This is a genomic window from Borborobacter xinjiangensis, from assembly GCF_047739745.1.
Classification (GTDB): Bacteria; Pseudomonadota; Alphaproteobacteria; order Rhizobiales; family Rhizobiaceae; genus Pseudaminobacter.
The window spans coordinates 1-113,081 of the sequence record NZ_JBLLVA010000004.1; the positions used below are offsets into that span (position 1 = coordinate 1).

General features: G+C 63.4%; 104 protein-coding genes, 1 tRNA gene, 3 pseudogenes and 1 riboswitch (1 of these 109 running past the window's edge). Of the genes and pseudogenes, 62 read left to right on the plus strand and 46 right to left on the minus strand.

Annotated features, from left to right (window positions below):
• A pseudogene (locus ACLKMW_RS06630) lies at positions 1–121 on the plus strand (formate dehydrogenase); the annotation flags it as partial.
• 60 nt (positions 122–181) lie between these two features.
• A complete protein-coding gene (locus ACLKMW_RS06635) occupies positions 182–1,189 on the plus strand; it encodes a formate dehydrogenase subunit gamma (protein ID WP_415723622.1) in 1,008 nt (335 codons plus the stop codon).
• Positions 1,190–1,295: 106 nt separating this feature from the next.
• Here the strand turns inward: ACLKMW_RS06635 and gcvA are convergent, their stop codons facing one another.
• A complete protein-coding gene (gene gcvA / locus ACLKMW_RS06640) occupies positions 1,296–2,291 on the minus strand; it encodes a transcriptional regulator GcvA (protein ID WP_415723623.1) in 996 nt (331 codons plus the stop codon).
• 204 nt (positions 2,292–2,495) lie between these two features.
• On the opposite strand from gcvA, the gene speB reads away from it, so the two are divergent.
• The 7 genes and pseudogenes from speB (at position 2,496) to ACLKMW_RS06675 (ending at position 8,511) form a co-directional block, all read left to right on the plus strand.
• Entirely contained in the window at positions 2,496–3,566 is a 1,071-nt protein-coding gene (speB, locus tag ACLKMW_RS06645) for an agmatinase (protein WP_415723624.1), read from the plus strand.
• 44 nt (positions 3,567–3,610) lie between these two features.
• Positions 3,611–4,696, plus strand: coding sequence for an ABC transporter substrate-binding protein (locus tag ACLKMW_RS06650; protein ID WP_415723625.1), 1,086 nt, complete (start codon positions 3,611–3,613; stop codon positions 4,694–4,696).
• A 76-nt stretch (positions 4,697–4,772) separates the two neighbouring features.
• A complete protein-coding gene (locus ACLKMW_RS06655) occupies positions 4,773–5,810 on the plus strand; it encodes an ABC transporter ATP-binding protein (protein WP_415723626.1) in 1,038 nt (345 codons plus the stop codon).
• On the plus strand, positions 5,807–6,661 hold the full coding sequence (locus ACLKMW_RS06660) for an ABC transporter permease (protein WP_415723627.1): 855 nt from the start codon (positions 5,807–5,809) through the stop codon (positions 6,659–6,661). Before ACLKMW_RS06655 ends, ACLKMW_RS06660 begins: the two co-directional genes overlap by 4 nt.
• A complete protein-coding gene (locus ACLKMW_RS06665) occupies positions 6,658–7,464 on the plus strand; it encodes an ABC transporter permease (RefSeq protein ID WP_415723628.1) in 807 nt (268 codons plus the stop codon). Before ACLKMW_RS06660 ends, ACLKMW_RS06665 begins: the two co-directional genes overlap by 4 nt.
• Positions 7,461–8,232: pseudogene (locus ACLKMW_RS06670) on the plus strand (carbon-nitrogen hydrolase family protein). Before ACLKMW_RS06665 ends, ACLKMW_RS06670 begins: the two are co-directional and overlap by 4 nt.
• A 123-nt stretch (positions 8,233–8,355) precedes the next feature.
• Positions 8,356–8,511 carry a hypothetical protein gene (locus ACLKMW_RS06675; RefSeq protein WP_415723629.1) on the plus strand — a complete coding sequence of 52 codons (156 nt, stop codon included), beginning with the start codon at positions 8,356–8,358 and terminating at the stop codon, positions 8,509–8,511.
• A 19-nt stretch (positions 8,512–8,530) separates the two neighbouring features.
• Here ACLKMW_RS06675 and ACLKMW_RS06680 read toward each other — a convergent pair whose 3' ends face one another.
• Both ACLKMW_RS06680 and ACLKMW_RS06685 read right to left on the minus strand, forming a co-directional pair.
• Positions 8,531–9,094 (minus strand): DUF6505 family protein, encoded by a 564-nt coding sequence (locus tag ACLKMW_RS06680; RefSeq protein WP_415723630.1) that lies wholly within the window; start codon positions 9,092–9,094, stop codon positions 8,531–8,533.
• A gap of 6 nt (positions 9,095–9,100) precedes the next feature.
• Positions 9,101–9,805 (minus strand): biotin/lipoate--protein ligase family protein, encoded by a 705-nt coding sequence (locus ACLKMW_RS06685; RefSeq protein WP_415723631.1) that lies wholly within the window; start codon positions 9,803–9,805, stop codon positions 9,101–9,103.
• A 118-nt stretch (positions 9,806–9,923) separates the two neighbouring features.
• Here ACLKMW_RS06685 and ACLKMW_RS06690 point away from each other — a divergent pair, with 118 nt between their 5' ends.
• Together ACLKMW_RS06690 and gyrB are read left to right on the plus strand one after the other, a co-directional pair.
• Entirely contained in the window at positions 9,924–11,960 is a 2,037-nt protein-coding gene (locus tag ACLKMW_RS06690) for a 4Fe-4S binding protein (RefSeq protein ID WP_415723632.1), read from the plus strand.
• A gap of 163 nt (positions 11,961–12,123) precedes the next feature.
• Positions 12,124–14,571 carry a DNA topoisomerase (ATP-hydrolyzing) subunit B gene (gyrB, locus tag ACLKMW_RS06695; RefSeq protein ID WP_415723633.1) on the plus strand — a complete coding sequence of 816 codons (2,448 nt, stop codon included), beginning with the start codon at positions 12,124–12,126 and terminating at the stop codon, positions 14,569–14,571.
• 55 nt (positions 14,572–14,626) lie between these two features.
• On the opposite strand, the pseudogene pcaF reads toward gyrB, so the two are convergent.
• The 7 genes and pseudogenes from pcaF to ubiE all read right to left on the minus strand — a co-directional run bounded on the left by pcaF (position 14,627) and on the right by ubiE (position 20,753).
• Positions 14,627–15,831: pseudogene (pcaF, locus tag ACLKMW_RS06700) on the minus strand (3-oxoadipyl-CoA thiolase).
• Positions 15,832–16,005: 174 nt separating this feature from the next.
• Positions 16,006–16,257: a GlsB/YeaQ/YmgE family stress response membrane protein gene (locus tag ACLKMW_RS06705; protein ID WP_415723634.1), complete on the minus strand. Its 252-nt coding sequence runs from the start codon at positions 16,255–16,257 to the stop codon at positions 16,006–16,008.
• A gap of 139 nt (positions 16,258–16,396) precedes the next feature.
• A complete protein-coding gene (gene coaBC, locus ACLKMW_RS06710) occupies positions 16,397–17,614 on the minus strand; it encodes a bifunctional phosphopantothenoylcysteine decarboxylase/phosphopantothenate--cysteine ligase CoaBC (protein ID WP_415723635.1) in 1,218 nt (405 codons plus the stop codon).
• Positions 17,611–18,039 (minus strand): type II toxin-antitoxin system VapC family toxin, encoded by a 429-nt coding sequence (locus tag ACLKMW_RS06715; RefSeq protein ID WP_415723636.1) that lies wholly within the window; start codon positions 18,037–18,039, stop codon positions 17,611–17,613. Before ACLKMW_RS06715 ends, coaBC begins: the two co-directional genes overlap by 4 nt.
• A 9-nt stretch (positions 18,040–18,048) precedes the next feature.
• Complete coding sequence (locus ACLKMW_RS06720) at positions 18,049–18,303, minus strand: FitA-like ribbon-helix-helix domain-containing protein (RefSeq protein ID WP_415723637.1); 255 nt, start codon at positions 18,301–18,303, stop codon at positions 18,049–18,051.
• Positions 18,304–18,385: 82 nt separating this feature from the next.
• A complete protein-coding gene (ubiB, locus tag ACLKMW_RS06725) occupies positions 18,386–19,963 on the minus strand; it encodes a 2-polyprenylphenol 6-hydroxylase (protein WP_415723638.1) in 1,578 nt (525 codons plus the stop codon).
• 13 nt (positions 19,964–19,976) lie between these two features.
• Positions 19,977–20,753 carry a bifunctional demethylmenaquinone methyltransferase/2-methoxy-6-polyprenyl-1,4-benzoquinol methylase UbiE gene (gene ubiE / locus ACLKMW_RS06730; protein WP_415723639.1) on the minus strand — a complete coding sequence of 259 codons (777 nt, stop codon included), beginning with the start codon at positions 20,751–20,753 and terminating at the stop codon, positions 19,977–19,979.
• Positions 20,754–20,864: 111 nt separating this feature from the next.
• On the opposite strand from ubiE, the gene ACLKMW_RS06735 reads away from it, so the two are divergent.
• The 3 genes from ACLKMW_RS06735 (at position 20,865) to ACLKMW_RS06745 (ending at position 23,246) form a co-directional block, all read left to right on the plus strand.
• Positions 20,865–21,839 carry an adenosine deaminase gene (locus ACLKMW_RS06735; RefSeq protein ID WP_415723640.1) on the plus strand — a complete coding sequence of 325 codons (975 nt, stop codon included), beginning with the start codon at positions 20,865–20,867 and terminating at the stop codon, positions 21,837–21,839.
• 121 nt (positions 21,840–21,960) lie between these two features.
• Entirely contained in the window at positions 21,961–22,587 is a 627-nt protein-coding gene (gene upp / locus ACLKMW_RS06740; protein ID WP_415723641.1) for a uracil phosphoribosyltransferase, read from the plus strand.
• 101 nt (positions 22,588–22,688) lie between these two features.
• Positions 22,689–23,246: a TIGR02281 family clan AA aspartic protease gene (locus tag ACLKMW_RS06745; RefSeq protein WP_415723642.1), complete on the plus strand. Its 558-nt coding sequence runs from the start codon at positions 22,689–22,691 to the stop codon at positions 23,244–23,246.
• On the opposite strand, the gene deoA is transcribed toward ACLKMW_RS06745, so the two are convergent.
• The 7 genes from deoA to ACLKMW_RS06780 all read right to left on the minus strand — a co-directional run bounded on the left by deoA (position 23,247) and on the right by ACLKMW_RS06780 (position 30,799).
• Positions 23,247–24,563 carry a thymidine phosphorylase gene (gene deoA, locus ACLKMW_RS06750; protein ID WP_415723866.1) on the minus strand — a complete coding sequence of 439 codons (1,317 nt, stop codon included), beginning with the start codon at positions 24,561–24,563 and terminating at the stop codon, positions 23,247–23,249.
• 267 nt (positions 24,564–24,830) lie between these two features.
• On the minus strand, positions 24,831–25,640 hold the full coding sequence (locus tag ACLKMW_RS06755) for a purine-nucleoside phosphorylase (RefSeq protein ID WP_415723643.1): 810 nt from the start codon (positions 25,638–25,640) through the stop codon (positions 24,831–24,833).
• A complete protein-coding gene (cdd, locus tag ACLKMW_RS06760) occupies positions 25,637–26,029 on the minus strand; it encodes a cytidine deaminase (protein WP_415723867.1) in 393 nt (130 codons plus the stop codon). Before cdd ends, ACLKMW_RS06755 begins: the two co-directional genes overlap by 4 nt.
• Positions 26,030–26,068: 39 nt before the next feature.
• Entirely contained in the window at positions 26,069–27,040 is a 972-nt protein-coding gene (locus ACLKMW_RS06765; RefSeq protein WP_415723644.1) for an ABC transporter permease, read from the minus strand.
• The gene (locus tag ACLKMW_RS06770; protein ID WP_415723645.1) at positions 27,041–28,180 is read right to left on the minus strand and encodes an ABC transporter permease; all 1,140 of its coding nucleotides are present in this window, start codon (positions 28,178–28,180) and stop codon (positions 27,041–27,043) included.
• Between the two features lie 227 nt (positions 28,181–28,407).
• On the minus strand, positions 28,408–29,298 hold the full coding sequence (locus ACLKMW_RS06775) for an EamA family transporter (protein ID WP_415723646.1): 891 nt from the start codon (positions 29,296–29,298) through the stop codon (positions 28,408–28,410).
• Between the two features lie 250 nt (positions 29,299–29,548).
• Positions 29,549–30,799 carry an NAD(P)/FAD-dependent oxidoreductase gene (locus ACLKMW_RS06780; RefSeq protein ID WP_415723647.1) on the minus strand — a complete coding sequence of 417 codons (1,251 nt, stop codon included), beginning with the start codon at positions 30,797–30,799 and terminating at the stop codon, positions 29,549–29,551.
• A gap of 423 nt (positions 30,800–31,222) precedes the next feature.
• Between ACLKMW_RS06780 and ACLKMW_RS06785 the strand changes: the two genes are divergently transcribed.
• The 17 genes from ACLKMW_RS06785 to ACLKMW_RS06865 all read left to right on the plus strand — a co-directional run bounded on the left by ACLKMW_RS06785 (position 31,223) and on the right by ACLKMW_RS06865 (position 47,699).
• A complete protein-coding gene (locus ACLKMW_RS06785; protein WP_415723868.1) occupies positions 31,223–31,726 on the plus strand; it encodes a hypothetical protein in 504 nt (167 codons plus the stop codon).
• 31 nt (positions 31,727–31,757) lie between these two features.
• Positions 31,758–33,041 (plus strand): imelysin family protein, encoded by a 1,284-nt coding sequence (locus ACLKMW_RS06790; protein ID WP_415723869.1) that lies wholly within the window; start codon positions 31,758–31,760, stop codon positions 33,039–33,041.
• Between the two features lie 63 nt (positions 33,042–33,104).
• On the plus strand, positions 33,105–33,416 hold the full coding sequence (locus tag ACLKMW_RS06795) for a (2Fe-2S)-binding protein (RefSeq protein WP_415723648.1): 312 nt from the start codon (positions 33,105–33,107) through the stop codon (positions 33,414–33,416).
• Positions 33,382–33,867: a bacterioferritin gene (bfr, locus tag ACLKMW_RS06800; protein WP_415723649.1), complete on the plus strand. Its 486-nt coding sequence runs from the start codon at positions 33,382–33,384 to the stop codon at positions 33,865–33,867. The genes ACLKMW_RS06795 and bfr overlap by 35 nt, the downstream gene beginning before the upstream one ends.
• Positions 33,868–33,879: 12 nt before the next feature.
• Positions 33,880–35,463 carry a di-heme oxidoreductase family protein gene (locus ACLKMW_RS06805; protein WP_415723650.1) on the plus strand — a complete coding sequence of 528 codons (1,584 nt, stop codon included), beginning with the start codon at positions 33,880–33,882 and terminating at the stop codon, positions 35,461–35,463.
• Entirely contained in the window at positions 35,463–36,539 is a 1,077-nt protein-coding gene (locus ACLKMW_RS06810; protein WP_415723651.1) for an imelysin family protein, read from the plus strand. The genes ACLKMW_RS06805 and ACLKMW_RS06810 overlap by 1 nt, the downstream gene beginning before the upstream one ends.
• Before the next feature lie 2 nt (positions 36,540–36,541).
• Complete coding sequence (locus tag ACLKMW_RS06815; protein WP_415723652.1) at positions 36,542–37,639, plus strand: DUF1513 domain-containing protein; 1,098 nt, start codon at positions 36,542–36,544, stop codon at positions 37,637–37,639.
• A 173-nt stretch (positions 37,640–37,812) separates the two neighbouring features.
• A complete protein-coding gene (locus tag ACLKMW_RS06820; RefSeq protein ID WP_415723653.1) occupies positions 37,813–39,246 on the plus strand; it encodes an MATE family efflux transporter in 1,434 nt (477 codons plus the stop codon).
• 188 nt (positions 39,247–39,434) lie between these two features.
• Positions 39,435–40,739, plus strand: a complete 1,305-nt coding sequence (pncB, locus tag ACLKMW_RS06825) for a nicotinate phosphoribosyltransferase (RefSeq protein ID WP_415723654.1) — start codon at positions 39,435–39,437, stop codon at positions 40,737–40,739.
• A 56-nt stretch (positions 40,740–40,795) separates the two neighbouring features.
• Positions 40,796–42,226, plus strand: a complete 1,431-nt coding sequence (locus ACLKMW_RS06830; RefSeq protein ID WP_415723655.1) for a hypothetical protein — start codon at positions 40,796–40,798, stop codon at positions 42,224–42,226.
• Positions 42,227–42,372: 146 nt separating this feature from the next.
• A complete protein-coding gene (locus tag ACLKMW_RS06835) occupies positions 42,373–43,677 on the plus strand; it encodes an ABC transporter substrate-binding protein (protein ID WP_415723656.1) in 1,305 nt (434 codons plus the stop codon).
• Between the two features lie 184 nt (positions 43,678–43,861).
• Positions 43,862–44,128: an antitoxin of toxin-antitoxin stability system gene (locus ACLKMW_RS06840; RefSeq protein WP_415723657.1), complete on the plus strand. Its 267-nt coding sequence runs from the start codon at positions 43,862–43,864 to the stop codon at positions 44,126–44,128.
• A gap of 2 nt (positions 44,129–44,130) precedes the next feature.
• Positions 44,131–44,427 carry a type II toxin-antitoxin system RelE/ParE family toxin gene (locus ACLKMW_RS06845; protein ID WP_415723658.1) on the plus strand — a complete coding sequence of 99 codons (297 nt, stop codon included), beginning with the start codon at positions 44,131–44,133 and terminating at the stop codon, positions 44,425–44,427.
• Positions 44,428–45,309 (plus strand): branched-chain amino acid ABC transporter permease, encoded by an 882-nt coding sequence (locus tag ACLKMW_RS06850; protein WP_415723659.1) that lies wholly within the window; start codon positions 44,428–44,430, stop codon positions 45,307–45,309.
• A complete protein-coding gene (locus tag ACLKMW_RS06855) occupies positions 45,306–46,271 on the plus strand; it encodes a branched-chain amino acid ABC transporter permease (protein WP_415723660.1) in 966 nt (321 codons plus the stop codon). Before ACLKMW_RS06850 ends, ACLKMW_RS06855 begins: the two co-directional genes overlap by 4 nt.
• Positions 46,268–46,999, plus strand: coding sequence for an ABC transporter ATP-binding protein (locus ACLKMW_RS06860; protein WP_415723661.1), 732 nt, complete (start codon positions 46,268–46,270; stop codon positions 46,997–46,999). Before ACLKMW_RS06855 ends, ACLKMW_RS06860 begins: the two co-directional genes overlap by 4 nt.
• Complete coding sequence (locus tag ACLKMW_RS06865; RefSeq protein ID WP_415723662.1) at positions 46,992–47,699, plus strand: ABC transporter ATP-binding protein; 708 nt, start codon at positions 46,992–46,994, stop codon at positions 47,697–47,699. Before ACLKMW_RS06860 ends, ACLKMW_RS06865 begins: the two co-directional genes overlap by 8 nt.
• A 13-nt stretch (positions 47,700–47,712) precedes the next feature.
• Here the strand turns inward: ACLKMW_RS06865 and ACLKMW_RS06870 are convergent, their stop codons facing one another.
• Positions 47,713–49,122 carry a sodium:proton antiporter gene (locus tag ACLKMW_RS06870; RefSeq protein WP_415723870.1) on the minus strand — a complete coding sequence of 470 codons (1,410 nt, stop codon included), beginning with the start codon at positions 49,120–49,122 and terminating at the stop codon, positions 47,713–47,715.
• A gap of 69 nt (positions 49,123–49,191) precedes the next feature.
• Positions 49,192–49,791 carry a bifunctional nicotinamidase/pyrazinamidase gene (pncA, locus tag ACLKMW_RS06875; protein ID WP_415723871.1) on the minus strand — a complete coding sequence of 200 codons (600 nt, stop codon included), beginning with the start codon at positions 49,789–49,791 and terminating at the stop codon, positions 49,192–49,194.
• A gap of 271 nt (positions 49,792–50,062) precedes the next feature.
• Here pncA and ACLKMW_RS06880 point away from each other — a divergent pair, with 271 nt between their 5' ends.
• From ACLKMW_RS06880 to ACLKMW_RS06905, 6 genes are all read left to right on the plus strand, one after another.
• A complete protein-coding gene (locus ACLKMW_RS06880; protein WP_415723663.1) occupies positions 50,063–50,920 on the plus strand; it encodes an FAD binding domain-containing protein in 858 nt (285 codons plus the stop codon).
• Positions 50,917–53,691 carry a molybdopterin-dependent oxidoreductase gene (locus tag ACLKMW_RS06885; RefSeq protein WP_415723664.1) on the plus strand — a complete coding sequence of 925 codons (2,775 nt, stop codon included), beginning with the start codon at positions 50,917–50,919 and terminating at the stop codon, positions 53,689–53,691. The genes ACLKMW_RS06880 and ACLKMW_RS06885 overlap by 4 nt, the downstream gene beginning before the upstream one ends.
• A gap of 166 nt (positions 53,692–53,857) precedes the next feature.
• A complete protein-coding gene (locus ACLKMW_RS06890; protein WP_415723665.1) occupies positions 53,858–55,402 on the plus strand; it encodes a 6-hydroxynicotinate reductase in 1,545 nt (514 codons plus the stop codon).
• Complete coding sequence (locus tag ACLKMW_RS06895) at positions 55,399–56,382, plus strand: UPF0280 family protein (protein WP_415723666.1); 984 nt, start codon at positions 55,399–55,401, stop codon at positions 56,380–56,382. The genes ACLKMW_RS06890 and ACLKMW_RS06895 overlap by 4 nt, the downstream gene beginning before the upstream one ends.
• A gap of 99 nt (positions 56,383–56,481) precedes the next feature.
• On the plus strand, positions 56,482–57,066 hold the full coding sequence (locus ACLKMW_RS06900) for an amino acid synthesis family protein (RefSeq protein ID WP_415723667.1): 585 nt from the start codon (positions 56,482–56,484) through the stop codon (positions 57,064–57,066).
• On the plus strand, positions 57,063–57,515 hold the full coding sequence (locus ACLKMW_RS06905) for a MarR family winged helix-turn-helix transcriptional regulator (RefSeq protein ID WP_415723668.1): 453 nt from the start codon (positions 57,063–57,065) through the stop codon (positions 57,513–57,515). Before ACLKMW_RS06900 ends, ACLKMW_RS06905 begins: the two co-directional genes overlap by 4 nt.
• Before the next feature lie 90 nt (positions 57,516–57,605).
• On the opposite strand, the gene ACLKMW_RS06910 is transcribed toward ACLKMW_RS06905, so the two are convergent.
• Both ACLKMW_RS06910 and ACLKMW_RS06915 read right to left on the minus strand, forming a co-directional pair.
• Complete coding sequence (locus ACLKMW_RS06910) at positions 57,606–59,342, minus strand: hydantoinase B/oxoprolinase family protein (protein WP_415723669.1); 1,737 nt, start codon at positions 59,340–59,342, stop codon at positions 57,606–57,608.
• 253 nt (positions 59,343–59,595) lie between these two features.
• Positions 59,596–61,665, minus strand: coding sequence for a hydantoinase/oxoprolinase family protein (locus ACLKMW_RS06915; protein WP_415723670.1), 2,070 nt, complete (start codon positions 61,663–61,665; stop codon positions 59,596–59,598).
• A 204-nt stretch (positions 61,666–61,869) separates the two neighbouring features.
• On the opposite strand from ACLKMW_RS06915, the gene ACLKMW_RS06920 reads away from it, so the two are divergent.
• The 3 genes from ACLKMW_RS06920 (at position 61,870) to ACLKMW_RS06930 (ending at position 67,155) form a co-directional block, all read left to right on the plus strand.
• Positions 61,870–62,697, plus strand: coding sequence for a ferredoxin--NADP reductase (locus tag ACLKMW_RS06920; RefSeq protein ID WP_415723671.1), 828 nt, complete (start codon positions 61,870–61,872; stop codon positions 62,695–62,697).
• A 923-nt stretch (positions 62,698–63,620) separates the two neighbouring features.
• On the plus strand, positions 63,621–64,604 hold the full coding sequence (gene deoC, locus ACLKMW_RS06925; RefSeq protein WP_415723872.1) for a deoxyribose-phosphate aldolase: 984 nt from the start codon (positions 63,621–63,623) through the stop codon (positions 64,602–64,604).
• A 172-nt stretch (positions 64,605–64,776) separates the two neighbouring features.
• Positions 64,777–67,155, plus strand: a complete 2,379-nt coding sequence (locus ACLKMW_RS06930) for an aldehyde dehydrogenase family protein (protein WP_415723672.1) — start codon at positions 64,777–64,779, stop codon at positions 67,153–67,155.
• A gap of 2 nt (positions 67,156–67,157) precedes the next feature.
• Here the strand turns inward: ACLKMW_RS06930 and ACLKMW_RS06935 are convergent, their stop codons facing one another.
• From ACLKMW_RS06935 to ACLKMW_RS06960, 6 genes are all read right to left on the minus strand, one after another.
• On the minus strand, positions 67,158–68,156 hold the full coding sequence (locus ACLKMW_RS06935; protein ID WP_415723673.1) for an ABC transporter ATP-binding protein: 999 nt from the start codon (positions 68,154–68,156) through the stop codon (positions 67,158–67,160).
• A 229-nt stretch (positions 68,157–68,385) separates the two neighbouring features.
• Positions 68,386–69,453, minus strand: a complete 1,068-nt coding sequence (locus tag ACLKMW_RS06940) for a Gfo/Idh/MocA family protein (RefSeq protein ID WP_415723674.1) — start codon at positions 69,451–69,453, stop codon at positions 68,386–68,388.
• Positions 69,450–70,289 carry a carbohydrate ABC transporter permease gene (locus tag ACLKMW_RS06945; protein ID WP_415723675.1) on the minus strand — a complete coding sequence of 280 codons (840 nt, stop codon included), beginning with the start codon at positions 70,287–70,289 and terminating at the stop codon, positions 69,450–69,452. Before ACLKMW_RS06945 ends, ACLKMW_RS06940 begins: the two co-directional genes overlap by 4 nt.
• 230 nt (positions 70,290–70,519) lie before the next feature.
• The gene (locus tag ACLKMW_RS06950; protein ID WP_415723676.1) at positions 70,520–71,446 is read right to left on the minus strand and encodes a carbohydrate ABC transporter permease; all 927 of its coding nucleotides are present in this window, start codon (positions 71,444–71,446) and stop codon (positions 70,520–70,522) included.
• Positions 71,447–71,636: 190 nt separating this feature from the next.
• Positions 71,637–72,896 (minus strand): ABC transporter substrate-binding protein, encoded by a 1,260-nt coding sequence (locus tag ACLKMW_RS06955; RefSeq protein ID WP_415723677.1) that lies wholly within the window; start codon positions 72,894–72,896, stop codon positions 71,637–71,639.
• 23 nt (positions 72,897–72,919) lie between these two features.
• On the minus strand, positions 72,920–73,843 hold the full coding sequence (locus ACLKMW_RS06960; protein WP_415723678.1) for an N-acetylmuramic acid 6-phosphate etherase: 924 nt from the start codon (positions 73,841–73,843) through the stop codon (positions 72,920–72,922).
• 197 nt (positions 73,844–74,040) lie between these two features.
• On the opposite strand from ACLKMW_RS06960, the gene ACLKMW_RS06965 reads away from it, so the two are divergent.
• The 4 genes from ACLKMW_RS06965 to nagA are packed head-to-tail and all read left to right on the plus strand — an operon-like array spanning position 74,041 to position 77,888.
• Positions 74,041–74,925: a glucosamine kinase nucleotide-binding domain-containing protein gene (locus ACLKMW_RS06965; protein ID WP_415723679.1), complete on the plus strand. Its 885-nt coding sequence runs from the start codon at positions 74,041–74,043 to the stop codon at positions 74,923–74,925.
• A complete protein-coding gene (locus ACLKMW_RS06970; RefSeq protein WP_415723680.1) occupies positions 74,918–75,706 on the plus strand; it encodes a GntR family transcriptional regulator in 789 nt (262 codons plus the stop codon). The genes ACLKMW_RS06965 and ACLKMW_RS06970 overlap by 8 nt, the downstream gene beginning before the upstream one ends.
• 14 nt (positions 75,707–75,720) lie before the next feature.
• On the plus strand, positions 75,721–76,731 hold the full coding sequence (locus tag ACLKMW_RS06975) for an SIS domain-containing protein (RefSeq protein WP_415723873.1): 1,011 nt from the start codon (positions 75,721–75,723) through the stop codon (positions 76,729–76,731).
• The gene (nagA, locus tag ACLKMW_RS06980) at positions 76,728–77,888 is read left to right on the plus strand and encodes an N-acetylglucosamine-6-phosphate deacetylase (RefSeq protein ID WP_415723681.1); all 1,161 of its coding nucleotides are present in this window, start codon (positions 76,728–76,730) and stop codon (positions 77,886–77,888) included. Before ACLKMW_RS06975 ends, nagA begins: the two co-directional genes overlap by 4 nt.
• A 1-nt stretch (position 77,889) precedes the next feature.
• On the opposite strand, the gene ACLKMW_RS06985 is transcribed toward nagA, so the two are convergent.
• The 4 genes from ACLKMW_RS06985 to ACLKMW_RS07000 form a co-directional block, all read right to left on the minus strand.
• Positions 77,890–78,750, minus strand: a complete 861-nt coding sequence (locus tag ACLKMW_RS06985; RefSeq protein ID WP_415723682.1) for a metal ABC transporter permease — start codon at positions 78,748–78,750, stop codon at positions 77,890–77,892.
• A gap of 76 nt (positions 78,751–78,826) precedes the next feature.
• The gene (locus ACLKMW_RS06990; protein ID WP_415723683.1) at positions 78,827–79,687 is read right to left on the minus strand and encodes a metal ABC transporter permease; all 861 of its coding nucleotides are present in this window, start codon (positions 79,685–79,687) and stop codon (positions 78,827–78,829) included.
• Complete coding sequence (locus tag ACLKMW_RS06995; protein ID WP_415723684.1) at positions 79,684–80,589, minus strand: manganese/iron ABC transporter ATP-binding protein; 906 nt, start codon at positions 80,587–80,589, stop codon at positions 79,684–79,686. Before ACLKMW_RS06995 ends, ACLKMW_RS06990 begins: the two co-directional genes overlap by 4 nt.
• Entirely contained in the window at positions 80,586–81,398 is an 813-nt protein-coding gene (locus ACLKMW_RS07000) for a metal ABC transporter substrate-binding protein (protein ID WP_415723874.1), read from the minus strand. The genes ACLKMW_RS06995 and ACLKMW_RS07000 overlap by 4 nt, the downstream gene beginning before the upstream one ends.
• A gap of 312 nt (positions 81,399–81,710) precedes the next feature.
• On the opposite strand from ACLKMW_RS07000, the gene ACLKMW_RS07005 reads away from it, so the two are divergent.
• The gene (locus ACLKMW_RS07005) at positions 81,711–82,142 is read left to right on the plus strand and encodes a Fur family transcriptional regulator (protein ID WP_415723685.1); all 432 of its coding nucleotides are present in this window, start codon (positions 81,711–81,713) and stop codon (positions 82,140–82,142) included.
• Positions 82,143–82,260: 118 nt separating this feature from the next.
• Positions 82,261–83,682 (plus strand): NADP-dependent phosphogluconate dehydrogenase, encoded by a 1,422-nt coding sequence (gene gndA / locus ACLKMW_RS07010; protein WP_415723686.1) that lies wholly within the window; start codon positions 82,261–82,263, stop codon positions 83,680–83,682.
• 80 nt (positions 83,683–83,762) lie between these two features.
• Here gndA and rpsA read toward each other — a convergent pair whose 3' ends face one another.
• From rpsA to aroA, 3 genes are all read right to left on the minus strand, one after another.
• Complete coding sequence (gene rpsA / locus ACLKMW_RS07015; protein ID WP_415723687.1) at positions 83,763–85,469, minus strand: 30S ribosomal protein S1; 1,707 nt, start codon at positions 85,467–85,469, stop codon at positions 83,763–83,765.
• Between the two features lie 148 nt (positions 85,470–85,617).
• Positions 85,618–86,271, minus strand: coding sequence for a (d)CMP kinase (cmk, locus tag ACLKMW_RS07020; protein WP_415723688.1), 654 nt, complete (start codon positions 86,269–86,271; stop codon positions 85,618–85,620).
• A gap of 37 nt (positions 86,272–86,308) precedes the next feature.
• Positions 86,309–87,658 carry a 3-phosphoshikimate 1-carboxyvinyltransferase gene (aroA, locus tag ACLKMW_RS07025; RefSeq protein WP_415723689.1) on the minus strand — a complete coding sequence of 450 codons (1,350 nt, stop codon included), beginning with the start codon at positions 87,656–87,658 and terminating at the stop codon, positions 86,309–86,311.
• A gap of 204 nt (positions 87,659–87,862) precedes the next feature.
• On the opposite strand from aroA, the gene ACLKMW_RS07030 reads away from it, so the two are divergent.
• The 3 genes from ACLKMW_RS07030 to ACLKMW_RS07040 all read left to right on the plus strand — a co-directional run bounded on the left by ACLKMW_RS07030 (position 87,863) and on the right by ACLKMW_RS07040 (position 89,722).
• On the plus strand, positions 87,863–88,252 hold the full coding sequence (locus ACLKMW_RS07030) for a TIGR02300 family protein (RefSeq protein WP_415723690.1): 390 nt from the start codon (positions 87,863–87,865) through the stop codon (positions 88,250–88,252).
• Positions 88,253–88,393: 141 nt separating this feature from the next.
• A tRNA-Ala gene (locus ACLKMW_RS07035) sits at positions 88,394–88,469 on the plus strand.
• Positions 88,430–89,722, plus strand: a complete 1,293-nt coding sequence (locus ACLKMW_RS07040) for a SulP family inorganic anion transporter (protein ID WP_415723875.1) — start codon at positions 88,430–88,432, stop codon at positions 89,720–89,722. The genes ACLKMW_RS07035 and ACLKMW_RS07040 overlap by 40 nt, the downstream gene beginning before the upstream one ends.
• A 49-nt stretch (positions 89,723–89,771) precedes the next feature.
• On the opposite strand, the gene ACLKMW_RS07045 is transcribed toward ACLKMW_RS07040, so the two are convergent.
• The 3 genes from ACLKMW_RS07045 to ACLKMW_RS07055 all read right to left on the minus strand — a co-directional run bounded on the left by ACLKMW_RS07045 (position 89,772) and on the right by ACLKMW_RS07055 (position 92,834).
• The gene (locus ACLKMW_RS07045) at positions 89,772–90,665 is read right to left on the minus strand and encodes a LysR family transcriptional regulator (protein WP_415723691.1); all 894 of its coding nucleotides are present in this window, start codon (positions 90,663–90,665) and stop codon (positions 89,772–89,774) included.
• A gap of 10 nt (positions 90,666–90,675) precedes the next feature.
• The gene (locus ACLKMW_RS07050; RefSeq protein ID WP_458575168.1) at positions 90,676–91,650 is read right to left on the minus strand and encodes a YeiH family protein; all 975 of its coding nucleotides are present in this window, start codon (positions 91,648–91,650) and stop codon (positions 90,676–90,678) included.
• Positions 91,651–91,880: 230 nt separating this feature from the next.
• Positions 91,881–92,834 carry a ring-cleaving dioxygenase gene (locus ACLKMW_RS07055; RefSeq protein WP_415723693.1) on the minus strand — a complete coding sequence of 318 codons (954 nt, stop codon included), beginning with the start codon at positions 92,832–92,834 and terminating at the stop codon, positions 91,881–91,883.
• Between the two features lie 261 nt (positions 92,835–93,095).
• Between ACLKMW_RS07055 and ACLKMW_RS07060 the strand changes: the two genes are divergently transcribed.
• Positions 93,096–93,455 carry an SPW repeat protein gene (locus ACLKMW_RS07060; protein ID WP_415723694.1) on the plus strand — a complete coding sequence of 120 codons (360 nt, stop codon included), beginning with the start codon at positions 93,096–93,098 and terminating at the stop codon, positions 93,453–93,455.
• A gap of 67 nt (positions 93,456–93,522) precedes the next feature.
• Here the strand turns inward: ACLKMW_RS07060 and ACLKMW_RS07065 are convergent, their stop codons facing one another.
• Both ACLKMW_RS07065 and ACLKMW_RS07070 read right to left on the minus strand, forming a co-directional pair.
• Entirely contained in the window at positions 93,523–94,800 is a 1,278-nt protein-coding gene (locus tag ACLKMW_RS07065; RefSeq protein ID WP_415723696.1) for an NAD(P)/FAD-dependent oxidoreductase, read from the minus strand.
• A 40-nt stretch (positions 94,801–94,840) separates the two neighbouring features.
• Entirely contained in the window at positions 94,841–95,428 is a 588-nt protein-coding gene (locus tag ACLKMW_RS07070) for a GFA family protein (protein ID WP_415723697.1), read from the minus strand.
• Between the two features lie 44 nt (positions 95,429–95,472).
• Here ACLKMW_RS07070 and ACLKMW_RS07075 point away from each other — a divergent pair, with 44 nt between their 5' ends.
• The 3 genes from ACLKMW_RS07075 (at position 95,473) to ACLKMW_RS07085 (ending at position 98,372) form a co-directional block, all read left to right on the plus strand.
• A complete protein-coding gene (locus ACLKMW_RS07075) occupies positions 95,473–96,114 on the plus strand; it encodes an alpha/beta hydrolase family protein (RefSeq protein ID WP_415723698.1) in 642 nt (213 codons plus the stop codon).
• A 3-nt stretch (positions 96,115–96,117) separates the two neighbouring features.
• The gene (xth, locus tag ACLKMW_RS07080) at positions 96,118–96,933 is read left to right on the plus strand and encodes an exodeoxyribonuclease III (protein ID WP_415723699.1); all 816 of its coding nucleotides are present in this window, start codon (positions 96,118–96,120) and stop codon (positions 96,931–96,933) included.
• Positions 96,934–97,049: 116 nt separating this feature from the next.
• Positions 97,050–98,372: a type I glutamate--ammonia ligase gene (locus ACLKMW_RS07085; RefSeq protein WP_415723700.1), complete on the plus strand. Its 1,323-nt coding sequence runs from the start codon at positions 97,050–97,052 to the stop codon at positions 98,370–98,372.
• Positions 98,373–98,469: 97 nt separating this feature from the next.
• Here the strand turns inward: ACLKMW_RS07085 and ACLKMW_RS07090 are convergent, their stop codons facing one another.
• The 7 genes from ACLKMW_RS07090 to ACLKMW_RS07120 form a co-directional block, all read right to left on the minus strand.
• Positions 98,470–99,150 (minus strand): cysteine hydrolase family protein, encoded by a 681-nt coding sequence (locus tag ACLKMW_RS07090; RefSeq protein ID WP_415723701.1) that lies wholly within the window; start codon positions 99,148–99,150, stop codon positions 98,470–98,472.
• A gap of 44 nt (positions 99,151–99,194) precedes the next feature.
• A complete protein-coding gene (locus ACLKMW_RS07095) occupies positions 99,195–100,214 on the minus strand; it encodes a branched-chain amino acid ABC transporter permease (protein ID WP_415723702.1) in 1,020 nt (339 codons plus the stop codon).
• Between the two features lie 74 nt (positions 100,215–100,288).
• Positions 100,289–101,179 carry a branched-chain amino acid ABC transporter permease gene (locus ACLKMW_RS07100; protein WP_415723703.1) on the minus strand — a complete coding sequence of 297 codons (891 nt, stop codon included), beginning with the start codon at positions 101,177–101,179 and terminating at the stop codon, positions 100,289–100,291.
• Positions 101,180–101,182: 3 nt separating this feature from the next.
• Entirely contained in the window at positions 101,183–101,890 is a 708-nt protein-coding gene (locus ACLKMW_RS07105) for an ABC transporter ATP-binding protein (RefSeq protein ID WP_415723704.1), read from the minus strand.
• The gene (locus tag ACLKMW_RS07110; protein ID WP_415723705.1) at positions 101,883–102,629 is read right to left on the minus strand and encodes an ABC transporter ATP-binding protein; all 747 of its coding nucleotides are present in this window, start codon (positions 102,627–102,629) and stop codon (positions 101,883–101,885) included. Before ACLKMW_RS07110 ends, ACLKMW_RS07105 begins: the two co-directional genes overlap by 8 nt.
• A 215-nt stretch (positions 102,630–102,844) precedes the next feature.
• Entirely contained in the window at positions 102,845–103,987 is a 1,143-nt protein-coding gene (locus ACLKMW_RS07115) for an ABC transporter substrate-binding protein (RefSeq protein WP_415723876.1), read from the minus strand.
• 134 nt (positions 103,988–104,121) lie between these two features.
• Positions 104,122–104,727 (minus strand): helix-turn-helix domain-containing protein, encoded by a 606-nt coding sequence (locus ACLKMW_RS07120; RefSeq protein ID WP_415723706.1) that lies wholly within the window; start codon positions 104,725–104,727, stop codon positions 104,122–104,124.
• A 146-nt stretch (positions 104,728–104,873) separates the two neighbouring features.
• Positions 104,874–104,990, plus strand: a riboswitch (TPP riboswitch).
• A 128-nt stretch (positions 104,991–105,118) separates the two neighbouring features.
• Between ACLKMW_RS07120 and thiC the strand changes: the two genes are divergently transcribed.
• The 9 genes from thiC to ACLKMW_RS07165 form a co-directional block, all read left to right on the plus strand.
• Positions 105,119–106,957: a phosphomethylpyrimidine synthase ThiC gene (gene thiC, locus ACLKMW_RS07125; protein WP_415723707.1), complete on the plus strand. Its 1,839-nt coding sequence runs from the start codon at positions 105,119–105,121 to the stop codon at positions 106,955–106,957.
• Positions 106,954–107,940 carry a glycine oxidase ThiO gene (gene thiO, locus ACLKMW_RS07130; protein ID WP_415723708.1) on the plus strand — a complete coding sequence of 329 codons (987 nt, stop codon included), beginning with the start codon at positions 106,954–106,956 and terminating at the stop codon, positions 107,938–107,940. The genes thiC and thiO overlap by 4 nt, the downstream gene beginning before the upstream one ends.
• Positions 107,924–108,121, plus strand: a complete 198-nt coding sequence (gene thiS, locus ACLKMW_RS07135; RefSeq protein WP_415723709.1) for a sulfur carrier protein ThiS — start codon at positions 107,924–107,926, stop codon at positions 108,119–108,121. Before thiO ends, thiS begins: the two co-directional genes overlap by 17 nt.
• Positions 108,122–108,124: 3 nt before the next feature.
• Positions 108,125–108,901 (plus strand): thiazole synthase, encoded by a 777-nt coding sequence (locus ACLKMW_RS07140; protein WP_415723710.1) that lies wholly within the window; start codon positions 108,125–108,127, stop codon positions 108,899–108,901.
• On the plus strand, positions 108,898–109,503 hold the full coding sequence (locus tag ACLKMW_RS07145) for a thiamine phosphate synthase (RefSeq protein WP_415723712.1): 606 nt from the start codon (positions 108,898–108,900) through the stop codon (positions 109,501–109,503). The genes ACLKMW_RS07140 and ACLKMW_RS07145 overlap by 4 nt, the downstream gene beginning before the upstream one ends.
• Entirely contained in the window at positions 109,473–110,318 is an 846-nt protein-coding gene (locus ACLKMW_RS07150; protein ID WP_415723713.1) for a hydroxymethylpyrimidine/phosphomethylpyrimidine kinase, read from the plus strand. The genes ACLKMW_RS07145 and ACLKMW_RS07150 overlap by 31 nt, the downstream gene beginning before the upstream one ends.
• 109 nt (positions 110,319–110,427) lie before the next feature.
• On the plus strand, positions 110,428–111,390 hold the full coding sequence (locus tag ACLKMW_RS07155) for an NUDIX hydrolase (RefSeq protein WP_415723715.1): 963 nt from the start codon (positions 110,428–110,430) through the stop codon (positions 111,388–111,390).
• A 66-nt stretch (positions 111,391–111,456) separates the two neighbouring features.
• On the plus strand, positions 111,457–112,431 hold the full coding sequence (gene nadA, locus ACLKMW_RS07160; RefSeq protein ID WP_415723716.1) for a quinolinate synthase NadA: 975 nt from the start codon (positions 111,457–111,459) through the stop codon (positions 112,429–112,431).
• A gap of 11 nt (positions 112,432–112,442) precedes the next feature.
• Positions 112,443–113,081, plus strand: partial view of an L-aspartate oxidase gene (locus ACLKMW_RS07165; RefSeq protein ID WP_415723717.1) — the start only. The gene runs 918 nt beyond the window's last position; 639 of the gene's 1,557 nt are visible here — the first part of the coding sequence; its start codon is at positions 112,443–112,445; its stop codon lies off the right edge, out of view.

Here is a 113,081-nt window from a genome sequence, read left to right on the forward strand (position 1 = left end):
GCTGGCCGGCGACGGCGAGATCATCGCCCAGATCTACAAGGAGCGTGTCCTCAAGCGCGGCTACGGCTCCGGCGCCTGGGGCTGGCAGACCGCCTATCGGGAGACGATCACCACCGCGTGATTTTTTACTCGCGCCCGGCGCCGCCGGCCGCGAACAACGATGTTCAAAGGAGGAAGTGACGTGACGACCTTCGCCGCCAAGCTTCGTTTTTTCGCGGGCGCTCTTCTGTTCATGACGCTCGCAATCGTTTCCAGCCCGTCGGTGGCCCAACAGGCGCAGGACGGTCCCGCCGCCGTCACCGAAGAGCAGCTTCTTGAGCAGTTGGGCAGGATCGAGGGGCGCGGCACCATTCCGGATGCGCGTTCCTACGTTCTGGAACAGCCGGCCGGCCGTGACTGGCGCGCCTTCCATCAGGGCACGCTGCCATGGATCGGCGCCATCGCCATCCTCGGCATGCTTGCGATTCTCGTCATCTTCTACCTGTGGCGCGGCATGGTGAAACTCGAAAGCGGACGCTCGGGCCGCACCGTGGTGCGCTTCAACGCCTTCGAGCGGTTCGTCCACTGGATGACCGCCACCTGTTTCATCATCCTCGGCATATCCGGCCTGAACATCACCTTCGGCAAGTCGGTGCTGCTGCCGCTGATCGGGCCGGAGGCATTTTCCTCATGGTCGGTGCTGGCCAAGGCCTCGCACAACTATCTGAGCTTCCCTTTCACCATCGGCGTGGTGCTGATCTTCCTCATATGGATTGCCGGCAACATTCCCAACCGGGTCGATGTCGAATGGCTGAAGCGCGGCGGCGGCATCGTCGGCGACGAGCACCCGCCCGCCTATCGGTTCAATGCCGGCCAGAAGGCGATCTACTGGATCGTCGTGCTCGGCGGGGCGGCCGTCGCGATCAGCGGCTACATGCTGATGTTCCCATTCTACGGCACCGGCATCGCCGACATGCAGACGGCGCAGATGGTTCACGCCATCGTCTCCGTCCTGTTCGTGGCCGTCATGCTCGCCCACATCTATATCGGCACCATCGGCATGGAAGGCGCCTTCGAGGCGATGGGCAGCGGCACAGTTGACGTGAACTGGGCCAATGAGCACCATAGTCTCTGGTTTGCCGAACAGACGAAACAGGCCCAAGCCAAGAGCAACACGGCACCTTCGGCGCTGTCGACCCCCGCCGAGTAGAACTTCGGACCCGAAAGTGGGGGGCCGTTTTCGGGTCCTGAAGCGGCAGTTTCGACACGGTCGGAATTGCCGCTTCGCCCCGGCGACTTAGAGTGATCAGGTTGGGCTATTCCGACAATGGCGCCGGTAACTCCGATGGCATCCTGTCGTCGCTCCGTTTGCGCTTGCGGCGCGGTCGCATGTTGAACTGACCGGATACTCCCACGCCGCTTCCGATGCTCGACTTGTCGCGCTCGGCAAAGAGCCAGTCGATGAACACCTGCGCCACCGCGGCCGATCGCACCTCATTGCGACAGGCGACGTAGAAGGCATCGACCGCCGGCACAGAGAGCTTGAACGGCGTCATCAATTGTCCCTTGGCGAGCAGGCTGCTCGCGGTGACGGAATCTCCCAGCGCCACGCCGTGGCCATGAACAGCGGCTTCGGTCGACAGCCTGGCGTCGCCCAGATGGTGGTGCTGAGCGCCGCGCAGATCGAGCGCATCCGCGGCGGCAAGCCAGGTGTGCCACTCCCGGCCGTCGTCGCCATGCAACAGGACATGATCGGCAAGGTCGCGGATAGTGCGGATCGGCCGGTTGTTGACCAGCGTCGGACTGACCACAGGGAAAAGCTCGAGATCGGTCCACTTCCTATACCAGCAGTCGGACCAGCTCGCATCACCATAGCGGATGCAGATGTCGATATCGGGCGAGCGGATGTCTTGCGGGTCGTTGGATGCGGAAAGCCGCAGGCTGATATCGGGAAACTGCGCGATGAAGGTGCCGAGGCGCGGGATCAGCCACAGCGACAGCAGCGCCGGCACGCAGCTCACCGCCAGCGTTCCCGAACTCGACGGCCGCGTCATGCGTGCCGTCGCGGCGGCGATCCCGTCGAAAGCCCCCGACACCACCGGCAGCAACTCCGCGCCCTGCGGAGTCACCTTCAGCCGCGGGCCGGCCCGCTCGAACAGCTTGACCTTGAGCGCCGCTTCCAGCGCCCGCACCTGGTGGCTGACGGCACCGTGGGTGACATTGAGTTCGGCCGCGGCCCTGGTCAGCGAGCCGCTGCGCGCCACCGCCTCAAAGGCCCGCAGCGGATTAAGCGGAGGCAACCGCCTGGACATCGGATTTTCCTCTGGCTCGCGATTGTTAGAATTTCTCACAATGAGGGCTACAGCAATATCAATTGATTTTCCAGCCGCCTTGCCCAACAATCAGCTTTGGAAGACGACGTTGCGACCTGGTTTCGGGCGAAAGCAGCGCTTGCGAATTCCGGCGCGCGCACTCCGAAACCCGGCAAACGGGCGAACATCAGGGAGATCGACGGCATGAGTTTCGATGGCGAGAAACTTGAAGCCTTGCGCCGCAAATATGCCGACAGCCACGGCGGCGAGCTCTTCAACCCGCAGTTCAGGCGCGTCGCCGACAAGATTTTCTCCGAAAGCGGCACCCGGCTTGCGCCCTATTCGGGCGTGCCGACCTTCCTGACGGCGCCATACAGGCAGGTCGACAACGACAATCCGAATTTCGGCGATCTCCAGGTCGCCATGGTCGGCGTGCCGATGGACCTCGGCGTCACCAACCGTCCCGGCTCGCGCTTCGGTCCGCGCGCCTTGCGGGCCATCGAGCGCATCGGCCCCTATAACCACGTGCTGGACTGCGCACCGGTGCAAGACCTGCGCGTCGCCGATATCGGCGACATCGCCTTCGACAGCCGCTACCGGCTGGAACTCAGCCATGAAAACATCGAGCGCCGCATCGGCCAGATGGTGTCGGCCGGCGTCGCGCCGCTTTCCGTCGGCGGCGATCATTCCATCACCCATCCGATCCTGAAGGCGGTCGGGAGGGATCGGCCGGTCGGGCTGATCCATATCGATGCCCATTGCGATACCGGCGGCGCCTTCGACGGGACCAAGTTCCACCATGGCGGGCCATTCCGCAACGCGGTGCTCGACGGCGTGCTCGACCCCTCCCGCACGATCCAGATCGGCATTCGCGGTTCGGCGGAATATCTTTGGGAGTTCACCTATGAATCCGGCATGACGGTGATCCATGCCGAGGAGATTTCCGGCATGGGCATACCGGCCGTTGTCGAGAAGGCACGGCGAATTGTCGGTGACGGCCCCACCTATCTGTCCTTCGACATAGACAGCCTCGACCCCGCCTTCGCGCCCGGAACCGGCACGCCGGAAGTCGGCGGCCTGACCACGCGTGAGGTTCTGGAAATCCTGCGCGGACTGAAGGGCGTCAATCTCGTCGGCGGCGATGTCGTGGAGGTTGCGCCGCAATATGATTCCACCACCAATACCGCCCATGCCGGCGCGCAGGTGCTTTTCGAGATCCTCAGCCTGATGGTGTTCAGCCCGTCGATCACTGGCAAGCACCGCCAACAAGGATAAAATAACACGCCGGCAAACCGGCGGTCTTCAAGGAGGAGAAGCAAATGACGAACCATCGCGAAGGCGTCAGCCGCCGCGCCGTACTTGCAGCAGGCATTTCAGCAGCCGGCATGCTTGCCATGCCGTCCATATTGAGGGCGCAGGACAAGTCGCTGAAGATCGGCGTCTATGGCGGTTACTTCAAGAAGTCGTTCGACGAGCACATCTTCCCGGAATTCACCAAGGCAAGCGGCATCGCCGTCGAATCGATCGCCGAGCCGACCGGCGAGGCCTGGCTGGTGCAGCTCGAACAGGCGGCCAAGGCCGGCCAGGCTCCGGCCGACGTTTCGATGATGTCGCAGACGTCCACGCTGAAGGGCCAGTCCACCGAGCTTTGGACGCCGCTCGACATCGCCAAGATCAAGAATGGCGGCGACCTGCTCGAGCGTTTCGTCAACAAATATCCGGACGGCCGCGTCGCCGGCATCGGGGCGGTGGCGTGGTACATCACGCTGGTCACCAACACCAATGTCTACAAGGAGCCGCCGACCTCCTGGGCCGCCCTGTGGGACCCGGCAAATACCGACAAGCTCGGCCTCCTGGCGCTCGTCTCCAACTCCTTCCTGCTCGAAGTGACCGCCAAGACCTTCTTCGGCGGCACCAACGCGCTCGACACGGAGGAAGGCCAGATCAAGGCCTTCGAGAAGCTCGCCGAGGTTAAGCCGAATGTGCGGCTCTGGTATCGCGACGAGGCGCAGTTCGAACAGGCGTTGAAATCCGGCGAAATCCCGATGGGCCAGTATTACCACGACGTCACCGGCCTTGCCGCCGCCGACGGCCAGCCGGTGCGTTCAACCTTCCCGAAGGAAGGCGGCATCCAGGATTCCGGCAACTGGGTCCTGTCGCGCGCTTCCAAGAAGGTCGAGGAGGCGCATGTCTTCATCGACTATATGAGCCAGCCTTCCATCCAGGGCCTGATGTCACGCAAGGTCGGCACCGCACCGACGCTGAAGAAGGAGGTGCTGGACCTGACGCCGGAGGAATTCGCCGCGGTGTCATCGGAGATCGAGCCGATCATCCCGCGCTACGATCTCTACACGACCAAGGCGGACTGGCTGAACCAGAAATGGACCGAGATGATCGTCGGATAACCCTTGTATCTTGACGTCTGAGAATGGCTGCTCCGGCAGCCATTCTATCCTCACGCAATCCGGGAGCGGGTGAACCATGTCCGGCCTGTCGCTGAACGACATCTCGAAGCAGTTCGGATCATTCACGGCGGTCGACCGGGTAAATCTCTCCGTGCCGCACGGCACCTTTGTCTGTCTGCTCGGGCCTTCGGGCTGCGGCAAGACCACTCTGCTCAGGATGATCGCCGGGCTCGAAGAGCCGAGTTCCGGCCGCATCGTCATAGACGACGAAGACATCACCGACGTGCCGACCCATAAGCGCAATCTCGGCATGGTGTTCCAGTCGCTGGCACTGTTTCCGCATTTGTCGGTGGGTGAAAACATCGCCTACCCGCTACGCATTCGCGGCGTGGCGCGCGAAGAGCAGGCAAAGCGCACGCAAGAGCTGTTGAGGATGGTCCATCTTCCCGGCTCCGGAGACCGGCCGGTCGCCAAGCTTTCCGGCGGCCAGCGACAGCGCGTGGCGATTGCCCGCGCGCTGGCGCTGTCACCGCGCCTGTTCCTGCTCGATGAGCCGCTTTCGGCGCTCGACGCCAAGCTGCGCGAAGCCATGCAGGTGGAGCTTCGCCAGTTGCAGCAGCGGCTCGGCATAACCACCATCGTCGTCACCCACGACCAGCGCGAGGCGATGACCATGGCCGATCTGGTCGTGGTCATGGGCGACGGCAAGATCCGCCAGGCCGCACCGCCGATCGAGATCTATCGCAAGCCCGCCGACGCCTTCGTTGCCGGCTTCATCGGCATGACCAACCTTCTGCCGGTGGAGACCGACCGCGCCGGCCGCGCCATGGTCCTGGACACGGCAATTCCCGGCCTTCGCCTGCCTGACGGCGTCACCAGGGCATCGGTTTCGGTGCGGCCGGAGGATGTGCGGCTGAGTGCGCCAGGCGCCGGCAGCATTACGGGCAAGGTCACCTTCGTGCGCGATCTCGGCGGCACGATCGAAACTTTCGTCGAGACCGCCGGCACGACGATCATTGCGGTGGCAACGCCGCGCGAGCGGCCCGACGTCACGGCAGGGGCTGAGGTCGGTGTGGTGCTGCCGCCGGAAAGCTGCGTGGTCGTGCGCTCATGAGACGCGAAGCCCCGCAGTCGATTGCCGACTATTCGCCGCTGTTCTTTCCCGGACTGATGCTGATCGTGTTCTTCGTGGTGCCGTTCTCCACGATGATTGCCGTCAGCTTCTTCCGACGCCAGCAGGGCGGCTTCTACACGCCCGACTTCGTGCTGGACAATTATGCCCGCTTCCTGTCGCTGTTCTTCGGCAATGTGCTCGGCTTTTCGCTGATGCTGGCGGTGCTGGTCGCCATCTGCTGCGTGGCGATCGCTTTTCCCTTCACCTATCTGCTGACGCGCTGCTCGCGGCGCGTTCAGACCGTGTGGCTGGTCGCGCTTCTTTCGGTGCTGTCGCTGTCGGAGGTCATCATCGGCTTCGCCTGGTCGACGCTGCTGTCGCGCACCGCCGGCATCACCAATCTGCTGGCTGCCGTCGGCCTGATGGGGGAGCCGGAGGCGCTGCTGCCAAGCTTCGGCGCAGTGCTGGTGGGCATGGTCTACCAGGCGATGCCCTATACGATCCTGGTGCTCTACCCTGCCCTGGTGCGGCTCGACCCGACGCTGTTGGAGGCGGCGCGCACGCTCGGCGCCTCCCCGCTGCGCGCCTTCTTCAACGTGGTGGCGCCGGTGTCGCGCAACACCATCGTGGCCACGCTGATCATGGTCTTCGTCTTCGCGCTCGGCTCCTATCTTCTGCCGCAGATCCTCGGGCGGCCGCAGCACTGGACGCTCTCGGTGCTGATCACCGACCAGGCGATCTACCAGTCCAACATGCCGTTTGCCGCAGCCATGGCGGTGTTCCTGGTGCTGATCTCGCTGGCGCTGGTCGGCCTCACCTTGCTGGTCGGGCGAAGGGAGGCGGCGGCATGATCGAGAAACTGTTCCGGCGCTTCTATTTCGCGGCGGTCGCGCTGTTCCTGGCCGCGCCGCTGATCGTGGTGCTCGGCGTCTCGGTCAACGAGAAGCAGGACCTTACCTTTCCGCCGAAAGGCTTTTCGCTCGCCTGGTACGCGCAGATATTCACCGACCCGGAGTGGCGGAGTGCACTCGTCGCCTCGGTGCTGCTGGCCGTCTCGGCGGCGGCCATCGCCGTGGCGATCGCGCTGCCGCTGGCCTGGTTCCTGTGGCGCCGGCGCGCGCCCTGGGCAAACATCTTCCAGTTGCTCGGCATCGCCCCTTTCATCCTGCCGCCGGTGATCACCGCGCTCGGCCTCTTGACCTTCTGGGCGACAACCGGCTTCTACGGCCGGCCCTGGACGGCGGCGATCAGCCACGGCATCTTTTTCGTGACGCTGCCGCTGGTGACGCTGTCGCTCGGCTTTGCCTCGATCGATCGCTCGCTGACGGAAGCCGCCGCCACCATGGGCGCGGATGACCGCACAGTGGCGCGAACCGTCGTGCTGCCGCTGATCCTGCCCTATCTTGTCTCCGGCTATGCCTTCGCCTTCGTGCTGTCGCTCAACGAATATATCGTGGCCTATATGACCATCGGCTTCACCCTGGAAACGCTGCCGATCAAGATCTTCAACGCGCTGCGCTATGGCTATACGCCGACCATGGCTTCGGTGACCGTGTTCTTCGTCGCGGTGGCGGCCATCGTGTTCGGGCTGATCGCACGGTTCGGCGACATCCGACGTCTGCTCGGCGCGCTCGGCTCGGACGAAAAGACATGAAGATTGCTGCCTTGCAGATGCGGGCACGCGCTGGCGACGTTCAGGCCAATCTCGCCCGGATCGAACGCGCCACACGCGAGGCCGCAGCCGAGGGCGCTGCCCTGCTGGTCACGCCGGAACTGGCGCTAACCGGCTATGGCGCCGGCGAGGTGATCAGGGCGTTGGCCGAGCCGGCCGACGGTCCGCAGGCGCGACGGCTGGCGCAGATCTCAGCCGAGACCGGCGTGGCGATCGTCACCGGCTTTGCCGAGAGATCCGGCGACACACTCTTCAACAGCGCGCTTTACCTCGATGGCGCCAATCAGCCCAGGGTCTACCGGAAATCGCATCTCTACGGCCCTTATGAGCGCGGCCTGTTCAAGCCCGAGCCTCCTTGCGCATTCGTGGTGGAGCTCGATGGCGTCAGGATCGGCGTGCTCATCTGCTACGACGTTGAATTTCCGGAATGTGCGCCGTCTCGCCCAGGCCGGAGCCGATGCCGTTGTCGTGCCTACGGCATTGCCGGCCAGCGATCATGCCGAGCTGATCGCCCGCAAGATGATCCCGGTTCGCGCCTTCGAGAACCAGATTTTCGTGGCCTATGTGAATCATTGCGGCAACGACGCACTGTTTTCCTATGCCGGTCTCACCGGCATCGCGGCGCCGGACGGCACCATGCTTGCCGAAGCGGGGCGGAACGGCGAGGCGCTGTTGTTTGCCGAGATCGACCGCAGCGCCTATGCGGACTCGGCAGCAGCAAACAGCTACCTCGCCGATCTCAGGCTCTGACCGATAAAGCATCGCTTGATTTGTCGACTGTATGATCCATAGTTGTCGTCGTAACTGGAGCAATTCCGAGCCGGGTTTTCCGGGCCGAATTGCGCAATCGAAGAATTGGAGCGGAGGGAAGCCATGAAAGCCTTTGTCGCAGCAGTCATTGCAGCAGTTGTAGTAGCCATCGGCGCATCGTTTGTACTTGAGGCGCAACAAAAGAGCGTCGATCAGGCGTTCGCGACAAACAGCACGCGAGTCGGCGAGCCGGGCCACAACCTCATCGTCGTCGACTGAGCCGCGCTTCCGCCTGCCGTTACTTTTCCTCAGTCTTCAGCAGACCCAGGAGATCGATCTCTTCGACGGGTTCGTCTTCGCCCTCGACCTCACGGAAGGTGAAGGCCCGGGCATGGGCGTGCAGAGGGTCACCGCCGATTTCGGGTTCGCGCGGCCTCAGCGTGCGAAACTCCTCGTGCAACTCGCCCTTCTCGATCGATCGTCTGACCGCAAGCAGCGTCTGGGTGGGGTGATCGCAGAGCGAAGCGGCAAAGGCGACCTCCTCTTCCGCGCTGGCGCGCGCCGCATCGAGATCGGGCGCGCCGAACTGTGCGACCAGTTGCGTGGCAAGCCGTTCGACCGCTTCGGCGCGATCGGCCTCCGTCGCCTCGGTAACGACGGCCAGCGTCGACCAGCCGAGACTGTCCAGGCCGAGGAAGCCTGAGCGCAGCGCCACGCGCGACTTCGTGTCGAGCTTGGCGGCATCTTCGCAATCCCAGAAGACGAAAGCGCCGGAGACGGCCCACTCCCCCGGCTCGGCCGCGCGCGCGAAGACAAAGGTGTCGGACGGATCAAGCCGGATCGTTCGCGGAAGCTTCAGCATCGCCGCTCACCCATATCTCGGACTCTGGCTGTCGGCATCCAGCCAGGAAGGGCGCGCAAGCGCCCCGCCGAGCGCCAAGGGTGCAGCGCCTGGCTCAAGGAGCAGGTCGCCATTGCCGGCGAGACGTCGCCCCTGTCCAGACACGGGCTGCAGCCGCGCCAGATAAGCGCTTGCCACGGCGTCGAACCCCGCTTCGCTCCACTGGTCGAAGCCCTTCATGAGATGGCGGGCAAAGCTGCTGACGATCGGCTCCGTCCCGCCCTCGTCAAACCCGTCGCCGACCAGCGACACCTCGCCCTCGCCGGCGCGGCGCAGCATGACGCCGAGCACCAGCCAGTCCGGCACCTCGTCTTCGGCGCAGCCCCGAGGCCAGCCGAGCCGGACGCCGCCGATCAGCGCGCCATCGAAGAACACCGCGTCGGGCCAGCCGAAGCTTACCGGACGCTCCGGCGGGCAGAGGGCCGAAATGGCGTCGCCGACCGCGTTCATGCCAGCGAAAAGCGCGCGGCGGCTGGAGGGCAGTTCCTCGTCCGGCTCCAGCACCAGCGCGAATTCGATCAGATCGTAGCGCCCCACCCGAAAAAGCGTTCCGGCACCAGCTTCGGCCGCAACATGCATTGCATGTTGGAACGCGTCGGCGTGTTCGCGCAGGGCAACGAGCGCATAGCCCGGGGGCAGATCAAGGCGACGCTCGCCAGCTTGTGTGATCATGGACGGTATCTTTCGACTGGTTTAAATTTGAACAGGCTATAAGGTACAGGTCAAGCCGACGGTGCATCACTCGCGGTCGGCGACGAGGGGCTGCGGGCCTCTCACAGGGAGGTGCACTATGGGCGGCGCAAAACCTCATCTGATGATCTGCACATGCGAGCGGACGATGCCGCTCGATCCGCAGGCGGTGAGCCGCGGCTGCAACGGCAACGTGACCCGGCACGACCATCTTTGCGGTGCGGAGCTTGGCGAGTTCCGGCACGCTGTTTCGGCTGGTGAGGCGATCGTCGTCGCCTGCACGCAGGAAACACCGCTGTTTCGCGAAGTGGCCGAGAGCCTCTCGTCCGACGCGCCGCTGTCCTTCGCCAATATTCGTGAAAACGGCGGCTGGTCGCGGGATGCCGCCGCAGCCGGGCCGAAGGCCGCCGCACTGATTGCCGCGGCAATCGAGGAGCCGCCGCTGGTCACCCCGGTGACGCTTGAAAGCGCCGGCGTCGCGCTCATCTATGGCTGCGACGACGTGGCGGTGGAGGCTGGAAGGCAGCTTGCCGATCGCCTCGACATCACAGTGCTTCTCACCCGCCCCGGCGACATCACGCCGCGCGCCGTCAATGAGTTTCCTGTCCTGAAAGGCAGCGTACGCAATGCTCAGGGATACCTCGGCCGCTTCGAACTGACCATCGACGATTATGCCCTGCCGGCCCCTTCCTCTCGCGAAAAACTGCGTTTCGGTCCGGCGCGTGACGGCGCTGTCTCGAACTGCGACCTGATCCTCGATCTCAGCGGCGGCATGCCGCTGTTTCCGGCACATGAACTGCGGCCGGGCTATGTTCGCGCCGATCCGCGCGATCCTCTCGCCGTCGAAAAAGCGATCGCCGAGGCCGGCAATCTGGTCGGCACCTTCGACAAGCCGTTGTTCATCCGGTTCGACGCCTCGCTCTGCGCTCATTCGCGCTCGAAGATCACCGGCTGCACGCGTTGCCTCGACCTCTGCCCCACCGGCGCGATCACACCGAATGGCGATGCGGTGGCAATCGACCCGGCCATTTGCGGCGGCTGCGGCTTCTGTGCGGCCACCTGCCCCACGGGGGCCGCCTCCTACGCGGTGCCGCCAGCCGATATGCTGATGAGCCGGCTTCGCACGCTGCTGCAGACCTACACGAAGGCAGGCGGCGTCGGTCCCAGGATCCTGTTCCACGATGGTGATCACGGCAGGCCGCTGATCGACGCGCTGGCGCGATTCGGTGACGGCTTGCCGGCCGAGGTCATCCCCGTTGCCGTCAACGAAGTCAGCCAGGTCGGCCCGGAGGCGATCGCAGCCGCCTTCGCCTATGGAGCCACGGGCGTGACACTTCTCGCCCGCGAGCGGCCACGGCACGACATGCTCGGCATGCGGCAGGTGGTCGAACTTTCGCAGACGATCGTCGGTTCGCTCGGCTTCGGCGAGGACGTCGTGCGGATCGTGCAGGCGGACGATCCTGATCGGCTGCGCGCCTTCCTCGATGCAGCCCCCCGTGGCACGGCCGCGATAAATACGGCCTCATTCGTGGCGCGCGGCGCCAAGCGAGGACTTCTCGAAACCGCCTTTTCCGAATTGCACCGGGCCGCACCTGCCCCCGTCGATCGCATCGCGCTGCCACGCGGCGCCCCGTTCGGTTCGCTCGCGCTCGACGTCGAGAGCTGCACGCTTTGCCATTCCTGCGTGACGGCCTGCCCGACCGGCGCCCTCTCGGACGACCCGGAGCGGCCGATGCTGCGCTTTGCCGAAAGCGCCTGCGTGCAATGCGGCCTCTGCGCCGCCACCTGCCCGGAAGATGCGCTGACGCTCGAACCGCAGCTCGATTTCCTGGCCTGGAGCGCGCCGCGGCGCACATTGAAGCAGGAAGAGCCGTTCCGGTGCATCGCCTGCGGCGAGCCGTTCGGCACCAAAAGCACCATCGAGCGCGTCGTCGCAAGGCTTGAGGAAAAGCACTGGATGTTCAAGGGCGAGCATGCCCGCCGGATCGACGTGGTGAAAATGTGCGACAAGTGCCGCGTCTCGGCGGTGGTGAACGAAGGCTTCGATCCCAACATTCCGCAGCGCCCGCCGGTCGTCACCACGGACGACTATCTGCGGGCTCGCGAGACGGGCGCAGACAATCCGACCCACTCCTGAACCGACCGTTCCGGTGTTGGAGCATATTGCCGCGATTTCGCGGTAAAATCCGCGCAAAACTTGGAAAAACCGCGGAAAACTCCTATATCTGGGTGATCTCGAAGTGCGCGATTCGGGGCGGGAATCGGCGCACTTTTCTGCTGAAACGAAACGAAAGCTTTTCATGAACGACACGACCGACAACCCAGCCGGCGCGCAAGCCGAATATAGTGCCGATTCCATCAAGGTCCTCAAAGGCCTCGATGCGGTGCGCAAACGGCCGGGAATGTATATCGGCGACACCGACGACGGTTCCGGCCTGCATCACATGGTCTACGAGGTGGTCGACAACGCCATCGACGAGGCGCTTGCGGGCCACGCCACGCTGGTGACCGTGACGCTCAATCCGGACGGGTCGGTGACGGTCACCGACAACGGCCGCGGCATCCCGACCGACATCCACACCGGCGAAGGCATTTCGGCTGCCGAGGTCATCATGACCCAGCTTCATGCCGGCGGTAAGTTCGACCAGAACTCCTACAAGGTTTCGGGCGGCCTGCACGGCGTCGGCGTTTCGGTCGTCAACGCGCTGTCGCTCTGGCTGAAACTCAAGATCCGCCGCCATGGCCATGTTCACGAAATGTCGTTCACCCACGGCGTCGCCGACGGCCCGCTGACGATAACGGGCGATTCCGGCGGCGAGACCGGCACCGAGGTCACCTTCCTGCCGTCGAGCGAGACCTTCACGATGGTCGAGTTCGACTATTCGACGCTGGAGCACCGGCTGCGTGAGCTGGCCTTCCTGAATTCGGGCGTCCGCATCGTCCTGTCGGACAAGCGCCATGCCGACGTGAAACTGCAGGAACTGCATTATGACGGCGGTCTGGAGGAATTCGTCAAATATCTCGACAAGGCCAAGAAGCCGCTGATTTCGGCGCCCATCGCCATCCGCGCCGAGCGCGACGGCATCACGGTTGAAGTGGCTATGTGGTGGAACGACAGCTACCACGAAAACGTACTCGCCTTCACCAACAACATTCCGCAGCGCGACGGCGGCACGCACCTGGCCGGCTTCCGTGCCGCACTTACCCGGCAGGTTACCGGCTATGCTGAATCCTCCGGCATCTCCAAGAAGGAAAAGGTGTCGATCACCGGCGACGATAGCCGCGAAGGCTTGACGGCGGTCCTTTCGGTCAAGGTTCCCGATCCGAAATTTTCCTCGCAGACCAAGGACAAGCTCGTCTCATCCGAGGTTCGGCCGGTCGTCGAAAGTCTGGTCAACGAGGCGCTCGGCACCTGGTTCGAAGAACACCCGGCTGAGGCCAAGGTGCTGATTGGCAAGGTGGTCGAGGCTGCCGCAGCGCGCGAGGCGGCGCGCAAGGCCCGCGAACTCACGCGGCGCAAGGGCGCCCTCGACATCACCTCGCTGCCCGGGAAGCTTGCCGATTGTCAGGAACGCGATCCGGCCAAGTCCGAGCTGTTCATCGTCGAGGGTGACTCCGCCGGCGGCTCGGCCAAGGGCGGACGCTCGCGGCAGAACCAGGCGATCCTGCCGCTGCGCGGCAAGATCCTCAATGTCGAGCGGGCGCGTTTCGACCGCATGCTGTCGTCCGACATGATCGGCACGCTGATCACCGCGCTCGGCACCTCGATCGGCAAGGACGAATTCAACGCCGACAAGCTGCGCTATCACAAGATCATCATCATGACCGACGCCGACGTCGACGGCGCGCATATCCGCACCCTTCTGCTCACCTTCTTCTTCCGGCAAATGCCGGAGCTGATCGAGCGCGGGCACCTCTATATCGCCCAGCCGCCGCTTTATAAGGTTTCGCGCGGCAAGAGCTCGCAATACATCAAGGACGAAACCGCTTTCGAGGAGTTCCTGATCGAAAGCGGCCTTGATGAGGCTTCGCTGACGCTTTCCTCGGGTGAAGTGCGCAGGGGACGCGACCTCAGAGGTGCGGTGGACGATGCGCTTGCCGTGCGTGCGCTCATCAACGGACTGCACACGCGCTATTCGCGGGCGGTGGTCGAGCAGGCGGCGATCGCCGGCGCCTTCAACCCGGAGGTGTTTTCCGATCTTGGCCGCGCCAACCAGATGGCGGCCACGATCGCCGCACGCCTCGATGCCATTGCCGAGGACACCGAGCGCGGCTGGGAGGGACGCACCTCGATATCGAATGAAGGTCCGGGTGGCTTCCTCTTCGAGCGAACGGTTCGCGGCGTGAAGGAGCATGCCTATCTCGACATGGCGTTGCTTCACTCGGCCGATGCACGCGCGCTGGACCGCTATGCGGCCCGGCTGGGCGAGGTTTATGCGCAGTCGCCCGTGCTTCGCCGCAAGGATGTTTCCGAAGCGATATCCGGCCCCATCGCGCTGCTCGATTCGGTTTTCGCCGCCGGCAAGAAGGGCCTTACCATGCAGCGCTACAAGGGGCTTGGCGAAATGAATGCCGAGCAGCTTTGGGAGACGACGCTCGACCCGAATGTGCGCTCGCTGCTGCAGGTCAAGATCAACGACGCGACCAAGGCCGACAGCCTGTTCTCGCGCCTGATGGGCGACGAGGTCGAGCCGCGCCGCGACTTCATCCAGGAAAATGCGCTATCGGTCGCCAATCTGGACGTCTGACGCGCCGGGGCACGTAAAGGCCTGCGGGGTGCCCGCAGGCCAGCTTCCATCTAGTCTAAACCCGTTCCAGCGCAAGCGCGATGCCCTGGCCGACGCCGATGCACATCGTGGCAAGCGCACGCCTGACACCGCGAAGCTGCAATTCGAGGGCCGCGGTTCCGGTAATGCGCGCGCCCGACATGCCGAGCGGATGGCCCAGCGCTATCGCCCCACCATTGGCATTGACATGGGCGGCATCCTCATCGATCTCGAGGGCGCGCAGCACCGCAATGCCTTGCGCGGCGAACGCCTCGTTGAGTTCAACGATGTCGAAATCCTGCGGCATGATACCGAGCCGCGCGCACAGCTTGCGCGTTGCCGGAACCGGCCCCATTCCCATGATGCGCGGCGCAATTCCGGCCGTCGCGCCGCCGAGTATGCGCGCGATCGGTTTCAAGCCATGCTTTCTCGCCGCCGCCTCCGACGCCACGATCAGCGCCGCCGCGCCATCGTTGACTCCCGATGCGTTCCCGGCAGTGACCGAGCCGCCTTGGCGAAATGGCGTCGGCAACCTGCCGAGATCCTCGACCGTCGCTGTTGGGCGCGGATGTTCGTCCCGATCCACAACGGTCGGCGTACCCTTGCGTCGGGGAATGGTGACCGGGACGATCTCTCGCGCCAGCCTGCCGTTTTCCATGGCGACACCGGCACGGGTTTGAGAGCGAACGGCGAATGCGTCCTGGTCGGCGCGCGAGATGCCGAACTCAGCGGCGACATTCTCTCCCGTCTCGGGCATGGAATCGATGCCATACTGCGCCTTCATCAGCGGATTGACGAAACGCCAGCCGATGGTGGTGTCATGGATTTCGGCATGGCGCGAAAAGGCGCTGTCGGCCTTGGGTAGAACGAAGGGCGCGCGCGACATGGATTCCACGCCGCCGGCAATCGCAAATTCGATTTCGCCGGCGCGAATGGCGCGGGCAGCGGTCAACACCGCGTCCATTCCGGAGCCGCACAGGCGATTGAGCGTTACCCCCGGAACGCATTCGGGCAGGCCGGCCAGCAGCAGGGACATGCGCGCGACATTGCGGTTGTCCTCGCCCGCCTGGTTGGCGCAGCCGAGAACCACTTCGTCCACCGCTTCCCAATCGACCGCGATATTGCGCTCAATCAGCGCCTTGGCGGAACTGCGCCGAGATCGTCGGTGCGAACCGGCGCCAGCGCGCCTCCGAAACGGCCGATAGGCGTGCGGATATAGTCGCAGATAAAGGCTTCGGTCACTTTGGGGGCCTCACAAGCATTCGCCTACATTGGCAGGCTACGCCGCCCGGAGCAATTCCAGGAACGGCGTGAACGGCTCTTCGGTCGGTCGCGGATCAAAAAAGCCGCCTCGTGCGAGGCGGCTCCCGTCAATGACACAGCGCTGGAGGATGGGCGCCCGTGCTGCCTCGGGCCTCAGCGTCGTACCATTCGGCCGAGGGCTATCAATATGCAGGCGCCGATGAAGCCGACGATCAGATAGGCCAGCCAACCCGTAAAGCCGACGTTCAACGCCGCCAATATGGCGTTCAGAACGATGGCGCCGACGACGCCGAGAACGATGTTCATGAGAAGACCCATATTGCTTTTCATGAATTGCTCGGCCAGCCAGCCTGCAAGTCCCCCGATGATGATTGCTGCCAACCATCCAACGCCATTTACGTCCATTTTGTCTCTCCCGAGGTTGAAATCCGAAATCGGAAACGCCGGCCGAGGCCCGCGCCAACTCAACTCAGTTCGCCGTAAAACATTCCGGCAACAACAGGTTACCATAGTGAACACGCTGGCGCGCAATGTGTTCCGCAGGTCACGCCATGGTTGTCTTCAAACGCTCGGCGATGAGGCTCGCCAAACGCTCGGCGACCGCTTCCTTGCTCATTTCGGGCCATTCATCCGTGCCGTCCGGAGCAACGATGGTCACGCGGTTGCGGTCGCCACCCATAACCCCGCCCGCATGCGCGACATTGTTGGCGACGATGAAATCGGCGCCCTTCTTCTTCAGCTTGGCCTGCGCATTGGCGACAACATTCTGGGTTTCGGCCGCAAAACCGACCACGAGATATGGCCGATTTGCATGGTGGCCGACACCCGCCAGAATGTCCGGGTTCTCTGCCATCCGCAGCGAAGGCGGGGTGGCGCCGGGCGCCTTCTTGATCTTTTCCGCTGCCGATTTTTCGACGCGCCAATCGGCAACGGCGGCGACGAAGATCGCGGCATCGGCCGGCAGCAACTGTTCGACCGCATCGCGCATTTCCTGCGCACTCTCGACATGAACGGTGTTGACGCCTGCCGGATCTGCAATCGAAACCGGGCCGGAAACGAGACGCACATCCGCACCCAGCCTTGCCAAAGCTGCCGCGATCGCATGGCCCTGCTTGCCGGACGAACGGTTGGCGATATAGCGCACCGGATCGATCGGCTCATGTGTCGGACCGGAGGTGACGATGATCTTCCTGCCAGCGAGCGGGCCGGGACGCGACTTGAACTGCGCCTCCACGGCCGCAACGATCTCCAGCGGCTCGGCCATGCGGCCCTCTCCCGCTTCGCCGCTCTCGGCCATCTCGCCTCTGTTTGGTCCGACAAAGATCATGCCATCGCCTTCCAGCATGGCGCGGTTGCGCCTTGTCGCCGGATGCGCCCACATCATCGGGTTCATCGCCGGTGCCATCAGCACTTTCTTGTCGGTCGCCAGCAGGGTGGCCGAGGCAAGATCGTTGGCAAGGCCGCCGGCAAGCTTCGCCATCAGGTCGGCGGTCGCGGGCGCCACCACCACCAGATCGGCCTCGCGCGTCAAACGGATATGGCCGACATCGTGTTCGGACCGGTGATCGAACAGATCGGTGAAGACTTGATCGGCACTGAGCGCGCCGACTGAAAGCGGCGTGACGAAAGCCTGCGCGCCTTGCGTCATCACGCATCGCACCGCCGCACCGCGCTCGCGTAGGCGTCGGATGAGATCGAGCGACTTGTAGGCCGCAATACCGCCCCCGATGATCAGGAGAATACGCTTGCCCGAAAGTGTCATGGCGTGCGTCCTTCCCATGGATTGATGACATCGATGCCGCAATGCTCGAAATCGCCGACATTGCGCGTTACAACAGCAAAGCCATGAGAGCGTGCTATCGCCGCAATCTGCGCATCGAACTCCCCTATGGGACGGCCGCGCCTGCGTCTCAACGCGACCAGTTCAGCGAAAATATCCGCCTCGTCCTTGCCGAAAGGCAAGACTTCATTCCTGATCGTCAAGCGGAAAAATCCTTCGATCAGATCACCAAGTGCCTGCTGTTGCTTGCCTTCCGGCAATAGAAGCATACCCAACAGAAGCTCCGCGCGGCTGATGGCCGTGATCCAATAGTCGTCGCGACCATGCGCATCCAACCAAGCCACGACACTGGGAGATGGCCTTGGCGTGAACATCTCCGATATGACATTGGTGTCAAGAATGAACATATTGGCGGTTCATTCGAACTTCGGCGGTTCTCTAACGGCGGAGCTGCGCTCGGGAATCTCAAGTTCGAACGCCCCATACTTCGCCTTGAGACGATTGATGGAAGCCATAAGGCTCTCGCCTTGCGCCCCTTCTCCGCCCCGGCGGACCGCTTCACCAATAATCGTGCGCACTTCCTGCTCCATCGAAACACCATTGGCAGCGGCGCGCTTGCGCAATGCCTGCTTCACACGCTCGTCGAGATTGCGAATGGTCAGCGTCGTCATGGCTCAACTCCTTGAACCAATATAGGCAGGAGAGACCCTGCATGCAATGCATGCATTGACAGCACTGCATGCATCGCCGCGACTAGAACAGCCGCCAGGCGATCCACACCAGCGCGAGTGCAATCACCCAAAGCGCCACGCGGCCCGAGCGCGTATGTCGCGCCTCGGCCTGCCCGATGGCATTTGCGGTGGCGTCGTCGAAGCGCAAGCCATGCTCGGCCATGCCGTCGATCTCGCGTGACAGCCGCTCAGTCCGCACCGCAAGATCGGGGACCTGGCGCACCAGCGAAACGAGCGCGCCCAGACCATCACGCGCATCGTTCAGCATTCCGCGCGGTCCCAGATTATCTGCGATCCACTTGCTGACCACCGGCTCGGAAGTCTTCCACATGTTGAAAGCAGGGTCGAGCGTGCGCGCGACCCCCTCGACCACCACCATGGTCTTTTGCAGCAGGATCAGTTCCGGTCGAGTCTGCATGTCGAACAGTTCGGTGACTTCGAACAGCAGGGTCAGAAGCTTGGCCATCGAAATGGTTTCGGCAGGTTGCCCGTGGATCGGCTCGCCAATGGCGCGGATGGCCTGGGCGAAGGCCGAAACATTGTGCTTGCCCGGCACGTAGCCGGCTTCGAAATGCACTTCCGCCACTCGCACGTAGTCGCGAGTGATGAAGCCGTAGAGGATTTCAGCCAGGAAATGGCGTTCCTTCTTGCCGAGCCGCCCGGCGATGCCGAGATCGACGGCGACGATGGTGCCGCTTCCCTCGACGAAAAGGTTTCCCGGATGCATGTCGGCATGGAAGAAGCCGTCGCGCAACGTGTGCCTCAGGAACGATTGGACAAGGTTCGTGGCGATCAGCGGCAAGTCGTGGCCGGCGGCGCGCAACCCCTCGACATCGCTCATTTTGATGCCGTCGACCCATTCGAGGGTCAGCACATCGCGGCCGGTGCGCTCCCAATCGACATGCGGCACCCGAAACCCCGGATCGTCGCGGGTGTTCTCGCCGATTTCGGAAAGGGCTGCCGCCTCCAGCCGCAGATCCATCTCGATGCGCGTCGTCTGCGCCAGGGTTTCGGTCACTTCTATCGGACGCAGGCGCCGACTCGACGGGATGTAACGTTCCTGCAGGCGCGCGGCGAGAAAGAAGCTCTCGAGGTCGCGAAAGAAAGCCTTGCGCACGCCGGGCCGGATGACCTTGACCGCCACCTTGGCAGCGCTGCCATCCGGACGCACAACTCCGGCCGCATGGACCTGGGCAATGGAAGCGGCGGCGACTGGATCGCCGAAGCTCACGAACAGGTCGTCCATCGGTCGGCCAAGCGACCCCTCGACGGCATGGATCGCCTGCTCGCGTCCGAAGGTGTGCATGCGATCCTGCAGCAACGCCAGATCGAGCGCGATGTCGTTGCCGACGACGTCGGGACGCGTGGCCAGGAACTGACCGAGCTTGACATAAGAAGGCCCGAGACGAGCGACAGCGCCGGCCAGCCGCTCGGAGCGCATGCGCTTTCGCGCGCGACGACGCGTGAACAGCCTGGCAACCCGCCAGCCGAGCCTCGGCAGGCCGGAAAGCTCATCTCCGGGGAGTGCGGCGATAACGCCTTCGCGGGTCAATATCCAGCCGGCCCGAAGCAGGCGGAACGCAGCGCCGGGCGAACTCATACGCAAGGATCCGTCAAAGCTTCCAACCCGAATGCAGGGCAGCGATGCCACCGGAATAATTGCGGAACGTCACCCGATCGAAGCCGGCGCGCGAAATCATTGCGGCGAAATTGGCCTGATTGGGAAATTTGCGGATCGATTCGACGAGATAGGAATAGGGCTGGCCATCACCGGCCACCGCCTGACCGATACGCGGAATGGCGTTGAACGACCATGCTTCATAAACGCGGTCGAGCAGCGGCATGTCGACTTCGGAAAACTCCAGGCAAAGAAAGCGTCCGCCGGGCTTCAGCACCCGGTAAGCCTCGGCAAGCGCCGTTTCGATGCGCGGCACGTTACGGATGCCGAAAGCGATGGTGTAGGCGTCGAAACTTGCATCCGCGAAGGGCAGTTCCTCCGCATTGGCCTCGACGAAATCGGCGTTGGCGGCCACGCCTCGCTTTTCGGCGCGCTCGCGCCCCACGGCCAGCATCGATCCGTTGATGTCGAGCACCGTCACATGCGCCTGCCTGTTCGAGGCATCGATGATGCGAAAGGCGATGTCGCCGGTGCCGCCGGCAACGTCGAGCGACCTCCAACCCGGGCGCTTCGGCGGGTTGAGCCAGGACACCATACCGTCCTTCCACAGACGGTGCAGTCCGCCCGACATCAGGTCGTTCATCAGGTCATAGCGGTTGGCGACGCGATGGAACACATCGTTGACCAGTGTCTGCTTATCGCCGGTGCCGACCTCAGTGAAGCCGAAGGAAGTCTCCATGCCACCGGCAGAAGTCGCGCGTTGTTCCGACATTATTCCGATCCGCCATAAAACCGGCGGGACCATAGCCGATCAGGATGGACGACGCTATCGTTTAAGGCGCGGTCAACCGACGCGCTTGCGACGCAACCGGGGAACACACGCATGCCTTTGAAAGCCGAGCTTCATTGCCATATCGAAGGTGCGGCCACGCCCGATCTGGTGCTGAAGCAAGCGCAGAAATATGGCAAGGACGTCTCGCACTTCATCCGCGACGGCGGCTATGTCTGGCATGATTTCACCAGCTTTCTGGCGGCCTATGACGCGGCATCCGACCTGTTCCGCAGCGAGGACGACTATGCGCGACTGGCCGATCACTATCTGACCAGCCTGGCGCGCGACGGCGCCATCTATTCGGAAATATTCACCTCGCCGGACCACGCCGCCAAAGCCGGTCTCTCGCCGCAGGCCTATACGGCGGCACTCGGCGCAGGCATTGAACGCGCCCGCGCCAAAACCGGGATCGAGGCTCGCATGATCGTCACCGGTGTCAGGCACCACGGCGTCGAATCCATCGAGGCGGCGGCGCGCTTTGCCGCCAGATGCGGCCACCCCTTGGTCACCGGCTTCGGCGTCGCCGGCGACGAGCGCCATGGCGATGTGGAGGATTATGTGCGCGCCTTCGAGATCGCGCGCGAGGCCGGCCTTGGCGTCACCATCCATGCCGGAGAGTTCGCCGGGTGGGAAAGCGTGAAGGCCGTCCTCGACCACATCCGTCCATCGCGCATCGGCCATGGCGTGCGCGCCATCGAAAACCCGGATCTGGTCAGGCGTATCGCCGAGCAGGGCGTGGTGCTGGAATGCTGCCCCGGCTCCAATATCGCGCTTGGGGTCTTCAACGGCTTTGAAGACCATCCGTTTCCGCGACTGCGCGACGCCGGCTGCAAGGTCACGCTCAATTCCGACGATCCGCCGTTTTTCGCAACGACTCTGAAACGCGAATATGACAACGCCGCCGCCCATTTCGGCATGAGCGAAAAGGCGCTGACCGGCTTGACCCGCACCGCCATCGAAGCCGCTTTCGTCGACCGGAAGACGCGCGCCGAACTGCTCGCCCGCTTGAACGACGGTCGGCGCTGACAGGCCGCATGCTGGCGTTGGCCGCGGCGACAAAATTGTGATTGGCAGGCCACAAGCGGTTTCTCGGCGGCGCTTTGCCCGATAGTATCGCGAAGATAGCAGCTTGCAGGAGCGACTTTTCATGGGCGTTACCGTCGTCGACCATCCGCTTGTCCAGCACAAGCTCACCATCATGCGGGACAAGGAGACGTCGACTGCGAGCTTCCGGCGGTTGCTGCGCGAGATTTCGCTGCTGCTCGGCTACGAGGTGACGCGCGACCTCGAACTCACCACCAAGACCATCGAGACACCGATCGAGACGATGGAGGCGCCAACGCTCGAGGGCAAGAAGCTGGTCTTCGCCTCGGTGCTGCGCGCCGGAAACGGGCTGCTCGAAGGCCTGCTCGACCTGGTGCCGGCCGCGCGTGTCGCCCATATCGGGCTCTACCGCGACCATGAAACGCTCGAGGCCATCGAATATTTCTTCAAGGCGCCGAGCGACCTTGCCGACCGGCTGGTCATCGTCGTCGACCCTATGCTCGCCACCGCCAATTCGGCGGTCGCGGCAATCGACAAGCTGAAGGATCGCGGCGCCACGAACATTCGCTACCTTTGCCTGCTCGCGGCTCCCGAAGGCATCGAGCACTTCACCAAAGCCCACCCCGATGTGCCGGTGTTCACCGCCGCGATCGACCGCCAGCTCAACGAGAAGGGCTACATCATCCCGGGCCTTGGCGACGCCGGCGACCGGCTCTATGGAACCAAGTGACCGGCTTTACCGGCGATTAAGGACAGATACGGAAATCCGTGCGCCGTTAAGGCGCCGAATATCCGTCAGGCTTATGGTTCGCCCGGAAATCGGGCGTCATCATGCTGCGCAAATTCATCATCTTCGCCGTCTGCGCCGCAACATCGGCGTCGCTCCCGGCGCTCTACCAGAAACATCAGGACGCGGTCCTGGGCTTTGTCAGGCAACAGTTCGGCGCGGACAAGCCCTCGCTTCAGACGGCTGTGACCGGCGAGACCAAAGGAGCCACCGGCGGCGCCCTGCTCACCGGCCGCAAGGTGCAGTTGAATGCCGACGGGCGCGGCCACTTCATCGGCGATTTCCGACTGAACGGCCGAACGGTGCCGGCGCTTATCGACACTGGCGCCACTGTCGTGGCGCTTAACCGCTCGACGGCACGGCGCATCGGCATCTCGCCGCCGCAGGCCGATTTCGTGCACGAAATCTCCACCGCAAATGGCAGGACCCGCGCCGCCACTGTGACCATCGACCGGCTGCAGATCGGCCGCATAACCGTCGACAAGGTGCAGGCGGTGGTGCTTGACGACAGTGCGCTCAGTGGCACGCTGATCGGCATGAGCTTCCTCAACCGTCTCGGCAAGTACCAGGTCGAAAACGGCCGGCTGTTGCTGGAGCAGTAATCACGTCGGGCGGATGCGCCTGACGATGACCTTCTGCGCCGCCGGCTTCGCCGCGCCAAGCGTGTAGGCCGACAGCACGGCGGCTGCGGCACGTTCGGCATCGGCCCTGCTTTGCGCATGAACCAGCGCCAGCGCCTCGCCCGCCCGGACTTCCGCCCCCAGCGGCAACAGCCTTGTGATGCCGACAGCGTGGTCGATTCCGTCCCCCGGCCTGGTGCGACCGCCGCCCAGCGCCACGACGACAAGGCCAATGTCGCGCGTCTCGATGCCCGTCACAAAGCCATCCCGCGCCGCCTTCACCGGCAGTTCCACCTCGGCTTTCGGCAGATATTTCGTGCTCCTTTCGATGAAATCACGCGGCCCGCCCAAGGAGGCAACCATCCGCGCAAAGACTTCCGCCGCCCTGCCGCTGGCGAGTGCATCCATGGCCAGCCGCTCGCCCTCCTGATTGGAGGAGGCAAGCCCGGCCTGCTGCAGCATTTCGGCAGCGAGCGCCAGCACCACCTGTTCCAGCCTCGCATCACGCCTGCGTCCGGTCAGGAAATCGACGGCGTTTTCCACCTCGACGGCATTGCCGGCGGCCGACGCCAGCGGCTCGTTCATGTCGGTTACCAATGCCGAGGTTTTCAGTCCAGCGCCGTTCGCCACCTCGACCAGGCTGGTTGCCAGAGCGGCAGCGTCGCGGCTTTTCGTCATGAAGGCGCCGTTGCCCAGCTTGACGTCGAGCACCAGCGATTGCAGTCCGGCGGCAAGTTTCTTCGAAAGGATCGAGGCGGTGATCAGCGGCACCGATTCCACCGTCGCCGTCACGTCGCGAATGGCGTAGATGCGCTTGTCGGCCGGGGCCAGATCGGCGGTCTGGCCGATGATGGCGCAGCCGGCGGAAAGCACCGTCTTGCGAAACAGCGCATTGTCCGGCTGGCTGACATAGCCGGGGATGGCATCCATCTTGTCGAGCGTGCCGCCGGTGTGGCCGAGGCCGCGCCCGGAAATCATCGGCACATAGGCACCACAGGCTGCCACGATCGGCGCCAGAATCAGCGAGACATTGTCGCCGACGCCACCGGTCGAATGCTTGTCAGTCACGGGTCCCGGCAGGTCCGACCAGTCCAGCACATCGCCGGAATCGCGCATGGCGAGCGTTAGCGCCACCGCCTCGTCGCGGGTCATGCCGTTGAAGAACACCGCCATAGCCAACGCCGCGATCTGCCCTTCGGAAACCGTGCCCGAAGTCAGCCCGCGCACGAAACTCGCAATTTCCTCGCCCGACAGCGCCTTGCCGTCGCGCTTGCGGCGGATGATCTCCTGGGGAAGCATGGTCATAACGCGTCGCGGAGGCGGAGCGTGTGCTTGGGAATACCCCCCTCCAGCCTGCCGGCCATCTCCCCCTCAAGGGGGGAGATCAGCTTGCATCGCTGCTTTCGCCGATCTTCAACACTGCAGGAAAGACGCTGAGGCGGAAGCTGCCAATCTCCCCCCTTGAGGGGGGTCCTCAGGACGGGCCGAGATCCGCGGCTCGGCCCCCGCAGTCTGGCAGGCAAGAGGGGGGTGGGCTGGAAAAAGGTGGACGTTTCCGATCGGTCCCTATCCATCCGCCAACCCCTCCGCGAACATTGTCTTCAGCACGGCGGCAAGCCGCGCGCCGCCGACCGGCGCCATGTCCTTCGTCTCGCTATGCGAAAGTTCCGCCCCGGTCATGCCGGCCGCGAGATTGGTAATCACCGAACAGGCCGCCACTCTGAGGCCGAAGAACCGCGCGAGGATGACCTCCGGCACCGTCGACATGCCGACCGCGCTCGCCCCCATCAGCCGCGCCATGCGGATTTCAGCCGGCGTCTCGAAGCTCGGGCCGGAAAACCACATGTAGACGCCCTTGCGCAGGCGGACGCCGGCAATCCCGGCCGCCTTTTCCACGCTGGCGCGCAAATCCGCATCGTAGGCCCGCGTCAGGCCGACGAAGCGGCGCTCATCGGGCTCGCCGATTAGCGGATTGGCGCCCGAAAAATTGATGTGGTCCTCGATCAGCATGATCGATCCAGGCAGCATTTCAGGATCGACCGACCCGGCGGCATTGGTGAGGATCAGCTTGGTGATGCCGATGCCGGCCAGCGCCTCGATGACCGGGCGCATGGCGGCGGCATCGCCCTTTTCGTAATAATGGGCACGGCCCGAAAGCATCAGCACCTGCGTTCCGGCGAAAGCGCCGGCAACCAGTTCGCCGGCATGGCCGCTCACGCCTCCCATATCAGGAAAGCCCGGCAGATCTCCGTAGGGAATGCGCACGGCGTTCGCGATCTCGTCGGCAAGGGGTCCCAGGCCGGAGCCGAGAACGACGGCAGTGGTCGGCGCCAGCCCGCCAAGCCGCTCGACGATAATGTCGATCGCCCGGCTCATCTCAGCGTCTCGCCTTTGAAGCCGTAGGGCAGCATGTCGCCAAGCCTCACCGTTTCGACCACACCGACCTCGTCGCAGAGATAAAGGCTTGTCTCGGCGGAGGCGAATTCGGCCAGCCGCTGGCGGCAGCCGCCGCAGGGCGTGATGCGCGCCATTCGCTCGGCAACGACGGCAATTTCGGTGATCCTGCCGCCGCCGCCCATGATGTAGGCTCCAAGCGCGGTGGTTTCGGCGCACCAGCCTTCCGGATAGGATGCGACCTCAATGTTGCAGCCGGAAAAGATGCGGCCATCCTCTGTGCGCAGCGCCGCCCCCACCGGAAATTTCGAATAGGGCGCATAGGCGTTTTGCATGGCCTGCCTGGCGGCAAGATAAAGGTCATGGGACATCATGTGCTGCCGTTCGGTCCGATCGCATGAAGGGCCTCATCACCGCTCCTTCACATAGGGCACGCCGCCGGCGCGCGGCGGGATCGCCTTGCCGATGAAACCGGCGAGAAGCACGACCGTGAGAATATAGGGCAGCGCCTGCATGAGCTGCACCGGCACCTTGCCGATCAGCGGCCAGGCCATGCCCTGGAAGCGGATGGAGGCGGCTTCCAGAAACCCGAACAGCAGGCAGGCAAACATCGCCGGCACCGGCTTCCATTTGGCGAAGATCAGAGCCGCGAGCGCGATAAAGCCCTTGCCGGCGGTCATGTCCTTCACGAAACCGGCATTCTGCGCCACCGACAGATAGGCACCAGCAACGCCGGTCAGCACGCCGGTGCACAGCACCGCGCGATAACGCAGCCAGGCGACCGAAATGCCGGCGGTATCGACCGCCGCCGGGTTTTCGCCGACTGCCCGCAGCCTCAGGCCGAAGCGGGTGCGATGGAGCACCCACCAGGTAAACGGCACCATCAGGAAGGCGATGTAGACCAACAGTGAATGGCCGGAAATGATCTCCGTATAGACCAGCCCGACCAGCGGAACATCGCGCAAGGCGTCGGCGCCCGGCAGGTCGATGGTCTGGAACCTTGCCTCTCCCGCCAGCGAGGGCGTGCGGCCGCCTTGCTGAAACCACGCTTGCCCGAGGATGATGGTGGCGCCGGCGGCGATGAAATTGATGGCGACGCCGGAAACGATCTGGTTGCCGCGATGGGTGATCGAGGCAAAGCCGTGCACCAGCGCGAAGAACACCGCGATCAGCACGGCCGCGGCCAGGCCAAGCCAGGCCGAGCCGGTGACGGCGGCAGCCGATGCGCCGGCAAAGGCGCCGGCCAGCATCTTGCCCTCAAGGCCGATGTCGAAAATGCCGGACCGCTCGGAGTAGAGACCGGCGAGACAGGCAAGCAGCAACGGCACAGAAACACGGATTGTGGCGTCGGCAAGCTGTGCGATCAGGTCGAGAAAGGCCATTCAGCCGCCCTCCCCCTTCGCCGTGGCGACCCCGACCGAACGCGGGCTGAGGCTGGCGAAGATCGTCTGGATGGTCGGCCGGAACATGTTTTCCAAGGCGCCGGCAAACAGGATCACCAGACCCTGGATGATGACGATCATGTCGCGCGAGATCGCCGGCATCTCGAAGGCGAGTTCCGCTCCACCCTGATAGAGCATGCCAAACAGGATCGCGGCCGGCACGATGCCGGCCGGATGCGAGCGTCCCATCAGCGCCACGGCGATGCCGACGAAACCGGCGCCGGTGACGAAATCGAGCTGCACCCGGTGCTGATCCCCCATGATCGGGTTGAGCGCCATCATGCCGGCGAGTGCGCCCGAGATCATCATGGTGATGACGATGATGCGGGTTTCGGAAATGCCTGCATAGCGTGCCGCCTTGGGACTGAAGCCCATGGTGCGGATCTCGTAGCCGAGCCTGGTGCGCCAGATCAGCACCCAGACGAGGAATGCCATCAGCAACGCCAGCAGGAACGAGATGTTGAGCGGCGCCGAGCGCACCGAGAAACCCAGCGCCTCAAGCAGCCAGCCCATTTTCGGCAACTGTGCGCCGGGCAGGAAATCGCGGGTCTGCGGCGCCATCGAATTGGCCGGCTTCAGCACGTCGACCAGCAGATAGACCATGGCGCTGGCGGCGATGAAATTGAACATGATGGTGGTGATGACGATGTGCGAGCCGCGTTTTGCCTGCAGATAGGCCGGAATCAGCGCCCAGAACGCGCCGACTGCGGCCGAGCTCAGTATCGCCAGCGGAAAGGTCAACCACCACGGCAGGAAACTGTCGACGGAAAGGCAGACCAGCGCCACGCCGAGCCCGGCGATATAGGCCTGTCCTTCGCCGCCGATGTTGAACAAACCGCAATGGAATGCGACCGCGACGGCAAGGCCGGTGAAGATGAAATTGGTAGCGTAAAACAGCGTATAGGCGATGTTCTGGCCGTTGCCGAAGGCGCCTTCCACCAGAACCGCCGCCGCATGCAGCGGGTTTTCGCCGACCAGCATGACGACGAGGCCGGCAACCAGGAAGGCAACGGCGAGGTTGATGATCGGGATCAGGCCATAGTCGGCCCAGCGGGGTAGCCTGGCATAGGGCGCCGTCACGCGCCCGTCCCGCGTCGCGCGCCGAGACTTTTGCAGGCCGCGCTCAAGAAATCGTGCCGGCTTCGGCGGCTTCTCGCATGCCGACCGCCTTCAAGGACAATCCCCGGCATGGCGTCAGTCATCAGCTTGCCCCCCGCTTCAAGTCCCAACATAGGCAGCCGGATATTTATTCACCGGGAGCGGCGCAGGCTCAAGCGGAATCGCACTGCTTCTCCCGCCTGGTTGCCTCAGTTGGTGGACAGAACCACCACGCCCGAGAACACGAGCAAGATACCGAACCACTGCAGCGGCACGATTCTCTCCTTCAGGATGATGCGGGCCAGCAGCACGGCCACCGCTCCGAAGGTTGACGCGATGATCGTCACGATCTCGCGGCTTTCCGCGGTGCTTCCGGCAAAAAGCGCCATATAGCCACCGGCGTCGAGCAGGCCCTGCGCGCCAATGAACGGCCACCAGCGCAACGGAACGTTGGGCTTGGCGCGGGCGATGGCGAAGAAGACGATCAGGGTTATCAGGCTGATTGTACGCCCATACCAGAGCGTGTGCCACTCGCCGTAAATCGGCGACGAGGCCTGGCCGGCAATGACCATCGCCGCGTAGAACACGCTGGAGCCGACGGCGATCAGCACCGTTGCCCGCACATTGCCAGAAGCGACCGCGCTTGCCGCCGCCGGCGAATGCCCGCCGGCTTCGTCCGCCGGCTCGCTCGCCCCATATGCGACAAGTATGGTGCCGAGCACGGTCCAGGCCATGGCGGCCATGGCCAAGGCGGACGGGAAGAAGCCGGCGCCAGCGGCGTAGAACAACACGACAAGCACCGGATGCGCCGCGACGATCGACATCACGACGCTGACGGCACCGCGCGCCAGCCCCATATAGAGAAGCAGCGTCGCCACGGTCGTGGCCACGCCGTAGATCAGCAGCCAATGGTAACCTCCAGCTGCCGGCAGCATGAATTGGCCGGTAACGGCGACGCGCAGCGTCAGCAGCAGAACGCCGACGACCAGCATTCCAAGCAAGGCGTTCTGGAAGCCCACCGCGCGGCTGCTGAAACGCCCCATGAAGTCAGCAGTGCCGAGCGCGCTGGCTGAAAGCGCGCCAAATATTCCCGGACCCATCAGATTATCGTCCCCTCAACCATTGTGTCTGGCGGACTTCCCCGGTCCGCAACGCGAGACTAGACGGTCGATTTGCTTAATCAAGTGGCGCACGCCACTATCCCCATATGGCTGCCGGGAAGCCCAGAACTGTCCATCCCCCTACACTCCCCCCGCACGCAGGAGGAGGGGTGACCGGGCGTTGCGGCCAGCCTCCTTCCCCCCTGTCTCAACGGGAGAAGGAGGCAGGGGATGAGGGGCGATTCTGCCGCTACGCCGGATCGGCGGCGACCTGCTTTTGCGCGTCCATGAAGGCGGATTTCACCGCGTCGGCACCCGCCGCGACCACTTCCACCGAGGGCGAGAAGCCCGCGCCCAGCATCTTGCGGCCGAGCATGTGGTCGGCCGGCCGATTGACGGATTCGATCGCGATCAGCCGCTCGCCGCCATAATGGAAAACCGAAAACTTGTTGTCGCTGACATCGCCGACGACGAGACTGCGGTCGCTCGCCTGCGCCAGCCCGACCATCTGCAATTTCATGTCGCCTATGTCGGACCAGAACCAGGGAACGCTGCGATAGACGTCGTGATGGCCGGTGATGGTGCGGGCGGCAAGCCGCGCCTGGTCGGTGGCGTTCTGCACCGATTCCAGCCTTACATCGGCGCCGGAAAACCAGTGGCGATAGCTGGCATTGTCGCCAATCGCCAGGATTTCCGGAACGGAGGTGCGCATCTGCCCATCGACGCGGATGCCGTTGGCCGTCTCCAGCCCGGCCTCGGCGGCAAGTTCCATGTTCGGCACCACGCCGATGCCAACGATCACCATCTGCGCAGGCAGGCGCTCACCGGTGGAGGCGATCGCCGCCTCGACCCGGCCATTCGAGCCCTCCAGCCGCTCGACGGTCGTCTGCGTAAGCACCCTGATGCCCGAAGCTTCCAGGCGCTGGCGCACATGGCTGGAAATCGCCGGGGCCACCGCCCTGCCGAGCAGCCGGTCCTGCGCCTCGATCACCGTCACCCGCCGTCCGCCGGCGGAAAGCGTCGCGGCAATCTCCAGCCCGATGAAGCCGCCGCCGAGAATGACCGCATCCTCGATCCTCGCGCTCAGCTCACGAATGCTGCGCGCATCGGCGACCGAGCGTAGCGACAGCACGCCGCCGAGTTCGCCTCCGCCAAGCCTCAGCACGCGTGGCCGAGAACCGGTCGCCAATATGGCGGCGTCGAAGGAAATGCTGCCGCCTCCAGCCAGATCGAGCCTTTTCCCCACCGGATCGATGCGCTCGACAAGCACGCCGCGCCGAAGCTCGATCCTGCCCGTCTCGTAGAACGCCTCGGCGCGCAATATCTGCGGCACCGCCGCACTGTCCTTGATGAAGGTCTTCGAAAGCGGCGGCTTGTGATAGGGCAGTTCGTTCTCGTCGCCGATCAGTGTGACCGGGACGTCATAGCCCTCGTCACGCAAGCTGGCGGCCGCCTGCACTCCTGCATGACCCGCACCGACAATGACTACGCCGTTTTTCATGAGAACCACTCTTGGCAAAACGCGAGTATGGCAACCCGATCATGGGTCTTCTCCGCCGCCGAAGTGATCCCTGTCCGACATGGCCGAGGACATTTCGGTCGCACCTTGGACGAGGTCGTGTCAAGCAGGATCGTCATCGAGGCTCGGCCGCATCCCGAATGCCAGGGCACTCACTTCCGGGGATTAAACTTGAGAGTGCTAGTTTAGAATAGTTCTAAGCTATTGATTTATCGTGTTTTTACCCAGAAAACCGTTGACTTTTTCCAATCCGGGCGTTTTATGGCACTCGCGTTCATGATGGCGCGTCCCTTTGATGTCTGGGCCTTGAACCCGTTCGATTGGAGGAATTCCGGTGCCTGTTTTTCTTCGGCCGCGCCTGACGGCCGTCCTTCCATCGACGCTTGGCTGCGGGGCGACCTGCTGATGTCGGCAATGATTTCCGACTTCGGCGAGGCCGGCTGCTACTTCGAACGCGCGCCCGAAAAGCTGGTGCTTGAAGGCTACCGGCGCTGGCTTGCCGGCTTCGAGACCGGCTCGGTGGCGCCGTGGGAACTCACTTTCACGCTTTACACCGAAATTCTCGGCGCAGCCGAGGGCCGGCGCGCGCTTACCGAACTGTCGCATTTTGTGCGCACCTTGCGGCAATGCGCGGCCTGCCCGCTGCGCAGCTTTCCGTTCGGCGCGCATCATATCTGCCGCGACGAATGCATGGCGCTCGGCCTGATCGCTTCCTTTCAGCATGGCGACACCGAGACGGCGCGCCTTTGTCTTGACGCAGTTGCATGTCAGGCGCGTCGCGGCGCGATCGGCGAAGCCGCCTGCGGCTTTGCCCGCACGCTCTCCGAGCTCGAACATGACCTGTTGCCCATCCCGCGAAGTGCGATCGAGGACGTGCTGTCGCGCGCGACGCGCACCACCATTCACTGAGGAGAACGCGATGAAGACGACACTGGTGAGGATGCCGCGGGGCGGGCGCCTGGCGACGATTGCGGCAACCGCCGCGCTGACGGCGGCGATCTTCGTCCTTCCCGTCAAGGCCGAAACCGACCCCAAGGCCGTGATCGCCACCTATGCCGACATCGCGCTTGCCAAATACGAGGACTCGCTGGCGACCGCCCAGTTGCTCAATGAGGCGACCGCCGCGCTGATCGCCTCCCCTTCGGCGGAAACGCTGGAAGCCGCCCGCAGCGCCTGGAAGGCCGCCCGCATTCCCTACCAGCAGACGGAAGTCTACCGGTTCGGCAACGCGATCGTCGACGAGTGGGAGGGACGGGTGAACGCCTGGCCGCTCGATGAGGGGCTGATCGACTATGTCGATGCCGGCTACGGCACCGAATCCGACGAAAACAACCTCTATACCGCCAATGTGATCGCCAACAAGGAGATCGAGATCAACGGCAGCAAGGTCGACGTTTCGGCGATCACGCCGGAGTTGCTGTCGAAGACACTTCAGGAAGCCGGCGACATCGAAGCCAATGTCGCCACCGGCTATCATGCCATCGAATTCCTGCTCTGGGGCCAGGATTTGAACGGCACCGGGCCGGGCGCGGGCAACCGCCCCCATACCGATTTCGACACCGCCAATTGCACCGGCGGCAATTGCGACCGGCGCGCCGAATATCTGGCCGCCGCTTCCAAGCTGCTGGTCAGCGACCTGGAGGAGATGGTCGCCAACTGGAGCGCCGATGGCGCCGCCCGCAAGGCGCTGACCGAAGGCGACGCCAATGCCGGGCTTTCAACTATCCTGACCGGCATGGGCTCGCTCTCCTATGGCGAACTTGCCGGTGAACGCATGAAGCTCGGCCTGCTGCTGCACGACCCGGAAGAGGAGCATGACTGCTTCTCCGACAACACCCATATCTCGCATCTCTATGACGCCATCGGCATCCGCGACGCCTATAAGGGCAGCTACAAGCGCGTCGACGGCACCGTGGTCGAAGGTCCGTCGCTTTCGGCACTGGTCCAGGCGGCCGATCCGGCGGTCGATGCCGAGCTTTCGGGCAAGCTCAATGCTACTGTCGCGGCGATGGAGGCCGTGGCCAAGCGCGCCGAAGGCGGCGAGGCCTACGACCAGCAGATCGGCGAAGGCAATGCGGAAGGCAACGCGGCGGTGCAGAAGGCGATAGACGGGCTGATCGACCAGACCAAGTCGATCGAGCGCGCGGTGGCCAGCCTGAAGCTCAATGCAATCGAATTCGAGGGCTCCGACAGCCTCGATGCTCCCGACAAGGTCTTCCAGTAGATCGAGGTCAGGAAATATCATAGCCAAACGGCGCTCCGGCGCCGTCAGCCGACAGTGTGAACCATGCTCGTATGCCAGTGCAATCTGATAACGCAAAAGGAGGTGGAGGAAGCCATCGTCGCCCTGCTGGACGCCGATCCATGGTCACTCATCGTCCCGGCGAAGGTCTATCATTCCATTCAGAAGCGCGGACGCTGTTGCGGCTGCTTCCCAAATGTGGTGGAAACGATAATTCGGGTCACCGAGAACTACCATTCCCGCTCGGAGGGGAGCGGGATGGATGTCGTTTCACACCTGGACCGTGTCCGCGAGTTGCGGGCAGAATATGGGAGCAGAGGCCATGAAAGGCGAAAAACAGGTCATCGAGCGGCTTAACGAGGCTCTGTTTCTGGAGCTTGGCGCCGTCAACCAGTACTGGCTGCACTACAGGCTGCTCGATGATTGGGGATACAGAAAGCTCGCCAAGAAGGAACGCGAAGAATCGATCGAGGAAATGCACCACGCCGATCGCATCATCGAACGAATCATCTTTCTCGAAGGTCATCCCAACCTTCAGTCGCTCGCGGCTCTGCGTATCGGCCAGGACGTCAAGGAAGTGCTGGAATCCGATCTTGCCGGCGAGTACGACGCGCGCACCTCCTACAAGCAGTCGCGTGAGATCTGCCACGACCTTGGCGACTATGTGACCATGCAGTTGTTCGAGGACCTTCTCAAGGATGAGGAAGGCCATATCGATTTCCTCGAAACCCAGCTCGATCTGCTGAATTCGATCGGCGAAGAGAAGTACGGCCAGCTCAACGCCGCCCCGGCCGACGAGGCCGAATAGGGTCATGCCTTGATGCGGCGCGCCTGCCTCCTGACGCGCCGCGTCCAACGTGCTCCATGGCACCATCTGGTGTGTTCCGGCTGGCTCGCCCTCACATTGGCGATGACGCTGCCAATCTCCTCGCTCGCGGGCGAAGCCGAACCGGCGGGCCTCGCCTCCATCCGCGGCGATCTCACGCCGAAGGACCAGCGCCGCGTCACGGCGATTACGCGTCCAGCCAGCGATTTTTCCAAACCCGAACAGTTCGAACTGATGCAGGGCGGCGCCGGCACGGCGCTCAACGCCGTCAATCGCGACGCCTACTCGCATTCCTCCGCTAACATCACCTTCGAGGAGGAAGCGACATTCAAGGTCGGCAACGGGCTGTTTCGCAAGCTCTGGGTTTCGGCACCCTCCTCCACCCAGGCATCCGACGGGCTCGGGCCGCTGTTCAACGCCCGCGCCTGCCAGAGCTGCCATCTGAAGGACGGTCGCGGTCACCCGCCGGAAGGTGCGGCCGACGCCACCTCCATGTTCCTGCGGCTGGCCCGGCAGGCCGAAACCGACGAAGAAAAGCGTGCCGTCGCCGAGCGCGCCGTCCTCAATTTCCCCGATCCGGTCTATGGCGGCCAGTTCCAGGATCTGGCCGTGCCCGGCCTTGCGGCCGAGGGCAAGATGGCCGTTTCCTACATTGAAATTCCTCTCACGCTGAAGGACGGCACGGTGCTATCGCTGCGGCAGCCGCGCTATGCGGCAACCGATCTGGCGCAGGGACCTCTCGATCCGCGTACCACGCTGTCGCCGCGCGTGACGCCGCAGATGATCGGCCTCGGGCTGGTCGAGCAGATCCATTCCGCCAACATCCTCGCCCATGCCGACCCCGACGATCGGGACGGCGACGGCATTTCCGGCAAGCCCTCGATCGTGCGCGACCATCAGACGAACGAACTGACGCTCGGCCGGTTCGGCTGGAAGGCCTCGAACGCCACCATAAGGCGGCAGGCGGCGGAAGCTTTCGCCAAGGATATCGGCCTTTCCAGCCCCGACATTCCGCAGCATTGGGGCGGCTGCACCGAGGCGCAGAAAGACTGTCTTGCCATGCCCAACGGCGTGCAGGAGCGGCTTGGCGACACCGAACTGCCCGACCCGATCATGGACCTTGTCACCTTCTATTCGCAGCATCTCGCCGTCCCGGCCCGCCGCGATATCGACAAGCCGGAGGTCCTTACCGGCAAGAAGGCGTTCTACGATCTCGGCTGCGCCTCCTGCCACACGCCGAAATTCGTCACGCGCCGCGACGCGCCGAACAAGGCGCACGCCTTCCAGTTGATCTGGCCCTATTCCGATTTCCTGCTGCACGACATGGGCGAGGGCCTGGCGGATGGCCAGCAGGTGGGAGATGCCACCGGCACCGAATGGCGCACGCCGCCGCTCTGGGGGATCGGCCTGACCGAGACCGTCAACGGACATACCTTCTTCCTGCATGATGGACGCGCGCGCAACCTCACCGAAGCCATCCTCTGGCACGGCGGCGAGGCGCAAGCGGCGCGCGACGGCTTTGCCGGACTGGCCAAGGCTGATCGAGAAGCGCTGATCACGTTCCTGGAGTCGTTGTGATGCTGAAATCCCTGGCCTTGACCGCCGGCCTGCTGCTCGGCGTTGCCGCGCCTTCCATTGCGGCGGATGTGGATGCCTCAGCCGTCATCACCAATGCCATCGACGGCTTCGTGCGGCCGGCCTATCGCGACTTCCATGCCGCGACCTCGAAAATGAGCGAAGCGGCTGCCGAGCTGTGTGCTGCGCCTTCCCCCGAAACCCTCAAGGCCGCGCGCAACTCCTTTGGCGACACCGTCGACGCCTGGTCACGCGCCGAGATCATCCGCTTCGGTCCGGTCACCGAACAGAACCGGCTGGAGCGCATCCTGTTCTGGCCGGACCGCAAGAGCACCGGGCTGAAGCAGGTGCAGGCGGCGCTCCATGCCAGGGACGCGACCGCCGCCGATGCGGACAAGCTGCCGGGCAAGAGCGTTGCCATGCAGGGGCTCGGTGCGCTGGAATTCGTGCTGTTCGGCACCGATGCCGACCGCCTCGCCACCAGTGAGGCCGCATACCGCTGCGCCTATGGCGCGGCGATTTCCGCCAATCTCGACACAATCGCCGGCGAGATCGAGGCTGCTTGGGCCGCCTCCGACGGCTTTGCCGGAACATGGGCCAAGCCTGCCGCCGCCAACGCGCTCTACCGCGACGATGCCGAGGCGCTCGGCGAATTGCTGGACGTCTTCGTCACCGGCCTTGAACTCGACCGCGACGTCCGGCTCGGCGGATTTCTCGGCAAGACGCCCGAACAGGACAAGCCAAGACAGGCGCTGTTCTGGCGTTCCAACCGGACCGTCGCCTCGGTCTCGGGCAATCTGTCCGGCATGAAGTCGCTGTTCGAAGCATCAGGGCTTGGCGAGATGCTGCCAACCGGTGCGCGCTGGATCGTGGGTTCGATCGGGTTCGAGTTCGACAACGCGCTGGACGCGCTGGCGAGCGCCGATGGTCCGGTGGCGCAAGTACTCGCCGACCCGGAGCTGCGCGGCAAGCTCGACTATGCCGGCGTCGTCACGTCTAGTCTCAGCGAGCTGTTCGGCACCAGGCTATCGGGCGAACTCGGCCTGACCGCTGGTTTCTCCTCGCTGGACGGCGACTGACGATGCGCTCGCCACTGATAGACCGCCGCCATTTTCTCAAGGCAGCCGGCGCGACCTTCTTTGCCGGCCTCTCCGCGCCGGCCCGCGCGTCGACCCTCGACACCGATGCTGTGTTCGCCACGGCCTTCCAGAAACGCGACGGCAGCTTCGGCGCGGCGATCCTCTCGGAAGCCGGCAAAATACTGCATCAGGTCGCCCTCCCCGACCGCGGACATGACGTCGCCTTCGATCCGGTATTGCGGCAGTCCGTGGTGTTTGCCCGCCAGCCCGGCACCTTCGCGGTGGTGTTCGACCATTCCGGGCGGCGCGCGCCTGTGACCATCGCCAGCGTGCCCGACAGGCATTTCTTCGGCCATGGCGTATTTTCACCCGACGGCGCGCTGCTTTACGCCACCGAAAACGACTTCGACAACGCAGCCGGCATGGTCGGCATCTATGACGCCCGCGACAATTTCCGGCGTCTCGGCGAATTTCCGACCCATGGCGTCGGCCCGCACGAACTCCTGCTTCTCGGCGACGGCACAACGCTCGCCATCGCCAATGGCGGGATTGAAACCCATCCGGATTTCGGCCGGGCCAAGCTCAATCTCTCGACCATGAAGCCGTCGCTGGTCTTTGTCGACCGGATCTCGGGCGATCTGCTCGAAAGCCACGAATTGCCGGCCGCGCTGCACAGGCTTTCCATCCGCCACATGGACATCGACGCCGCCGGCACGGTGTGGTTCGGCTGCCAGCACGAGGGGCCGGCGACCGAAACGCCGCTGCTGGTCGGCCGCGCCGCACTCGGCCGGGACCTGCAACTGATCGACATGCCCGACGATGTCCTTGGCGGCTTCCGCAACTATATCGGCTCGGTCGCGGCCAATCGCGATGCGGGCACTGTCGCGGTGTCCTCGCCGCAGGGCAATTGCTTCGCCGTTTTCGATGCCGCAAGCGGCCGCGTGGTCGCCAGCCACGACCTCCGGGAAGTCTGCGGCCTTGCGCCCGATCACGCCGCCTTTCGCGCCACCACCGGCACCGGCGAAATCGCCGATCCGAAAGGCAGCCTCACCCACAATCCGGATTTCGTCTGGGACAACCACCTGCTGCGTATAGGCTGACCATCGCGCCGCATCGGCCGCTCCGTCTCTGGCCTCATCGTTCAGTCGGCTGGCGCTTGCCTGTCACGGACATTTGGTTCAAAAACGTCCGCTTGTCCGCAAGTGCTTCGCTTGCCACGAAGAGCGCGACGTCTCGGCATAAGCGTCGGCCGCGCGATTTGAAAGTTGGAAAAATGTCTGTTGCCGACGCCGGCGCGCAAGCTGCCGGAAGCCTTTGGCGCCGCGAGATCGGCGCAATGCTGGCATTGAGCTGGCCGATGATCCTCACCAACCTTGCCCAGACGGCAATGACGGCGACGGACGTCATGATTCTCGGCCATGTCAGCGCGACCACGCTGGCCGCAAGCGCGCTGGGCGCCAACCTTTACTTTGCGCCGCTGATCTTCGGTCTCGGGCTGATGCTTGCGACCGTTCCGATGATGGCGCGAGAGGTCGGACGCAACCGGCATTCGGTGCGCGACTTGCGCCGCACGGTGCGCCAGGGTCTCTGGGCCGCCGTGCTGATCACCATTCCGATCTGGGTTCTGCTGTGGAACGGCGAGACCATTCTGCTGGCGATGGGACAGGAGCCGGCGCTGGCGGCGGAAGCCGGCATCTATCTGCATGCGCTGCAATGGGGCCTGCTGCCGTTCTATTGCTACATCGTGCTGCGCTCCTTCATCGCCACGCTCGAGCGTCCCGGCTGGGCGACGGTGGTGGCTTTCGTGGCAGTCGGCTTCAACGCGCTCGCCAACTGGGCGCTGGTGTTCGGCAAGCTGGGCTTCCCGGAACTCGGCATTGTCGGCTCGGGCATCGCCACCAGCCTTTCCAGCCTGCTGATGTTTCTCGGCATGGCGCTGGTGGTGTCGCTTGACCGCCGCTTCCGCCGCTACCGCCTGTTTGGACGCTTCTGGCGCTCCGACTGGCCAAGGCTTGCCGAACTGATGCGGCTCGGCCTGCCGATCGCCGCCATGATGGCCTTCGAGGTGACCCTGTTCAACGCTGCCGCCTTCATGATGGGGCTGATCGACGCCGCCTCGCTTGCCGCCTATGCCATCGCCATCCAGATCTGCTCGATCAGCTTCATGGTGCCGCTCGGCGTCAACCAGGCAGCCACCGTGCGCGTCGGCATCGCCTATGGCGCCGGCGATCCGCACGGTATCAGCCGCGCGGGCTGGACGGCCTATGTGATCGGCGTCGGCTTCATGGCGCTGGCGGCGCTGGCGATGATTGCAGCGCCCCACACGCTCATCGGCATATTCATCGATGCTGGCGATTCCGCCAACGCCGAGGTCATCGGCATCGCGGTGACGTTCCTGGCCTTTGCGGCGCTGTTCCAGATCGTCGACGGCGCGCAGGCAGTGGGAGCCGGCATGCTGCGCGGACTGCACGATACCAATATGCCGATGCTGTTCGCGGCGATCGGCTATTGGGGCATAGGCCTGCCGCTCGGCGCGCTGCTTGCCTTCCATTTCGGCCTGCGCGGCAACGGCGTCTGGATCGGCCTGTCACTCGGCCTGGCGGTGGTGGCGATGCTGTTGTTCGTGCGCTGGCTGCGGCGTGACCGGCTGGGGCTGACGCGGTTTCACCCCGGCGCCGAAACGGCGGCGTTCGCTGCGGGGCACTAGGTCGTGAGTCCACGACCTAGATGTGAGCTTTCGGTGGGTTGTCCATCCGATCCGCGCCGGGAAAGCAATGGATTGCGTTCGGCTGGAGCCTCGTGCTTATCTAAGCTCTTGTTTTGACGCGTGATCTTGCCTGGAAATTCCGGACACGGATCAGGCTTTGAGAGCGGCAATAAAAAGGGACCCGGTGCATGCCTAGAACCGATATCGCCCGGCGCGTCTACAATCATGCCTGGAAGCTCGACCCGATCGTGCGCAGCCTGCTCGATACCGACTTCTACAAGCTTTTGATGCTGCAGATGATCTGGGGCATGTATCCCAAGGTCGACGCCACCTTCTCGCTCATCAATCGTACCACCTCGGTCAAGCTCGCCCATGAGATCGACGAACAGGAGTTGCGCGAACAACTCGACCATGCGCGCACGCTGCGCTTTACCAAGAAGGAAATGATCTGGCTGGGCGGCAACACCTTCTACGGCCACAAGCAGATTTTCGAGCCGGAGTTCCTCGCCTGGCTGCAGGATTTCCAGTTGCCGGAATACGAACTGACCAGCCGCGACGGCCAGTACCAGCTCGAATTCCACGGGCCCTGGATGTACACAACGCTGTGGGAAATCCCCGCGCTCGCCATCATCAACGAGTTGCGCTCGCGTTCGGCCATGCGGCCGTTCGGCCCGTTCGCGCTAGACGTGCTCTATGCGCGCGCCAAGGCCAAGCTCTGGGCCAAGACCGAGCGGCTGCGCAAGCTTCCCGACCTCAACATCTCCGATTTCGGCACGCGCCGCCGCCACAGCTTCCTTTGGCAGCGCTGGTGTGTGGAAGCATTGAAGGAAGGCATCGGCTCGGCCTTCACCGGCACCTCCAACGTGCTGCTGGCGATGGACACCGACCTCGAGGCCCTCGGCACCAATGCGCACGAACTACCCATGGTGCTGGCCGCGCTGACCGACAGCGAGGAGGAACTCAAGCGCTCGCCCTATCGGGTGTTGCAGGACTGGCAGCGCTATTATGGCGGCAACCTGCTGATCGTGTTGCCAGACGCTTTCGGCACCACCGCCTTCCTGCGCGACGCGCCCGACTGGGTGGCGAACTGGACCGGCTTTCGCCCCGACAGCGCTCCGCCGATCGAGGCGGGCGAGAAGATCATGGCATGGTGGCGGCAGAAGGGCGTGGACCCGAAAAAGAAGCTGCTCATCTTCTCCGACGGGCTGGAGGTCGACACCATCGAGAAGGCCCATCGGCACTTCCACGGCAAGGTGCGCATGGCCTTCGGCTGGGGAACCAACCTCACCAACGATTTCGAGGGCTGTGCGCCGCAGGAAACCGAGGGCCTCACCGCCATTTCGCTGGTCTGCAAGGTTACCAAGGTCAATGGCCGCAACGCGGTGAAGCTCTCCGACAACCCTGCCAAGGCAACCGGCGACAAGCGCGAGCTGGAGCGCTATTTGCGCGTTTTCGGCGCGAAGGACCGCGTCGAACATCTGGTAAAGGTGTGAGCTAGGAACCAGGACACCGGCTGAGCTTTCAAACCGTCAAGCAGACAGGCGAGACTTTGGCGCTCCAATTATCAAGTTCAAAGTTACCCGTCCCGGTCGCAGCTTTATTTGCCGCTTTCTCGCTTCTGTCGGTAGGCCCCGCGTTCGCGCACGCCTCGGAACGCGGGCATGTGCTGCTCTTGCCGACCGGCTACTACATAGTCGGCGGCGCGCTGGCCGTCGCTGCGAGTTTCCTCGTCCTTGCTGTCCTTCCGCCGAAATGGCTCGAGCGGCTCTCGGCACAGCGGCTGGCGCTTTGGCCCATTGGCGATGGTCGCATCGTCACCAGCCTGCTTGTCTTCTCTTTCTTCGCATTGCTTGTCGCCGCCGGCTTCCTCGGCAGCCGCGATCCCTTGTCCAACCCGCTGCCGCTCACCGTCTGGACGCTGCTCTGGGTCGGGCTGACCCTCGCCCACGGCCTGTTCGGCAATCTCTGGGCCTGGATCAATCCATGGTACGGACCGTGGCGCATGCTTGCCGCCTTGTTTCCGGCATTGCATCGTCGAACCATGCCGGAATGGCTGGGCTACTGGCCCGCCTTCTTGCTGTTCTTCGCCTTCGCATGGTTCGAGCTGATCGACCCCGCACCCGACGATCCGGCGCGGCTTGCCTGGGCGGCCGGCCTCTACTGGCTTGTCAGCTTCGCGATGTCTGTCGTCTTCGGCCATGGCGATTGGAGCCGGCGCGGCGAATTCCTCTCGGTCTTCTTCTTCATGGTCTCGCGCTTCGCGGTGCTGGAGGCAACGCTCGCCAAAGGCCGTCGTCGGCTTTCACTGTGCTGGCCGGGGGCTAAGCTATGGTCCGCCAAGCCGCTGCCGCGAAGCGGCATGGCTTTCCTGCTCCTGACGCTCAGTTCAGTCTCGTTCGACGGCCTGTCAAAGACCTTCTTCTGGCTCGGCTTGAACGGCGTCAACCCGCTGGAGTTTCCCGGACGCTCGGCCGTCATCGGCGCCAACACCATCGGCCTTGCACTGATGCTTGCCGCCCTTGCCGGCATCTATCTCGCCGCGATCGCGCTTGGCGAGGGCCTCGCCAAAAGCCGAACTGCCTTCGCGCAATCGGCCGGCCTGCTGGTCTGGTCGATCGTGCCGATCGCGCTCGCCTATCATTTCTCACATTATCTGGCAGCGTTTCTGGTCGATGGCCAATATGCGATGGTCGCGCTTTCCGATCCGTTCGCGCGCGGTTGGGACCTGCTCGGCACGGCTGGATATCACGTCAGCGCCGGCGTGGTCGCCGGCCACGATTCCGCCCAGGCTCTGTGGAACGCACAAGCTGCGGCGATCGTCGGAGGGCATGTGCTGGCGGTACTCGTCGCGCATGGGCTGGCGTTTCGCCTGCACCCGACCGCCTCGCGGGCGACGCTCAGCCAGTTGCCGCTGACCGTTCTGATGATCTTCTACACCGTGTTCGGCCTGTGGCTGCTGTCGACGCCGACCGCTGGTTAGACCCGGTATTTGCGCGAGGCAGGCGCTATTGCCATGTCCGGGCTTTGATGGTTTAGCTTGTGGAAATGCTATCGGCCGTTCAAAAAAGCGGGCGCGGCGACCGGGTTCAAAAGCCGGTCGGCACCTGAGAAACGAGGGGAGCAGGCATGACTGACACCAGCAGATTTTCCGCCCGGCGGGGCTTGCGGATCGATCGTCGTACCGCCTTGAAGGGCCTCGCCGCATCGGCCGGTCTCGCGGCTGCCCCAGGCTTCGTGCGCTATTCCCAGGCGCAAAGTTCCGCACCGATCAGAATAGGTTTTCAGTCGCATCGCACCGGCATCGGCGCCGCCTATGGGCGCTGGTACGAGAAGACCACGAACGCCGCCGTCAAGCAGATCAACGATGCCGGCGGCATCAATGGCCGCCCGATCGAGATCGTCATCGAGGACGACGGCACCGATGCCAAGCGCGGTGCCGAGGTGGTTGCCAAATTCGCCAGCCAGCACAAGACCGATATCGTCTATGGCACGCTGTTTTCGCACGTGGTCACCGGCTCGGCCCCCACGGCCGGCGAGTTGAAGATACCTTATTACGTCGTCAGTGAAGGCTATCACGTCGCCTCCGGCAAGCTCAATCGCTACTGTCTGCAGCCCGGCATCACCGACGTGCGCAGCCAGGTGACTTCGGTCGCGCCGTGGATTGCCGCCAATGCCGGCAAGAAGGTCACCATGATCTTTCCCGACTATGCATTCGGCTACGACCACCGCGACTACCTGCCGCCGGCGCTGAAGGCGCAGGGCGCCGAAGTGATCGCGCAGATCGCCATTCCGCCGACGGAAAGCTCGTTCACCCGCTATTTCCCGCAAATTCCTGCTGAAACCGAGGTGATCTATCATGTCATGGTCGGGCCGGCGGTGCTGACCTTCGTCAAGGAGCTCGGCGAGTTCTACGGCTCGAACCGGCCGCAGCTTTTCGGCTTCATCGATTCGCTCGAAGCCGTCGACATCAACAGTCCGGGGCTCGAATTCCTCGACGGCAGCCACTTTTGGGAAGGCTCGCCGCGCTATGCGCAGCCGAACGATTCGGAAGCGCAGAAGGCCTATCGCGCCGCCGTCGGCATCGATGACAATGGCGCGGCCGTCGGCGACCCCAAGGACGTCTCGACCGCCGCCCATATGTTCGGCTGCTGGGAAACCCTCTACGTCATCAAGAAGGCGATGGAAGATAGCGGCTACAAGGGCCCCGAGGACCGCGCCAAGCTCATCGAGGCGACCGAGGCGCTGACCGAGTTCAAGGAAGGCAACGAGCACCCGCAGGGCGACAAGAAGTTCAACGGCAAGATCCACCAGTGCTTCGGCCACCAGAACATTTCGAAGCTGGAAGGCGGCCGGCTGAACGTGGTTCACCGCACTTCCATCGAAGACGGCATGTACGAGCCGGAGGCGGACTATACGACGCAGCCACTGTAGGCCACGATCCCGAAAGCCGAACTGGTTTCGGAAAGATCGTGCTTCATTAAGCGGATAGAGTAAGCGGACGTCAAACGAAACGCCCTCTAGCTCTGGTTCACTTGTCGGCACGGTAATGAAGTCGTATATACGACTTCATTACACACTGGGGAGAGCGTCCATGGCCAAGGAAGCCGTTTTCACCATGAAGCTGGAGCCGGAGCTCCGCGACGCTTTCATGGCTGCAGCCGAGGCTGCAGATCGACCGGCCTCCCAAATTGTCCGCGAAATGATGCGCGATTTTGTCAGATCGCGAGAGGAAGAAGAGCGCAGCTATCTCGACTTCCTGCAACGCAAGGTTGAAATTTCGCGCAAGCAGTTCGAAGCCGGCATGAGTTTTTCTCAGGAGGAAATCGAAACGGAAGTCGCGGCCAGGCGAAAAAAGCTGCTTGCTCGGGCTAAAGAGGCTTAGCCGTGAGGGTTAGGTGGTCCGTCGCCGCCAAACTGAACCTTGCCAAGATTATTGAGTTCATAGCCGTTGAGAATCCTTACGCCGCCGCGCGGATGGATGAGCTTTTGTATAATGCCACCGCCAGACTGGCAGATTTTCCGAATTCCGGAAGGCCCGGCCTGCTTCCGGGTACACGCGAATTGCTTCCGCACAGAAACTATCGGATCGTCTATGATCTTGATGCAGGAACGATCCGTATTCTTGCGGTAGTGCATACATCGCGCCAGTGGCCACCGCCCGCAGAAAACGGTAACGCCTGAATGGCTTTCGCACCGCATCTCCTGCTTGCCACGCTCGAAGGTCTCGTCACCAGCGCCGTGCTGGCGTTGATGGCGCTCGGCCTGTCGCTGGTGTTCGGGGTCATGCGCGTGGTCAACGTCGCCCATGGCGAATTCTACATGCTAGGGGCCGTGCTTGCCTGGTGGATCGCCTCGCTGGTCAGCGGCCATCCGGCGCTCGGCTTCCTGGCGGCGCTGATCGTCAGCCCGCTCATCGTCGGCGCGGTCGCGCTCGCCGCCGACCGCCTGGTGCTGCGCCGGCTGAACTACGATCCCGAAGCGACCATCGTCGCCACGATCGGCCTGCTCTACATCATCCAGCAGCTTGCCCTCACCTTCTACGGGCCGCAGGCGCGCCCCGTCGATGCGCCCTTCAGCTATCGCATCCTGTTCCCGTGGTTCGGCTATTCCGGCTACAAGCTGTCGATCATCGCCGTTTCGATCTTGTTGCTGCTGGCGACCTGGTTCGTGCTCAGCCGCACGCGGATGGGGCTCGTCATGCGCGCCACGCAATATGACCGCGAAACCGCCCAGGCTTTCGGCATTCCGGTGGGGCGCGTCTATGCCGGCGTCTTCGCGCTCGGCGCCATGCTGGCGGCCATCGCCGCCGTGCTGATCGTTCCGATCACCCAGGCGCATTATCTCATGGGCCTCGATCCGCTGCTTTTGTCCTTCATCGTCGTCATCATCGGCGGGCTTGGTTCGCTACGCGGGACTGTGGTCGCCGCCCTGCTGATCGGCGTGTCCGATGGCGTCATCTCGGCCTTCTTCTCGCCAACGCTCGCCAAGATCATCGCGACGCTTGCGGTTGCAATGGTGCTGGTGTTTCGGCCGCAGGGCCTGTTCGGGTCCGCCGTCAGATGAGGACATCCGCCCTCTCCGCCAAGGTGCTGGCGCTGCATGCGGCGGTGGTCGTCATTCTGTTCGCGCTGAATTTCGTGCTGCCCGCATACCATCACAGCGTGCTTGCCCGCGTCATGCTGCTTGCCGTGTTTGCCATGGGCTACAATATCCTGTTCGGCTATGCCGGCCTGCTCAGCCTGGGCCACGCAATGTTCTTCTCGGCGGGACTCTACGGCGCCGGCCTCACCGCCTACCATCTCGGCTGGAGCATGCCCGCCGGCTTCGCGGCCGGCATCGCCTGCGGCGCGCTGCTTGCGCTCGTCATCGGGGTGCTTGCGCTGCGCACCACCGGCGTCGCCTTCATGATCGTCACCATGATGTTCGCGCAGGTGTTCTATCTCCTCACCTTCTATTTCGCCGAATGGACCCGCGGCGACGGCGGCATCGTGCTCGGCCGTGAAACACGCCGCATCGTCGTGGGCGATGTCCATCTCGACATGACCGAGCCGACGACGCGCTACATGCTGGCGCTGGCGGTGTTCTCGATCGTGCTTTTCATCACGCTCATTGCCGTGCGCTCCGCCTTCGGCCGCGTGCTGGTGGCGATCCGCGAAAACGAGGAACGCACCAGGATGCTGGGCTTCGACACTTTCGCCAACAAGCTGGCGGCGGTTGTCCTGTCGGGCACCATCTGCGCGACGGCGGGAGCAGCCTATGCGCTGCTGTTCGGCTATATCGGCTCGACCTTTGCCGGCGTGCAATATTCGATCCTGCCGCTGCTGTGGGTGCTGCTCGGCGGCGCAGCGACAACGCTCGGCCCCTTCGTCGGCACGCTGTTCATGTACTATGTCATCGACATCACCTCGAGCTATACGTCGGCCTATCTGCTGATCGTCGGCGCCGCCCTTATCCTGCTCGTGCTTTTCTTCCCGAAAGGCATTCTCGGCACCATCCGCGAGCGCTGGGTCAAGTGGCTGCCATGACGCCGCTGCTCACGACACACGGGCTGACAAAGACCTATGGCGGCCTGCATGCCGTCGAGCATGTCGATTTTTCGCTGAAGTCCGGCGAGATCCGCGCCATTATCGGACCGAACGGCGCCGGCAAGACCACCTTCGTCAGCCTCGTGTGCGGCCGCGTGCCGCCAACCTCGGGCACGATTATTTTCGACGGCGAAGACATCACGCAGATGCCGGCGCACCGGCGCGTCCGGCGCGGCATCGCCTACACGTTCCAGATCACCAGCGTGTTCGGCCATCTCAGCGCCTATGACAATGTCGCCCTGCCGGCGCAGCGCACATTGGAAGACGGCAGTTCCAGCGGCCGCCTCCACTCGGCGGTCATGAGCGCGCTGGAGCGCACCGGCCTTGCCGAGCGCGCCGACACACCCGCCGGCACGCTTTCCTACGGCCACCAGCGGTTGCTTGAAGTGGCCATGGGCCTCGCCCTCAAGCCGCGCCTGCTCATTCTTGACGAGCCGACGCAGGGGCTTTCCGACGGAGAGATCGCCAGCTTCATGGAACTGGTGCGCGAAATCGCCAGCGAGGCGACCGTGCTTTTGATCGAGCACAATATGGACGTGGTGATGGGGCTTGCCGGGCGCATCACGGTTATGAATGCCGGCCGCATTCTCGCCGAGGGCACGCCAAAAGAGATTTCCGCCAACGACGCGGTCCAGCGCGCCTATCTCGGGACGGAAAACCATGGCTGATGCGCTGACCATCACCGGTCTCGACTGCTTCTATGGCGAAGTCCAGGTGCTGCACGGCCTGGACCTTGCGCTGAAGCGGGGTGAGGTTCTCTGCCTGCTCGGCCGCAACGGCGCCGGCAAGACGACGACGCTGAAGGCGATCATGGGTCTTGTGCGCGCCCGTGCCGGCTCGATTAAGCTCGGCGACAAGGAACTGACCGCGCTTGCGGCTCACGAGGTGCCGAGGGCCGGCATCGCGTATGTCCCGCAGGGGCGGCGGCTGTTTGCCGAAATGACGGTCGCCGAAAACATCGAGATCGGCCTGATGACCTGCAACAAGGGCCGCGCGACGCGCGAGAACGTTCTGGAACTGTTTCCGATCCTGCGCGAGCGGCTCGGTCAGCGCTCCGGCACGCTTTCCGGCGGCGAGCAGCAGATGCTTGCCATGGCCCGCGCGCTCTGCCTCGAACCGGACGTGCTGCTGCTCGACGAGCCGACCGAAGGGTTGATGCCGTCGATGATCGCCCGAATCCGCGAAACGGTCGCCAGGCTACGCGAAAGCGGCGTCTCCACCATACTGGTCGAGCAGCGCGTCGATGCGGTTCTGTCGCTTGCCGACCGCGTCTCTTTCATCGAGAACGGCCGCAACCGCGAAACTCTCGAAGTCGAGCGTCTGCGCGAAGATCCCTCGCTGATCAAGCGCTATGTCGGCGTTGGCTGAGCAGGGCTCAGCCCTAGAAGAACACCAAGCTGGTCAGCAGGAACGTCGGCAACAGCACGATGCCCGACCACGCCATGTAGCCGAAGAAGCTTGGCATGTTGACGCCCTGGTTCTTGGCGATCGCGTAGACCATGAAGTTGGGCGCGTTGCCGATATAGGTCAGCGCGCCCATGAAGACCGCGCCGGCAGAGATCGCCACCAGCGTCGAGGCGAGCGTGGTCATTAGGTGCTGCGCATTTCCCCCGGCGAGCTCGAAGAAGACGAGATAGGTCGGCGCATTGTCGAGGAACCCCGAAAGCACGCCGGTCAGCCAGAAATAGGCGAGATCGTTCGGCTCGCCGGAAGGCAGCGTCACCATCGCCACCAGCGGCGCGAAGGCGCCGTCCATCCCTGCCTTCAAAATGGCAACCACGGGCACGATGCAGATGAAGATGCCGACGAAAAGCTTGGCAACCTCGCGGATCGGCTCCCATGCGAAGCCGTTGGCGGCGCGATATTCCTTGCGCGTAATGACGAGCGAGGTCAGCGCGAGCAAAACGATGATCGCGTCACGAACCAGGTTCTGCAATTCGACCTCCACGCCCTGCACTGAAAGGGCTATGCCGGGCTTCCAGGCGGCGGACAGAAGGATTGCGGCGATAACGCCGGCAAGCAGCGGCATGTTGGCAAGCCCGCGAATCCGCACCTTCGAATCCGGCGTCGGGTCCTTGATCTTCGGCATGCCTTCTTCGCGCAGGTGCAGCACCACATCCAGAACGATGAACACCGCCAGCACGATGCCGCCGACCAGCAGCGTCTCCTTGAAGATGTGCGTCGTCGTCCAGAAGAAATCGACGCCGCGCAGAAAGCCGACGAACAACGGCGGGTCGCCGAGCGGCGTCAGCGAGCCGCCGATGTTGGAAACGAGGAAGATGAAAAAGACGATAACATGGGCGTTGAACGGCCGATTGTCATTGGCGCGGATAATCGGCCGGATCATGATCATCGAAGCGCCTGTGGTTCCCACCACCGAAGCCATCAGCGCGCCGATGACCAGAAGTGTCGTGTTGACCATCGGCGTGCCATGGATGTTGCCGGCCACCAGAATGCCGCCTGCGATGGTGAACAGCGCAAACAGAAGGATGATAAACGACATATATTCGAGCAACAGCGCGTGAAGCACCGCCTCGCTGGCGGCAGGTAGGCCATAGAAAAACGCCATCGGCACCACCGCCAACGCCGACCAGGCAGCGGTGATCTTGCCGTAATGATGCTCCCACAGATGCGGATAGACGAGCGGGCCGGTCGCGATCGACAGGAGCAGGCCGACAAAGGGAAGCGCCCACCACAGCGACATGCTGGCGCCCGGCAGCCCATGTTCTTCGGCCGCCATGGCAAATCCAGTCGCGCCAAGCAACATGACGGCAGCAAGACCCGCCGCCATGACCTTCGATGGCCGCATAAGATTATCCTTCCTTGAAATCGCTACGTCTTCGTCGATGAAATTCACGACCTAGGCCAGCTTGACGCCCGCCTCTTTCATTTTTCCCAGCATTACCTCGAGCGAGCCGCCGAGATCGATGGCGCGGCAGGCATCGAGCCGCACGCTGACGTCGAAGCCATGGCCGATCGCATCGAGCGCCGAAAAGGCCACGCAGAAATCGGTCGCCAGACCGGCAAGCGTGATTTTATCAATGCCGCGCTCGCGCAGATAGCCGGCAAGGCCGGTCGGCGTGGTGCGGTCATTCTCGAAAAACGCCGAATAGCTGTCGATCTGGCGGTTATAGCCCTTGCGCAGCACCAGTTCGGCCTTGGCCCATTTCAGCGCCGGATGGAAAGCGGCGCCACCCGACCCCTGGATGCAATGGTCGGGCCAAAGCGTTTGCTCGCCATAGGGCATGGTCGTCGTCTCGAAAGGCTGACGGCCCGGATGGTTCGAGGCGAAGCTCGAATGGTTGGCCGGGTGCCAGTCCTGCGTCAGCACCACGTGCTCGAAGCCGGCGATCATCTCGTTGATCAGCGGCACGATATCGCCGCCGCCGGCAACCGCCAGGCTGCCTCCCGGACAGAAATCGTTCTGCACATCGACAACGATCAGCGCCTCGCCCGCCATGTAACCTTCGCCTTCTTCCCCGGAAAATCGGAAAGTCGTCCAGAAGGCCACTTGCGTCAACCGCCAATCGGCAAAAAGCGACCCATGGTGACCCTTGCGCGACATGAAACCACGCCTTGAAATCCCGCCTGGTGGCGTTATCATTTGTATACGAACGAATTTGACCGTCCGCTGAATTGCGCGCATGCGTCCATCCGGGCGTGGAAGAACGCAAAATCCGCCGAACCCGGGCAGCTTGGCGTCGACATTCGTCGGAACCGGGAGGCAGTGCGTGATCCGTTACGCGAAACCCACCAATGTCGAGGCGGCGCTGGCGCTGCTCGCCGAAGGGCCGTGGCGGATACTTGCAGGCGGCACCGATTTCTATCCGGCGCTCGGCAACCGCCCGCTCAGCGAGAATGTGCTGGACATCAACGGTCTTGCCGAACTTCGCGGCATCTCCGAAACGGCGACGCATATCGTCATCGGCGCGCGCACCACCTGGACCGATGTCATCCGCCATGATCTGCCCGCTGCTTTCGACGGGCTGAAGCTTGCCGCGCGCGAGGTCGGATCGATCCAGATCCAGAACATGGCGTCGGTCGCCGGCAATCTGTGCAACGCCTCGCCGGCGGCGGACGGCGTGCCGCCGCTTCTGACGCTGGATGCCGAGGTGGAAATCCGATCCGCCGGCGCGACCCGTTTCATGCCGCTCGGCTGCTTCATTCTCGGCAATCGCCGCACCGCTCTTCTGCCCAGTGAACTGATGACCGCGCTCCACATTCCGAAGGCATCGGCGGCCGGTTCGTCGTCATTCTGCAAACTCGGCGCACGCCGCTATCTGGTCATCTCCATTGCCATGGCCGCGGCGCGCATCGTGGTCACGAACCGCAGCGTCGAACATGCGACGGTCGCGGTCGGCTCCTGCTCGGCGGTTGCGAGGCGGCTCGCCGGCATCGAAGCCGCTCTGCGCGGGGTGCCGGTTACGGAGCTTGCCGAAGCGGTCGCTGGCGCGCCGATCGATGAGCTTGCACCGATCGACGATGTGCGAGCCAGCGCCGACTACAGGCGCGAGGCGGCCCGCGAGATCGTCACGCGCGCCGTGCTGGCCGCCGCCGATCCCACCGCCAACGTTCCGGTGGCGGCATGAGCGGCGCGCGCATGGAGATCGCCTTCACCGTCAATGGCGATGCCGTCTCCGTCGAGGCCGCGCCGGTCCAGCGCCTGTCTTCGGTGCTGCGCGACGAATTGCGGCTGACCGGCACCAAGGTCGGCTGCGATGCCGGCGATTGCGGCGCCTGCACCGTGCTTCTCGACGATCAGCCGGTCTGCGCCTGCCTTGTCCCCGCAGCTTCCGTCGCCGGATTGCAGGTGCGCACCGTCGAGGGCCTCGCTAACGGCAGCCTGTCGGCCCTGCAGGTCTCCTTCCTGCGCCATGGTGCGGCCCAATGCGGCATCTGCACGCCGGGCATGCTGATGGCTGCGACCGCCCTTCTGGAGCGCAATCCGCATCCGGTCGAGGAGGAGGTGAAGGACGCGCTCGGCGGCGTTCTCTGCCGCTGCACCGGCTACCGCAAGATCATCAGCGCGGTGATGGATGCGTCGAATCTCTCCCCGGCGGCGCGCCAGCAGGCGCAACTCGACGACGTCGATTTTCGCCTCCCTCCCGCCGGCCAGGCAGTCGGTGCTTCGCCGGTCCGGCTCGACGGGGTTGCCAAGGTCAATGGCACGGAAAAATTCGGCGCCGACAGCTTTCCGGCCGACGCGCTTGCCGTGGCGGTCATCCGTTCGCCGCATCATCACGCGCGCTTCGCCTTCGGTGATCTCGAAGCGTACCAGGCCGAACATCCCGGCATCGTCGCCATCTTCACCGCCGCCGATATCCCTGGCGAAAATACCTTCGGTGTCATCCCGCCCTTCGCCGATCAGCCGGCGCTGGCCGAAGGTAGCGCGCGTTTCCGTGGCGAGGCGGTGGCGCTCGTTGCCGGAGAGCCTGACGCCATCGGGGCCCTCGACCTCTCCTCCTTCCCCATCATCTGGACCGAGCTGTCGCCCCTGCTCGACACCAACGAGGCACAGGCCGGCGATGCCGCGCTGCTCCACGCCGCACGCGCCGGCAATGTGCTCACCCAGGGCTTCGTCGAGCGTGGCGATCCTGAAACCGCGCTGGCGGCGGCCGCGCACATTGTCTCGGGCGTGATCGAGACCTCCTATGTCGAGCACGCCTATATCGAGCCGGAAGCCGGTTTCGCCCATATGGACGGCGATACGCTGGTCGTCACCGCCTGCACGCAGGCGCCCTTTATGGACCGCGCCGACACGGCGCGCGTGCTCGGCCTTGCGCCCGAAAAGGTCCGTATCGTGCCGACCGCCGCCGGCGGCGGCTTCGGTTCCAAGCTCGACCTTTCGGTGCAGCCGCTGGTCGGGCTGGTGGCGCTGAAGACCAGCCGTCCGGCCGCGCTCTGCTATACGCGCGGCGAATCCATGATGTCGACCACCAAGCGCCACCCGGCCTTGATGCGGGCGACAATCGGAGCGGATGCCGAAGGCCGTGTTTGTGGCATGGTCTTTTCAGGCGATTTCAACACCGGCGCCTATGCGAGCTGGGGACCGACGGTGGCGAACCGCGTCCCGGTTCACGCTTCCGGCCCCTATGTGACCCCCAACTATCGGGCGCTTGGGCGCGCAATTCACACCAATGGACCGATCTCCGGGGCATTTCGTGGCTTCGGCGTGCCGCAGGCGACCATCTGCCAGGAAACGCTGTACGACGCGCTTGCCGAACAAGCCGGTCTCGACCGGCTGGAATTTCGCTTGAGAAACGCGCTTCGCAACGGCTCCGAAACGGTCACCGGCCAACTGCTCGCCGAAGGCGTCGGCATCGCCGATTGCCTGGAGGCGCTGAACCCGCACTGGCAACGCGCGCTGGCCGATGCCGAGCAGTTCAACGCCACAAATCGTGAAACGAAGCGCGGCGTCGGCGTCGCCTCCTGCTGGTATGGCTGCGGCAATACCTCGCTGCCCAATCCCTCGACCATCAAGCTTGGCATTTCGCCCGACGGCCGCGTGGTGCTGCATCAGGGCGCGGTCGATATCGGCCAGGGCTCGAACACGGTCATTGCCCAGATCGCCGCAGATGCGCTCGGCGTGCCTCTGGCGCAGATAGTGCTGAAGGGAGCCGACACTGCCATCACGCCCGATGCCGGCAAGACCTCCGCCTCGCGCCAGACTTACGTGTCCGGCAAGGCAGCGGAAAAGGCGGCACGAAGCCTGCGCGACAAGATCCTGCGCTTCGCCAATGTTTCCGATCACGCAACGCTCGGCTTCGAAAATGCAGCGCTGCTCATCCGCGAGGGCGAGGCCACCCGCCGCATCGATCTTGCCGATCTTGTCCCCGATGCCGACGGCCTCGTTTTCAGGGCCGAGGCAACTTATGACCCGCCCACCACGCCGCTGAACGAAAAAGGCCAGGGCACGCCCTATGCCGTCTTCGGCTATGGCGCGCAGATCGCCGAACTGGAGGTCGATCTCAAGCTCGGAACCGTCAGGCTGGTCAAGTTCACCGCCGCGCATGATGTCGGCCGCGCCATCAATCCGCTGCTGGCGCAAGGCCAGATCGAGGGCGGCATCGCGCAAGGCATCGGCATGGCGCTGATGGAGGAATATGTTCCCGGCCGCACCGAGAATTTGCATGACTATCTCATTCCCACGATCGGCGACATACCGCCGATCGAAACCATCCTGGTAGAAGTTCCGGACCCGGAAGGACCCTTTGGCGCCAAGGGGTTGGGCGAACATGTGCTGATCCCGACCGCCCCCGCCATCCTCAACGCAATCCGCCACGCCACCGGCGTTCTGGTCACCAGGCTCCCTGCCACGCCATCACGCATCCGTGCTGCGATGAAAGAGGCGGGACGATGATGAGGGCGCAACGTTGCGGAAGGATCTCTTCTCCCCGTTTACGGGGAGAAGATGCCGGCAGGCAGATGAGGGGCGCCGCCAATCCGCGAAGCATCATGCTGCCCCTCATCCGACCCTTCGGGCCACCTTCTCCCCGCGAACGGGGAGAAGGAAAGGAAGTGACGCCATGAGCGAGCTTTCCGAACGCTTCGAAACGCACGATCCCGGCGCCAAGCAGGTTGGCGAGAAAATCCGCTGCGATGCCTGCCCGGTCATGTGTTACATCGCCGAAGGCCGCAGCGGTGCCTGCGACCGCTACGGCAATGTCGGCGGCCGGATCGTGCGGCTCGACCCGCTGGCCATTCTGGAACACCAGAACGATGCGGGCACCGCCGCCGTGCCGTTTACCGCGGCAGGTGAGGAGTGGAGCGGCGAACTGGTCAATACCAACCGCCGTTTCGTCTCGGCAATCGGCGCCGGCACCACCTATCCCGACTACAAGCCGGCGCCGTTTATCGTTTCACAGGAGGTCGAGGGCGTCGATCTCGTCACCGTGGTAACGGAGGCGATATTCTCCTACTGCGGCGCCAAGGTGAAGATCGACACCGACCGGTTTCTCGGCCCGGAAACAGCCACCGTGCGCGCGGAGGGCGAGGCGATCGGGCACGTCACCACCGGCGAATATGGCTCACAGATGCTGTCGCTCGGCGGCGTCAATCACCTCACCGGCGGCTCGAAAGCCGAAGGCCGCGTCACCTGCGCCACGCTGCTTGCGCTCTGCAACAAGAAGCCTGTGGAGCTGACGATCGACGGCGGCTCCACAGTCCTCGTCCAGGCCGGACAGCCCCCGGTGATCGACGGCCAGCCCGAGCACCGCATGCGCGTCGGCTGCGGTTCGGCGGCCATCGGCATGTTCGCCACGCAATGGCGCGGGCTGGTCGACGAGGTCGTGGTGGTCGACGACCACATCACCGGCGTCGTTTCCGAGCATCAGGCCGGCAAGGTGCTGGGCTGGCAGGAAACCGGCATCAAGATCCTCGGCCATCGCTCGACGCCGGGGCGCTATTTCAAGGTCTCGGAGCCCGGTCTCGGCTGGGGCGGCACGACCATTTCCGATCCGCTGTCGATCCTTGGCGAGTGGAACCCGAAGAAGGGCGCGCGTCCTGGGCTTTCGCTGCTGATGGTCTCCACCACCGGCGAGCAGTTCGCCTATTTCGAGCTCGACGAAGCGCTGAAGCCGGTCGCCAGGCCGTTCCCGGAGCGGCTGAGGAAATCGGTCGTCCTCATCGAGCAGAATTGCGAGCCGGCGCTGTGCACCGTGCTGTTCGTCGGCGGCGCCGGCGGTTCCTTGCGCGCCGGTGTGGTCGAGAACCCGGTCAATCTCACCCGGGCCGTTCACGGTCTTAGAACCTATGTCACTGTCGGCGGTGCGCCCGTTTATGTCTGGCCGGGTGGTGGCATCACGCTGATGGTCGATGTCACACGGGTGCCCGATAACGCCTTCGGCTATGTGCCGACGCCGGCACTTGTGGCGCCGCTGGAATTCACGCTGCGCCGCGACGACTATCTCAGGCTTGGCGGCTATGCCGAAGAGATACGCACCGTCGAGGACGTGGAGGCCGCAGGCGGCGTCTATTTCAACGCGCGCGAACGGCGCCTGGCGCGGGCCGACAACCCCTGGCCACCGTTGCGCGGTCTGCACCTTTCGGCACCGGAGGCCGGGAGCAAATGAGCGGACCTCAGGTGGCATGGCTGGCCGATGCGAGGAGGCTCCATCTCAATCACGGGCCGATCGACCTCATCGTCGAGGCGTTCGGCCACGAAGCTGAGCGTCGTGCCGCCTACGATCAGGCGATAGCCCGTTTCCAGACGGTGCTGCCTGAGCTGGTAGAAGAACTTTCTGAGCTGCGCCGTCCCGCAACCGCCACGCCGCGCGCCTTTCGCGGAACGATCGCGCAGCGCATGGAACGCGTCGTCTGCCGCCATGCGCCCGTTTTCATCACGCCCATGGCTACCGTCGCCGGCGCGGTGGCTGAAGAGATACTTGGCGCCATGTGCGCCGGGCGGCGGCTCGAAAAGGCCTATGTCAATGATGGCGGCGACATTGCGCTCTATCTGGGTGAAAGCCAGACTATCAGAGCGGCGATCGCCGGCACTTTCCATGGGCTTGCAGACCGGATCGTCATCCGCGCCGCCGACCCGGTGCGCGGCATCGCCACCAGCGGCTGGCGCGGGCGCAGCCATTCGCTCGGCATTGCCGATGCGGTCACGGTCCTGGCTAGAACCGCCGCCGAGGCGGATGCCGCCGCAACGCTGATCGCCAACGCGGTTGACCTGCCCGGTCATCCTTCCATCACCCGCGCCCCTGCCGCTTCGTTGCAGCCCGACAGCGACCTTGGCGACACGCCGGTCACCGTCGATGTCGGCCCGCTCACGGCGGCGGAGATCGCCACCGCGCTTGATCGCGGGCTTGGCGTCGCGGAAGAGCTTCGCCGGCGCGGTCTGATCGAGGCGGCCGCGCTGTTTCTGGGTGGCGAAATGCGATTGAGCGGGAGAGTTCTGTCGGAACAGCTTTCATCGGATGTTACCCCCCTCTGTCCTGCCGGACATCTCCCCCTCAAGGGGGGAGATTCTCCGTCATCTGCGACTTCGCCAAATCTCAACGACTCAAGAAATGCGCCGGAAATGAAGCTGCTGATCTCCCCCCCTTGAGGGGGAGATGTCCGGCAGGACAGAGGGGGGTGCAAAGGAACGTCAGCCCTTCCCGATTCGTATTTAACACGGCACAGACATTTCCAAGGAGTTGCCCCAATGCCTGACTTCCCCATCCGCAAGATCGCCGTGGTGACCGAGGAGATATTCCATGACGGCGGGCCAGCACCGGCCGCGCCGCGCCGGCGTGCGGCGGCGCTTGCGGTGGTGAAAAACCCCTTTGCCGGCCGCTACGCCGCCGATCTCGAAAGCGCGATGGAGGATTTGAAGCCGCTCGGCCTGATGCTCACCGACCGGCTGATCGCGGCCCTCGGCGGCGATATCAAGGCGATCGACGCCTACGGCAAGGGCGCCATTGTCGGCAGCGACGGCGAACTCGAACATGGCGCACTCTGGCATGTGCCGGGTGGTTATGCGATGCGTGAACGGCTGGGTGAAGCCAAGGCGATCGTGCCATCCGCCAAGAAGGTCGGCGGCTTCGGCACCCGGCTTGACGTGCCGCTCGGCCACATCAATGCCGCCTATGTGCGCAGCCATTTCGACGCCATGGAAGTTGGCCTTAGCGACGGGCCGCGCCCCGACGAGATCCTGTTCTGTCTCGCCATGGCCTGCGGCCCGCGCATCCACAACCGCATGGGCGGCCTGCGGGCCGAAGACATCAAAGCGTGGGATGGATTGCGGTGAGCGGCCAGGAAAACCTGAAGCTCGTCGAAACCGATGCGGATGAGGGCTATCACCTGCAGGATCAGGTGGGCTTCATCCTGCGCCGCGCGCAACAGCGCCATGTCGCGATCTTTTCCTCCTACATTTCCGACCTGACACCGCCGCAATTCGCCGCGCTCGCCAAGCTTCACGATATCGGCCAGGTCTCGCAGAACCAGCTCGGCGCGCTGATCGCCATGGATGCCGCCACCGTCAAAGGCGTCATCGACCGGCTCAAGGCGCGCGGCCTGGTGGAGCTTTCCCGCCACGAGGGCGACAAGCGCCGCCTGCTGGTCAGCCTGACCGAGGAAGGCAATCGCACGGTCGAGCGGCTGATCCCGCTTGCCGAGCGCATCACAGAGGAGACGCTTTCGCCGCTGTCGCCCAAGGAAATCGCCACCTTCCTGAAGCTGCTGACCAAGCTGGCATAGGCTGAGTGCGCGGCCGACTACCATGCGCAAATATGTAGGCCGCAGAGTGCCCCTCATCCCCTGCCGGACAGGCAGGGGATGAGGGGCAGTTTATCCGCTCCGCCTTGCCGCCGTCGCCACCTCATCCACCGCTCCGGCCTCGTCCAGCACCACGCCAAACAGCTCAGCCGCTTCCTCCCGGCTGTAATAACCGAGCCTCACATCGTTTAGCACCAGCGCCGGGTCGCGGCGGAACGGATCGCCATAGCCGCCGCCGCCCGGCGTGCCGACCGCGACGCGGTCGCCTGCCTTCAGCGGAATGTCCTGCTCCTTCGACAAATGCGGCGGCACATGCGCCTGCCCTCCCCGATGCACCGTCACCGTGTTGACCGCGCCATCCTTGCCGCCGCGCACGCCCTGCGGCCCGACCCTGCCGTGATCCATGACGAAGGAAGCGCGCGCCTCGCCCCTCAGCAGCTCCACCTCATAGGCAAGGCCGAAACCGCCGCGCCTTTCGCCTGCTCCGCCTGAACCTTCGCGCAACGCATAGTGCCGGTAAAGCACCGGATAGGCCTGTTCCATGATCTCCACTGGCGGAGATTTCGAGATACCGATGGTCGAGCAGCCGTTCGATAGCCCGTCAGAAAAGGCATTGCCGCCATAGCCGCCGCCGGAAATCTGGTACATGACATAGTCGCGGCCGCGCGCCGGGTCGTGTCCGCCGAGCGCGAAATTGCCGCTGGAGCCTGCCGGCGCCGCCGTCACCTTGTCCGGCAGCGCCTGCACCAGTGCCGCGAACACCGCCTCCGCAATGCGCTGGGAAACCTCGGCGGCACAGCCGGACACCGGCCGCGGATAGCGCGCATCGAGGAAGGTGCCCTCCGGCCGCCGGACCACCAACGGCTCGAAAGCGCCGGCGCTCATCGGCACATCGGGAAAGATATGGCGCATGGCGAGATAGACCGACGACAGCGTCGTCGCCAGCACGCTGTTCATCGGCCCTGCGCAAGGCGGGCTTGACCCGTAAAAGTCGAAGGTCAGACACTGGCCTTTCTTTTCCACCGTGAGCGCGATGGTCAAGGGCTTGTCCACCACGCCGTCGGAGTCGACAAAAGCCTTGGAGCGATAGACACCGTCGGGAATGGCGGCGATGTTCGCACGCATCTGTGCGGCCGCCCTTTCCCGCAGCTCACCTATTGCCGCAAGCACCGTTTCGTCCCCGTAACGGTCGAGAATGGCACAAAGCCGTTCCTCGCCGACATAGAGCGCCGCAGCCTGGGCGCGGATATCGCCGATCCGCTGGTCAGCCACACGGATGTTGGAGCAGATAATCGAGTAGATTTCCGGGTCGAGCCGTCTGCCTTTGAACAGCTTCACCGGCGGCAGTCGCAGTCCCTCCTGCTCGACCGCTGTGGCCGAGGCCGAGAAGCCGCCGGGCACGGAGCCGCCAATATCCGGCCAGTGGCCGGTGTTGGAAAGCCAGCAGAAAATCCTGCCTGCGCGCCAAACCGGCATGGCGAAGCGCACATCCATCAGATGCGTACCGCCGAGATAGGGATCGTTGACGATGTAGATATCGCCCTCTTGGGGCTTTTGGCAGCGGCCGTCGCGAATCATCTCTATGATGATGGCGGTCGAATGCTGCATGACGCCGACGAACACCGGCAGGCCCTGGCTGCCCTGCGCGATCAGCGAACCGTCCTTGGCCGAATAGATGCCGTCGGAGCGATCATTTGCCTCGGCGATCACCGGCGAGAAGGCGGCGCGGCTGAAGGTCAGATCCATCTCGTCGCAGGTCTGCTGCAGCGCCGCCTGGATGACCGAAAGCGTGATCGCGTCGAGGGACATGGTCAGGTTCTTCCGCAGATCATCAGGAAGGCGTCGAAAGATACCCCCTCACCCGGCCTCCGCTTCGCTCGGCCACCCTCTCCCCGTTGGGGAGAGGAGATCGTGAGACGTCGTCGCTCCAATCGCAGGGGAGTTGGCGCAGACGTCGCCAATTCTCCTCTCCCCAACGGGGAGAGGGTGGCCGAGCCCCCGGGTCTTGCCGGAGGCAAGCCCGAGGACGAGCTCCGCAGAGGCCGGGTGAGGGGGAATTTCATCATACCCCTACCTCGATGATTATATTCCCTTCGGCGTCCGAGCGCGCCCGGTCGCCCGGCTCCAGCACTGTCGTCGCGTCCATCTGCTCCAGGATCGCCGGTCCCTCGAATACCGCATCCAGCGGCATTCTCTCACGCGAATAGACAGGCGTGTCGTACCAGACACCGTCGAACCACACCGGCCTTGTCTCGCGCAGCGCCTCTTCGAGCGTCGCCACGCGGCCGGCGGGGTCGATCAGCCCCGACAGATCGACTTGCGGACGCATGCCGGTGACCGATGTGTTGAGATTGACCAGATTGGCGCGGATTTCCGGCAGCTCGACCTTGAAGCGGGCGAAATAGGCTTTCTCGAACAGTTCCTGCAGCATGGCGCGGCTGACCTCGGGCGAAGGCAGCGGCACATTGATGATGTGGGTCTGGCCGACGAACTGCATATCGGCTGAATGCGTCACCCTGATCGCCTCCGGTTGCACCGCCTCTTTGGCGATCAGCTCCTCGCCCTGCCGCCGATGCCGTTCCAGCACCTCCCGGATTTTCGTTTCGTCAAGCAGCGCCACCGGCTGGTTGATGGTGTTGACGAAATCGTGCCGCAGATCCGCCACAACACAGCCCAGCGCGTTGGTGATGCCGGGCCTCGCCGGCACCAGCACCCGGGGCAGGCCAAGTTCACGCGCAAGCGCGGCGGCATGCAGCGGCCCCGCGCCGCCAAAGGCGAACAGCACAAAATCGCGCGGGTCATTGCCGCGCGCCACCGAAACCATGCGGATCGCGCCCGCCATCTTCATATTGCCGAGCCGCAGCACGGCGCCCGCCGCCGCCACTCCGTCGAGCCCCGCCGCGCGCCCAATCTTTTCGGCGAAGATTTCCCGCACATGATCGACGCTCACCGGCGTGTCGACTGCAAGCAGCCTGCCCGGATCGAGCCGCCCGAGCACCAGATTGGCGTCGGTCAGCGTCGGCGCCGCGCCGCCGCGCCCATAGCAGATTGGCCCCGGATCGGCCCCGGCACTTTCCGGCCCGACCTGGATCAGCCCCGATGCGTCCACCCTGGCGATCGAGCCGCCACCGGCACCGACTGTGTGGACGGCGATCATCGGCACATGGATCGGCATCGCGTATTCGATCTCGATCTCGTTCGAGACCGCCGGCTCGGCATTGCGGACCAGCGCGACATCGGTCGAGGTGCCGCCCATGTCGTAGGTGACGAGATTGTCATAGCCGGCGCGCCGCCCGGTATAGGCTGCCGCAATCACCCCCGAAGCCGGGCCTGACATCACCGTCTTCGCCGATTCCCGCGTGACGTAGCGGGCCGAGATCATGCCGCCATTGCCGTTCATGATCAGGAAATCGCGGGCGTACCCCCGCCCCTGCAATTCGCTGCGCAACTTCTCGACATAGCGCTCCAGGATCGGTTGCACGGCCGCATTCACCGAAGCGGTCACCCCGCGCTCGAATTCGCGCGCCTCCGAAAGCAGCCGATGCCCGACAGTGATGTAGCCGTTCGGCCAAAGCTCAGCGGCGATCCCGGCGGCGCGCTCCTCATGCGCCGGATTGGCGTAGGAATGCAGGAAATGGATGACCAGCGCTTCGCAACCGGCCTCGATCAGCTTGCCGATCGCCGCGCGCAGCCCGTTCTCGTCCAACGGCGTGTGCACCACGCCGGAAGCCTCCATGCGCTCGGCGACTTCGAGCCTGAGATCGCGCGGAATGACCGGCACGAACACCCCGGTCATGCTATAGGCCTGCGGCCGCGTTCGCCTTCCAAGCTCGATCACGTCGCGAAAGCCTTGCGTGGTGATCATGCCGGTCTTCGCCAGCCGCCGCTCCAGCACCGCATTTGTGGTGGTGGTCGTGCCATGCACGATCAGGTCGATCTCGCCGACCGGAAAGCCCGTCTGGCCAAGTGCCGCGACCACGCCGAATGCCTGGTTGTCGGTGGTGGTCGGCGTCTTGGCGATATGCACCCGGCCGCCCTCTCGGCCATCGATCATCAAGAGGTCGGTGAAGGTACCGCCGACATCGATGCCTGCCACCACATTTCCGGCTTTTGCGGTAATATTCTCAGCCATGCTCGAAAACCGAAATGCCAGAACCGGGAACGACAATCCGTTTGGAAAGCTGTTTTATACCGTCACCTTGACCTGAATATTGTTTGCATACTAATTAAACATGCTGGCGAAAGTCTACCGTTTCCCGTCACTTGCGGCGGTGGCCCAGTTGAAAACACCGCCCCAGGCGCCTACTTCCACCTCATGACGAAAGGTTTGGATTCGATGACGAGCGCAGCAGCATTGACCCCTGCCGGCAACACGCCGCTCGCCTTTCCCATCCCCGCAAATGTCTATGCCGAGAAGGTCGTCTGGGTGAAGCACTACACCGACCGGCTGTTCGCCTTCCGCATCACGCGGCCGCAGACGCTGCGCTTCCGCTCGGGCGAGTTCGTCATGATCGGCCTGCCGAACGCCGAAAAACCGGTGTTTCGCGCCTATTCCATCGCCAGCCCCAATTGGGACGAGGAGCTCGAATTCTTCTCCATCAAGGTGCCTGACGGCCCGCTCACCTCGCACTTGCAGAAAATCCAGCCCGGCGACACGGTGCTGATGCGCCAGAAGGCGACCGGCACGCTGGTGCTCGACGCGCTGACGCCGGCCAAGCGCCTCATCATGATCTCGACCGGCACCGGCATCGCACCCTTCGCCAGCCTGCTGCGCGATCCCGACACCTATGAGAAATTCGAGGAAGTGATCCTCACCCACACCTGCCGCGACATCGCCGAGCTGACCTTCGGCAAGGAATTGGTCGGGGCTCTGGCCGACGATCCGCTGATCGGTGAGCTGACGCATGGCCGTGTGCGGCTCTACAACAGCACCACGCGCGAAACCTCCGAACGCATGGGCCGCATCACCGCGCTGATCGGCTCCGGCCAGTTCCAGTCCGATCTCGACATCGAAAAGCTCAGCCCCGAAACCGATCGGGTGATGATCTGCGGCTCCATGGCCATGCTGAAGGACGTGAAGGAACTGGTCGAGCATGCCGGTTTCGAAGAAGGCTCGCTCAGCCAGCCCGCCAGCTTCGTGGTCGAACGCGCCTTCGTGGGGTGAGGAGCGGTCGGCCGCAGGCCGATCAATCGACAACGATTTGTCGATTGAAGCGACGAACGTCCGGAGCCATGGCGTGGGGCAGGAGTGGTGCGCGTCAGCCAGCGCTGAAAGCCATAGCGTAGGGCACGTCGCTCGTCATCCTCGGGTTTGACTCCAGGATCCACCCCTCGCCCTCCAAGCGAACAGTTTCGGTGTCGATAGAACGCGGATGAAACGCCGCTTCACAGGCCGCCAAGCTGCTGTTTTCATTCCCCTTCGATCTCCCGGGCACAATTCCCTATCCACGCCCTTTCGTGCCTCCAGCATACTCCTCTCACCGTTCTCACGGGAACCGGGTCTAGAACCGGGATCAGGGAGGGCGGCGGTGGCCTCCCCCCATGGCGTGGTAACCATGGGCATGTGAGGGCCTGAGACAGGCTGGCGTGCTTCGGCCGGGCTCAAATGCTCACCCGAGGCATGCGGAGAAGCCGCGGCGTACTCCCCCATTGCTGATGGGGATCGGGGCGCTGTGACCGGCCGACCTATGGGACAAGCACCGGTGGGGCGCGAAGGTCGCGCCACATATTGCTTACTCGGAAGGCACGGCCCAGCGCCCCGCTTCCCGGCTCTTTGACAATGGCCAGACGCAATTGTGCGGGCGTGGCGATGACGAGGCACGCTTTACTCTCCCCCGGGCAGGGAGAGGTGACGACGCTTCAGCCGACCCGAAGAGGGTGCTATCGCACCGCACTGCATAGTTAGGGCATGGCAACCACCAGATGCGTCCTGACGAACACACGGCCGTCCTTGCTATCCGGCCTTCAAGGCCTGTAGAACAGACGACGATGGAAGCCGGCCGCGAAAGAGGCAGGAGCATGATCAGCGAAGCCCGACCGAAGGTTGCAACGCGCGAGCCCGAGGCCCCCAGACTGGCCACGCTGCCGATGCGGGCGGCGAATGAAACGATCGCCCACGGCCTTGCCCGCAATCCCGGCATGGCGCTCGACGCCGGCTTCCTGGAATCGCTGCGCAACGTCAACCGCAGCGCGCTTGAGCGCCGCGCCGCGACCGTGTCCAAGCGGCGTTCGATCAAGGCCGACAATCAGGCAGCCTGGCTGCTGCGGGCTATCGCCTGCATGGATCTGACGACGCTGAACAGCAACGACACCGACGAGCGTGTGCGCCGGCTGTGCGCCAAGGCGCTCAACCCACTGCGCGGCGACATCGCCGAGAGCTTAGGCCTTGGCGATACGGTGATCCGACCGGCCGCGGTCTGCGTCTACCACCCCTTTGTCGCCACCGCGGTCGAGGCGCTGCAAGGCTCGGGCATCCATGTCGCCGCCGTTTCGACCTCCTTTCCGCATGGGCTGGCACCGCTCGAGACCCGCATCCGCGAGATCGAGCTGTCGGTTGCCGCCGGGGCCGACGAGATCGACGTCGTCATTCCACGGGGGCTGGTGTTCGGGGCGAAATGGCCGCAGCTCTACGACGAGATCGCCGCTTTCCGCGCCGCCTGCGGGCAATCGCATCTGAAGGTCATTCTTGGCACCGGCGACCTGTCGACGCTGCGCAACGTCATGCTGGCCGCCATGGTGGCGATGATGGCGGGCGCCGACTTCGTCAAGACCTCCACCGGCAAGGAAAGCGTCAACGCGACGCTGCCAGTCGGGCTTGCGATGGTGCGTGCCATCCGCGCCTATTTCGAGCACACCGGCCACATGATCGGCTTCAAGCCGGCCGGCGGCATCTCGACGGCGAAGGCCGCGCTCGACTGGCTGATCCTGATGAAGGAGGAACTTGGCCGGCCCTGGCTCGAACCCGAGCTGTTCCGCTTCGGAGCCTCCAGCCTGCTCACCGACATCGAACGCCAGCTCGAACATCATGTCAGCGGCCGTTATTCGGCAAACCATCGCCATGCGGTGGCTTGAATTCGCTCGCTTACCCTCCCCCAACGTGGGGAGGGTCGCGCCAAAGGCGCGGGGTGGGGGGCGACGAGTCGGATAACGTGTCCAATGAAGCAAACATGCAAGCGATGTCCCCACCCCGATCGGCCTTGCCGATCGACCCTCCCCACAAGGGGGAGGGTAACAGGAGCGTCCCATGAACATTCTCGAACGCTATGCCGCGATGGACTATGACGCCGCGCCGGAGGCGCGCGATCAGGCCGATGCCTGGCTTGCGAGGCGCGATTTTTCCCGGTCGCTGTTCATCGGCGGTGCATGGCGCGCAGCAACCACCGGCGCCACTTTCGAAACCCACGAGCCGGCAACCGGCAAGCTGCTGGCCAGCGTCTCGGATGCCGGCGAGGCCGATGTCGGTGCCGCCGTTTCGGCGGCCGCGAAAGCCTTGCCCAAATGGCGCGCCCGCACCGGCTATGAGCGCGCCAAGGTGCTTTATGCCATCGGCCGCGTCATGCAGCGGCATCAGCGCCTCTTTGCCGTGCTGGAATCGATCGACAATGGCAAGCCGATCCGCGAAAGCCGCGATATCGACGTGCCACTGGCGATCCGCCATTTCATCCACCACGCCGGTTGGGCGCAAGCGCTGGAGAGGGAGTTCCCCGACCGCAAGCCGGCCGGCGTCGTCGGCCAGATCATTCCGTGGAACTTCCCGCTGCTGATGCTTGCCTGGAAGATCGCGCCGGCGCTCGCCGCCGGTTGCACGGTGGTGTTGAAGCCTGCCGAATACACGCCGCTGACGGCCATCCTGTTCGGCGAGATCTGCGAGCGTGCCGGCGTGCCGAAGGGCGTAGTCAACATCCTGCCCGGCGGACCGGACACCGGCGCGGCACTGGTCAGGCATCCGGGCGTGCAGAAGATCGCCTTCACCGGCTCGTGCGAGGTCGGCAAGATCATCCGCAAGGCCACCGCCGGAACGGGCAAGAAGCTGTCGCTGGAACTCGGCGGCAAGTCGGCCTTCCTGGTCTTTGAGGATGCCGATCTCGACAGCGCCGTCGAAGGGCTGGTCGACGGCATCTGGTTCAACCAGGGGCAGGTGTGCTGCGCCGGCTCGCGTCTCCTGGTGCAGGAAAGCGTGGCGGAAGCTTTCCTTTCCAAGGTCAGGACACGGATGGGCAGGCTGCGCGTCGGCAGCCCGCTCGACAAGAACACCGATATCGGCCCGCTGGTCGACCGGGTGCAGCTCGAACGCGTGCGCACCATGGTCGCCGAAGGCGCGCGTCAGGGCGCCGAATGCTGGCAGCCCGATTGCCCGCTGCCCGCCTCCGGTCATTTCTATCCGCCCACGCTGGCGACCTCGGTTGCGCCGGCAAACATCCTGATGCAGGAGGAGGTGTTCGGACCGGTGCTTGCCGCCGTGAGCTTCCGTTCGACGGAAGAGGCGATCGAGCTTGCCAACAATACGCGCTACGGGCTTGCCGCCTCGGCCTGGAGCGAGAATATCAACCTTGCGCTTCACGTCGCGCCGCAGCTCAAGGCCGGCGTGATCTGGATCAACGGCACCAACATGCTCGACGCCGCCTGCGGTTTCGGCGGCTTTCGTGAAAGCGGCTTCGGCCGCGAGGGCGGGCGCGAGGGCATGCTTGAATATCTCGCCGAAGAACTTCCGCTTGGTGCCGCGATCAAGCCAGCGGCGATGGAGCCGAAGGTCACCGATTTCGCCGAAGCCGAGCGGCCCGCAATCGACCGTACGGCGAAACTGTTCATCGGCGGCAAGCAGGTGCGGCCGGACGGCAATTACTCGCTCGCCGTCGCCGACGCCAAGGGCAGGCTCGCCGGCGAAGTCGGCCTCGGCAACCGCAAGGACATTCGCGATGCCGTCACGGCCGCCCGCAATGGCAAGTCATGGAGCGAAGCAACCGGCTACAACCGCTCGCAGGTGCTCTACTATCTTGCCGAAAATCTCGCCGCCCGCGCCGACGAATTTTCGCGGAGACTGACGCAACTCACCGGTGCCAACAGCAAAGCCGCACGCGAGGAGGTCGAGCTTTCCATCGAGCGGCTGTTTTATTTTGCCGGCATGGCCGACAAGTTCGAAGGCCGCGTTCATGCGCCGCCGTCGCGCACCGTGACCTTGGCGCTCAACGAACCGGTCGGCGTGCTCGGCATCGTCGCTGGTGATGATGCGCCGCTGCTCGGCCTCGTTTCGCTTTGCGCGCCGGCGCTGGCGATGGGCAACAGGGTCGTCCTGGTGCCGTCCGAGCGCCATCCGCTGCTTGCGACCGACCTCTATCAAGTGATCGAAACTTCCGATCTGCCGGCCGGCGCCATCAATATCGTCACCGGCAGATCGGCCGAACTGGCGGCGGTGCTCGCCAGGCATGACGATGTCGATGGCCTGTGGTGCGTCGCCGACGCCGCCACCTGCAAGCTGGTGGAGACGGAATCGGCCGGCAACCTCAAGCGGGTCTGGACGAGCGGCGGCCGCAGGGTCGACTGGCGCTCCGATCTCGTGGCCGGTGATGCATTCCTGCGCCGCGCCATCGAGATCAAGAATGTCTGGGTGCCTTACGGCGATTGAGCTCAGCCGATCGTGCGGCCCTCATCGTCGAAGCGGAAGATGCGCGAGGGGTCCGGCGTGGCATAAAGCGTGGCACCCGGCTCCGCCCGGTATTCGCCGAAGAGGCGAATGGTGAGCAGCCCGGCCTGTTCGGCATCGATGTAGAGGTTGGTGTCGGCGCCCAGATGCTCGGCATGGATGACGGTGCCCTTCCAGCTTCCGGATTTCGGGTCCACGGTCATATGCTCCGGCCGCACGCCGATGGTCTTCGCCGCCTCGCCGAGCCGCGCGCCCTCAATGAAATTCATCTTGGGCGAACCGATGAAGCCGGCAACGAAAAGGTTTGCCGGCGAATTGTAGAGCTCCATCGGTGCGCCGACCTGTTCGATGCGCCCGCCATTCAGCACCACAATCCGGTCGGCGAGCGTCATCGCCTCGACCTGGTCATGCGTCACATAGATCATCGTCGCCGAAAGGCGGCGGTGAAGCTGCGCGATCTCCAGCCGCGTGTTGACGCGAAGCGCTGCATCGAGATTGCTGAGCGGCTCGTCGAACAGGAACAGTTTCGGCTCGCGCACCACGGCGCGGCCAATGGCGACTCGCTGACGCTGGCCGCCGGAAAGCTCGGCGGGGCGCCGCTCCAGATAAGGCTCCAGCGACAGCATTCCGGAAGCGGCCTTCACCCGGCGCGTTATCTCGTCGGCAGGCGTCTTTATCTGCTTGAGGCCAAGGCTCATATTGCTGCGCACGTTCAGATGCGGATAGAGCGCGTAGGTCTGGAACACCATGGCGATGCCACGCTCGGCCGGCGGCACCGTGTCCACCTTCTGGCCGTCAATGATGACATTGCCGACTGTCGCATCCTCCAGCCCGGCAATGACCCGCAGCAGGGTCGACTTTCCGCAGCCGGAAGGGCCGACAAAGACCACGAACTCGCCGTCCCGGACTTCAAGATCTATGCCCTTCAACACATCGACGGAGCCGAAGGACTTCTTGATGTTTTCAATTTTCAGCGAGCCCATGCGCCGCCCCCGATAGAATGGACCGCCCCCTCACCCGGCCTCCGCTCCGCTCGGCCACCCTCTCCCCATGGGGGAGAGGAAATCGTGAGACGCCGTGCGCGACTTTCTGGCGACGATTGGCCGAGATGCTGGCGAATCTCCCCTCCCCTCTGGGGAGAGGGTGGCCGCGCGAAGCGGAGGCCGGGTGAGGGGGCAAGATGCCGCAACGCCATTAGAACCATCGATGCCCTCACAGCCGCACCGCCTTGCCGGTGCGCACGCTTTCATCGGCGGCGAGGCAGACGGCGAGCGACTTCACCGCGTCCTCCATATGGCGGGTGAGGTCGAGATCCTCGCGAATGGCCTTCAGCAAAAAGGCCTGTTCCAGCTCGCACAGTTCCTGATGGCCGGGCTCGCCTTCCATCGACAGAAGCTGGTCAGGCTTGATGAAGGTGCCATCCGGCCCGATCGCGGCTTCGTGCAGCCTGATGGTAGAGGTCCTGGTGTGGGTGTCGATATCGTCCGACTTCGCCTTCTCATTCATTATGATGGATACGCAGCCACTGGGCGAGATGATGTCCTTCACGAAGAAGGCGGTTTCGGAGATCATCGGCCCCCAGCCGGCCTCGTACCAGCCGACCGAACCATCATCGAACAGCACCTGCAGGTGACCGTAATTATACATGTCGGGCGCGATCTCGTCGGAGAGCCGCAGGCCCATGCCGCGCACATCCACGGGCATTGCGTCGGTGATCTGGCACATGACGTCGAGATAGTGGACGCCGCAGTCGACGATGGGCGAAGTGGTTTTCATCAACTGCTTGTGCGTCGCCCATTTACGGCCGCTCGACTGCTGGTTGAGGTTCATGCGAAACACATAGGGTCCGCCGAGCTTCCGCGCCTCGGCAATCAGACGCATCCATGAGGGGTGGTGCCGCAAGATGTAGCCGATAACCAGCTTGCGGCCATTGGCCCTGGCAGCGTCGATCACGCGTTCCGCATCCGCGACGGTGGTGGCTAGCGGCTTCTCGACGAAGACATGGCAGCCCGCCTCGAGCGCGGCGACGGCGTAATCCGCGTGGCTGTCGGAATAGGTGTTGATCGAGGCGACATCCGGCTTCAGCTCACGCAATGCTTCCATGAATGAGCGGCGAATTTCGTAGCCGGACAACTCGGCCGGAAGCTCAAGATCGGAGCGGTTGACAAGTGCTGCGATATCGAAGCCCCGATTGCGGTGATAAGCGAGCGCATGGCTGCGGCCCATATTGCCGAGCCCGGCCACCAGGACGCGCAAGGACCTTTCAGAGTTTGCGTTCATTTGACGGCTCCCGAGGTGATGCCGCGGATCAACTGCCGCGAGAAGATCAGATAAAGGATAAGTACCGGCAGGATGGCCAGCGAAAGTGCGGCAAGCACCGCGTTCCAATTGGTGACATATTGGCCGATGAACAATTGCGCGCCGAGCGTGATCGTCTTGGTCTGCTCGGACGGCGCCAGGATCAGCGGGAACCACAGATCGTTCCAGATCGGGATCATGGTGAACACGGCAACGGTTGCCATGGCGGGGCGCACCAGCGGCAGCACCAGCCGGAAAAAGATGCGGTACTCCGAGAACCCGTCTATGCGCCCGGCATTCTTCAGATCGTCGGACACCTGTTTCATGAACTCCGAGAGAATGAAGATCGCCAGCGGCAACCCTTGAGCCGTGTAGACCAGGATCAGCGCCGTCAACGTGTTGACCAATCCGCTCGCCACCATCAACTGCAATATGGCAACCGTGCCGAGACGGATCGGGATCATGATGCCGAGCGCCAGATAGAGACCCGTCAGCGTGTTGCCCCTGAAGCGGTATTCGGCCAGCGCAAAGGCGGCCATCGCTCCAAACAGCAGCACGAAAAACAATGAGGCGACGGTGACGATGAAGCTGTTCTGAAAGTAGAGCAGGAAGTCGCCCTGATTGAGCACGGTGGTGTAGCCGATCAGGTCGAAGGTCTCGGCGGTCGGCGGCGTCAGCGGCGTGCGGAAGATCGCGTTGCGCGACTTGAGCGAGTTGATGATGATGACCACCACCGGAAACAACGCGATCACGGTATAGGTGAGCAGCACCGCATGGGCGGCGACGGTGCGCGGCAGCGAAGTCGTCGCGCGGCTCATGGATGAGTCTCCTTCAGGGCTGAAGATCGACTGCCGTATTCCTTCGCACCCCCCTCTGGCCTGCCGGCCATCTCCCCCTCAAGGGGGGAGATCAGCCGGCCGCTCGCTTTATGCTTCTCTGGAGATGGAGCAAGTTGAAAGCCGGCATCGATGGAGGGGCGATCTCCCCCCTTGAGGGGGAGATGGCCGGCAGGCCAGAGGGGGGTGAATGAACTCGTCATCTCCACCCCTCAGAACTGATAGCGGCGCAGCCGCGTCTGGATCGCGAATAGATAGACGCAGACGCCGGCAAGGATGATGAAGAACATCATCGAAGCGATGGTCGAGCCCATATAGGGGTCACCGGTTTGCAACTGGAAGCCGAAGAAGGTGCGATAGAGGAAGGTGCCGAGGATGTCGGTCGAATAGTTCGGCCCGGCAAGCGCCCCTTGCGCGGCATAGATCAGGTCGAAGGCGTTGAAGTTGCCGACAAAGGTCAGGATCGAAATGATGCCGATCGCGGGCAGGATCAGCGGCAGCTTGATCTTCCAGAACTGCGCCATGCCGGTAATGCCGTCGCATTCGGCGGCCTCGATGACCTCGTCGGGGATCGACAGCAACGCAGCGTAGATCAGCATCATCGGAATGCCGACAAACTGCCAGACGGAAATCAGCCCGAGCGTGGTCAGCGCATATTCTTCCTTGCCGAGCCATGGAGTGAATAGGCTCTTCAGCCCGACGAGATCGAGCAGGTTGGGCGCCACGCCCCAGAGCGGGCTCAGGATCAGCTTGAACGCGAAGCCGACGATCACGAAGGACAGGATCGTCGGCACGAAGATCGCCGTCCGATAAAAGGCGGAAAAGCGCAGCCTGGGACTCGACAGGATTGCCGCCAGCGCAATGCCGATCGGATTCTGCACCAGCATGTGGATGATGAAGAACCAGGTGTTGTTCCACAGCGCGTTCCAGAAGGTCGCCGACCAGCGCGGGTCGAAAAACAGCCTGTGGAAATTGTCGAGGCCGGCAAAGACCCGCGACTGGCCATCGGCGGTGAACAGGGACAACTGCAAAGTGCCGAACAGCGGCAGGATCATCACCGCCGTGTAGACCAGGACTGCAGGCGCCAGAAAAACAGCGATGTGCCAGCGTATCGGTCTTTTCTGAACGTCTATGGACATGGACACTTTGCTGGTCTCTTGAGAGGTCGGTGGATGCGCTCCTTTTTCTCACCCGACGAAGGGAGAGGCGTCGAGGGCAACCGAGACGGAGAGGAGGGCAGCTTCCGCATGTCCTTGATGCCCCCCTCTCCGGTTCGCTTCGCGAACCACCTCTCCCCCACATTCGTGGGGGCGAGGAAACAGGCCGCGCTTACTTAGCCGGCTTGTACCAGCTATCGAGGCCTTCCTGCAGTTTCTTGGCGGCAGCTTCTGGCGTCTCGGTGCCATTGATCACATTGGCCGAGGCCACCCAGGTCTCGTTTTCCAAATTGGGGGTGCCGCGCGACAGGATCTGGTAGGTGGAGCGGATCGTCGGCTTGCACTTCTCGCGCCAGGAGACGAATTCCTGCGCCAGCGGATCCTCCATCTTCACCGGCGCGGACGACAGGCTGAAGAAGCCCGGCAGCGCATTGGCGTAGATCGTGGCGAATTCCGGTGAAGCGACCCAGGACAGGAAGGTCTTGGCCGCATCCGCATTGGCGCTCTTGGCGTTGAGCCCGATGCCGATGTCGTTATGGTCGGAGATATAGCAGGTGTCCCCGGCCTGTTTTACCGGTGGCGGGAAGGCGCCCATCTTGAACTGCGCCTGGGTGTTGAACACGGAAATCTCCCAGGAGCCGGCCGGATAGATGGCGGCGCGGCCGAGCGTGAACAGGTTCTGGCTGTCGGGATAGCTTTGCGCCTCGAAACCGTCGCCGAGATAGGGCTTCCACTTGGCAAGCGTCGCGAACGGCTCGACCCACTGCGGATCGGTCAGCTTCTGCTCGCCCTTGATCAGCGCCAGGCGGCCTTCCTCGCCCTTCCAGTAATTCGGGCCGATGTTCTGGTAGCCCATGGTCGCGGCTTCCCAGAGGTCCTTGGTGCCCATGGCCATCGGGATGTAATTGCCGTCGGCCTTGATCTTCTCAAGCATCTCGAAGAATTCGGCTTCAGTCGCCGGCGGCTTGATGCCGAGCTGATCAAAGGCATCCTGGTTGTAGATGAAGCCATGGATGACCGACGCCATCGGCACGCAGAAGGTGGCCTTGCCGTCATCCGTGGTCCAGGCCGATTTCGCGACATCGGAGAAGTTCTCCATGCCAGGCAGGCTGGTCAGGTCGGCCAGCTGGCCCTTGTTGAAGAGTTCGAGAGAGGCATCGAACGGGCGGCAGGTGATGAGATCGCCGGCCGAACCGGCATCCAGCTTGGCGTTGAGGGCCGCATTGTACTCGGTCGGCGCGGAAGGCGCGAAAACGACCTTGATCCCCGGGTTCTTGGCCTCAAAGGCTGGAATCAGCTTTTCCTGCCAGATGGCCAGGTCGTCATTGCGCCAGCTTTCGATGGTGAGCGTCTTGTCCTGGGCGATGGCAATCCCCGCCGTTGCCAGAATGCTGGACGCCATCAGCAGCGCCGTCAGTGTCGTGCGTTCCATGTTGCTTCTCCCTGTTGACCCGTTCAGGCTCGATTTTGACGAGAGCCTGCGCTCGCCCCAATTCTCGAAAGTGCCGGTCGAAGCTTCTGGCCGGCATCTTCGAGCAATCTCCTCGCGGCATCGGCATTGGCAGCGCCGGCGGCGATCAGTATGGCCGGCTTGACGGCGCCGTCGCTCTGTTCGAGGGCTTTCGCAGCCTCCGCCGGCGAGCAGCCGGCGACCGCCGCGACGATGCGCGCCGCCCTCTCCCTCAGCTTCGAATTATCGGCATGAAGATTGACCATATAGCCGTCATGGACATGGCCGAGGTGGATGGCCATCAGCGTCGACACCATGTTGAGCGCGATCTTCTGTGCCGTGCCGGCGCCCATCCGCGTCGAGCCGGCGATCAGCTCCGGCGGCGTGGCCAGAAGAATGGCGGTGTCGGCCAGTTGCAGCAGCGGCGAGCCGGCATTGTTGGCGATGGCGATCGTTGCCGCCCCATGCCTGCGCGCCTCTTCCAGCGCGCCGACCGAATAGGGTGTCGTACCGCTGGCCGACAACGCGATCAGGCAGTCATTTGCGGAAAGCTTCTGTGCGGCGACCTCCCGCGCGGCTTGTGCCGCGTCATCCTCCGGGCCGCCGGCGAGGTGGTGCAGGGCCTGCATTCCGCCGGCCAGAAGCATGACGATACGGTCGCGGGAAATGCCGAATGTTCCCGGAAGCTCGAGCGCATCCGCCAGCGCCATCAGGCCGGAGCTGCCGGCGGCCGCATAGACGATCCGGCCACCATGGGCCAGACAGTCGGCCGCAACGCGTGCCGCTTCAGCAATGGCGTCGATCGCTGTATGGACGGATTTGGCGGCCTCGACCTGCGCGCCGGCCAAAAGACGAAGGACGATTTCTGGCGCTTGCCGATCAAGCCCCGCCGCATCCTTGTGCACCGCCTCGGTACGCTTTTCGCCCATTCGCGCTCTCCCTGAAAAAACCATACCAAAAAAATACCACTTGTCCAGCCGCGTTAATGAATTTGTAAATCTTCCGAGGCGTCCATTCGAGATACCTAAAGTTTGTCAAACGGTTAGGTGCCATCCATCAGAGATCAAGAATTAACGCTTGGCGGGTGGTATTTTATTGGTATTATATGACTCAGGAGGCTTTCCAAGTGAATCTGGTGCTCGGCATAGATGGCGGCGGCACGAGTTGCAGGGCCGCGTTGGCGACGCTGGCGGGCGATATCATCGGCCGCGGCAAGAGCGGTCCGGCCAATATCATGACCGACCTGGCAGGCGCCCGCCACAACATCGTGGAAGCCGCGCGCCTGGCCTTCGTCGATGCCGGAAAAGACAGTGCCATGATCTCCGCTACCGACGCCGTGCTCGGCCTCGCCGGCACCAATGTCGGCGGCTACAAGCAGCAGCTCGAAGCGGTGCTTCCATTCCGCCGCAGCCTCGTCGAAAGCGATGCGGTGATTGCACTCAACGGCGCGCTCGGTGACCGCGACGGCGCCATTGCCATCATCGGCACCGGCTCGATCTTCATGTCGCGCAAGGGCGCAACCATGCAGACCATCGGCGGCTGGGGCTTCATGCTCGGCGATCTCGGCGGTGGGGCGCGCATCGGTCGCGACCTGCTTCAGGAGGTTCTGCTGGCGCATGACGATATCCGGCCCGGATCGGCGCTCACCCGCGCAGTGATAGCGCGCTTTGGCGGCGATCCGCGCGAAATCGTCAAATTCGCGGCCACCTCGAAGCCGGCCGATTTCGGCAATTTCGCGCCCTTGGTCTTCGACTTTGCCGCAAGGGGCGATTCGGTCGGCGGCCGCGTGCTTGCCCGTGCCGTCGGCGATATCGAGGAAGCGCTGGATGCGCTGAAACTCGAACCGGACCAGATTTTGTGCCTGCTTGGCGGTCTGGCCGCGCTGATTGCTCCGCAGCTTTCGCATCGCTATCGAATGATGCTGCGGCCGCCCCTGCAGGATGCGCTTGGCGGCGCGGTCTCGATGGCGGCGCGGCTTTTCGGCTCGCTGAAAGGAGGCGGAGATGGCTGACGCCGCCTCCAATATCTTCGCCGGCCTCGCCACATCGGCGCAGAACGGCGCGCCACTCTATCTGCAGTTGAAGAAGGCGATCGCGGATGCGGTTCGCCGCGGCCTCCTCGTTCCCGGCGATGCGCTGCCTTCCGAACGTGACATCGCCACCAGGGCGGAGGTGTCGCGGGTTACCGTGCGCAAGGCCGTGCAGGAACTGGTCAGGGACGGTATGCTCGTGCAGCGCCATGGCTCCGGCACTTTCGTTGCTCCCCGCATGGAACGTGTCGAACAATCCCTGTCGCGGCTGACTTCGTTCACCGAGGATATGGCGCGGCGCGGCATGGAGGTGCGCTCCGCCTGGCTGGAAAGGGGCATCTATCCGCCTTCGCCCGAGGAAATGATGGTGCTCGGCCTGTCGTCCAAGGAGCTGGTGGCGCGCATCAGCCGCCTGCGCATCGCCAACGGCACGCCGCTGGCGATCGAGCGTGCCTCGCTTTCGGCAAGCACCTTGCCTGATCCGGACGCTGTCGGTTCCTCGCTTTATGCGGCGCTCGAAAAGACGGGCAATCGCCCGGTGCGCGCGGTCCAGCGCATTTCGGCCGCCAATCTCGGGGATGCGGATTCAAAGCTGCTGGAGGTCGCGCCGGGCTCTGCAAGCCTCAATATCGAGCGGATCTCTTATCTGCCTTCGGGCAAGGTGATCGAGTTCACCCGTTCGGTCTATCGCGGCGATGCTTATGATTTCGTCGCCGAACTGCGCCTCAGCGGCCCGGATGAAAGCGGGGAGTCCATCCTGTGACGACCTCCACCCACATGCGCCGCGAGATCGTCGAAATCCCGGAGGCTGTGGCGCGCCTGCTCGACGGGTCAAAGACGGCACTTGCCGAGGCGGGAGCCGACATTGCCAGGCGCGATCCGCATTTTGTGGTCACCGTGGCGCGCGGTTCTTCGGACCATGCCGCCCTGTTCCTCAAATATGCGGTCGAGCTGACCGCCGGGCTGGCGGTCGCATCGGTCGGGCCTTCGGTCGCCTCCATCTATGGAAGGCGGCTGAAGCTTGCCGGCTCCGTCTGCCTTGCCATATCGCAGTCCGGCAAGAGCCCGGATATCGTCGCGATGGCGGCTGCGGCGCGCGCGGCCGGTGCGCTTACTGTCGCTATCACCAATACCGCGGTCTCACCGCTGGCCAACGCATCCGATCACGTGATCGACATCCTGGCCGGCGTCGAGAAGAGCGTCGCGGCCACAAAATCCTTCGTCAATTCGGCGGTAGCGGGGCTGGCGCTGATGGCGCACTCCACCAACGATCAGGCCCTGCTTGCGGCGCTTGGCGAACTGCCCGGGCATTTGCGCAAAGCCATCGGCGGCGACTGGATGGATTTTGCCGGGGCGCTTTCCGACAGCAACTCGCTCTTCATCCTGGGGCGGGGACCGGCATTTGCGATGGCCACCGAAGCGGCGCTCAAGCTCAAGGAAACCTGCGCCTTCCATGCGGAGGCCTATAGTGCCGCCGAGATCATGCATGGCCCGCTGGCACTGGTCGGGCCGGGTTTCCCGGTACTGGCGCTGGCGGCGCGTGACGCTGCCGAGAAATCGGTGGCAGAGGTGGCCGATGCCCTGGCAGACAAGCAGGCGAATGTGTTTGCGACATCGGATCTTGCCGCCAAGGCGACCAGGCTTCCATATGTCGCGACCGGACATCCACTGACCGACCCGCTGGCACTGATCGTCTCCTTCTACGCCTTCGTCGAGGCCTTTGCCCGCCATCGCGGGCTGAATCCGGACCAGCCGCCCAATCTGAGAAAAGTGACCGAAACCCTATGAGAAATGCCTTCGCCCTTTCGGGCGCGCGGATTTTCGATGGCGAGATGTGGCACGACAACGCCGCCCTGGTCGTGCGGGACGGATCCATCCACAGCATCGTGCGCGATGCTGATGCCGACATTACCTGCACCGATCTCGGTGGCGGCATCATCGCGCCGGGCTTCATCGACCTTCAGGTCAACGGCGGCGGCGGGGTGATGCTCAATGACGGTCCGTCGGTGGAGACTATCCGCACCATCTGCGCCGCGCATGCGCGCTTCGGCACAACGGCACTGCTGCCGACGCTGATCACCGACACGCGTGAAATGACCGCGGCGGCGATCGAGGCGGGCGCGCAGGCGGCACGGCAGAAAGTGCCGGGCTTTCTGGGGCTCCATCTCGAGGGGCCGCATCTGTCGCTGGCCCGCAAGGGGGCGCATGATCCGGCTTTGATCCGCCCGATGGAGGAGGCCGACGAAGCAGCGTTGATTGCGGCGCGCCAACGATTGCCGGTGCTGGTGACCACGGTTGCGCCGGAATCCGTCGCGCCCGACCGGATCAAAGCTTTGTCGGCGGCAGATGTCATCGTCAGCCTCGGCCATACCGATACGAGCTACGCCCAGGCGCTTGATGCCGTGCTTGCCGGCGCGTCGATGGCGACGCATCTGTTCAACGCAATGAGCCAGATCGGCAATCGCGAACCCGGGCTGGCAGGCGCGGTGCTCGACAGCGGAACCCTCTCGGCCGGGCTGATCGCCGACGGCATTCATGTCGACGCCGCGACCATGGGCATCGCGCTGCGCGCCAAGAACGGGCCGGCGCGGATATTCCTCGTCACCGACGCAATGGCGACGATCGGCACCGACATGACGTCCTTCATGCTGAACGGGAGGACGATCAAACGCGAGAACGGCCGCCTGACGCTGGACGACGGCACGCTGGCCGGCGCCGATCTCGACATGATTTCGGCGGTTCGTTTCGTGCACGAAACTCTTGGACTGGAGCTTGACGAGGCGCTTCGCATGGCCTCGCTCTATCCGGCGCAGGCCATCGGACAAGGCCACCGGCTCGGCCGTTTTGCACCGGGTAGCGCCGCCAACGTCCTGCATCTTTCGGACGCGCTGCAGGTGCGGCAGGTGTGGATCGACGGCAAGCAGGCTTACAGCGGGGACGCGTAACTCAGGCCTTCGTAGACTCGTCAGCGGCGGCGAAGCGTGCTTCGGCACGCGCCGCTTTCGCACGCGCATAGAAGAACGCCGCCACGAAAGTGATGCTCATCAACAGCACGATTGTCGGCGCCGGCGCGGAGTCGAGGAAGAAGCTCAGATAGACGCCGAGCACCGAAGCCGCGACGGCGATCGCCACCGAGATCGCCAGCATGCGATCGAAGCGATCCGTCAGCAGGAAGGCGATCGATCCCGGCGCGATCAGCATGGCGATGGCGATGATGATGCCGACCGCCTTCAGCGCGCCGACGATGGTGAGCGACAAGATTCCGAGCAGCCCATAATGCAGAAAACGCACCGGCAGCCCGATCGCCCGCGCATGCTGCGGATCAAAGGCGTGCAGCAGCAGGTCGCGCCGGAAAATGCCGATCGCACCCCCGGTGATCGCCGCTATGATGCCGCTCTGGGCAATATCGGCCCAGGTGACGCCGAGCATGTCGCCGAACAGGATGTGGTCAAGATGCACATCCGTCTCGATTTTGGTGTAGAGCACGATGCCGAGGCCGAACATGCCGGAAAAGACGATGCCCATGACCGTATCTTCCTTGACCCGGCTGTTTTCCTTCAGGAAACCCGTGGCCAGCGCGCAGATCATGCCGGCGGCGAACGCCCCGACGGCGAGCGGCAGGCCGGCGATATAGGCCAGCACCACGCCGGGAAACACCGCATGGCTGATGGCGTCGCCCATCAGCGACCAGCCCTTGAGCACGAGGAAGCACGACAACAGCGCCATCGGCACCGCCACCAGCACAGCGATGATGAAAGCCTGCTGCATGAAAGGGAATGCAAAGGGCAGGAGCAGTGTTTCGATCATGAATTCCTCCCGCCTCCATCCCCTGGATGAGGAGGCAACACCCCACAGCCCGACCGGTACGAAACCGACAGCACCATCACAGTCCCGCCTCCAGTGCTTCGCGGGCGCGGCGTCGCGCAGCCAACATGCCGTGCTTGGGCGCGAAGACGAATGCAACAAGGAAGATCAACGTTTGCAGCACGACGATGATGCCGCCGGTGGCGCCGTCGAGGAAATAGCTGGCATAGGCGCCAACAAGGCTGGTCAGCGAACCGATAGCGACGCTGATGGCAATCAGGCGGGGAAAGCGGTCGGTGAGAAGGTAGGCGGTGGCGCCGGGGGTCACCACCATGGCGATAACCAGGAACGCGCCGACCGTCTGCAAGGCCGCAACGGTGGAGGCCGAAAGCAGCGTGAAGAACAGCACTTTCAGCCAGTCAGGATTGAGGCCGATCGAGCGGGCATGGTTCTCGTCGAAGAAGGCGACCATCAAGTCCTTCCATTTGGCGAGCAGGATGGCCAGCGATACGCCACCGATGATGACGAGTTGCAGCGTGTCGCCCGGCGTGACGGCGAGAATGTTGCCGAGCACGATGGTCTGGATGTTCACCGAGGCCGGCGACAGCGAAATCATGAACAGGCCGAAACCGAAGAAGGAGGTGAATATCAGCCCGATGATGGCGTCTTCCTTGAGCTTGGTGCGCTGATTGAGGAAGAGCATGGCCGCTGCCGCCAGACCGCCGGACAGGAACGCGCCGAAGGCGAAGGGCAAGCCCAGCATATAGGCGCCGGCCACACCTGGCACGATGGAATGCGAGAGCGCATCGCCGATCAGCGACCAGCCCTTCAGCATGAGATAGGCCGACAGGAATGCGCAGACGCCACCGACGAGAGCGGAGACCCACATGGCGTTGACCATGTAGCCGTAGGCAAAGGGTTCCGTGAGCGTGGCGATCATTTTTCCGCCTTGTCAGCGGGGGTGGCGTCGCGCGGATCGTCTGCCCCGCCATAGATGACGAAGGGGCGCTCATCATCGGTCAGCACGGTGACGCGGCGCGGATCGGCATCGGCGTGCAGCGCGGCGCCACCGAGAATGAACTCGCGCAGCACGCCGCCGAAGGCCTTTTCCAGATTGGCGCGGGTGAAGACCTCGCCGGTGGGACCGGCGGCGAGCACGGTGCGGTTGATCAGCACGGCGCGATCGCAAAAGCGCGGCACGCTGCCCAGATTGTGGGTGGAGACCAGCATCACCCGGCCTTCTGCGCGCAAGGCCTCTAAAAGCGCGATGATTGCTTCCTCAGTGCGAACATCCACGCCGGTGAATGGTTCGTCGAGCAGGATCACCCTGCCCTCCTGCGCCAGGGCGCGGGCGAGGAACACGCGCTTCTTCTGGCCACCGGAAAGCTCGCCGATCTGGCGCTTGCGATAATCGGCCATGCCGACACGCTCCAGCGCCTCGTCCACCGCCTTGCGGTCGATGGCCCTCGTCATGCGCAGCAAGTTCATGTGGCCGTAACGGCCCATCATCACGACGTCTTCGACCAGCACCGGAAAGTTCCAGTCGACATCCTCGCTTTGCGGAACATAGGCGACCGCGTTGCGCTTCAGCGCCCGGGCAGCCGGCTCGCCGAATATCTCCACCTTGCCGGCGGCGAGCGGCACGAAGCCCATGATCGACTTGAAAAGCGTCGACTTGCCGCTGCCGTTGACTCCGACCAGCGCGGTAATGGTGCCGGTCGGGATGGCGAAGCTGGCGTTGCGCAGGGCCGTATGCCCGTTGCGATAGCTGACGGTGATGTTCTCGACACGCAAACCGCCGGCGGAAGTCTTGGCGGCGGTTCGTGGTGCGACAAGGTTCATTGGACCAGCGCCTTGTTGATCGTCTCGGTGGTGACGCGCAACAGGTCGAGGTAAGTCGGTACCGGCCCATTGGCATCGCTCAAGGAGTCGACATAGAGCACGCCGCCATATTTGGCACCGGTCTCACGCGCGGCCTGCTCCGCCGGCGCGGCCGAAACCGTGCTTTCAGAGAACACCGCCGGAATGTCGTTGGCCTTGACCGCGTCAATGACCTTGCGGACCTGTTGCGGCGTGCCCTGTTGGTCGGCGTTGATCGGCCACAGATAGAGTTCCTTGAGGCCGAAATCGCGCGCCAGATAGGAAAAGGCGCCTTCGCTGGTGACCAGCCAGCGGCGCGCTTCGGGAATGCCGGCGATCCGGGCGCGGATCGGCTCGATCGTCGCCTTGATCTTCTCCGAATAAGCGGCGGCGTTCTGCGCATAGACCTCGGCATTCTTCGGATCCTGCTCGGCAAAGGCCTTGCGAATATTCTCGACATAGATCAGCGCGGCATCCGGCGACATCCAAGCGTGCGGGTTGGGCTTGCCGGTATAGGGCCCCTCGGCGATGCCCATCGGCTCGACGCCCTCGGAGACGACGACGCCCGGCACTTCGTCCAGATTGGCGAAGAATTTCTCGAACCAGAGTTCGAGATTGAGGCCGTTCCACAAAATAAGATCGGCCTTCTGTGCCTTGATCAGGTCACCCGGCGTCGGCTGGTAGTTGTGGATCTCGGCATTGGGCTTGGTGATCGACTCGACGTTGGCGGCATCGCCAGCCACGTTCCGGGCAATGTCGGCGATCACCGTGAAGGTGGTGACGACGGTCATCGTGTCATCCTTGGCTTCACCCTCCGCCGAGCAAGCGGCTAGCGCGAGGAGAAGAGCGGAGACGAGAAAGGCGCGGATGAAGGTCATGAAAATCTCGCTGAACAGGCTGCGACCATACGCAGCCACACCGCCACATAGAGTGCCGGCACTCGCCTGTCAATGCAATTGCAAATCGTTTGCAAGAAGAACCTGAAAAGACGGTAGCTCGATACCGGCGAAAGACGTGGACAACTCCCGGTTTTCCGTGATGCTGTCGAGCCTTGTGGGCCGCGATCTTTGCAACTGAGTGTCATCTGGCGCATAGTCGCCGGCATGGCGAAGCAGAAAATCCAGAAGCCCGACTATGAGCGGATGCTGCGCAAGGCAGGCGTGCGAATCACCCGCCCGCGCCGCATCATCATCGAAATCCTCGCCGGCACTGACGACCATCCCGACGCGCTCGAGATCTTTCGCCGGGCATCGGCAATCGACGCCAGCATTTCGCTCTCGACCGTCTATCGCACGACAAAACTGCTGGAGCGCCTCGGGGCCATCCATCGCCACGCCTTTGAAGGCGGCCCTTCCCGCTTCGAACAAGCTCAGGGCGAGCATCACGACCATTTGATCGATCTCGATACGGGCGACGTGATCGAGTTCAAGTCTGATCGGATCGAGCATCTGCAAAACGAAATCGCCGAGGCGCTGGGCTACGATATCGTGCATCACCGCCTCGAACTCTACGGCCGCCGACGCAAATCGCGCTGATATCAGAGGCATTTCACGAGAACGGACGCCTTCAGCCGGTGTGTTGACGGCACAGCCTTGCAGGGCAATCATCACGACCGAACCTGTCGTTCACTTGAATTTCATTCGGGACACGGACATGGAAAAAGCCGAAATCGGCCTGATCGGCCTTGGCGTGATGGGCTCAAACCTCGCCCTCAACATTGCCGAAAAAGGTCACGCGGTCGCCGTCTTCAACCGAACCACCGCGCGCACCGGCGCCTTCTTCGAAGCGGCGGGCGACCTCAGGAAGATGATCGTGCCTTGCACGACACTGACTGAGCTGACGAAATCGATCCGGCCGCCGCGGCCGATCATCCTCATGGTGCCGGCGGGCCCGGTTGTCGATGAGCAGATCGCAGCGCTGCGCGAGGAACTGTCTTCCGGCGATATCATCATCGATGCCGGCAATGCCAATTTCCGCGACACCGTCCGCCGGTTCGCGGAACTTGAAAATTCCGGACTGACCTTTATCGGCATGGGAGTTTCGGGCGGCGAGGAAGGCGCGCGCCACGGGCCTTCGATCATGATCGGCAGCACCGAGGAAGCCTACGCCAGAGTGGAGAAGATACTTCTCGACATCTCGGCGAAATATGAGGGCGAACCCTGCGCCGCCCGTCTCGGTCCGAACGGTGCGGGACATTTCGTCAAGACGATCCATAACGGCATCGAATATGCCGATATGCAGATGATCGCCGATATCTACGGGGTCTTGCGCGACGGGCTCGGCATGAAGCCGGACGAGATTGGGGCGGTGTTTGCCGAGTGGAACAAGGGCCGGCTCAATTCCTATCTGATCGAAATCACCGCGGCGGTGCTTGGCGTCACTGACCAGAAGACCGGCCAGCCGATCGTCGACGTGATCCTCGACCGCGCCGGCCAGAAGGGCACAGGCAAATGGTCGGCGATCGAGGCACAGACGCTCGGCGTTTCGGCGACCGCAATCGAGGCGGCGGTCTCGGCTCGCATCCTGTCGTCACTGAAGGATGAGCGGCTTGCCGCACAGCAGGCCTATGGGGGCGGCCGCTTCGCGAAATTCGAAGGAGACCGCGGCGCCGTGCTGCGGGACCTCGAACTGGCGCTGTTTGCCGGCAAGATCGCGGCTTACGCGCAGGGCTTTGCCGTCATGGACGCGGCATCCAGGGAATTCGGCTGGAACCTGCCAATGCCGACCATCGCCAAGATCTGGCGCGCCGGCTGCATCATCCGTTCACAGTTCCTCGGAACGTTGGCGGAAGCATTCGAGGAGAGCGAGAATCTCGCCAATCTGCTGATGGCACCGGCTTTCGTGGGAATGATGGGGCAGGCGCATCCATCCCTGCGCCGCATCGTGGCCCGAGCCGCCGAAGCAGGCCTGCCGATGCCGGCACTGTCTTCCGCGCTCGCTTATTTCGACCTTTATCGCCAGGGGCGCGGCACCTCCAATCTGATCCAGGCGCAGCGCGATTATTTCGGCGCACACGGCTTCGAGCGCATCGACAGCAAGGGCGCCTTCCACGGGCCTTGGGCCGGTGGCGGCTGAGCATCCGGCTAGGATCAATCCCAACGAAAAACCCCGCCGGATCGCTCCGGCGGGGTTTTTGCAATCAGTCGCGACGAAGATCAGTCTTCCTTGTTGCCGCGGTTCTTCAGCGCCGCGCCGAGGATGTCGCCGAGCGAAGCGCCGGAGTCGGTTGAACCATACTGGGCGACCGCCTGCTTTTCCTCTGCGATTTCCAGCGCCTTGATCGAGACCTGGATCTTGCGGGTCTTCTTGTCGAAGGCGATGACGCGGGCATCGACCTTCTGACCGACGGTGAAGCGCTCGGGGCGCTGCTCGTCGCGATCGCGCGAAAGGTCGTTGCGCTTGATGAAGGTTTCGATGTCGTGGTCGACAAGCCGAACCTCAAGCCCCCCGTCCTTGACGCCGATCACTTCGCAGGTCACCACCGCATTCTTGCGCAGATCGCCCGAAGAGGCGGCCTCGCCTACCGAATCACGCGAGAGCTGCTTGACGCCAAGCGAGATGCGCTCCTTGTCGATATCGACATCGAGCACCTGCGCCTTGACGATGTCGCCGCGATTGTACTCTTCGATGACCTGCTCGCCCGGACGGTTCCAGTCGAGGTCGGAAAGGTGGACCATGCCGTCCACGTCGCCTTCCAGGCCGATGAACAGGCCGAACTCGGTCTTGTTCTTGACCTCGCCTTCGACCTCGGCACCGACCGGATGGTCGCGCGCGAAGGCTTCCCACGGATTCTCCAGCGTCTGCTTGAGTCCGAGCGAAATGCGGCGCTTGGCCGGATCGACCTCGAGAACGACGACATCGACTTCCTGCGTCGTGGAGAGGATCTTGCCCGGATGCACGTTCTTCTTCGTCCACGACATTTCCGAAACGTGAATGAGGCCCTCGATGCCCGGCTCCAGCTCGACGAACGCGCCGTAGTCGGTGATGTTGGTGACCGTGCCGGTGATCTTCTTGCCGATCGGGAACTTGGTGCCGATATCGCTCCAGGGGTCGCTCTCGAGCTGCTTCATGCCGAGCGAGATGCGGTGAGTTTCCTGATTGATGCGGATGATCTGCACCTTGACCGTCTGACCGATCGACAGGATCTCGGTCGGATGGTTGACGCGGCGCCAGGCCATGTCGGTGACATGCAGCAGGCCATCGATGCCGCCGAGATCGACGAACGCACCATAGTCGGTGATGTTCTTGACGACACCCTCGACCACCTGGCCTTCTTCGAGGTTCTGCACGATCTCCGAACGCTGTTCGGCGCGGCTCTCCTCGAGCACGGTGCGGCGCGACACGACGATGTTGCCGCGACGGCGATCCATCTTCAGGATCTCGAAGGGCTGCGGGTTGTGCATCAGCGGGGTGACGTCGCGGATCGGCCGGATGTCGACCTGGCTGCGCGGCAGGAAGGCCACGGCGCCGTCCAGATCGACGGTGAAGCCGCCCTTGACCTGGTTGAAGATGACGCCCTCGACGCGCTCACCCTTGTTGAACTTTTCTTCGAGCTTGACCCAGCTCTCCTCGCGACGAGCCTTGTCGCGCGACAGCATGGCTTCGCCCAGCGCGTTCTCGATGCGCTCGACATAGACCTCGACCGTATCGCCGACCTTGAGCTGGCCGTCCTTGGCCTTGGCGCCGAATTCCTTCAGCGGCACACGGCCCTCGACCTTGAGGCCGACATCGATGATGGCCATGTCCTTTTCGATCGCCGTGACGGTGCCGCGGACGACCTGACCCTCACCCGAATGACCGTCGGAAAAGGATTCTTCGAGCAGGCTCGCGAAATCGTCGCGAGTGGGGTTTGCTTGTGACATATGTTCTCCTGGAACGTCCCTCGGGACAGGCGCCGTTGGTTCGTGTTGCGTTAACCTGCCGGCATTCCGGGCCAAGAGGCCCTGGTGCCGCTTTTCGCGGCCGATCCGGCGCATGAAGACTGCTGGCAGGCTGGTTACGGTCCGAAACTCAGACCTCGCTTCTCCTGGCGAGAGCATCGTCCACGATATCCCTAGCCTTGAGAAACGCGGTTTCTATAGCCATTTCCGACGTATCGAGCAAGTACGCATCGCTGGCTGGCTTGAGCGGCGAGTCGGCACGGCTCATGTCGCGCTCGTCACGGCGCAGTATGTCCGCCAGTATATCTGTGAGTTCGGCGCTGCCACCATTGGCCCTTATCTCGGCGGTACGGCGCTCGGCCCGCACCGGTGCGCTCGCGGTAACGTAAAGCTTCACATCCGCATCGGGACAGACGACGGTGCCGATGTCGCGACCGTCAAGCACCGCACCGGACGGCTGGGCGGCGAATTCGCGCTGCTTGTCAACGAGGATCCGCCGCACCGCCGGAATGACCGCCACTTTCGACGCCGCCTCGCCGACCCCATGGGCCGAGAGCACTGCCCTGTCGAGCCCGCCGAGGTCGACGAGCCGCGCCGCCTCGATGGCGTGGCCCTCGTCATCAGGCGACCAGCCTTTCGCCAAGAGCATATGCGCGACCGCGCGGTAGGTCAGTCCCGTATCGAGATGCGGCAGATGGTAATGCGCCGCCAGAAGCCTGGCCAGCGTGCCCTTGCCGGAGGCCGCGGGGCCGTCGATGGCTATAACGAGACGCGTATTCGACATTATGCACCCCCCTCTGCCCTGCCAGGCATCTCCCGGGTCACACTGCCGCCTCGATTCTCGCGCCGAGGCCGGCCATCAAGCCCATGAATTCCGGGAAACTGGTGGCGATCATAGTCTGGTCGTCGATTGTCACCGGCCTTTCGGAGGCAAGCCCCAGGACAAGAAAACTCATGGCAATGCGGTGATCGAGGTGGGTCTTGACCGTACCGCCCCCGAGGCCCTTGCCGCCCGGGCGGCCGCGCACGATGAGCGAGGCTTCGCCCTCGTCGCAATCAATGCCGTTCGCCTTCAACCCTTCGGCGACGGCCGAGAGCCGATCGGATTCCTTCACACGAAGCTCTTCAAGCCCCGGCATGCGCGTCTCGCCCTCGGCAAAGGCCGCCGCGATCGCAAGCACAGGATATTCATCGATCATCGAGGGCGCGCGCTCTGCCGGCACGGTGACGCCCTTGAGTTCGGACGAACGCACATGCAGGTCGGCAACGTCCTCGCCGCCCGCCATGCGCCGGTTCAGCAACTCGATCGAAGCCCCCATCTCCAGAAGTGTGGTGATCAGGCCGGTGCGGGTCGGGTTCATCAGCACGTTCTCGATGGTGATGTCGGAGCCTGGCACGATCAGTGCCGCGACCAGCGGAAAGGCCGCCGATGACGGATCGCCCGGCACGGCGATGACCTGACCGGTGAGTTTGCCCTGCCCTTCGATACGGATATGGCGCACGCCATCCTTGTCGGTTTCCACCTCAAGATTGGCGCCGAAACCCTGCAGCATCTTCTCGGTATGGTCACGCGTCATCACCGGCTCGACGACCGTGGTGATGCCCGGCGTATTGAGGCCGGCAAGCAGCACCGCCGACTTGACCTGGGCGGAAGCCATCGGCACGCGGTAGGTGATGGGCGCGGCATGTTTGGGACCGCGCAGCGTTATCGGCATGCGGTCACCCGGGGCGGCCTTCAGCACCTGCACGCCCATTTCGCGCAGCGGATCGAGCACGCGGCCCATCGGCCGGCCGGAGAGCGAGGCGTCACCGATGAAGGTGGTTTCCATGTCATAGGTGCCGACCAAGCCCATGGTGAGGCGCGAGCCGGTGCCGGCATTGCCGAAGTCCAGCGGGGCTGCCGGCTCGAGCAGGCAGCCATTGCCGGTGCCCTGGATGACCCATTCGGGGCCGCGCTTTTCCAGATGGGCGCCCATAGCCTTCATCGCCTCGCCGGTGCGCAGCACGTCCTCGCCTTCGAGCAAGCCGGTGATGCGGGTTTCGCCGGAGGCGAGCCCGCCGAACATGAAGGAGCGGTGTGAAATAGACTTGTCGCCGGGCATCCGAACGGTACCCGACAAAGCCGGCGATTTGCGCGCGATTGCGGGCTGCGGAACTTCTTCATGCGACATGACGGCACCTGCTGCGGATTGCGACAAAATCGGTGTATTTCCCGATGTTGCGGGGGTCTCCTAGCATGGCAGAAGGAGCCGGTCATCCCCTCAGCACGGTCCGCGCCAGCTTCGTTTTGCGCCTCGCGCGGGTGCGGTCTTTTCACTTTGACAGCGCTGCAAACTGCGGTTATGGGGACCAGACTTTCAAGACGAGGCTCGACGGTGGCAAAATCCGAACTTGGCACGAAACGCATCGACCCTGAAACGGGGCGCAAATTCTACGATCTGAACAAGGATCCGATCGTTTCTCCCTATACCGGCAAGTCCTATCCGCGCTCCTATTTCGAATCGACCAATCTGAAAGGCGTCGATGAGGACGAGGATCAGGTCGAGGACAAGGAAGTCGACGGCGAGGAGGACGAGGACGCCGAAGTCGTCTCGCTCGAGGAAGCCGACGACGAGATCAAGGGCGACGACGACGTCATCGAGATCGATGACGAAGAGGATGTCGACCTCGGCGATGATGATGACGACACCTTCCTGGAAGATGAGGAAGAAGACGATGATGACGTCTCCGGCATCATTGGTGTCGGCGACGACGACGAGAACTAGAGGCAAGCCTCCATCTGGTGATTAAAAACCTTGCATGGAGGCTTGATCTTGGCGAAAGGCGGGGTTAGAAGCCGCCTTCGATGCCGGTGCGGGACAACCCGCCCGGACCGCCGGAAACGGCAACCGGTCTTGCGCCGGTGTGGGGCCATAGCTCAGCTGGGAGAGCGCCTGCATGGCATGCAGGAGGTCAGCGGTTCGATCCCGCTTGGCTCCACCATTCAGTCTTCGGCACCAGGGTGCTTTTTTCTGGCGACACTTGTCTCGGCAATTTTGCTACGGCGGCTGGCGCCCAAGTTGCCGGGCCACCTGATTGCTCTATTGCTTGGAGGGGTGGTCGCCTATTTCGTCCATGCTCGCGCGCATGGCATTCAGTTCGTCGAACCAATTGCCTTTCAGTTGCCGCCGTTGCGCTTGCCGGAGCTGTCTACCGAGGCTCTGCGGTCGCTGGCGCCCGGATCCTTCGCGATTGCCTTGATAGGTCTTCTCCAGACGGTTTCCATCTCCAGGGCTATTGCAGGACGTTCGCGCCAGCATGTCGATACGAACCAGGAGATCATTGGGCAGGGTCTATCGAATCTCGTCGGTTCGTTCTTTTCCTCTTACGCTGGGTCCGGTTCGCTCACACGCAGCGGCCTGAACTATGATTCAGGAGCGAAAACTCCGCTGTCGGCAATATTGTCTTCGCTCTTTCTGCTCGGCATGATGGCGTTTGTCTCGCCACTGATCCACTATCTGCCGATTCCGGCGATGTCGGCCCTGATCATCCTGATTGCTTGGCGGCTGGTCGAGTTCGGAAAGATCGTCCATGTGCTTCGCACAAGCGCATCCGAAACCATCGTGCTTGTCTCAACCTTTCTTGCCGTCCTGTTTTTGGAGATGGAGTTCGCCATCTTTCTGGGCGTAATTCTGTCGCTGTGCTTCTTCCTGCACCGGACCATGCGGACCGATGTTCCGCTGTGGGTCCCCAATCCCATGGATCGGCATCGCAGTTTCGCCAACGCCGACCGGGCTAGGCTGCCTGAATGTCCGCAAGCAATCTTTTCGCGCCTTCAAGGCCCGCTCTATTTCGGGGCACTCGAGGGGCTGCAAAGGGAGTTCCGCCGTCTGGAGCAGACCCGGCCCCATCAGTCTCATATGGTTCTCGGCATCGACGGTAACATCGGCATGGACCTGTCAGGCGCGGAATTCCTCATTGAGGAAGCCAAGAGGCGTGAGGCGCGAGGCGGTGGCCTTTATCTCATCGTAAAATACCCACGGCTGCGCAAACAGCTCTCCACATATCGGGTAGCAAGGGAAATCGGCCCGGGTCACGTGTTTCGCCGAAAGAGCGAAGCGATTCCGCGCGTCGTGCGCAGGCTTGATCCGATCATTTGCGCGGCCTGCAAGAACCGGATCTTCCTCGAGTGCCCGACGCCGGACGAACCTCGACAAAGGGACCAATCTCTGTCGGAAGCCGCTGTGTGCGCCTGAGCGTTCTGATTTGATGTTGGCCGGCATTAGATAAGGGTGCCGGCCGACCTCATTCGCGGTTCGGGCCTCTCGATACCAGCGCGCGGAATTCGCTTGCCGCGCGCGTGACATAACGTTCCTTGTGCCGCAGCACGAAAAAGCGGCGTTTCGGCAAGTCGATGTCGATCGCAACGAGCGTGCCCGCCTTGAGCGATCCTTCGGCGACCAGTCTTGATATGACGGTCGCGCCGGCGCCCGCTTCCACCGCCGCACGGACCGCCTCATTGGAAGGAAGTTCCAGCGCTATGTCCAAGGTGCGCGGGTCGACGCCGAGTGCCGGAAGCGCGGCCTCGAAGATCGAACGCGTTCCCGAACCGCGTTCGCGGAAAACCCAGCGCGTCGTGCTGAAATCCCGTTGCGGATCGGGACGCGCCCTCACCCACGGATGATCCGGTGCAACGACGAGCAGCAATTCGTCATCGGCGACCGGTTCGATCGACAGAGCGGGATCATCCACTTCACCTTCGATGAAACCGAGGTCGGCAATGCGCTCATGCACCATCTCACAGACGGCTTCCGTGTTGCCGATGGTAACGCCAAGTTCGATTCCCGGAAAAGTCGAACGAAAGCGATGCACGAATAACGGCAGCCAATAGTTGGCGACGGTCTGGCTGGCCCCGAGCCTCAGCAATCCCCGCTTCAGTCCGGCAAGGTCGGCGAGCACGACTTCGGCGGCAGCGGCGCGCGCCAGCACGGCACGCGCTTCGCGCAGAAAGACGTGACCGGCATCGGTGAGGACGATGCGCCGCCCGATGCGGTCGAAAAGTTGTGTCTGGTAACGCGCTTCGAGCGCAGCTACCGCCGCGCTCGTGGCCGATTGGGTCAGGTTCAGGTCGCGCGATGCCTGTGTGACGTGCTCGCGCTCGGCCACCGCGACGAAGATCCGGAGCTGTTCGAGGGTCACGTCCTTCCTTTCAACCGACGACCTTGATCAGCATTAAACTGAAAGATGCGATGAAAAGGAATGCGACAAGACCGAGAAGCAGCGGGCGGCCACCTTTTGCCTTCAGTTTCCTGAAGTCGGTTTCCATTCCCATCGCGGCCAGCGCCATCGACAGCAGGAAAGTCGTCAGCGATGCCGTCCATTCCTTCACCTCGAAGGGAATGGCGACGATGCTGTTCAGCCCGACGAGGGCCACAAAGCCGAGAACGAACCAGGGCATCGGCGCCTTTGCCTGGGAATGCCGATCGCCGGCGCTTCTGGCGCGGCGGCTTGCCGCGAGGCCCACGGCGATAACCATCGGCGCCAGCATCATGACCCGCGTGAGCTTGGCGATGGTTCCGAACTCGCCGGCCTGGTCGCCGACCTGAAAGGCCGCGGCAACGACCTGCGCGATCTCATGGATCGATGCGCCGACCCACAGGCCGTATGCATGCGGATCGAGATGCAGCAATCCCGGCAGGAGCGGGTAGAGAAACATCGCAACCGAACCGAAGATCGTCACGCAAGCCACCGCGTAGGCGACGTCCTCGTCCTTGGCGTTCGTCGCCGTATTGGTTGCGATGACGGCGGACGCTCCGCAAATCGACGTGCCGGCGGCGATCAGCTCGGCCAGTTTGCGCTCGACACCGATGATACGGCCGAACCACAGCGTGAAGAGGAAGGTTGCCAGCAGCGTGGCGGCGACGATGGCAACACCCGAAAGGCCGACTTGCATGACCTGCGCGATGCTGAGTTGCAGGCCGAGAAGGATGATGGCGAAGCGGAGAATCTTGCGTATCGAAAACGTCACGCCCGGCTTGGCGCGGACGGGCGTGCCGACCAGATTGTGGAAGGCCATGCCGATCACGATGGCAATGATCATCGGACTGAACGCCGAAACACCCGGCACGAGCCTGAGCCGGAAAGCCAGACAGGCGATCAGAGCCGCGAGGAGCAGGCCGGGCAGCAGGCTCCATCGGCTTTTGCGTTCTGCTTGTCTTAGCGCCTCATCAGCTTGGATGGCGCGTTGGAATTCTAGTTGTGTGGTGGCATTCATGGCTCAAGCTTCCTGTGTGAGCACAAGCTATGAGCCGGAGTTCAATCAATCCAACGCGTAATATCGCACGATTCGTTCGATGTTTTCGATGATAAGCTGCCCTGCCCGAAGAGCCGAGTCTGCGGGCAGGGTGGTGGCGGTCACGCCAGGGGTTTGAGGTTCGCCTCGATCGAGGCCCGCCTTCCTTCCAGGAAGGGCGGCAGGGAAAGTCTCTCACCGAGCGTTTCCAGTGGCTCATCGACTGTAAAGCCCGGCCCGTCCGTGGCGATTTCGAACAATATGCCGTTCGGCTCACGGAAATAGAGCGAACGGAAATAGTAGCGCTCGACCTCGCCGCTGGAGGGCAGGCGGAACTCGTTCAGCCGCTGCGTCCACTGATGCAGCGTTTCCTGATCGGGTGCCCTGAATGCTACGTGATGGACTGCGCCGGCCCCTTGGTGTGCGGGTCGCAAGCCAGGCTGCACGGCGACATGCAGCTCGGCGGCAGGTCCGCCTTCTCCCATCTCGAACACATGCACCTGGCCCTCCCCATCGGGCGACGGATACTCCCGTCCCTTGCGCATGTTCATTACCCTGGTCAGCACGGCCTCGGTGCTGGCGAGGTCGGGCACGCTGATGGTGATGGGGCCAAGTCCCCGGATCTGATGTTCGGCCGGAACAGGGCTTTTGTCCCAGGGGTGCGCGGCCCCTGCCCCACCGTCGCTGACCAGCCGGAAACGTTGACCTTCGGGATCTTCGAAGTCCAGCGCGCTGTGGCCGCCGATGCCGCCTATTTCGCCTGCCGGTACGGCGCTGGCGACCAGCCGCTCCTTCCACCACCGAAGGCTTTCGTCGCTGCCCACCCTCAACCCCGTTCTAACGATGCTGTGGGTTCCCCGGCGCTCGCGGCCGACAGGCCAGTCGAAGAAGGTGAGATCGGTGCCGGGCGAGGCTTGGCCGTCCGCATAGAAGAGATGATAGGCGCTGGTGTCGTCCTGGTTCACCGTCTTCTTGACCAGGCGCAAACCCAACGTGCGCGTGTAGAAATCGAGATTCTTCGGTGCGTTGGCGGTAATCGCCGTGAGATGGTGGATACCTGTCAGTTGCAAGCTCATGGCTGCCTCCTGCCTTTTGAGGAAATTGCTCCGCCTACATGTCTGCATGCCACGCTGTTCGGGAAAGGGGAGTCTACACGACAGTCCGTCGTCAAAATACGAACCAATCGCCGGGTTCGCCAGTACTCATGACGAACGGCAAGCTTCGCAGCAAGTTGCATCCACTTGAATTTCCAGAAAACATTCCTAGGTCAATTAATGATCTCGTGCATTGTGTGCGGGACGCAATGTTGTGGTTGATCTTCATTCGTGGAGGTTGTCATGGCAAATTCCGTAACGGTAGGCAGGAAGAGTCAGGATTGGGCCAATCTGGTCCTGGCGGTTTGCCTTCTACTCTCCCCTTGGGTCGTCGGCTTTGCCGCTGAAACCGTTCCAGCCTGGAACGCGTGGATTGTCGGCATACTGCTCGGCGCGCTGGCGCTGGCCGCGCTCTCGGTCTTCGCCGAATGGGAGGAATGGGTAAACCTTGCACTCGGCATCTGGCTGATCGTGTCGCCCTGGGTGCTCGGCTTCGACGCCAATGTGAACGCGCTGTGGACGCATATCGTCATCGGCGTGCTTGCTGCGGCGGTCTCGGCCTGGGCGGTCTGGGATATCCGGCATCCACATGCGCACGCATAGCTGAGACGAGACCTGATACCCATCCCGGCAATGTAGCTGTCCGTAGGGATGCGGATAGCGAGCAAGGCTATTTGTCTGCCACTTTCCCCTGAGTGATGAGGCGGGAGCTGCGTTGATCGCGCGTGTAGGTCCACAACCAGGTAAGGGCCACGCTTAGCCGGTTGCGAACGCCGATCAGGAAATAGATGTGGGCCAAACCCCATATCCACCAGGCGATGGCGCCTCGAAGCCTGATCCATCCGAAGTCGATCACCGCCAGTCGCTTGCCGATGGTGGCGAGGCTTCCGGCGTGCTTGTACCGAAAGGGTGAAATCGGACGTTCGCCACGCAGCCGCGCCCGAATTGCGCCGGCGACATATTGGCCCTGTTGCTTGGCTGCAGGCGCGATACCGGGAACCGGATTGCCATCGGGATCGGCAACCGCCGCCGTATCGCCAATGACGAATATTTCGGGATGGCCGGCAACAGTCAGATCCGGCTCTACCTTCACACGCCCGGCGCGGTCTGACGCCACATCGAGCCAAATGGCTGCTGGAGAGGCCTGCACTCCCGCCGCCCAGATGATGGTGGAGGCCGCGAGTTTCCGTCCGGCGTAAACGACGCCATCGGCCGTACAGTCAGAAACCGGCTGGCCAAGCTCCACCTCGACGCCCAGCCGCTCCAGCGATTTCTGCGCATAGATCGAGAGCTGCTGCGGATAGCCGCCAAGCACGCGGGGGCCGGCTTCGATCAGGACGACCCGGGCTTTTCGCGTGTCGATGTTGCGGAAATCCTTCGGCAAAGTCGATCGTGCAAGCTCTGCAATTGCACCGGCAAGTTCGACGCCGGTCGGTCCCGCGCCGATGATGACGAAAGTGAGAAGCGCAGCCCGCCTGGCTTGGTCTTTCTCGCGCTCCGCTTGCTCAAACGCGGTCAGGATACGCCGGCGAATGGTCGTGGCGTCCTCCAATGTTTTCAGCCCCGGCGCGAACGGTTCCCAGTCATCATGACCGAAATATGCGTGGCGAGCACCTGTGGCGAGCACGAGCGTATCGTAGGAGACAGTCGAGCCATCATCGAGGAAGACGCAACGCGCCTGCTTGTCCACGCCCTCCACCGTGGCAAGCAGGGTCGTCACCTCGCTGCGCCTGCGCAACAAATGGCGGATCGGCCAAGCAATCTCTGAAGTGGCCAGCGAGGCCGTCGCCACCTGATACAACAGCGGCTGGAACAAATGATGGTTGCGGCGATCGATGACGGTGATGCGAACCGGTGCGCCTGCCAGGCGATAGGTCGTTTCCAATCCGCCGAATCCGGCTCCGACGACAACGACATGATGCATATCTGAGACGGTGTCCCCCGGCATTGCGCTTCCCGTGCTTCCCTAGTTCATCCGCCGGAACGGTTCAAACGGGGCGATCACCGTCAAACTGATCTGCCCACGGCAAGGCGGCAAGCCAATTCTCTCGCCGAGACGTCCACAATTCATATTCGGGGATGAGATCGCTTGGCGCGATATCGAGTGACCCGAGCATGATTTCCGCCTCGTCGTTCCGCAGCCACACGATTCGTCCGCCGCAATTGGGGCAGAAGCTGCGATGTGCAAAGGTCTTCATCTTGCCGCTGCTGGTGTAAGCGGCGATCGGCCAGACGCCGAAGGGCGTGAAGAAACTGCCGCTGGCGCGCCGACAATCCTGGCAATGGCAAAGGCCTACGCGTAGCGGCGCGCCGCTGACACGAAAACGGACAGCGCCGCAAAGGCAACCACCTTCACGTTGGATATCTGCCGTTGCGGGGTTCACCGCTGCGGCCGGTCGCGTAGTCCGGGCGCCTTCGGATTGTTGGCGCCGCTCGCTCCGCAACCAAGCCGGCAGGAACTCTGCCAACAGACTGCGGAATACGTCTTCAAACCGCTGCGTTCGGTGTAAGCTCATCCGGACAAACAATTCATGCGGGCGGAGGTTCCGAAATGGCCATGCGGCTGGCGCGCCCAAACTCGGTTTCGTCCATGAGCGCGCGCAACGATCTCTCCTTGAGTATGACGAAGCCGTTTATCCTAAACGGCGGTGAAGACGCCAAGTGCACCATCCTGCTCGGGCATGGCGCGGGCGCACCGATGGACTCGGCCTCGATGACAGCAGCGGCCGGCGCGCTGGCAGCGCATAATTTCCGCGTTGCCCGCTTTGAATTCGACTATATGGCGGACAGACGGGGAAACGGGGCGCGCAAGCCGCCTCCGCGGGCGGAAAGGCTTATCCCTGAATATGCCGCGGCAGTCGATGCGCTTGGTGCAAAGGGACCGCTGATCATCGGCGGCAAGTCGATGGGCGGACGCGTCGCCAGCATGATCGCCGACGAGCTTCTGGCGTCCGGAAAAATCGTCGGCTTGTTGTGTCTGGGCTATCCGTTCCACCCGCCGGCGAAGCCAGGTCAGCTTCGAACCAAACATCTCGTCGAGCTGAAAACGCCAACCCTTATCGTGCAGGGTACGCGTGATGAGTTCGGCACACGCGAAGACGTCGCCGACTATACACTTTCCGAAGCCATCGAGATCTTCTGGCTGGACGACGGCGATCACGATCTGAAGCCGCGCAAGAGCATATCCGGCTTCACCATTGCCGACCATCTGAAGACCATGGCCGAAAAGGTGTCAACCTGGGCCGACAGGCTCGTGCGCTGACGGATGAAGATCGCTACCTTCAACATCAACGGGGTCAACGGTCGTCTTCCGGTGTTGCTGCGATGGTTGGCCGAAGCCGAAGCCGATGTGGTCTGCCTGCAGGAACTCAAGGCGCCAGACGAACGGTTCCCCATTCGCGAGATCGAACATGCCGGCTACGGCGCGATCTGGCACGGACAGAAGAGCTGGAACGGTGTCGCCATACTAGCGCGCGGCAAGGAGCCTATCGAAACACGCCGCGGCCTGCCCGGCGATCCCGACGACAGCCATAGCCGCTACATCGAGGCGGCGATCGAGGGCATGCTCGTCGGCTGCCTGTATCTGCCCAACGGCAACCCCGCGCCCGGCCCGAAGTTCGATTACAAGCTGCGCTGGTTCCAGCGCCTGACGGACTACGCAGCCGAACTGCTCGCTCTCGAGATCCCGGTCGTGCTTGCCGGCGACTACAACGTGATGCCGACAGAACTCGATGTCTATAAACCCGAGCGCTGGACCGGTGACGCACTTTTTCGTCCGGAAGTGAGAGACGCTTTTCACGTATTGGTCGCGCAGGGTTGGACCGACGCGCTTCGCACCCTCCATCCGGATGAGCGCATCTACACGTTCTGGGACTACTTCCGAAATGCCTGGGGCCGAAACGCCGGGCTGAGGCTCGATCACTTTTTGCTCAGCCCGTCGGTGGCGGCGCGTCTTGCGGCGGCAGAGGTCGACCGGCAGGTGCGTGGTTGGGACAAGGCGAGCGATCATGCGCCAACCTGGATCGAACTGGTCGACGGCAGCCGCACTAAGCGGCGCAAAGGAACGCCCAAATCCGGCTAGGAGCAAGCACGGACAGCCAAAGCACCTCGACCTGGTCGGGAGATTGCGTCCTTTTTTCCATGGTTTTTCCTGACGGACATGACGTATATGCGGCTGTGCCCGGTGGAGAAATCTATATGTCAGGCTCGCTCGAACCGCTCGCAGGGATCGTGACCACTGATCTGGCCGCGATAACCCGGGGGCGCTTCGTGACCGAAGGCAGGCTCTCCCAAATTGCCGCCACCGGTGTGGGCTGGATACAAACCAACCTGTCGCTTACCGCGTTCAGCACGGCGGCCACTCCCAATATCTGGGGCTCGGCCGGCGATTTGCGGCTCATTCCCGACTTCAAAGCCCGCTATCGCTGCCATGCTACGGGAAGCCAGACCCCTTTCGACATGATCATGGGCAATCTGGTCGAAATCGACGGCAGTTCGTGGAGCGGATGCACGCGCAGCATTCTGAGAAACGCCGCCGCGGCACTTGAGAACGCGACCGGCCTGTCGCTCAAGGCCTCATTCGAGCAGGAATTCTACTTGCTCGGCCAGGATCCGGGGCCCGGGCACTCGCTATCCTTTGCGGCGCTGCGCCGTGCCGACCCGTTCGCACCACAACTGATGGCCGCCTTGCAGGAGGCAGGCCTGAACCCGGAAGTGATCCTTGCCGAACTCGGCCCGACACAGTTCGAGGTCAGCATAGCCCCTACAGATCCTGTGGCGGCTGCCGACCGGGCGATCGCGGTAAGGGAAATCACCAGGGAGCTGGCGAGAAATTTCGGCGCGAAGGCAAGCTTTTCGCCGAAACCGTATCTCGACCAGCCCGGCAACGGTGTGCACATCCATTTCAGCCTGGTGGACAAGTCAGGTCGGGGAAAAACCTATGATGCGGATGGACCGGCGCAACTCTCGGCCGAGGCGGCAAGCTTCTGCGCGGGCATATTGCGCCATCTGCCGGCGCTCGTGGCGCTGACGGCGTCAAGCGCTCCGTCCTACTACCGCCTCAAGCCGCATAGCTGGAGTTCGTCCCATACCTGGCTGGCGCGACAGGATCGGGAGGCGACGCTGCGCATCTGCCCCGTCCTGACCATGGCGGATCGGGATCCAGCCGACCAGCTCAACATCGAATATCGCGCCGCCGATGCAACCGCCAATCCCTATCTGGCCTTGGCAGCGCTCATCCATGCCGGACTTGAAGGAATGACCAAGGGCTACAAGCTGCCGCTGCTTACGGCGGTAAATCCGGAGGCATTGTCGCCAGACCAGCGCCGCATGCACCAGCTCGAGCGATTGCCGGGAAGCCTCGGCGAGAGTCTTGACGCCTTGCGGGCAGACGAGACCGTGACCGGCTGGTTTCCAAAGCCCCTCATCGAGAGCTTTTTCGCCGTCAAGCACTCGGAACTGGCACGGCTGGAAGGGCTCGACAACGCAGCGGTTAGCGAACTCTATCGCGACCTTTATTAGGCCCCATCCCGAGGATCGGGACGAGGCCAGCTCGCGCACAGTGCGCGCAAGGATTGCGGCACTTGGAATCGATGCATGATTCCTCTGATTTTAGAAGCTATGCCTTAGCCGGCTGCAGAAAACCCAGCGTCTCCTCAGAAGACGCCACGTGGCAGTAAATCATGTTGATGATTTCCAGCTCGTGGTCGTGTAACTGCTTGGTGGCGGCGGCACAGCAATCCTCGACGACGACGACGTTGAAGCTTTCGTCGGCAAGGCTGCGCACGGTCGAGGAAATGCACTGGTCGGTGAAGATGCCGACCACGATGACGTTCTTGATGCCCATATTCTGCAGTATGAGCCGCATATTGGTGCCGGTCAGCGCGCTGTCGGTCGTCTTGCAGAAGACGATCTCATCGCCCTGCGGCTCAAGCTCGGGCACGATTTTCGATTCCTCGCTGTCCTTGGGCAGCAGCAGATAATTCCAGCCGGGCTTTTTCTGGCTGAGCGAACGGTCACGGCCGTCACTCTTCATGCAGGCGATGCGGGCATACATGACCTCCACACCCTGCGCGCGGCTTTTTTCGACAAGCTTGGCGATGTTGGGGATGACGACGTCATTCATCCGCTGACGGAAGGGCTCCCAGCGGTCGCGTTGTTCGGGATCGTCGGACGGGACCAGATAGATGCCCTGCACATCGACGACAAGCAGCGCGGTTTCGGAAGGATCAAAGACGATATCGTCGGGTTCCGGGGCACCCTGATAATAGAACGAGCGATAGTTCGTCTTCCAGTTCATGGCAGTCTCCAGTCAATTCAAGGATGAAAATCGGTGCGCCCGCGTCAGGCGCGGCGACGCTTTTTCTGAAGCAGGGCGCCGAATTCCTCCGCGCCGATGATGCCGCTGGGGCGCAGCACGAGAACCACGATCATCGCCACCGCCAAAACGATCTCGGTCAGGCCGACCATCTGCCAGGGAAACACGGCCGAACTGTTCAGCGCGTTTTCGGTGGCCCGCAGCGCCTCGAACGCGAAGGTCACCAGGAAGGTGCCGAGCACCGCACCGGACACCGTGGCCGAGCCGCCGATGACCAGCATGCCCAGAATGACGAAGGTCTCCTTCAGATAGAAGGCAGAAGGCTGGAACGAGGTAATGAAATGCGCCCACAGGCCACCGGCAAAGCCGGCGATCAGCGCGCTCAGGATGAAGCCGCGCCAGCGCAGCATGGAAAGATTGGCGCCCATCGCGCCGGCGGCGACCTCGTCGTCCCGCACGGCGCGCAGCAGGAGGCCGGTGCGGGACTCCTTGAACAGCAGTGCCATGACCGCAGCCAGGATCGCTCCCCCGGCCGCCAGATAGACGGTGGTGGCCTTGGGCACACCGAACAGGGTCCGCGGGCCGTTGGTGACTTCGCTCCAGTTCACCATGATGGTGTGCATGACCACCAGCAGCGCAAAGGAGGTGATGACGGCGGCGGCGTCCGACAGGCGCATCAGCGGATAGGCGACGAGTGCCGCAATCAACATGGCGGCCAGCGCGCCGACTGCGATGGAGATATAGGGGCTCAGCAAGACCGGCTTGAGCACAAGGTAGAGGTCCGGCAGCACCATGCCGCGCATCTGCAGCGGAATGGTGAACAGCGAGGAGGTGTAGGCGCCGATGCCCATGAAGGCGACGTGGGCGAAGGACAGAATGCCGGAATTGCCCATGAAGACCTGCAGGCCCAGCACGAGGATCATGTTGATCAAAAGCAGCGTGGTGATGCGTTCGAATACCGGGAAACCCAGCATTTTCGATGCCAGCACCAGCAACAGGACCGGCGCTGTCACGGCGGCGAGTGTGATCAGCTTGCTATTGTTCATCGTCATTGTCCGTTCGAGCAATTCCAGGAAAAGTGGAAACCGGTTTTCCGTGCGGAATTGCGTAAAAACAAATTCTAGGTCCGCTGTCCGGTCGCCGGGCCCTTGATCAGGCCGTCGGGCCGCCAGAGCAGGATCAGGATGACCAGCGAGAACGTGAAGGCGTCACGGAACTTCAGGAGCTCAGGTGGCAGGGCGTAGTTGAAAGTGGTAACGATCAGCGCCAGCAGGAAGCCGCCGACGACGGCGCCTTGCAGGCTCCGCATGCCGCCGATGACCGTGGCGATGAAAGCGACCAACAACGGTTCCAGACCAATGCCGGGAACCACCGAACCGATGCGGCCCAACCAGAACAGCGAGACGACGCCGGCCAGCAGTCCGCTGATCGCAAAGGCAGAGGTGATGACCAGATTGGCCGGAATGCCCAGCATCCGCGCCATGGTGAATTTCGTCGCCGCCGCCCGCATGGCTAGACCCAGCACCGTCTTCTTCATGATGAAGGAAAACAAAGCGAGCATGAGCGCCGCTGTCGCGATGGTGAGGATGTTCCGCAGCGGAATGATCGCGCCTCCAAGCACGATCGTGTCGGAAAACACCGAAGGCAGCGGCACGGTGCGGGCACGCGGCGAGATGAACAGCAGCGCGGCATTCTGCAGAAGCGTCGAGAAGGCGAATGAGGTGATGAGCACCGCCGTTACCGACTTGGATCGCACCGGGCGGAAGGCCACATATTCGGTGGCGATGCCCGTGAGTATCGCCATCAACACGGCGACCCCTGCCATCGCCAGCCATGGCAAAGGAGAGCCGCTGAGCAGGAACAGCGTGTAGCCGGCAACCATGATCAACTCGCCATAAGCGAAATTGACTAGCTTCAAGATGCCGTAAACGATGACCAGTCCGAGCGCCATCAGGGCGTAAAGGCTGCCGAGGCTGAGCACGTCGATGAGGAATTGGATATAGATGGCCACGCCTCAGCTCCCCAGATAGATCGACTTGAGATCGGAACGCTCGGCGATTTCAGCGGCCGTGCCTTCCGCAGCCACGCGGCCCAGCGAAAGCACATAGTTGCGGTCGCTGATCTTCATCGCCTTCGTCGCATTCTGTTCGACCAGCAGGATGGTGACGCCAGACTTGCGCAGCGCCACGATCATCTCGAAGATCTTGTCGACGATGACCGGAGCAAGGCCCAGAGACGGTTCGTCCAGCAAAAGCAGGCTCGGGTTCGACATCATGGCGCGCGCGATCACCAATTGCTGCTGCTGACCGCCGGACAAGGTTCCGGCCGGCTGCTTCACGCGTTCGGCAAGCAGCGGAAACAGCTCGAACATCTGCTGGCGCGTCGCCGCCACCGCCTTTGTGTCGAAGCGCCGGCTGAATGCGCCGAGCTGGAGATTCTCATCGACCGTCAGATCGGGAAACACGTCCCTGGTTTCGGGGACCATGGCCACGCCGCGCCGCACGAGTTGCTCGGGCGAAAGGCTGGAAATGTTTTCGCCATTGAGCGTTATGGTGCCGCGCGCCGGCTTGAGCACGCCGGCAATCGACTTGAGCGTCGAGGACTTTCCCGCGCCGTTCGCACCGAGCAGGGTGACGAGTTCGCCTTTCTCGACCCTCAGGCTGACGTCACGCACGGCCTTGACCGCGCCGTAGCGCAGCTCGATTCCCTTGATCTCAAGCATGGTTTTCGGCCTCCAATGCATCGGCGCCGAGATAGGCTTCGATCACCGCCGGCAGGCGGCGCACTTCATCGACCCCGCCTTCGCCGATGGTCTTTCCTTGTGCGATGGCCTGGAGGCGGTGGCACAGACGCATGATCAGCGGCATGTCGTGATCGATGATGACGATGCCCAGATCGCGCTCCTCGGGCAGCCGCTTGAGTATCTGCATCAGCATGCCCGATTCCTCTTCGTTCATGCCGGCGGCGGGTTCGTCGAGCAGCAGATATTTGGGATCGGCCACCAGAGCGCGCGCGATTTCCACGCGGCGCTCGTCGCCATAGTTGAGTGAGCTCGCCAGTTCGGACCGATAGTCGGTGAGGGAGAATTCTTCCAGAAGCCGGTCGACGCCGCTGCGCGCCTGGCGCCGCGAACTGCCCTTGGCGATGGCAGCTACCTCGATGTTCTCGGCAACCGTCAGATTGCCGAACAGGCGAACCGTCTGGAACGAACGCATGATGCCGCGCAATGCCCGCTGGCGCGGCAGCAGCGCGCCAATGTCTTCGCCATCGCACAGAACCGTTCCCGAAACCGGCGTCACCTGCCCGGTCAGGACATTGATCAGGGTGGTTTTTCCCGAACCGTTGGGTCCGATCAGGCCCAGGATTTCGCGGCGGTTGAGCGTCAGATCGACATTGTCGAGGGCGCGCAGGCCGGAAAATTCCACAACGATTGAGTTGGCTTGAAGGCTTGGATTGGCCATGGTGTCTTAACCGAATTCGAGAGAAAGGCTCCGGCAAGCGCCGCCTTCCGAAGCCTGGGGCGGAACGGCGTGTGAGCCTTGCCCATGAAGGACCGCAGCGGCTGATGTAAGCCGGTCCTTGCGGTCGCATCGTCGCATGTCGCGGAACACGGTGGCGTGCCGATGTCCGCGACGATGCTTTTCCTTGTCCTGCTGCGCAGGACGAGCCTTGTCCGTTACGGGGCAGGCTGGCTTTCCGCACGGCGCCATCCCAGGAAGGAAGGCTTGCCGCCATTGATGGCGATGACCGCAGCCGACTTGTTCGGCTGATGGCCGAGTTCAGCCGAGCTGTAGGACAGTTTGCCGGTCAGCAGATCGAACTCGTTTTCCTCCAGCGCCTTGGCAACTGCGGCACCGTCGGTCGAGCCGGCGATCTTGACCGCTTCGGCCATCAGCATGACGGTATCCCAGCCGGTAGCGACAAAGGAGGTGTCCGGCTCGGAACCGTACTGGGCCTTGTAGAGGTCGATGAACTTGGGCATGTCGGCATGCGCTTCCGGGCCCATCCAGGTGTGGCCGACGAAGTAGATTTCATTGCCGAATCTCTCGCCGAGTGCCTCGAACAGACCGGGGTCGTCATAGGAATCGCCGCCCATGATCGGCGTGGTGATGCCAACTTCGCGAATCGCGCGGATGATCGTGCCGAGATCAGGCATATAGGATGAGATGAAGATCACATCCGGCTTTTCCGGCAGCGCCTGCAGACGGGCAAGCTGCGCGGAAAAGTCCTGCGCGCCCTGCGTATAGGCGTCCTGGAGCACGACTTCGCCGCCCAGGTCCTTGAAATGCTGGGTGAAATATTTGCTCAGGCTCTTGGTGTAGGCGATGAACTGATCGGTAACTACATAGGCCGTCTTCCAGCCGCGCTCCTTGAAGGCGTATTCGGCCGCGGTCGCGCCCATCGCCGTGTTCCACATCGACAAGGTGAACTGCTTGTCGCCGAGCGACCAGGAGCTGTAGAGCGGATCGGAAGCGCAGGTTGAGATGCCGACAATGTTGGCGTTCTGCGCCTCGCGGCTGGCAGGCCCGCCGAAATCGAAATCGCATGGCGCGATGATCAGCTCGGCGCCCTGGTTGATCACGTTGATGGCATTGTTGCCGACCGTCACCGGATCGCTCTTGCCGTCGATGTTGACCAGCTTGATCTGCTTGCCGAGCAGGCCACCTTGCTCGTTAAGGACCTTGACGGCGACTTCCGCGCCCTTGAGACCCGCCTCGTCCAGCGGCGCCTGCACGCCGGTCAGGCTGAGCGCGCCGCCGATGATGATCTCGTCGGCCGCGGCATTTGCCGCCAGACCCGCACTCAATGCCAGCGCCATGACGAGACGCGAAACTCCACCGTATAGCCTCACTTAGATGCCCTCCATAATCGAACCGGTTTCAAAGGTTTCAACGCGCTGCAATGCTCCGCAGCCACAAAATTGTCAATATTGAAAATTTTCTTTTAAGAAAATCAGGTCCGGCGCGGAATGGAAGCGCGGGTCGAAACGAAAAAGATTTCAGCAGGTTGCTCGCTGGTGCGGACATAGGCATGCGCGACGCCCGAATCGAAACAGACGCTGTCGCCTTGCTCCAGATGCTGGGGCTCCCGACCTTCATAGTGGAGGTCGATCGAGCCTGAAAGCACCGTCACGACCTCTTCGCCCTCATGGTTGCTCCAGTCGACGCGGTCAGGCACTTGCGTCGTGTGGATGATCATGATTCCCGGGTTGAGCCGGCCGTGTGTCCGGGTGGCCTGAGGGTAATAGTCGTACAGGCCGGTATGGTGCGGTTCTATCTGCGAGCGTCGCTGCAGGATGAACTTTTCCTCCTGGGTGTCCTGCTCGATGATGTCGGTTACAAGAACACCCAGGCCCCGGGCTATTTTGTAGATGGTCTGGAAACCGCCCAAAACTTTGCCGGTCTCGATCTTGCTGATGGTGGCGAACGAGACACCGCTTTTCTTGCTGAGTTCTACGAGAGTAACATTTTGGGCCAGGCGTCGCTGCCTTAGTCTCTTCCCGATATTGGCCGGAGATGAAGTCTGCTCTGCCTTCCGGGACTTCTGAATTTTTGCCATGTGAATCGTCAAGGCTTTACTGCGGTTGCGAAGCCGACAGCTACCGCCACGTCGACATGGCGCTATGCATGGCATGGTCCGGATGCTTTGGCCAGTGCATCAGCTACAGCCGGGTTGACAGGCAGGCCGGCGATCGCCCAACATGCAGCCTTCACCAGGGGAGTCCCGACAAGGGGCTGAGATACTGCTGGCTCGCGCAGCGCAGTGACCCGTCGAACCTGATCCAGTTCATACTGGCGTAGGGATGGTGCAGGCGCTCCATGGGTCATCTGTCCGTCGCGGGCGATGCGAAATATCGGATAAGCTGTCCGATCGCTGACAAGCGAAGCGTCTTATTCCTCCTTCCGGCACCGAACTGGGTCTCCAATGCGACCGAGCAAAGGAGGTCCCTATGAATGCCTTGACTCCCACCGTCACCACCGGCGTGCTGCCCGCATCGCGCAAGATCTACAAGGCTGGAGCCATCCATGCCGATCTTCGCGTGCCGATGCGCGAGATCGCCGTTCATCCGAGCGCCGGCGAACCGCCGGTGACGGTTTATGATTCCTCGGGCCCCTACACCGACGCCGATGCGGCCATTGCCATCGACAAGGGCCTGCCGCGTCTTCGCGAAGCCTGGATCGCGGCGCGCGGCGATGTAGAATCCTATGAAGGCCGCACGGTCAGGCCTGAGGACAACGGCTTTGTCTCAGGCGATCGGCTGACGCCGGAATTTCCGGCGCGGCATCGTGCGCTGCGTGCGGTGTCCGGCCGGGCCGTGACCCAGCTTGCCTATGCGCGCGCCGGTATCGTCACGCCGGAAATGGAATTCGTGGCCATCCGCGAGAATCTCGGGCGGGAGCGGCTGGCGCATGCGGCGGAGCGCGACGGCCAATCCTTCGGCGCCGCAGTTCCTGATTTCGTCACGCCTGAATTCGTGCGCGACGAGGTGGCGCGCGGCCGCGCCATCATTCCCGCCAACATAAACCATCCCGAAAGCGAGCCGATGATCATCGGCCGCAATTTCCTGGTGAAGATCAACGCGAATATCGGCAACTCGGCGGTCACCTCCTCCATGGCCGAGGAAGTGGAAAAGATGGTGTGGGCGATCCGCTGGGGCGCCGACACCGTCATGGACCTGTCGACCGGCCGCAACATCCACAATATCCGCGAATGGATCATCCGCAACGCGCCGGTGCCGATCGGTACCGTGCCGCTCTACCAGGCGCTGGAAAAGGTTGGCGGCATCGCCGAGGACCTGAGTTGGGAGGTTTATCGAGATACGCTGATCGAGCAGGCCGAGCAGGGCGTCGACTACTTCACCATCCATGCCGGGGTGCGGCTTTCCCACATTCCGCTGACGGTCGATCGCGTCACCGGCATCGTCAGCAGGGGTGGCTCGATCATGGCCAAATGGTGCCTGCATCACCATAGGGAGAGCTTTCTCTACGAGCATTTCGACGAAATCTGCGACATCGCCCGCGCCTATGACGTGTCCTTCTCGCTCGGCGACGGCCTGCGCCCCGGCTCCATAGCCGACGCCAACGATGCCGCGCAGTTCGCCGAACTGGAGACGCTGGGAGAGCTGACGCAGATCGCCTGGGCCAAGGACTGCCAGGTGATGATCGAGGGGCCGGGCCATGTGCCCATGCACAAGATCAAGGAGAACATGGACAAGCAGCTCGAAGTCTGCGGCGAGGCGCCGTTCTACACGCTCGGGCCGCTGACGACCGACATTGCGCCGGGCTACGACCACATCACCTCCGGCATCGGGGCGGCGATGATCGGCTGGTTCGGCACCGCCATGCTCTGCTATGTCACGCCCAAGGAGCATCTCGGCCTTCCCGACCGCGACGACGTCAAGACTGGCGTCATCACCTACAAGATCGCAGCACATGCCGCCGATCTCGCCAAGGGGCATCCGGCCGCGAAAATACGTGACGACGCGCTGTCGCGGGCGCGCTTCGAATTCCGCTGGGAGGATCAGTTCAACCTCTCGCTCGATCCGGAAACGGCGCGCTCCTTCCACGACGAGACGCTGCCCAAGGAGGCGCACAAGGTGGCGCATTTCTGCTCGATGTGCGGGCCGAAATTCTGCTCCATGCGCATCTCGCACGATATCCGTGACGCTGCCCGCCAGGAAGCCGTCCGCAAGGACGGCATGGCAGCGATGGCGGAGAAATTTCGCGAGGGCGGCGATCTATACATGCCGCTGGAAAAAGCCGCGCCGGATACCGAGAAGGCACTATGAAGGTGCTGGTCCAAGGGGCCGGCGTCGCCGGCCTCACGGTCGCGCATGAGCTCAGCCGTCGCGGCGCGTCGGTTTGCGTCAGCGACCCGCGCCGTGACCTAACCGCCACTGCCTCGTGGTTCGCCGGCGGCATGCTGGCACCCTGGTGCGAGCGTGAGAGCGCCGAGCGGATGGTACTGGAGCTCGGAACCGGTGCCGCCGAATGGTGGGAAAGCGTTCTGCCCGGCCACGTCACGCGTGCCGGCACGCTGGTCGTGGCCCCGGCGCGCGACCGGGCTGAACTGGCGCGTTTCGCCGCGCGCACGACCGGCTTCGTGGAACTCGACGCGGCGGCGATCGCCGCGCTCGAACCCGATCTCGGCGGACGGTTTCGGCATGGCCTGTATTTTGCCGGCGAAGCGCATCTGGACCCACGCGCGGCCCTTCTCGCCCTGCACGACAAGCTGGAGGCGATGGGCGTCCGTTTCGAAAACCACAAGCCGGATGAGGCCAGCTTCGCTCGCGTTGTCGATTGTACCGGCATGGCCCGCGCCGGCACCGATCCGCAACTGCGTGGCGTGCGCGGCGAGATGCTGATCCTGCGGACGCCGGACATCACCCTTTCGAGGCCGGTACGGCTCCTGCATCCGCGTTTTCCGCTCTATGTCGTTCCGCGTTCCGACCACCATTTCATGGTCGGCGCGACCATGATCGAGAGCCATTCCGCCCGTCCGGTCACGGCGCGCTCGATGATGGAACTGCTCAACGCGGCTTACAGCCTGCACCCCGCCTTCGCCGAAGCCGAGATCATCGAGGCAGGCGTTGGTGTACGGCCGGCCTATGCCGACAACCTGCCGCGCGTCGACAAGCAGGCGAACACGATCAGCATCAACGGGCTCCACCGCCACGGCTTCCTGCTGGCGCCGGCAATGGCGCGGCAGGCAGCAGATCTTGTTCTCGAACACGCCGAAGCGAAGGAGCTTCTTCATGAAACTCACCATTAACGGCAAGACGGAGGAGGTCTCGGCCGCCACGCTGGCCGTTCTGCTGACCGAATTGGATTATGAAGGCGACTGGCTTGCCACCGCCCGCAATGGCGAGGTCGTGCATGCGGCCGATCGGCAGCACTGCCGACTGGCCGAAGGCGACCGGATCGAAATCCTCTCGCCCATGCAGGGGGGCTGAGAGATGCTTTCCCTCTACGGCAAGCAGCTTGCCTCGCGTCTTTTTCTCGGCACGGCCCAATATCCCTCGCCTGCGATCCTTGCCGACGCCGTGAGGGGCTCCGGAGCGTCGGTCGCGACCGTGTCGCTGCGCCGCGAAACGGCCGGCGGCGGCACGGGCGGCGGCGCGTTCTGGTCGCTGATCCGCTCGCTTGACGTCGCGGTGTTGCCAAATACGGCCGGGTGCCACTCGGCCAAGGAAGCCGTCACCACAGCGGCAATGGCGCGTGAGGTGTTCGGCACCAACTGGATCAAGCTCGAGGTCATCGGCAATCACGACACGCTGCAGCCGGAAGTGTTCGAACTTGTGGAAGCCGCCCGCATCCTTTGCCGCGACGGCTTTGCCGTCTTCCCCTACACCACCGACGATCTTGTAGTGGCCGAGCGGCTGCTTGAAGCCGGCTGCGAGGTGCTGATGCCATGGTGCGCGCCGATCGGCTCGGCCAAGGGGCCGCTCAACCTAGACGCGCTGCGCACCCTGCGCGGCCATTTCCCCGATGTCCCTCTCATAGTCGATGCGGGTCTCGGCCGGCCCTCCCATGCCGCGGCGGTGATGGAACTCGGCTTCGACGCCGTTCTCCTCAACACCGCGGTTGCCAAGGCAGGCGATCCGGCGGCAATGGCCGTCGCCTTCGCCAAAGCGGTCGAAGCCGGTCGCGCCGCCTATCTTGCCGGCATGCTGGAGCCACGCGACATGGCTGTCCCCTCGACGCCGGTGATCGGAAAGGCGGTGTTCACGTGAAGCTCGACCCGTTCTACCTGATTGTCGATAGCGCCGCCTGGACGAAGCGCCTGGTGCCGCTGGGCGTGAAGTTGGTTCAGCTCCGCATCAAGGACATGGAACGCCCTGCCCTGCTGGAGGAAATCCGCCAGGCCAGGACGATCTGCGAGCGCCATGGCTGCCAGCTCATCGTCAACGATCATTGGCGATTGGCGATCGAGGCTGGGTGCGACTTTGTCCATCTCGGCCAGGAAGACCTCGCGACGGCCGACCTTGGCGCTATCCGTCGCGCCGGAATGAGCCTGGGGCTCAGCACCCACGATCACGCAGAACTCGAAACCGCGCTTGCCGCACAGCCTGACTATGTGGCGCTCGGCCCGATCTATCCGACCATCTTGAAGAAGATGAAATGGGCGCCGCAAGGGCTGGAGCGCATTGCCGAGTGGAAGAAGCGCATCGGCCTCTTGCCGCTCGTCGCCATAGGAGGATTGAACCCGGGGCGGCTTGCGGGCGTTTTCGAGGCCGGCGCCGACACTGCGGCCGTGGTCACCGACATCACGCTCAACCCCGATCCGGAGGCGCGTGCTCGCGAATGGATCGAGCGGACCTCGCCATGGCGGTGAGCGGCGCGCCGCACGTATTGGTGGTGGCGGGATCGGACTCATCGGGCGGCGCCGGCCTTGCCCGCGACGTGGAAACGATCTCCGCATTCGGGCTACGCACCTGCCTGGCGGTAACGGCCGTGACGGTGCAGACCCATGTCGGCGTCGATCGCATCGAGCCCATGCCCGCCAACCTCATAGCCGAGCAGATGCGCGCCGCATTTGCCGCCAATGCAATTCGCGCGATCAAGATCGGCATGTTGGGGGCAGAGGAAGCCATTGCGGCAATGGCAGCCGTGTTGCGGCTGCACCGCCAGGTGCCCGCTGTTCTTGACCCGGTACTTGCCGCCTCGTCGGGCCGTGCGCTGTTGCCCGATACGGCCATCGGCGCGATGAAGCATGAGCTGATGCCGCTTTGTGCCCTGGTGACGCCGAACCTGATCGAGCTGGCGATCCTTACCGGCAGTGAGCCGGCCTCGCATGAGCCGGCCACCTTGCGGCAGGGTCACATGCTCCTGAAGGCCGGGTGCAATGCGGTGCTGGTGAAGGGTGGCCATGCGGGAGGTGTCGAAGCGGCCGATCTTTTGCTCCGCCCCGATCAGGTGCCAATGCGCTTTGCCGCGCCGCGCCTGGCAGGCACGATGCGCGGCACCGGCTGCATGCTCGCCAGCGCCATCGCAGCCCATCTGGCCGCCGAAGGCGAAATGGATTCGGTCGACGAGGCTGTACGGCAGGCAAAGCGCTACGTGTTCGAGAGGTACGCGGCAGCTACAACACCCGGCGATAACAACGTACTTCCGCAGCGTAATCCGTCCGAAGGTGGCCATTTGACGTAATTTTGTGCATGCGAGGCCCAAACTTGGAAAACCGTTCCCCACGCCAGAACGTTGACGGACTGGCGGGGCCGGGTCAGGTTCATGTCCAACTTGGGCCAGCCGCAGAGCAATGTACGACAAGACACCGAAGCACAGCGCAAGAGCGGAGCAGGGCCGCGAAGTAACCGTGGACCTGATCGCGGTGCTGGTCGCGGTGACCAATGATCGGCCTTGCGTCCTGACCATCCGTCAGGCCAGGGCACTGCCTTCGGGGCCCTTCGAACTCGGGCATCGGTCGCTGCAATCGGGCCTGCGCGACTGGGTCGAGCAACAGACTGGGCATCCGCTCGGCTATATCGAGCAGCTCTATACTTTCGCCGACCGCGACCGCGTCGCGCATGAACGGGTGCAGCGGGTCATCTCGATCAGCTATCTCGGCCTGACACGGCAGGATCAGGCCGAGGATGCGCCGAACCGGGACTGGCGGTGCTGGTACGACTATTTTCCTTGGGAGGATCACCGCGCCGGCCAACCGCCGATGCTGCGAGACGTACTTGAACCGCAACTGCGTGACTGGGCGAAAGCCGCCACCGGCGCTGAGTTGCGCCAGGACCGCTGGCAGCGGGCGGCGATCGCCTTCGGCTTCGACGCGTATGGCTGGAACGAGGAACTCGTCCTGCAACGCTACGAGCTTCTCTATGAAGCTCTGCTGGTGGAGGAAGCCCGGCGCGGCGGGCAGGCGGGCGAGCCGCTCCCGATCCCCGGACGGTCGATGACCGCCGATCATCGGCGCATCCTCGCCACAGGAATTGCCCGCCTTCGCAGCAAGATCAAATATCGGCCGGTCGTCTTCGAATTGATGCCCCCGGTTTTCACCCTCCTGCAATTACAGCGCACGGTCGAAGCATTGGTCGGCAGGCTGGTGCACAAGCAGAATTTCCGGCGCCTTATCGAGCAGCAGGAGCTGGTCGAGGAAACTGGAGAAACGACCGCCGACACAGGCGGGCGTCCAGCCAAGCTGTTCCGCTTCCGCCATGCGGTGCTGCCTGAACGATCCGTCGCCGGAACGAAATTACCACTTTCGCGCGCTTGACATCTCTTATGCTCACAGTAAGCATATGCCCTCATTATACTCAAATAGAGCATAACGAGGCTGACGATGCTGAACCCGCCCTTCCCGGCCGCCGCGTTGTATGAGCGTGTACGGCGGGTGATTCCACCGATCGAATGGCCCGTATTCGAAGACGATATCGCGGCGATTCTCGCTTTGAAGCGGGAACGCAATGCGGTCGTTCTGGCGCATAACTACCAGACACCGGAAATATTCCATTGCGTCGCCGACATTGTCGGAGACAGCCTGGCGCTGGCGCGCAAGGCGATGGAAGTGGAGGCCGATGTCATCGTGCTGGCTGGCGTACACTTCATGGCCGAGACTGCCAAGCTGCTCAATCCAAGCAAGACCGTGCTGATCCCGGACGAAGACGCAGGCTGCTCGCTAGCCGATTCGATTACGGCCGAGGACGTCCGCCTCCTTCGGCAGCGTTATCCGGGCGTGCCGGTCGTCACCTATGTCAACACGTCAGCCGCCGTGAAAGCGGAATCCGACATCTGCTGCACGTCGGGAAATGCGCGAGCCGTCGTCGAGTCGCTCGGCGTCGATCGGGTGATGATGCTGCCCGACGAATATCTCGCCAACAACATCGCCGCAGAGACCGAAGTCGAGATCATCACCTGGAAGGGACATTGCGAGGTGCACGAGCGGTTCACGCCCGCCGAGGTGCGCCAGTTGCGTGAAGACCATCCGGGCGTCGTGGTGCTTGCGCATCCCGAATGCCCGCCGGAGGTGGTGGCAGAGGCCGACTTTTCAGGTTCGACGGCGGTCATGTCGGACTATGTCGGCCAGCAAAAGCCGCCTCAGGTCGTGCTTTTGACCGAATGTTCGATGAGCGACAATGTTGCCGTCAACCATCCCGGGGTCGAATTCATCCGCCCGTGCAATCTCTGCCCGCATATGAAGCGGATTACGCTTGCCAATATCCGCCGGGCCCTGGAGGAGAACCGACACGAGGTCACCATCGATCCGGCTATCGCCGCCCCGGCGCGCCGTTCCGTCGAACGCATGCTTGCCATCTGAGCCCCGCAAGCATGAGCCTCGACCGCCACGATCTCGCCGGCCGGCCGCTTATCGTGGGCGGTGGCATCGCCGGGCTGATGACCGCCCTCTGCCTGGCGCCTGAACCGGTCGTTCTGCTCTCGAAAGCTTCGCTTGGTGGCGAATCGTCCAGTGTTCTGGCGCAAGGCGGCATGGCTGCGAGCCTCGGCGGGGAAGACGATCCGGCGCTGCATATGGAAGATACGCTGGCGGCGGGCGATGGGCTCTGTGATCCCGCGGCTGTCAGGCGGGTCATCGAGGCCGCGCCGGCCGTGGTCGACAGGCTCGGACGGCTCGGTGTCGCCTTTGACCGGACGCCGACGGGGGCGCTGCAACTGGGCCTCGAAGCCGCGCATTCGCGCCGCCGCATCGTCCATGCATCCGGTGACGCCACCGGCAGGGAACTGGTCCGTGCGCTGGTTGCGGCGGTGCGCCATACGCCTTCGATCGAGCTTGTCGAGCACATGGAGGTTCGTCGGCTCTTCGTCACGGATGGCGCGATCGGCGGCGCGCTGGCCGTCGGCCGGGCCGGAGCCATGGTGTTCGAGACAGGACGGATCGTGCTGGCGACCGGCGGCATCGGCGGACTGTTCCTCGACAGCACCAACCCGCTCGGCTGCTTCGGACAGGGG

What these genes read in the sequence shown, in the direction of transcription:
- ACLKMW_RS06815 (WP_415723652.1), top strand. Translation starts at nt 36,542, where the DNA reads ATGCGCTCGCCACTGATAGACCGCCGCCATTTTCTCAAGGCAGCCGGC.
- ACLKMW_RS07040 (WP_415723875.1), top strand. Translation starts at nt 88,430, where the DNA reads ATGCAGGAGGTCAGCGGTTCGATCCCGCTTGGCTCCACCATTCAGTCT.
- ACLKMW_RS06910 (WP_415723669.1), bottom strand. Translation starts at nt 59,342, where the DNA reads ATGTCCCTCGACGCGATCACGCTTTCGGTCATCCAGGCGGCGCTGCAG.
- ACLKMW_RS06790 (WP_415723869.1), top strand. Translation starts at nt 31,758, where the DNA reads ATGCCGCGGGGCGGGCGCCTGGCGACGATTGCGGCAACCGCCGCGCTG.
- ACLKMW_RS06665 (WP_415723628.1), top strand. Translation starts at nt 6,658, where the DNA reads ATGATCGAGAAACTGTTCCGGCGCTTCTATTTCGCGGCGGTCGCGCTG.
- ACLKMW_RS07085 (WP_415723700.1), top strand. Translation starts at nt 97,050, where the DNA reads ATGTCAGGCTCGCTCGAACCGCTCGCAGGGATCGTGACCACTGATCTG.
- ACLKMW_RS06835 (WP_415723656.1), top strand. Translation starts at nt 42,373, where the DNA reads ATGACTGACACCAGCAGATTTTCCGCCCGGCGGGGCTTGCGGATCGAT.
- ACLKMW_RS07140 (WP_415723710.1), top strand. Translation starts at nt 108,125, where the DNA reads ATGCTTTCCCTCTACGGCAAGCAGCTTGCCTCGCGTCTTTTTCTCGGC.
- nadA (WP_415723716.1), top strand. Translation starts at nt 111,457, where the DNA reads ATGCTGAACCCGCCCTTCCCGGCCGCCGCGTTGTATGAGCGTGTACGG.
- thiS (WP_415723709.1), top strand. Translation starts at nt 107,924, where the DNA reads ATGAAACTCACCATTAACGGCAAGACGGAGGAGGTCTCGGCCGCCACG.
- ACLKMW_RS06915 (WP_415723670.1), bottom strand. Translation starts at nt 61,665, where the DNA reads ATGGCTGAGAATATTACCGCAAAAGCCGGAAATGTGGTGGCAGGCATC.
- ACLKMW_RS06860 (WP_415723661.1), top strand. Translation starts at nt 46,268, where the DNA reads ATGACGCCGCTGCTCACGACACACGGGCTGACAAAGACCTATGGCGGC.
- ACLKMW_RS06705 (WP_415723634.1), bottom strand. Translation starts at nt 16,257, where the DNA reads ATGGACGTAAATGGCGTTGGATGGTTGGCAGCAATCATCATCGGGGGA.
- ACLKMW_RS06940 (WP_415723674.1), bottom strand. Translation starts at nt 69,453, where the DNA reads ATGAACGCAAACTCTGAAAGGTCCTTGCGCGTCCTGGTGGCCGGGCTC.
- ACLKMW_RS07075 (WP_415723698.1), top strand. Translation starts at nt 95,473, where the DNA reads ATGACGAAGCCGTTTATCCTAAACGGCGGTGAAGACGCCAAGTGCACC.
- ACLKMW_RS06970 (WP_415723680.1), top strand. Translation starts at nt 74,918, where the DNA reads ATGGCTGACGCCGCCTCCAATATCTTCGCCGGCCTCGCCACATCGGCG.
- ACLKMW_RS07105 (WP_415723704.1), bottom strand. Translation starts at nt 101,890, where the DNA reads ATGCTTGAGATCAAGGGAATCGAGCTGCGCTACGGCGCGGTCAAGGCC.
- coaBC (WP_415723635.1), bottom strand. Translation starts at nt 17,614, where the DNA reads ATGACACTTTCGGGCAAGCGTATTCTCCTGATCATCGGGGGCGGTATT.
- ubiB (WP_415723638.1), bottom strand. Translation starts at nt 19,963, where the DNA reads ATGAGTTCGCCCGGCGCTGCGTTCCGCCTGCTTCGGGCCGGCTGGATA.
- ACLKMW_RS06675 (WP_415723629.1), top strand. Translation starts at nt 8,356, where the DNA reads ATGAAAGCCTTTGTCGCAGCAGTCATTGCAGCAGTTGTAGTAGCCATC.
- ACLKMW_RS07110 (WP_415723705.1), bottom strand. Translation starts at nt 102,629, where the DNA reads ATGGCCAATCCAAGCCTTCAAGCCAACTCAATCGTTGTGGAATTTTCC.
- deoA (WP_415723866.1), bottom strand. Translation starts at nt 24,563, where the DNA reads ATGCTTCCCCAGGAGATCATCCGCCGCAAGCGCGACGGCAAGGCGCTG.
- ACLKMW_RS06920 (WP_415723671.1), top strand. Translation starts at nt 61,870, where the DNA reads ATGACGAGCGCAGCAGCATTGACCCCTGCCGGCAACACGCCGCTCGCC.
- ACLKMW_RS06795 (WP_415723648.1), top strand. Translation starts at nt 33,105, where the DNA reads ATGCTCGTATGCCAGTGCAATCTGATAACGCAAAAGGAGGTGGAGGAA.
- ACLKMW_RS06850 (WP_415723659.1), top strand. Translation starts at nt 44,428, where the DNA reads ATGGCTTTCGCACCGCATCTCCTGCTTGCCACGCTCGAAGGTCTCGTC.
- ACLKMW_RS07090 (WP_415723701.1), bottom strand. Translation starts at nt 99,150, where the DNA reads ATGAACTGGAAGACGAACTATCGCTCGTTCTATTATCAGGGTGCCCCG.
- ACLKMW_RS06720 (WP_415723637.1), bottom strand. Translation starts at nt 18,303, where the DNA reads ATGACGACGCTGACCATTCGCAATCTCGACGAGCGTGTGAAGCAGGCA.
- ACLKMW_RS06820 (WP_415723653.1), top strand. Translation starts at nt 37,813, where the DNA reads ATGTCTGTTGCCGACGCCGGCGCGCAAGCTGCCGGAAGCCTTTGGCGC.
- cdd (WP_415723867.1), bottom strand. Translation starts at nt 26,029, where the DNA reads ATGTCCCATGACCTTTATCTTGCCGCCAGGCAGGCCATGCAAAACGCC.
- ACLKMW_RS06780 (WP_415723647.1), bottom strand. Translation starts at nt 30,799, where the DNA reads ATGAAAAACGGCGTAGTCATTGTCGGTGCGGGTCATGCAGGAGTGCAG.
- cmk (WP_415723688.1), bottom strand. Translation starts at nt 86,271, where the DNA reads ATGTCGAATACGCGTCTCGTTATAGCCATCGACGGCCCCGCGGCCTCC.
- ACLKMW_RS07065 (WP_415723696.1), bottom strand. Translation starts at nt 94,800, where the DNA reads ATGCCGGGGGACACCGTCTCAGATATGCATCATGTCGTTGTCGTCGGA.
- deoC (WP_415723872.1), top strand. Translation starts at nt 63,621, where the DNA reads ATGCGGGCGGCGAATGAAACGATCGCCCACGGCCTTGCCCGCAATCCC.
- ACLKMW_RS07060 (WP_415723694.1), top strand. Translation starts at nt 93,096, where the DNA reads ATGGCAAATTCCGTAACGGTAGGCAGGAAGAGTCAGGATTGGGCCAAT.
- ACLKMW_RS06805 (WP_415723650.1), top strand. Translation starts at nt 33,880, where the DNA reads ATGCGGCGCGCCTGCCTCCTGACGCGCCGCGTCCAACGTGCTCCATGG.
- ACLKMW_RS06950 (WP_415723676.1), bottom strand. Translation starts at nt 71,446, where the DNA reads ATGTCCATAGACGTTCAGAAAAGACCGATACGCTGGCACATCGCTGTT.
- ACLKMW_RS06955 (WP_415723677.1), bottom strand. Translation starts at nt 72,896, where the DNA reads ATGGAACGCACGACACTGACGGCGCTGCTGATGGCGTCCAGCATTCTG.
- ACLKMW_RS06685 (WP_415723631.1), bottom strand. Translation starts at nt 9,805, where the DNA reads ATGATCACACAAGCTGGCGAGCGTCGCCTTGATCTGCCCCCGGGCTAT.
- ACLKMW_RS06715 (WP_415723636.1), bottom strand. Translation starts at nt 18,039, where the DNA reads ATGTTCATTCTTGACACCAATGTCATATCGGAGATGTTCACGCCAAGG.
- gyrB (WP_415723633.1), top strand. Translation starts at nt 12,124, where the DNA reads ATGAACGACACGACCGACAACCCAGCCGGCGCGCAAGCCGAATATAGT.
- thiC (WP_415723707.1), top strand. Translation starts at nt 105,119, where the DNA reads ATGAATGCCTTGACTCCCACCGTCACCACCGGCGTGCTGCCCGCATCG.
- ACLKMW_RS06990 (WP_415723683.1), bottom strand. Translation starts at nt 79,687, where the DNA reads ATGATCGCCACGCTCACGGAACCCTTTGCCTACGGCTACATGGTCAAC.
- ACLKMW_RS06900 (WP_415723667.1), top strand. Translation starts at nt 56,482, where the DNA reads ATGCCTGACTTCCCCATCCGCAAGATCGCCGTGGTGACCGAGGAGATA.
- ACLKMW_RS07005 (WP_415723685.1), top strand. Translation starts at nt 81,711, where the DNA reads ATGGCGAAGCAGAAAATCCAGAAGCCCGACTATGAGCGGATGCTGCGC.
- ACLKMW_RS06735 (WP_415723640.1), top strand. Translation starts at nt 20,865, where the DNA reads ATGCCTTTGAAAGCCGAGCTTCATTGCCATATCGAAGGTGCGGCCACG.
- ACLKMW_RS06985 (WP_415723682.1), bottom strand. Translation starts at nt 78,750, where the DNA reads ATGATCGAAACACTGCTCCTGCCCTTTGCATTCCCTTTCATGCAGCAG.
- ACLKMW_RS07095 (WP_415723702.1), bottom strand. Translation starts at nt 100,214, where the DNA reads ATGAACAATAGCAAGCTGATCACACTCGCCGCCGTGACAGCGCCGGTC.
- ACLKMW_RS06650 (WP_415723625.1), top strand. Translation starts at nt 3,611, where the DNA reads ATGACGAACCATCGCGAAGGCGTCAGCCGCCGCGCCGTACTTGCAGCA.
- ACLKMW_RS06785 (WP_415723868.1), top strand. Translation starts at nt 31,223, where the DNA reads ATGTCGGCAATGATTTCCGACTTCGGCGAGGCCGGCTGCTACTTCGAA.
- ACLKMW_RS06775 (WP_415723646.1), bottom strand. Translation starts at nt 29,298, where the DNA reads ATGGGTCCGGGAATATTTGGCGCGCTTTCAGCCAGCGCGCTCGGCACT.
- ACLKMW_RS06995 (WP_415723684.1), bottom strand. Translation starts at nt 80,589, where the DNA reads ATGAACCTTGTCGCACCACGAACCGCCGCCAAGACTTCCGCCGGCGGT.
- upp (WP_415723641.1), top strand. Translation starts at nt 21,961, where the DNA reads ATGGGCGTTACCGTCGTCGACCATCCGCTTGTCCAGCACAAGCTCACC.
- ACLKMW_RS06930 (WP_415723672.1), top strand. Translation starts at nt 64,777, where the DNA reads ATGAACATTCTCGAACGCTATGCCGCGATGGACTATGACGCCGCGCCG.
- pncB (WP_415723654.1), top strand. Translation starts at nt 39,435, where the DNA reads ATGCCTAGAACCGATATCGCCCGGCGCGTCTACAATCATGCCTGGAAG.
- bfr (WP_415723649.1), top strand. Translation starts at nt 33,382, where the DNA reads ATGAAAGGCGAAAAACAGGTCATCGAGCGGCTTAACGAGGCTCTGTTT.
- ACLKMW_RS07000 (WP_415723874.1), bottom strand. Translation starts at nt 81,398, where the DNA reads ATGACCGTCGTCACCACCTTCACGGTGATCGCCGACATTGCCCGGAAC.
- aroA (WP_415723689.1), bottom strand. Translation starts at nt 87,658, where the DNA reads ATGTCGCATGAAGAAGTTCCGCAGCCCGCAATCGCGCGCAAATCGCCG.
- ACLKMW_RS06855 (WP_415723660.1), top strand. Translation starts at nt 45,306, where the DNA reads ATGAGGACATCCGCCCTCTCCGCCAAGGTGCTGGCGCTGCATGCGGCG.
- ACLKMW_RS06690 (WP_415723632.1), top strand. Translation starts at nt 9,924, where the DNA reads ATGGGCGGCGCAAAACCTCATCTGATGATCTGCACATGCGAGCGGACG.
- ACLKMW_RS06975 (WP_415723873.1), top strand. Translation starts at nt 75,721, where the DNA reads ATGCGCCGCGAGATCGTCGAAATCCCGGAGGCTGTGGCGCGCCTGCTC.
- ACLKMW_RS06890 (WP_415723665.1), top strand. Translation starts at nt 53,858, where the DNA reads ATGAGCGAGCTTTCCGAACGCTTCGAAACGCACGATCCCGGCGCCAAG.
- ACLKMW_RS06865 (WP_415723662.1), top strand. Translation starts at nt 46,992, where the DNA reads ATGGCTGATGCGCTGACCATCACCGGTCTCGACTGCTTCTATGGCGAA.
- thiO (WP_415723708.1), top strand. Translation starts at nt 106,954, where the DNA reads ATGAAGGTGCTGGTCCAAGGGGCCGGCGTCGCCGGCCTCACGGTCGCG.
- ACLKMW_RS06655 (WP_415723626.1), top strand. Translation starts at nt 4,773, where the DNA reads ATGTCCGGCCTGTCGCTGAACGACATCTCGAAGCAGTTCGGATCATTC.
- ACLKMW_RS06885 (WP_415723664.1), top strand. Translation starts at nt 50,917, where the DNA reads ATGAGCGGCGCGCGCATGGAGATCGCCTTCACCGTCAATGGCGATGCC.
- ubiE (WP_415723639.1), bottom strand. Translation starts at nt 20,753, where the DNA reads ATGTCGGAACAACGCGCGACTTCTGCCGGTGGCATGGAGACTTCCTTC.
- speB (WP_415723624.1), top strand. Translation starts at nt 2,496, where the DNA reads ATGAGTTTCGATGGCGAGAAACTTGAAGCCTTGCGCCGCAAATATGCC.
- ACLKMW_RS06745 (WP_415723642.1), top strand. Translation starts at nt 22,689, where the DNA reads ATGCTGCGCAAATTCATCATCTTCGCCGTCTGCGCCGCAACATCGGCG.
- gndA (WP_415723686.1), top strand. Translation starts at nt 82,261, where the DNA reads ATGGAAAAAGCCGAAATCGGCCTGATCGGCCTTGGCGTGATGGGCTCA.
- ACLKMW_RS06870 (WP_415723870.1), bottom strand. Translation starts at nt 49,122, where the DNA reads ATGGCGGCGGGTCTTGCTGCCGTCATGTTGCTTGGCGCGACTGGATTT.
- ACLKMW_RS06945 (WP_415723675.1), bottom strand. Translation starts at nt 70,289, where the DNA reads ATGAGCCGCGCGACGACTTCGCTGCCGCGCACCGTCGCCGCCCATGCG.
- gcvA (WP_415723623.1), bottom strand. Translation starts at nt 2,291, where the DNA reads ATGTCCAGGCGGTTGCCTCCGCTTAATCCGCTGCGGGCCTTTGAGGCG.
- ACLKMW_RS06895 (WP_415723666.1), top strand. Translation starts at nt 55,399, where the DNA reads ATGAGCGGACCTCAGGTGGCATGGCTGGCCGATGCGAGGAGGCTCCAT.
- ACLKMW_RS06935 (WP_415723673.1), bottom strand. Translation starts at nt 68,156, where the DNA reads ATGGGCTCGCTGAAAATTGAAAACATCAAGAAGTCCTTCGGCTCCGTC.
- ACLKMW_RS06680 (WP_415723630.1), bottom strand. Translation starts at nt 9,094, where the DNA reads ATGCTGAAGCTTCCGCGAACGATCCGGCTTGATCCGTCCGACACCTTT.
- ACLKMW_RS06810 (WP_415723651.1), top strand. Translation starts at nt 35,463, where the DNA reads ATGCTGAAATCCCTGGCCTTGACCGCCGGCCTGCTGCTCGGCGTTGCC.
- ACLKMW_RS06755 (WP_415723643.1), bottom strand. Translation starts at nt 25,640, where the DNA reads ATGAGCCGGGCGATCGACATTATCGTCGAGCGGCTTGGCGGGCTGGCG.
- nagA (WP_415723681.1), top strand. Translation starts at nt 76,728, where the DNA reads ATGAGAAATGCCTTCGCCCTTTCGGGCGCGCGGATTTTCGATGGCGAG.
- ACLKMW_RS06765 (WP_415723644.1), bottom strand. Translation starts at nt 27,040, where the DNA reads ATGGCCTTTCTCGACCTGATCGCACAGCTTGCCGACGCCACAATCCGT.
- ACLKMW_RS07155 (WP_415723715.1), top strand. Translation starts at nt 110,428, where the DNA reads ATGTACGACAAGACACCGAAGCACAGCGCAAGAGCGGAGCAGGGCCGC.
- ACLKMW_RS06960 (WP_415723678.1), bottom strand. Translation starts at nt 73,843, where the DNA reads ATGGGCGAAAAGCGTACCGAGGCGGTGCACAAGGATGCGGCGGGGCTT.
- ACLKMW_RS07150 (WP_415723713.1), top strand. Translation starts at nt 109,473, where the DNA reads ATGGATCGAGCGGACCTCGCCATGGCGGTGAGCGGCGCGCCGCACGTA.
- xth (WP_415723699.1), top strand. Translation starts at nt 96,118, where the DNA reads ATGAAGATCGCTACCTTCAACATCAACGGGGTCAACGGTCGTCTTCCG.
- ACLKMW_RS07055 (WP_415723693.1), bottom strand. Translation starts at nt 92,834, where the DNA reads ATGAGCTTGCAACTGACAGGTATCCACCATCTCACGGCGATTACCGCC.
- ACLKMW_RS07115 (WP_415723876.1), bottom strand. Translation starts at nt 103,987, where the DNA reads ATGGCGCTGGCATTGAGTGCGGGTCTGGCGGCAAATGCCGCGGCCGAC.
- ACLKMW_RS06840 (WP_415723657.1), top strand. Translation starts at nt 43,862, where the DNA reads ATGAAGCTGGAGCCGGAGCTCCGCGACGCTTTCATGGCTGCAGCCGAG.
- ACLKMW_RS07120 (WP_415723706.1), bottom strand. Translation starts at nt 104,727, where the DNA reads ATGGCAAAAATTCAGAAGTCCCGGAAGGCAGAGCAGACTTCATCTCCG.
- rpsA (WP_415723687.1), bottom strand. Translation starts at nt 85,469, where the DNA reads ATGTCACAAGCAAACCCCACTCGCGACGATTTCGCGAGCCTGCTCGAA.
- ACLKMW_RS06660 (WP_415723627.1), top strand. Translation starts at nt 5,807, where the DNA reads ATGAGACGCGAAGCCCCGCAGTCGATTGCCGACTATTCGCCGCTGTTC.
- pncA (WP_415723871.1), bottom strand. Translation starts at nt 49,791, where the DNA reads ATGGCGGGCGAGGCGCTGATCGTTGTCGATGTGCAGAACGATTTCTGT.